Below are 84951 nucleotides of genomic sequence, written 5' to 3' on the forward strand. Positions count from 1 at the left end.
TCGACATGATGGAGACCATCTTCCTCAAGAAAGGAAGCGGCCCCAAACCCGGGACGGTTCAGTCTCGCCTGGCGGTGACTGATCCGCTAGGACCAGTCACCGCCAGAGTCGCTTACGCAGCCACCACTAGGTCCTGCTGCTGAAGCTTTTCGGCTCGCTCTCGCAACAGTCCGTCCAGCACCGCCACCGGAGAGTTCGCCGACATCTCCAGTCGTCGATCGAGGGCTTCGTTCCACACACGAGTCAGATCGTCCATCAACTTGTCGACCATCGTCTGCGTGACGTGCGTGTACCTCGATTGGACGGACGAGTCCTCGTGGCCGATCCGCGCGTTGATCAGCTTTTGCGGCGTCCCCAGCTCCTCCAACAGAGTCCGGTGCGAATGCCGATTCCCTTGTGGCGTCATACCATTCGCGATCGGCATCCAGCACGTGTCGGCGCGGCCGTGAGCATTGCGTCCACGTACCGGAACGCCAGGAAAGGCATCAGCACTCACCGGTACCGGATGTTTCGGCGAGGTCTTCCCGCGTTGTGGGTACCAACCCGACACCGCCGGCGTGTGCAACCAGGCGTAAAAGCCTGAACGTCGCCAGTGGCCTGCTTCGGCACCTACGACGGGGCTGGCGTAACCTAGCTCATCCGCCGCCCGCAGTACTCGGCGACGCGTCACCTCGGACACATTCGATCGGCCCCGCAGCACCAGCGACACCGTGCTTACCGTCACCTCCGCACGCTGCGCGATCATCCTCTGCGTGATACCGCTGGAACTGCGGCGGCTGCGTCGCTTGGCCTGGCCGCCGAACACATAACCGAGTTGATGACAGGCGCAAGGCAGTCTCGGTGTGCGCGTCATGAACCCAACCAGCATGCGCCACAGGAACTCTGGCAAGTCGATGTCGCGCCGAGATCCGTTCTTGGGCTCGCACTTGATCAGCTTCCCGGCGACCTCGGCCAGCTGCCATTCGACACGAATCCGATGGTCGGTGACGTACTTGGCTTCCAGGCCGATCAACTCCCCGATCCGCATGCCCGTGTAGAACTTCAGGATCATCGCCACGAACTCGTCATCCCGGCCCGACAACAACGCCATCCGCTCAGCGATCAGCAGTGCTCCCACCGCGTTCGTGATCACCTTCTCCGGTGCGCGATTCGACCTCCTTCCGGTGCGGCGCCCACGGTTTCGCTTCCGGCGCGCCACATTGACCGGAACCTTCCCGGCTTCGACCGCGTCCTCCAAGATCACGTGCAGAACGGCCCGATAGGCGGTGATACTGTCGGCCGCATACCCCGCTGCCCGTAATCCCTTCTCCCACTCAACGACGGACTTCCGCGTGATCTCCTTCAGCGGCACCGGCCCGAAGGTCGGCAGCAGGTGAACCTGGATGTGGCTTTCGTAGTTGTAGATCGTGGTGTCGGCCAGATCCTGGTCGTCCAACCACTCCTCCACATAGTCTTCGAACTTCTGATCGCCTGGGTCAGAGGCCGACGGCAGAGCCCAGGCTGAGAGGGTCGGCGCCGCAACGGAAACGGGTGCCTGTGGCACGGGCACCGACCTGACCGTGCCCAGCAGCCGATACTCGATCTCGGCCTCTTTGCAGGCGGTCTGAGCCAACTTCTTGGTCGAGTACCGGACGGGCTTGCCGTTCCCGTCGTAGATAGTCTGATACTTGCCGGGCGCAATCTTGAACCGGGCTTCGTGGTAGTGCCCTCGGTTGATAGCAGGCATTCAGGTGGACTCCTGGCGTCGCGCGCCAAAACGGCACGAATGGGGGACCGACACCGGTACGCGGAACCTGCTGGGTCCGACGAAGCCGGATTCGCGCCGTACAAGTCCTCCGACGCCAACTGCGGTGAGACCACACCCACAGTTCTGATAGCCAAGTCAGGATATCCACGTGATCGACAGCCGCGCAACATCCCTCACGGCAGCACAGACACCCTCCACCTCCCCTCTCGCGACACGCGGTGCGACACGCCGTTAAACGGCATCAACTTTCGCGATCCCCTCCGAGCCCGTCGCTGCTCGGTAACCAGTCCGCTCCAGCCGGCCGAAACACCGACAAGATCTCGGCAAACTCCGCCCACCGAAACCCGCCGAATCCAGCCGAAAACCACCGAATCCGCCTGCAGTACACAGATACTCGAACACCGAGGGCACTTCCGATCGCCCGATGAACAGATAGATCCACGCAGGTAGACGAGTATCTACGCTGATGGGCGGACCGCATCGCCAACGGCAACGACCACTAACAGGATCAACAGGAATTCGATTGCCGCACAACAACACTGACCATTACGAGTGAAGCGCTCTACCGACTGAGCTAAGGCGGCGTGCCTTTCGGCCCCGCGAGTCTATCTAATCGGGGGCGGATTGTGAAAACGGGTGGTCGGAGCGGGGTGGGCGACCTTGCTTCCCGCCAGGGGGATGAGGACGGCTGGAAGGGGTCGGCAGTTACGTTGCGCTGGTCGGGACGAAACTGAATGCGGGTGCAGAGGCGTCGGTGTTCGTGGGGTCGAGGCCTGGGCTCGGTTGCTGGAGGCCGATCTCGGGCAAGGCGCGCGGGCTGGGGGCCAGTGTGGGCGCATCGCGCCAACACGGGTCGGCGGCCTGGAGTTCGAGTGCGATCGAGATCAGGTCCGCTTCGGCCCACACCTGTCCGCCGAGTTGCACGCCGAAGGGCATCCCGGTCGTAGCCGAGCGTCCTGCGGGCAGGGCGATCGCCGGAGCGCCGGTGTAGTTGGCCCAGGTCGTCGGTCCGGCATCCACGGCAAGGATCGATGCTGTGGCTGCGCTGCGCTGCATCCCGTCCGTGGTCGCGCCGGGGAGAACCAGCGCGGCGAGATCGCTGTCGCGGAATACGCGGTTGTAGTCCCGTTGGTATCTCGCGCGACTACGTTCGAGCTGCCAGTAATCCGCGGCAGGGCTCGCGAGCGAGGCGAGGCCCATCGCCACGGCCGCCGCCGCGGGAGGCCCATACGAAGGCAACCGGTCCGCCCACTGCCGGTGATAGACCCCCAGCTCGACAGCGTCTCCGGTGATGAGTCCGTCCGGCAGGGCAGGCATCGTGACGTCCACGATGGAGCCACCCAGCTCCGTCACCAGAGCGAGGAAGCGCGCGAACAGCCTTCCCAGCTCGGCAGGCAGTTCCTGGGTCGCGGTGTGCGGAACTCCGAATCGCTTCCCCGCCAACGGTTTCGCGCCGCCCACCGCGGCGATCGGAAAACCTCCGCCGGGCATCGGCGGGGCAATGGCAGTGACGGGATCCGACGGATCGGCTCCCGCCATGTGGTTCAAGAGCAGCGAGGCGTCTGCGATACTGCGGCCCATCGGTCCCGGGTGGTCCCTCGTCCACACGACAGGGATGACGCCGTATTTGCTGCAGCGGCCGAAGGTCGGCTTGATCGCGCTGACGCCGCACCGCGAAGCAGGGATGCGCAGCGAACCGCCCGTATCGGTGCCGATCGCCAACGGCGCGAACCTGGCGGCTAGGGCGGCCGCGCTGCCGCCCGAGGACCCTCCGACCGTTTCACTTGTGTTCCAAGGGTTTCCGACCTGCAGCGTGCTGGTCGTGATCCCGAACTCGTCATTGTGCACATGGCCGATCAAGACGGCGCCGGAGTCCCGCAACCGACGCCAGACCGTCGCGTCGTCCGCGGCGATATTGCCGTCGAGAATACGACTCGAAGCCGTAACCGGAAGTCCGGCAACCGCGTACAGATCCTTCACAGCGATAGGGAGGCCGCAGATCAGGGGTGCGTCCCCCGCGACCAACCGCTGGGCCGCCTCCTCGGCCTGCGCGTGCGCCAACTCGGGGTATGTCCTGATCCACGCCATCGTCGCGCCGTCGAGCGCGGAGCTTCGTCGCAGGCAGGCATCGAGCAGTTCGACGGGATGCAGCTTCCGTTTCTGCAGCAGGCTGGCCGCTTCCACTGCGGAAAGCAGCGCCGGGTCGGTCTCGGAGCTGTCGACGACGTCGGGCAACCGAGGACCGCGTCGCGCGAGCGGGACCGCCGCCGACTGCGGCGTGGTTCCCAATTCGACCGCGGTAGCACCCACACCTGCCGCTACCGCGCGCAGGACAGACCTTCGCGATATCGGTAATCGCATCAGGTGGGCCGAAGTCGAGACTTGACTACCTCGGCGATGCGGAGCATTCCGCGCACGGCCTGTGGAAAGAAGGCGGCTCGTGCGAATTCGGCGTAGCGAGGATTGTAACGCGCTACATAGGAGACGGCCGGGTCCAAGGACTCGACCTGATGCCACCAGAACATCGGAATATAGAGAATATCGCCGGGCTCCAGCACCACGTCGTAGGACGACGCGTTCCGCAGCCGCGGGTAGTCGTCGAGGCTCGGGTCGAAATCTTCGGCGGGGAGCTCGGTGTACATGTCGGACGCCCGCCTCGGAACACGACCGTACACATTGCGATACTCGTCCGGATCGAACAGCCGGACTCGCTTGCGCCCGTAGAGCTGAATCAGCAGACCATGCCAGGGATCATTGTGCAGCGGCGTCAGGTTGCCAGCCTGCCCCACCCAGACACTACTGGCGACCGAACTCTGGGTACGACGTCCGACTCGGTGGGGAAGCTGGGCGGCCAGCGGACGGGGATCCGCAGCGGCCCGCGAGTAGTACTTCTTACCGTCCTTTGCATCACCGAAAATGGAATCCATCACCTCGGCGTATTGGAGCACTTCCGTCGGAGCGGTCTCCTGTGTGAACACGCTGTTCGAACTGACCAGCGCGGCCACCTTTTCCGTCCGGTACTTCTCCAGCAACTGCTTCGGCTGGTAATCCTCGAACACGGGCCACGATGCCGCGACCCCGCGAAAGACGACCGGGCGTTTTCTATCGAAAGCGTCATCCAGAACGAATGCCTCTTCCTCCGGGACGGCCAGTCCATGGTGCCCCGCACCGGAAGCCCGCACCAGATCACGAAGACTGCGCGCGGCCCAAATCGCAAAACTCGCTGCGACAATCGGGGCCAGCGTCACCGGTCTTTCGTCATGACCCTTCGCCACGCCGCACACCTCGCCTCTCCGCCGACTCACCTGCCTGATCGGACGTCGACAAAGTAAAGAGTTGCCGTCCAGCAATGGACTGACATCGGCATTCCGTAGGCATCCCCTAGGCATCCGCGAGGCACTGGAACTACTCGGACCAGACCTCCACTATCGAACCCGCGAGAAAACCGCGGACCGCCAGAAGTTTCCTTAGATGAAAAGCATTGCCGGACAAGGCATTTCATGCCTCTCGGCGGATTGGGGCCCGGCTGCCGCCAATCCAGAGTCGTGAGCATCGAACTCGACAAGTCCGCCACTGTGGCGTATATCACCACCGCGCAACAATACTCGTCGATCCGGGGACCACGAATAACCGGTGGTAGGGGTCAGGGGGTGCGGGCGGCGATCAGGCCCGCGACCATCGCCGCGACGGCGAAGCGGGGTTTGACGTTCTGGTCCAGGGCTTCGCGGCAGTCCAGGACGGCCTCGATCGAGCGGAGCAAGCCCTCGGGGCGCACCTCGGTGGCCAGGTCGCGGATCTGATCGGGGAGATCGGGGTGTGTCAGGGTGACCCCGGCCGCCGGGTCGGGCTTCGCCGCGCCGAATCGGACCGCCAGCGCATCCCGGTACAGACCGGCGACGTCGATCAAAGCGCGGTCGAGCGAATCGCGACTGGTGCGGGTGGCGCGCGACTTCTGCCTGCGCTCCAGGTCCTTCAGGACACCGGCCGAACCACGCGTCGCCGAGGCGGCGCCCTTACCGGTGCCACCGGCGCCCAGCGCGGTCGCCAATTCCTCGCGCTCGCGCTCGTCGCGGGCAACGCTGACCTGTTTGGCCTCCTCCTCGGCCGTCTTCACCAACTCGTCGGCGGCGGCGTAGGCCGCGGCCGGGCGCGCCGTCGCGGACACCAGCGCCAGCGCGCTGCGACGGCGGGCCCGTGCCTCCTCGTCGGTGGCCAGTCGCCGGGCTCGGCCCACGTGCCCGCCGCTGATCGAGGCCGCCCAGGCGGCCTTGTCGGCGGCCAGGCCGTCGCGCTCGCACAGCACCCGGGCGATGGCATCGGTCGACGGCGTGACCAGATGTACGTGACGGCAACGGGATCGCAGCGTCACCGAGATGTCCTCGGGATCATCGGACGGGGCGCACAGCAGGAATACCGTCCGCTCGGGCGGCTCCTCGACCACCTTCAGCAGCACGTTTCCGGCGGCCTCGGTCAACCGGTCCGCATCCTCGACCAGCAACACCTGCCAGCGGCCGGTGCTGGGTCGCCGTGCGGACACCTGCACGATCTCGCGCATCTCCTTGGTGCCGATGCTGAGCCCCTCGGGGATCACCCGGCGCACATCGCCGTGGGTGCCCGCCATCGTGGTGGTGCAGGCATGGCAGCGCCCGCAGCCGGGACGCTCGGGATCGGTGCATTGCAGGGCCGCCGCGAAGCACAGCGCCGCGACCGAGCGGCCCGAACCGGGCGGCCCGGTGAACAACCAGGAATGCGTCATCGCCGAGGACACGACACCACGGCGCGCGGCCACCGCGGCAGCGGTCAACTCGGACTCGACCGCATCCTGGCCGACCAGCCGATCGAAGACACTCGCCACGTCGTACACCCTAGCCGCCGCCACCGACAACCCGGGCGGGGCCGAGCCGCGGTCAGGAGACGCGCTGGTGCGTCGTGTTGGCGCCGTCCAGCGCCTCGCGGATGATGTCGGCGTGCCCGCTGTGCTGTGAGATCTCCCGCAGGATGTGCAGCAGGGTGAACCGGACCGTCCACCACACCCGCTCGGGCGCCCAGGGCGCGGTCGGGGTGGGGATCGTCGTGTCCAGACTGTCGACATTCCGGATCAGCTGAGTGGTGTTGTCCGCCACCACATCCCATTCTTTCAGCAACCCCTCGACCGTCTCCTCGGGTGCCAGCTGATACTCCGAATCGAATTGGGACACATCGAGTTCCGCGTTCTCGTCGCGCTCCACGATCACACTCGTCCAGTGCTGCTCGACGTGCACCAGGTGGTGCAGCAGCCCGCCCAACGTCAGCTCGCTGACCGTGCTGCGCTGGCGCGCCTGGCCATCTTCCAAGCCGCGCAACGTGATTCGGAACATCTCGCGTTGCTCGGACAGCATCGCGATCAGGTTCTCACGTTCCGGTTCGGTGCGTTCGGTCGATGGTGCGGTCATCGAGTGTCCTTCCGCCGGCGGGCCCGAATGGCTGCCCACGCTACGGCAGAACGCCGCGAACGGAAGGGGGCTGGCCAATTTCCGCCATCACAGGCCTGGGTGGCCGCAATCAGTATGTCGCCCTTCAGGACTTGGACGATGTCTTCTTCGCCGCCGCCTTCTTCGCGGTGGACTTCTCGGCCGTCTTCTTCGCGGCGGTCTTCTTCGCCGTCGTCGTCTTGGCCGCGGCCTTCTTGGTGGTCTTCTTCGCGGTCTTCTTGGCTGCCTTCTTCACCGGGCCCCGGGCCCGGCGATCGGCCAGCAGCTCCGAGGCGCGCTCGTCGGTGATCGACTCGACCTCGTCGCCCTTGCGCAGGCTGGCATTGGTCTCGCCGTCGGTGACGTACGGACCGAACCGGCCGTCCTTGATGACCATCGGCTTGCCGCTGGCCGCGTCGTTGCCGAGTTCGCGCAGCGGCGCGGCGCTGGCCGCCTGCCGACCCCGCCGCTTAGGTTCGGCGTAGATCTTCAGCGCCTCCTCCAGGGTGACCGAGAAGATCTGGTCCTCGCTGGTGAGCGACCGAGAATCGGTGCCCTTCTTCAGGTATGGGCCGTAGCGGCCGTTCTGCGCGGTGATCTCTTCGCCCGATTCGGGGTCCTTGCCCACCACCCGCGGCAGCGACAGCAGCTTCAGCGCCTCCTCGAGGGTGATCGTCGACAGGTCCATCGACTTGAACAGCGATCCGGTGCGCGGCTTGGGACCGGCGGCCTTCTTCGCACTCTTCTTGGCGTCCGGATCGGCCTCCGGCTCCGGCAGCACCTCGGTGACGTACGGCCCGAATCGGCCCTCCTTGGCCACGATTCGGTGTCCGGTCTTCGGATCCTCGCCCAGCGACCGCCCCTCCTGCGGGGTCGAGAACAGCTTCTCGGCGACCTCGGGCGTGAGCTCGTCCGGCGGCAGGTCGTCGGGGAGGTTGGCCCGCTGCGAGACCGGATCACCCTCGGGGTCATCGGGATTGACGACCATGCGCTCCAGATACGGCCCGAAGCGTCCGACACGCACGACCACATCGCGGCCCTCGTCGTCGGTGAACATCTTGATCGAGTTGACCGAGCGCGCATCGATGTCGTCGAGCTGCTGGCCGACCATCCGCTTCAGTCCGCCGGAGCGCGCGACCGAGCCCTCGACACCGTGATCGCCGCCGAAATAGAAGCTGGACAACCAGTTTCCGCGCTGTTCGCGACCGCCTGCGATGGCGTCGAGATCGTCCTCCATCGCCGCGGTGAAGTCGAAGTCGACCAGGCGGCCGAAGTACGCCTCCAGCAGACCCACCACGGCGAACGCCACCCACGACGGCACCAGGGCGTTGCCGCGCTTGTACACGTAGCCGCGGTCGAGAATGGTCTTGATGATCGACGCGTAGGTCGACGGGCGGCCGATGCCCAGCTCTTCCAGCGCCTTCACCAGCGAGGCCTCGTTGTAGCGCGGCGGCGGATTGGTGGTGTGCCCGTCCGGAGTCAGCTCGGTCGCGCTGACGCCCTGGCCCTCGGTCAGCGCGGGGAGCCGCGACTCGGCGTCGTCGGACTGGCTGCCCGAATCCTCGTCGACGCTCTCCACGTAGGCCTTGAGGAAGCCGGGAAAGGTGATGGTGCGACCGGATGCGGAGAACACGCACTCCTCGCCGGTCCCCGCGTGGCCGGTGATCCGCACGGTCAGCGTGGTGCCGCGGGCGTCGGCCATCTGGGAGGCGACGGTGCGCTGCCAGATCAGCTCGTAGAGCCGGAACTCGTCGGTATCCAACCGCGAACTCAGTTGTCCGGGTGTGGAAAACGTGTCACCGGAGGGCCGGATCGCTTCGTGTGCCTCCTGCGCGTTCTTGACCTTGCGGGTGTACTGCCGCGGGGTCGGATGCACGAACTGGGGTCCGTACAACTGGGTGGCCTGCGCCCGGGCCGCGGCTATCGCCGACTCCGACAGCGTGGTCGAGTCGGTACGCATATAGGTGATGTAGCCGTTCTCGTACAGCCGCTGCGCCACCCGCATGGTGCGCTCGGAGCTGAACCGCAGCTTGCGCGCGGCCTCCTGCTGCAGCGTCGAGGTCATGAACGGCGCATACGGGCGGCGAGTGTACGGCTTCGATTCGACCGAGCTGACCTGGAAGTCGACGCCCTCCAGCGCCTCGACCAAGCGGCGCGCGTGGCCCTCGTCGAGCACGGTGACACCGCTCGACTTGAGCCGACCGTCGGATCCGAAGTCACGTCCGCCCGCCACGCGGGAGCCGTCGACGCTGATCAGCCGCGCCCCGAACGTGCGCGGGTTGGCGGCATCGCCCTCGCCGGTCCCGGCATCGAATTTGGCTGCGATGTCCCAGTACTCGGCGGAACGGAACGCCATGCGCTCGCGCTCGCGCTGCACGATGATCCGCGTCGCCACCGACTGCACGCGGCCCGCCGACAGTCGCGGCATGACCTTCTTCCACAGCACTGGACTGACCTCGTAGCCGTACAGCCGGTCCAGGATGCGGCGGGTCTCCTGCGCGTCGACCAGATCGTTGTCCAGGTCGCGCGTGTCGGCGGCGGCGGCGCGGATGGCGGGCTCGGTGATCTCGTGGAACACCATCCGCTTGACGGGCACCTTCGGCTTCAGCGTCTCCAGCAGGTGCCACGCGATGGCCTCGCCCTCACGGTCGGGGTCGGTGGCGAGGAGGAGTTCGTCGGCGTCCTCGAGCAGGCTCTTCAGCTCGGAGACCTTGGCCTTCTTATCCGGGCTGACCACATAGATGGGTTCGAAGTCGTTGTCGACATCGACACCCAGGCGCGCCCAGGACTGCCCCTTGTATTTGGCGGGCACGTCGGCGGCGCCACGTGGCAGGTCACGGATGTGGCCCACGGAGGCCTCGACCGTATAGCCCCTGCCGAGGTAGGGGGCGATCTTGCGGGCCTTGGTCGGTGATTCGACGATCACGAGACGACGCAGGGGGCGGCCCTGATCGGGAGTCGGCGCTGCACCGCGGTCTCGTGTTGCCACCGGCGAACACACCTTTCCTGTCGACCCGCGCGGCGCAGGCGACGCAGCGCGCGGCTGGGGCAAGCGGCGGAAGACAGATGTCCCCCGCCGATGACGTTTATACCGTGTTTGTGGCCGCACCTGCGGTACGACGGGTTCACGGACCGCCACACTTCCGGTGCGGCATGATGGATAGCCCCGGTTGCGGTCGAGTGTACTGCCCCAGAAACAGCTCGTCCCCCACCGCAGTGGGCGGTGAGGGACGAGCGATCGGACCTTGTTGGGTTGCCCGCTCAGCTGAGCGCGCGAACTCCGGTGGCCTGCGGGCCCTTGGTGCCCTGGCCTACCTCGAATTCGACCTTCTGGTTCTCCTCGAGGGTGCGGAAGCCCGTCCCCTGGATCTCGGAGTAGTGGACGAAGACGTCAGCGGAGCCGTCCTCGGGCGCGATGAAGCCGAACCCCTTCTCCGCGTTGAACCACTTCACAGTTCCCTGTGCCATTCTGTTCCTTCTCTTTCCATACCGGAACGGCGGACAAGTTTGGTTCGTCCACCGGGTCCGTTCCGACCGCTGTACTCTGTTCCCCCTGCAGGAAGCATCAAGCACACCGTTCGCAACATCGATCCTGCTGATGGTTTGGACTTTGGATCCGTTCCCTCGAACACAGAAGCTTGCGACCAGGAACCAGTGAACCATGTCTCCGAGCAATTCAACAGTCGAGTTACCGACAATTTGCAAAAAAGATGATCTTGCGAATGTGCAGGTGAGGGCCACAATGCCCAAATCCAGACTTGGAGTAGGTTTGCTTCCGGATAACCGAGCGAGCGTCAGGCAAACAGGCTGTGACGCAGATCGCTACTCGGTAGTGAAAAGGCAGGTAGGGCAGTTGCGACACACACGATTCACACATTCCTTGCGTGTCGTGGTCTCAGTCCGATGAATCCGACCGACCCGTCTGCTCCAGTTCGTCCACTCGGACATTCGAGCTTTGGTCGATCGTTGCTGAATCGTGTCCTTTTCGGACTACCGGACGGAGACGCCCGTCTCACTCATGTGACCGAGTTGCCCGCACGCGCGGCACAGGTCACAACCTGGCCCTCGTGGGTGTCGCCGGAATTGGTCGCCGCGTTACGGGAAACCGGAGTTCAGGCACCGTGGTCGCACCAAACTCGCACGGCCGAACTCGCCGCGAGCGGACAGCACGTCGTGGTGTGCACGGGAACCGCATCGGGTAAGTCGCTGGGTTACCAACTGCCCGTGCTGACCGCGCTGCAGCAGGATTCACGGGCGACGGCGCTGTATCTCTCCCCTACCAAGGCGCTGGGGGCGGACCAACTGCGCGCGACCGGGGCACTCACCCACGAGGGTCCGCTGCGCGATATCCATCCCGCCACCTATGACGGGGACACTCCGGCCGAGGTGCGGCAGTGGGTGCGCGCCAACGCCCGCTGGATCTTCACCAATCCGGACATGCTGCACCTGGGCGTGCTGCGATCGCACCAGCGGTGGGCCCGGGTGCTGCGGCAGCTGCGCTACGTGGTGATCGACGAATGCCACGCGTATCGAGGGGTGTTCGGCTCGCACGTGGCGCTGGTGCTGCGGCGGCTGCGGCGGATCGCCGCGCACTACGGCGCCGATCCGGTGTTCGTGCTGTGCTCCGCCACCACCGCCGATCCCGCGGCGGCCGCATCCCAGCTCGTCGGGGCGCCCTGCGTCGCCGTCACCGAAGACGGCTCGCCGCAGGGGGCGCGCACCGTGGCGCTGTGGGAGCCCGGGTTGTTGCCGGTCTCGGAGGCGGGCGGTGAGAACGGCGCGCCGGTGCGGCGACCGGCGACCACGGAGGCGGCCCGGATCATGATGGATCTGATCGCCGAGGGCGCCCGCACCCTGACCTTCGTGCGCTCCCGCCGGGCCGCCGAGGTGGTGGCGCTGGAGACCCGCCGCATGCTGGCCGAGGTAGATCCGAAGCTGGCCGCACGGGTGTCCGCCTACCGGGCCGGATACCTGGCCGAGGACCGGCGCGAGCTGGAGGCGGGGCTGTCCGACGGCTCGCTACTGGGCGCCGCGACCACGACCGCGCTGGAGTTGGGCGTGGACATCGCCGGTCTGGATGCCGTGGTGATCACCGGTTTTCCGGGCACGGTCGCTTCGTTCTGGCAGCAGGCCGGACGCGCCGGACGCCGTGCGCAGGGATCGCTGGTGCTGCTGGTGGCGCGCGACGACCCACTCGACATGTATCTCGTGCATCATCCGCAGGCCCTGCTCGGACGGCCCGTCGAGGCGACGATCACCGATCCGCGTAACCCCTATGTATTAGGCCCCCATCTGCTGTGCGCGGCCTTGGAACAACCGCTGACCGATGCGGAGGTGGACGAGCTCGGCGCCGCCGACCTGGTCGCCGAGTTCGCCGCGCAGGGGCTGATCCGGAGGCGGACCCCGGCCAAGGGCCCGGCGCGCTGGTTCGCCGTCGCCGCGGACCAACCGCACGATGCCGTCGACGTGCGGGGCGGCATCGGGGCTGCGGTGGCCATCGTCGACGAGGAGAGCGGGCGACTGCTCGGCACCACCGACGCGACGCGGGCCGCGGCCACCGTGCACGAGGGCGCGGTACATCTGCATCAGGGGGAGACCTATGTGGTCGACGAGCTGGATTTGGACGCCGGGGTGGCATTCGTGCATGCCGACCAGCCCGGATGGACGACCAGCGCGCGGATCGTCACGTCCATCGCCGTCGACGAGGTGACCACCGAGCACCGCCACGGCGCGGTCACCGTCGCACTGGCCCGGGTGCGGGTGAGTACCCAGGTCGTGGGATATCTGCGCCGGCTGCCGACCGGCGAGGTGCTGGACCTGGTGGAGTTGGAACTGCCGGAACAGACCCTCCCGAGCCGCGCGGTGTTCTACACCGTCACCCCCGCCCTGCTGGCTCGCGCGGGGATCGACCCGAAGCGGGCGCCGGGGGCCCTGCACGCCGCCGAGCACGCCGCGATCGGGATGCTGCCGCTGGTCGCCAGCTGCGACCGCTGGGATATCGGCGGCGTGTCGACCGCCGACCACCTCGACACCGGGCTGCCGACGGTCTTCGTCTACGACGGTCATCCCGGGGGTGCCGGATTCGCCGAACGCGGGTTCGACCGCCTGCGGACCTGGCTGGCGGCCACGCTCGCGGTCATCGAGTCGTGCGGCTGCCCGGGCGGCTGCCCCTCCTGTGTGCAGTCGCCCAAGTGCGGCAACGGAAACCATCCGCTGGACAAGTCCGGCGCCGCGGCGCTGCTGACCGCCGTACTGGCGGAGCTGCCGGACGAGCGGCCCGATCACGGCGGTGCGCCCGAAACGTGACGGCGCGGTCATCCCTGTGAGACCGCAGCGCAACTCCGCGATCAGGGGCGAAAGGGTGGTCGGCGCAGCGAGCCGCGTCACCGATGACACCTCAACAAATGAATAAAGAGGATTGTGCTCATGTTAACCACGGCATTGCTCCTTCGTTTTAACGCGTCCCGTCGATTCGCGCGAATAGCGATACGAAGACAAATTGAAAAGCGGTGATACCAGAATTCCGAGCCTGGCCGAATTCGGCCATCGGCACCCCCGTCCGACACGGGTTGTGGCTTGGGTCACGCATTCTTTGTATTACCAACCGTCCGGTATTCAAGATCGCTCACGGCGGCTCGCCGGGCTCGATCGCGGGACCGGCCCGCGCTGTCGCACGGACCACTCGCGTACCCAAGGGTCCCGCCGACGCCGTGGCCGTCACGGTGACGGTCACATCCCACTCGTCGACCTCGCAGACATGCACCCGGGCTCGCATGCGTCGGGCGAGTTCGTCGGCCCGCTCGCAACTGGCATCCGAACCCGCCGCGAGTTCGCCTGCCGCGGCGAGCGCACTCAGGTCTGCCGCCGCCTGCACTCGATGACGCGCCACGACCACGGCCCCGATATGCGCGATCAGCAATGTGACCGCCAGCAGCCCGGCCAGCACGAGACACGCCGCGACGGTGGCCATACCGCCGTCGCCTCGGCCCGCCGCGGCCGGAACGTCGTCGGCGTTCACCCCGATTCCCCCGGCTCCAGCACCGCCACCGCCTCGGCGTGGAGCTCGAGCGGAAGCAGTGGCGTGCCCGCGGTGACCACCGCGATGACCTGGTCGCCATCTGTCCGGATGGTGATCTCCGCGCCTCGCGGCGCGATCCGGCGGGCCGCGGGCAGTGCGTCGGAGTCGGCGCCGCGGGCGACCAGGCGGGCCGCCTCGCGGGCGGCGTCGACGCAGCGAACCTGAGTCGGCGCCGCCAGCAGGCCGCCGAGACACAACAGCACCGCGGCCACCAGGGCGGCCAGGGCGATCGCCGCCTCCACCGTCACCGCGCCCCTGTCATCGGGCGGATGCCGGTAATCCGCCGTGACCGAAGGCTCCTCGAATCCGGGCGCTACACCTCGGTGTTGAGTGCCCGATCGATGATCCGGGTCAGGGCGTTCACGATCGAATCGCCGGTGACCACCGTGTACAGCACCGCACCGAACGCCGCCGCGGCGATGGTGCCGATCGCGTATTCGGCGGTACTCATGCCGTCGTCGGCCACCGCCGCCTGGATCAGGCGGGAGCGCACCTCCAGTACCGCGGAACGTATTGCCAAGCGCACCGTCGTCCCCTCTCTCCTCCGCCGACGCGGCCGGTCCGCGCCGAGGTTCCCGTATGTTCACAGCACCCCGCCCTCGAGCACCCGGTCCGCCAGACCCGCGACTACCGGGACGATGCCCAGGCATACGAACGCGGGCAGGAAACACAGCCCGAGCGGTCCGCTGATCAGTACCCCGGCTCGTTCGGCGCGGGCGGCGGTCGCGTCCTCGACGGTGCCGCGGCACTGCGCGGCCAGATCGGAGACCGCGGCCGCGAGCGCGGCGCCGGACCGGGCGGAGCGGCGTACCAGCCGGGCCAGTGCCCGGACCTCCTCACTTGCGGCCTCCGCCGCGGCGCGCTCCCAGGCGGCGACCGGGTCCGAGCCCAGCGCCAGCAGGTCGGCCGCGCGGCGCAGCGCGCCGCCGATCGGCGCGGGCGCGGCGGGTGCCACGGCCCGGGCCGCGGAACCGACCGGCAGCCCCGCACGCAGGCAGGCCGCCAAGAGATCCAGGGCCGACGCCGCGGCGAGCGGATCCAGACGTGCACGTTCGGCGCGCGGCTCGCGCGGCACCGGACGCCGCCGTCCACCCACTACCACCGACAGCCGACCGGCGGGCGTGGCACCACACGGCACCGACAGCAAGGCAAGCGCCAAGAGCAGCAGGGGAATCGATGAACCAGTCACGACCCCACCCCGGCAGCGATCCGGCGAACTCCACCACGCCAGCCAGCGCCACGAAGATCTCCTACAACACACGCGCCTGCCCCGCGAACGCCAATAGCCCACGGCAGCAACACAATCGCTGAAGCGCGCAGGCTAGGAGCACCCGGTGCCGAAGCATTACGCCCGGGGACGGCACGAGACCACAGCCTGATCGGCACGGCGGCCGAGTTGGCACGCAGTGCACCTCTTCGCTGCCCCCATATGTCCGGATGGGCGTTGTCCGGCGTGAGCGGAGGCAGCGTTGCGTACTCGGCCGTTGCAATGGTTCGGGGCGGCAACGGGATCGGTGTCATGTCAGAACCCTTCTGGTGATCTCATCGGTCCACAGCAGTCCGGCGCTGATCAGGGCGGTGCCGAGCGGCAGCAGGATGGTGCCCAGGCCGGGTGTCAGCAGGACTCGCAGTGGGGCGGCGCCGAGCAGCTGGCCCAGAGCGATGCCGAGCAGGGGCAGCCCGGCCAGGACGGCGGCGGTGGCGCGGGCGCCAGCCAGTGCGGCCACGGTGCGGTCGCGGAACCGTCTGCGGCTCAGGAGGTCCGCGCGAGCCGCGGCGAGCAGGTCGGCCAGCGCCAAGCCGTGCTTCTCCGCGACCTCCCACGCATCCGCGATGCGAGACAACTCGATGGCTATCACCGCATCCGTATCGCGCAGACCGGCCGCCGCCGAACCGCCGAGCCTGCTGCGTGCCGAGCACACCGCGAACGCCCGGGCGGCGGCGCCCGAGATCTCGCCCGCGGCCGCCGCGGCCGCCGCACTCGGGTGCGCGCCGACCCGCAGTTCGCCGACGACCGTATCGAGCCCCTCCTCCAGCGCCACACGTTCCGCGGCCCGACCTCGATCCCGGCCGACGCGGCGCATGCGGACGACAACCGTGCCGACCGCCGCGGCAACCGCCAGCAGCGGACCGACCCCCAGCACCGCGGCGCCGACAACGACCAGGGCCACGCCTGCCCGAATCACGAAGCGCAGCGGTACTTTTCGTGCCGCTCGCGCGCGACCGAGCACGCGGACGAACCGGCGCCGCCCCGCAGGCGCGGGCAAGAGCGCCACCGCCAATGCCAGGCAGGCGAAAACCGCGCTCACAGCCGAGCTCCCGTAAACAGGCGCCGCCTGACGACCGATACGTGGCGCCGACCGTACCCATCGCCATGTCCCGCGACCTGCCGCCCTGCGGCCGAACAACGTCCGGCCGACTTCGGCGTGCAGGTCCGGGAATCGGCCATGCCCAGCCCGGAGTCCTGGGCGGGCGTTGGACGACCTTCCGTCGGTGCTGCCGCGACCGGCCGCGGCTTACCGCGCGAGGAACTCGAGGCGATTCGAGCTGTGGTGAGGACACAGGCGGCACAGGCGCATCCGCACCTGCGGGCCCGGACGCGCGGTTGTGCGCGGTGAGCGTATCCCTCGGCGTTCATTGCGTCAGCCGGTCGGCGAGTAGGTGCTCGAGGGCGGGCGCCGCGGGGGCTTCGGATCCGTCTGCGCACCAGGCGGGTTCGATGTGGACCTGACCGGTGGGGTCGCGGACGACCAGGCCGATCTCGCGCAGGACGCGGGCGCCGTCGGGGCGGCGGTGCACGTGCAGGACGACCTGGACCGCGGCGCCGAGCTGACTGTGCAATGCGGATCGGCCCATCCCGCCCAGCGCGGCCAGCGCCTCCAGTCGAGCGGGCACCTCCCGCGGCGAGTTCGCGTGGACGGTTCCGGCGCCGCCGTCGTGGCCGGTGTTGAGGGCGGTGAGCAGGTCGACGACCTCGGCGCCGCGCACCTCGCCGATGACAATGCGGTCGGGCCGCATGCGCAGGGCCTGCCGAACCAGGTCGCGCACGGTGACCGCGCCCGCGCCCTCCACGTTCGCGGTGCGGGCGACCAGCCGCACCACGTGCGGGTGCGGCGGGGCGAGTTCGGCCGCGTCCTCGACGCAGACGATGCGCTCGGCCGCAGCGACTTTCGCGAGCATGGCGGACAGCAGGGTGGTCTTGCCCGCCCCGGTCCCACCCACGACGAGAAACGCCAGTCGCGCGTGAATGATGCGCTCCAGCAACAGCGCGGCCTCGGCAGGGACGGATCCCGACGCGCTCAGCGCATCCAGCCCCTGACTGGCCGGTCGCAGCACCCGCAGCGACAGGCAGGTGCCGCCGTGCGCGATCGGCGCCAGCACGGCGTGCAACCGCACGCCGAACGAATTTCCCAGCGCCCCTTCGGCTCCCGGCAGGCGACCGTCCACCCACGGTTGGGCGTCGTCCAGGCGGCGGTCGGCGGCCAGGGCCAGCCGTTGCGCCAACCGCCGTACCGCCGCCTCGTCCGGGAATGTCACCGCCGCGCGCCGCAGCCCCTGCCCACGGTCCACCCATACCGCGTCCGGCGCTGTGACCAGCACATCCGAGACCTCGGGATCGTGCAGCAGCGGCTCCAGCACACCCGCGCCGGTCAGCTCCGTCTGCAACAGTCGCAGCACCCGCAGCAGGTCGGTATCACCGAGGACGCCACCGGATTCGGCGCGAATCGCCGCGGCCAGCCGGGCCGGATCCGGAGCGCCGCTCTGCGCGGCGAGCCGCTCCCGCACCCGGTCCAGCAGGTCCGCCGTCACCAGCGCACTCATCGGCGGACCTCCGACCGCGTCTCGACAGGGACGGCCGGTGCCGCTACGGCCAGCGCATGGCAGCGCATGGCCCACGGCACCATGCGCCACAGGTTTTCGACAGCCGCCTCGACCCGGGCGAGGCCTCGGCACTCCCACTCATCGCCGATGCCGCCGGACTTCCAGCGCCACAGCCTATTTCGCAAGACCGAGGGCGTGTGAACGACTGCGGAACGGTTCATCACACACCCCCGTCCAGCACCTCGAGCACTGCGTCGGCCGCCGCGCGCAGGGGGCCGCGCGGCACACCCAGGCCGTCACGCTCGAGCCGCGCCGAGAGCCTGGGCTGCGCACGGACGGCGGCCAACAGCGGCAGGCCGAGGGCGGCGGCCACCTCACCGCCACGCAAGCCTCCGGGCGCGGGACCGCGAATTATCAAACCCTGGTTGGGATTTCGGCGTCGAGTGTGGGCGACCACCGCACGGGCGGCCGCCACCGAACGCAACCGCGCGGGGACGACCAGCACCACCAGGTCTGCGGCATCGAGCATTCGGTCGGCATGCTGTCCGCGCTCACCGGACACATCGCAGACCACCAGATCCCCGGCGGATCGGCCCGCCTCGATCACCGCGTGTACCGCGCCCGGACCCAGCTCGGCGGGGAGGGCGTCCTCCATCACCCGCCCGCAAGCGAGTACCACCAGCCCCGGCGCCGCGGCCGGGAGCGCATCGTGCAGCGCCGCGGCGGCGACCCGCCCCTCCTCGACGACGAGATCCGGCCAGCGCAGGCCGGGGATCGATTCGATGCCGAGCAGCAAGTCGACACCGCCGCCCAGCGGGGCCCCGTCGACCAGGATCGTGTCGCGGCGGAACCGGGCGACAGCGGAGGTGTGCGCGACGGCCGCCGCCAGCGTGGACGCCCCGGCTCCCCCGTGCGCGCCGACGACCGCGACCACGACGCCGTTACCCGGGCCGCGGTGGGCGTGGTCAGCGAAGGATTCGATCAGCGCATCGGCCGCCGCGGGCAGTGCGATCACCCGCTCGGCGCCGCTCGCGGCCGCCGCCTGCCACTCGGGCAGGCCCGGCTCGCCCTCGACGACCAGCAGAATGCCCTCCCGACGCGGGTACCCCGCGGCAGCGCACGCCCGCGCCGCCGCGGTGTCGACGATCACCAGGGCCGCACCGGACCACGCATGCCTGCCGACCGGCATCCGGCTCTCCTCGATGCGCCGGTCGGCCGCGGCGGCCACCCGTCCGATCTCGTCGCACAATCGCCGATCGGTGACCAGGACCAGCACCGGCCCCTGGGAGGAGAGGCCGCAATCCGGGCTTGCCGCAACGGAATTCATGCAGGCCAGCCTGGCCCGCCGAACGTCGGGAGACCACTGCCCTGCTGCCGAATGTGGATAACTACGGGGCTGTGAGCGGAAAGTGCACGCCGAGTACCACACAAACAGTGGCCTGAAAATAGAGGACGGCCCCAGCCGGGGGGGGAGGAGGCTGGGGCCGTCGGGGTTCAGCCCCGGGGGGTCGGGCTGAACACGCCTGGACCATGTCCAGGTGCCAGCAATACTACACCCAGGCCCCGGCGGAAACGCAAGTCCACCGGCGCAGGAAGTTTTCCCGACCGACACCCGGCGTAGCGGTAGCAAACCGCACGGGAGCAGCACCGGAGGGCGGCCACCGGCCCCCACCACGACGGCGCACCGAAACCTCCCTATCCTGAACACCGTGACGGCCGAGGGCGACCCGACAGCTGCCGAGGATCGGACACGCGAGACGGGCGGGGATACGCAGCGACACCCCGCGCCGAGCGCACGGCGGGGCCGGGTGGCGGCATTCTTCGACCTGGACAAGACGGTGATCGCCAAGTCCAGCGCATTCGTGTTCAGCAAGCCGTTCTTCGATCAGGGTCTGCTCAATCGCCGGACCGTGCTGGAGAGCAGCTACGCACACTTCCTGTTCCTGCTCTCCGGCGCCGACCACGACCAGATGGAGCGCATGCGCGAGCACCTCACCAAGATGTGCGCGGGGTGGGACGTCGGGCAGGTCAAGGCCATTGTCGCCGAGACGTTGCACGAACTGGTCGATCCGCTCATCTACGCCGAGGCGGCCGACCTGATCGCCGACCACAAGATCCGGGGCCACGACGTGGTGATCGTGTCGGCCTCCGGCGAGGAGATCGTCGGCCCGATCGCCGCCGCGCTGGGCGCCACCCACACCGCCGCCACCCGGATGGTCGTGGCGGACGGCCGGTACACCGGCGCGGTCGACTTCTACTGCTACGGCGAGGGCAAGGTCGAGGCGATTCATCGGCTGGCCGCCGCCGAGGGCTACGACCTCGCCCGGTGCTACGCGTACTCCGATTCGATCACCGATCTGCCGATGCTCAGCGCGGTGGGACATCCGACGGCCGTCAACCCGGATCGAAATCTGCGGCGGGAGGCGGCATCTCGCGGCTGGCCGGTGCTCGCCTTCTCGAATCCGGTGTCGCTGTGGGCGCGGCTCCCCGCCCCGTCGTCGACGACGGTCGCCGCCACCGCCGCGGTGGGAGTGAGCGCGGTGCTGGCGGGCGCGATCAGCTACCGACTGCTACGGCGGCGGCGCTGAGGCCGCGATCGGGAGATTGACACCAACTATCAATAAAACCACGAAACGCCGGACGACACACCGAATAATTCAATGTCCCCGCAGGCCTTGCTGTGACCGGGGGCACAGAGTAACAATGGAGCCACGGAAGGACGGAAGGCCAAGGTCGGAGCGGAAGAGAAGGTTCGATCTCCCATCCCACCCTTCCCAGCACGGACGCCAGGCACCCACGCGGAGCACGCCGCGACAGGGCAGCAGCGTTGTGGGCCTGCGAAATCCGGGCTCCCGGCGGCGAGGGCCTCGCACAAGTTGTGGGGATGAACCGTCGGGGTGCGGACGATCGCCGAGGCCGCAGAACACAACCCCGAGAAGCACGCTTGGTAACCGGGTGGTCCGTGCTAGCGGGCGGTGAGGTCGTCAACGACAACGCCGCCCGCTTTGATGTGTAGGGTGTATCTCACCGCGATCCCGCGGCCGCGTCCGCGATCGAACGAGCTTCGCGCGCACCGTCTTCCAGCGCACCACAGCACAGGATCACCCAGCCGCCGACGCCCTCCGGCGTGCCGCCGCCGAATCCGGCGGCCGCGTCCAGGTAGGCCTGCCTCCGACGCAACCAGAACACCTCCGGCACGCCCAGGCTGTGCGGGTCGAGCCCGGTCGACACGGCAACCAGCCTTGACGCGGCGCGCGCGACGATCCCGTCGGCACTGCCGAACGGGCGCAACGCCAACAGCTCCCCGTGCACCACGGCGGCCTTCACGGGCGCGGGCGCGTCCGAGGTGAGGACGGTCTGCGCGAGCAGATCGAGGCGTTCGGCGACGCCCGCGTCCGTGCGGGGACGGCCGAGTTGCTCCTGGTCGTCGACCAGGTCGGCGGCCGCCAGCAGATGCAGCCGGGCCACGGCCTGTAGTGGAGCGCGTTGCCACACCCCGACCAGGTTCTGCAGCGCGTCGCCGTCCAGTGCCTGGCCGGCCCGCAGCGCTCCCGCCAGGATCGGATCGGCGGACTGGCCCTCGACGGTCTCGCCGGTCGCGGTGACCGCCGACAACTCGGTGCCGCCGCCGTCGATGGCCGAGGAGGACCGCGCCGCGCGCAACGCCGCCTCGGCCGCCGTGGTCGGCCAGCCCCGCCGGTTCGTCTTGTGCCGGTGTACCTCGGCGAGCGCGTCGCGTGCGCGGTCGGCCGCCGCACGCACGCCGGGCAGGTCGGCAAGGGGCTGGAGCACATCGGTCACGAGGAACACGCTAACGGCGGTCCGTCAGGCCGAGCGCAGCAGGTCCCGGCCCGGAATGGCGTCGAGCAGGCGGCGGGTGTAGTCCGACTGCGGGTTGTCGAAGACCTCGGTGGTCGGCGCGGCCTCCACGACCCTGCCCTCCTGCATCACCACCACATCGTCGGCGATCTGCCGGACCACGGCCAGGTCGTGGGTGATGAACAGGTACGACAACCCCAACTCGGCCTGCAGCTCGTTAAGTAGGCTCAGGATCTGGGCCTGCACCAGCACGTCGAGCGCGGACACCGCCTCGTCGCAGACCACCACCTCGGGCGACAGCGCCAGGGCGCGCGCGATCGCCACACGCTGGCGCTGACCGCCGGACAGCTCGTTCGGGTAGCGGCGCATCACCGACGCGGGCAGCGACACCTTGTCGAGCAGGTCGCGCACCGTGGCCTCGCGCTCCTTCGGGGCGCCGATGCCGTGGGTGCGCAGCGGTTCCTCGATGGTGCGGTAGATCGAGTACATGGGATCCAGTGAGCCGTAGGGGTCTTGGAATACCGGCTGCACCCGGCGACGAAAGGCCAACGCGCCCTTGGTGTCCAGCTTCGCCACCTCGCGGCCGTCGAAGGCCACCGTTCCCGACGTCGGTGCGAGCAGGCCCAGAACCATCTGCGCCACAGTCGATTTACCGGAACCGGATTCACCCACGATGGCGAGCGTGGTGCCGCGCCGCAGCCGGAACGACACCGCGTCGACGGCGGTGAGGTTCGTCGACTTCCAGGGTGCGCCGCCGCGGATCTGGAACACTTTGGTGAGGTTGTCGACGATCACGACATCGTCTGTGGCACCGGAGAATTCATCGTCGGTCTCGGCCAGCTGACCGGCCACCTGCACGGCCTGCTCGCGCACCTCGGCCCGCTTGCGCACCGACGACAGCCGCTGCGAGGCCAGCGACGGCGCCGAGTTCACCAGCTTCTTGGTGTACAGGTGCTGCGGCTCGCGCAGAATCTGCAGCGCCGGACCGGATTCCACCACCCGGCCGCGATACATCACCACCAGATGCTCGGCCCGCTCGGCGGCCAGGCCCAGATCGTGCGTGATCAGCAGCACCGCGGTGCCCAGCTCGCTGGTCAAGCCGTCGAGATGGTCGAGGATCTGCCGCTGCACGGTGACGTCCAGCGCAGAGGTCGGCTCGTCGGCGATCAACAGCTTCGGGCGACAGGACAGTCCGATCGCGATCAGCGCACGCTGGCGCATACCGCCGGAGAACTCGTGCGGATACTGGTTCACCCGGCGTGCCGAATCCGACATCCCCGCTTCGTCCAGCAACTCGATCGAGCGGTCCCGGGCGGCCTTGCCCTTGGCTATCCCGTTGGCCTCCAGCGTTTCCCGGATCTGGAACCCGACCTTCCACACCGGGTTCAGGTTCGACATCGGGTCCTGCGGAACGAAACCGATGCCGCGGCCACGCACCGCGACGATGTCTCGTTTCGACGCCTTCGTCAGCTCCGTGCCGTCGAAAACGATGGAGCCGGAGGTGCATTCGCCGGTGCCGGGCAGCAGATCGATGATCGCGTGCGCGGTCGTCGACTTACCCGAGCCGGACTCCCCGACGATCGCGACGGTCTGCCCCGGATACACCGACAGGTTCACCCCGCACACCGCCGGTACCTTGCGGCCCTCGGCCGTGAAACAGACGTTGAGATCGCGTACTTCGAGCAGTGGGTCCACCGCCATCACCTCTTCCGGGCCTTGGGATCCAGCGCGTCGCGCACCGCGTCGCCCAGCATGATGAAGCTGAGGACGGTGAGCGCCAGCGCCGTCGCGGGATAGAACAGGATCGCCGAGGTGCGGATCTCCTTCTGGTCGGCGGCGATATCCGAACCCCAGGACACGATGGTGCGGGACAGGCCGACGCCGAGATACGACAGCGTCGCCTCGGTCACGATGAACACCCCGAGCCAGATCGTGGTGATGACGATCAGCGGCCCGGCCGCGTTCGGCAGCACGTGCCGGAGCAGGATCCGGAACCGGGATACGCCCAAGGCCTTTGCCGCCGTGACGTATTCGCTGTTCTTGGCCTGGATCACCGCACCCCGGGCGATGCGGGCGGCCTGCGGCCAGGTGAACGAGGCCAGGATGAGCATCACCGTGAACACGGTCCGCGACTCCAGGAGCTGCATGATCACGATGGCGGCCAGCATCAGGGGCAGCGCGTAGAAGATCTCCGCGATGCGCGACACCACCGAATCGAGCAACCCGCCGTAATAGCCTGCGAGCGAACCCAATACGCCACCGATCAGCACGAACATCACGGTCGCGCCGATCCCCGTGACCACCGAAGCACGCGCGCCGTGAATAGTGCGCGCGTAGATGTCGCACCCCTGCTTGTCGAAGCCGAAGGGGTGCCCGCCGCCGGGTGGCTGCATGCTGAAATCGCCGCTGCAGTACCGCGGGTCCTGATCGGTGAACAGGCCCGGCCACACCACCACCAGCAGCACGAACGCGATCAACAGCGCGGCGACGAGGAAGATCGGGTTGCGCCGCAGCTGCCGCCCGGCGTCGCGCCAGATGCTGGTCGGAGTGGTGGTCTCGTCCAGCCGGTCGGTGACCAGCACCTCCACCTCGTCCGGCGGCGCCACGAAATGCTCCTGCCCGGGCCGGATCTCCCGGATTTCGGTCGGCTGGTCAGGCATAGCGGATCCTCGGGTCGAGTGCGGCGTACAGCAGGTCGACGACCAGGTTCGCGATCAGGAAGATCACGATCAGCACCGTCACGAAGGCCACCACCGTGGGCGGCTCGCCACGCGTGATCGCCTGGAACAGCGTCCCGCCCACCCCGGGGATGTTGAAGATGCCCTCGGTGACGACCGCGCCGCCCATCAGCGCGCCGAGATCGGCGCCGAGGAACGTGATCACCGGAATCATCGAGTTCCGCAGGATGTGCACCCCGATCACCCGCCGCTCGCTCAGCCCCTTGGCGGTGGCGGTGCGCACGTAATCCGATGTCATGTTCTCCGCCACCGAATTCCGGGTCAGCCGCAGTACATACGCGAACGACAGCGACCCGAGCACGCACGCCGGGACCAGCAGATCGGTGAAGCTCGCCTTGCCCGTGACCGTCACCGGGACGATCCCCCACTTCACGCCCAGCAGGAACTGCGCGAGGAAGCCGATGACGAAGATCGGCACGGCGATGACGATGAGGCTGAGCACCAGCATCGTGGAATCGAACAGCTTGCCCTTGCGCAGCCCGGCGACCAGGCCGAACAGCACACCGAACACGCCCTCGACGACCACCGCCATGACCGCCAGCTTCAGCGTGACGGGAAACGCCCGCGCCAGCTCGGCCCGCACTGGTCTGCCCGAGAAGGAGGTGCCGAAATCGAGGGTGAGGATCCCCTTCAGGTACTGCAGGTATTGCACGAAGAACGGCTGATCCAGGTGATACCGTGCCCGCAGCGTGGCCTCGACCGCCGGGGTCATCGGGCGGTCGCCCGCCAGCGCGCGGATCGGGTCACCCGGAATCAGGAAGACCATTGCGTAGATCAGCAGCGTCGCTCCGAGGAAGACCGGAATCATCTGGAGCAGCCGCCGCACGACGTACCAAGCCATGTTTCACTCCATAGCGGCTATTTTTCGATGTTCTCGAAGTCGAACAGGCCACTCCAGGTGACCTCGGCATTCTTCACCTGATCCGAGCGTCCGGCCGCGACGTTGTAGTCGAAGACCGGGATGTCGGCCATATCCTTGAACAGCACCGCCTGGGCCTGCGCGACGATGTCGTACGCCTGCTCCGGGGTGGATGCGGCCTGCGCGGCGAACAGCAGCCGGTCGAACTCGGGGCTGCGGTAGTCGGTGTTGTTGGTGCCCGAGCCGGTGAGGTACAGCGCGGTCAGGAACTCGAACATCGACGGGTAGTCGCCCTGCCAGCCGTAGCGGAACGCCTTGCCGACGGTCTTGGCGTTGATCTCGTCGCGGATGTTCTTGAACGTCGGATACGGCACGCCGACCGCGTCGATGCCCAGCGTGTTCTTCACGCTGTTGGCCACCGCCTCGATCCAGGCCTGGTGACCGCCGTCGGAGTTGTAGGCGATCTGGTAGGTGCCCGACCACGGCGAGATGGCGTCGGCCTGCGCCCACAGCTTCTTGGCCTCGTCGGGGTTGAACTTCAACACCTCCGATCCGGGCAGGTTGTCCCGGAAACCGTCGAGGGTGAAGGCGGTGAAATCCTTTGCGGGAACGCGGGTTCCGTGGAAGATGTTATCCGCGATCTGTTGCCGGTTGATCGCCATCGAGATCGCCTTGCGGCGCAGCAGGCCCTCCTCCCCGGCGAAGTGCGGCACGTTCTGCTGCACGCCGATGTGCTGGCTGTAGGCGATCGGCTTGCTGATCGCGCGATCGCCGAGGTCCTGCTTGTAGGTGCCCAGCGCCGTGTCGGGGATGACGTCGAGCGCGTCGAGGTTGCCGGATTGCAGGTCGGCGTAGGCGGTTTCGTAGGACTGGTACATCACGAACCGCAGGCCCTTGTTCTTGGCCGGGCGGCCGCCGTGATAGTCCGGGTTGGGCGTCATCTCGATCTTGACGTTGTGGTCCCAGCTGTCGAACTTGTAGGGGCCGTTCCCGATCGGCTTCTCCCCGAACGCCTTCATATCCTTGAACGCGACCTCGGGCAGCGGATAGAACGGCGCGAAGCCCATCTCCAGCTCGAAGTCGATCGACGGATGTTTCAGGTCGACCGTGAAGGTCTGGTCGTCGATCACCTTCAGGCCCGACATCGTCTGCGTCTTGGGCGGATTCGACGAGACGTCGTCGTACCCGGCGATCTGCGCGAAGACCCAGTTCTGCACCTGGCCGTTGGTGCCGAGGGCGCCGTAGTTCCAGGCGTCGACGAACGACTTGGCCGTCACCTGGGTGCCGTCGGTGAACTTCCAGTCCGGCTTGATCTTGATCGTGTAGTGCTGCCGGTCCGGCGTCTCGATCGACTGCGCCATCTCGTTGTGGGGCTTGCCGTTCGCGTCATAGTACTTCAGCCCGGCGAACAGCCGGTCGACCACGCGACCGCCCATATTCTCGTTGGTATTCGTCGGCACCAGCGGATTCTGGGGTTCACCGGCGTTCACGGTGACGATGTCGCTGTCGCCGCCGTCCGAGGAACAGCCCGTCAGTGCGAGGCTCGTGGCCACCAAGGCCGCCGCGGCCAGCGCGGTGATCGTCTTGAATCTCAACGCAATCTCCCGATTCCAGGAAGGGCTGGGCGCAGCGTCGAGTGCGGCGCGGGGATCCTCCGGCACGCATCCCACGCTCCACCCTGGGTGAATCGGACAGTAGCTACCCGGCGGATGGTTGTCAGCGGTTCGCGCGGGGTTTGTTCGCCTTGTTAGCAATCCGGCAACATGGCCGACTCACGGCGACGGGTCGGGGTGACATATTGCACAACGGCTCGAACTTCGACTTTACGATTCGATCATCGATACGCAAGGACACTGAGCAGTCGGCCGAACCGAGGTGTCAGCGTTGCAATATTCGGCCAACCACCGGCCGGGACCCGAACACCGCCCGTTCAGGGTCTACTAGGGTCAGGAACGTGGCCGCGGTCACCCACGGCCGAAGCGCACGCGAAAGAAGAGGCGAGATGACCGAAACCACCGCTGATCACCGGGATGTGTATCCGCCGAGTGCGGAGTTCGCCGCCGCTGCCAATGCCGATGCGTCGCTGTACGATCGGGCCGCCGCCGACCGGGACGCGTTCTGGGCCGAGCAGGCCCGCCGACTGTATTGGCATCAGCCCTTCACCCGCGTCCTGGACTGGGACGACGCACCGTTCGCGCGCTGGTTCGCCGACGGGAAATTGAACGTCGCCTACAACTGCGTGGACCGGCACGTACTCGACGGCCACGGCGATCAGGTCGCCATCCACTGGGAGGGCGAGCCGGGCGACTCCCGCGACATCACCTACGCCGATCTGCTGGCCGAGGTGTCGCGCGCCGCGAACTACCTCACCGAACTGGGCCTCGAGGCCGGTGACCGCGTTGCCATCTACATGCCGATGGTGCCCGAGGCGATCGTGTCCATGCTCGCCTGCGCGCGACTGGGCCTGACGCATTCGGTGGTGTTCGCGGGCTTCTCCCCGTCCGCTCTGCGCCAGCGGGTCGACGATGCCGAGGCGCGCCTCGTGATCACCACCGACGGCCAGTGGCGGCGCGGCAAGGCGGCGCCGCTGAAGGAGGCCGTGGACGAGGCGCTGTACGCCAACGCGGGCGTACCGGCGTCAGACCCGGAGGAGGCAGCGGAGCGTAACCACGCAGGGCCCGCCGGTACGCCCCGTGGACACAGCACGCCGTCGAGCGTCGAGCATGTACTCGTGGTGCGGCGCACCGAGATCGAGGTGCCGTGGACCGAGGGCCGCGACCTGTGGTGGCACGAGACGGTGTCGCAGGCGTCGCCCGAGCACGAGGCCCAGGCTTTCGATGCCGAACACCCGCTGTACATCCTCTACACCTCCGGCACCACCGGGAAGCCGAAGGGAATCCTGCACACCTCCGGCGGCTACCTGACCCAGGCGTCCTACACCCACCACACCGTGTTCGACCACAAGGCCGGGCAGGACGTGTACTGGTGCACCGCCGATATCGGCTGGGTGACCGGGCACAGCTACATCGTGTACGGGCCGCTGTCCAACCGCGCCACGCAGGTCGTGTACGAGGGCACCCCGAACTTCCCGGACGAGCACCGGCACTGGCAGATCGTCGAAAAGTACGGGGTAACAATCTATTACACGGCTCCCACGCTGGTGCGCACGTTCATGAAGTGGGGCCGAGAGATCCCCGCCGCCCATGACCTGTCCAGCATCCGGGTACTCGGATCCGTCGGCGAGCCCATCAACCCCGAGGCGTGGCGCTGGTACCGCGAGGCCATCGGCGGCGACAAGACCCCCGTCGTGGACACCTGGTGGCAGACCGAGACCGGCGCCATCATGATCTCCCCGCTGCCCGGCGTCACCGCCGCCAAACCCGGCGCCGCCATGACCCCCCTGCCCGGCATCTCGGCGAAAGTAGTTGACGAGGAAGGCAATCCGGTGCAGCTCGGCGAGACCGAAGCCAACGGCTACCTCGTCCTCGACCAGCCCTGGCCGTCGATGCTGCGCGGCATCTGGGGCGATCCGGACCGCTACAAGGCCACGTACTGGGAGCGCTACGCCGCCAAGGGCTGGTACTTCGCCGGTGACGGCGCCAAGCTCGACGCCGACAGCGACCTGTGGGTCCTCGGCCGCGTCGACGACGTCATGAACGTCTCCGGGCACCGCATCTCCACCGCCGAGGTCGAATCCGCACTGGTCGGCCACTACGGCGTCGCCGAAGCCGCGGTCGTCGGCGCCACCGACGCCACCACCGGCCAGGGCATCGTCGCCTTCGTCATCCTCACCGGCGAGGCCAAGGACACCGGCCAGGACCTGGTCGACGAACTGAAGGCGGAGGTCTCCCGCGAGATCTCCCCCATCGCCCGGCCCCGGGAGATCCACATCGTCCCCGAACTCCCCAAGACCCGTTCCGGCAAGATCATGCGCCGCCTCCTGCGCGACGTGGCCGAGGGCCGCGAACTCGGCGACACCTCCACCCTCGTCGACCCCAACGTCTTCGAAGCCATCCGAGCCCGCAAGACCAACTGGTAAGCACCACAACCGAATAGACGGCGGCGGGCCGGTGCGTACCTGGTGCGCACCGGCCCGCCGCATGTCGGAGGCCGTCGACTCCCCGGCGCCTTTCCCAGATGCCCTGCGCACCACACCGGGCCCGACCGTTAGAATTGCGTAAGGAGTGCCGGGAAGTCTGGTCGGCGTGCGGTACAAGCATCGGTTGACGAGTCGGCGGGATGTGCACCGCAGCCGTAGCCCCACCGGCCGAAAGGTGCTCCGTGATCGTTGCGCTCCGCTCCGAGCTCGCCCGCTTCCTCCGTACCGAGACCGTCGGCGGCGCCCTGCTGCTGGTTGCCGCGGCCGTCGCGCTGCTGTGGGCGAACTCCCCGTGGAGCGAGGGCTATCTCACCCTCACCGAGACGACGCTGCCGATCCCGCCGCTGCATCTGGACCTGACCCTCGCGGACTGGGTCAAGGACGGCCTGCTGGCGATCTTCTTCTTCGTCGCCGGTCTGGAGCTCAAGCGCGAATTGGTGGTGGGCGAGCTCGCCGACCGCAAGCGCGCCACGCTGCCGATCATCGCCGCGGTCGGCGGGGTCGTGCTGCCCGCGCTCATCGCGATGACGATCGGATTCGGCGTCGACGGCATGGACCGCGGGTGGGCCATCCCCGTCGCTACCGATATCGCCTTCGCGCTGGCGGTGCTCGCCCTCACCGGCTCCCGGATCCCCGCCACTGCGCGGGTCTTCCTGCTGAGCCTCGCCGTGGTGGACGATCTCATCGCCATCCTGTTGATCGCCATCCTGTTCACCACCTCGATCGCGATCGGCTGGCTCCTTACCGCGGCCGCCTGCTTCCTCGGCTGGTGGCTCGCCCAGCGCCTGCGGTGGCGCTCCCCGCTGATCTACGTGCCGCTGGCGCTGGTGGCCTGGTACGCGTTGCACGAGGCGGGGATTCATCCCACCCTGGCCGGGGTGCTGTGCGGGCTGCTGACCCGGGTCCGTCCCGATCCGGATGAGGACGAGGCGCCCGCTACCCGGCTCGAGCATCTGTTCCAGCCGGTGTCGGCGGGTGTGTGCGTACCGCTGTTCGCGCTGTTCGCCTCGGGGGTTCCGCTGTCGACCGCGGTGTTCGGGGAACTGGTCACCGACCGGCTGGCGCTGGCGATCATCGTCGGCCTGCTCGCCGGTAAGACCCTCGGCCTGTTCGGCACGAGCTGGGTCGCGATCCGCCTCGGGATCGCCGAGCGGCCCGCCGGACTCGGTTATCGCGATATGTTCGCCCTGTCGGTACTGGGTGCGATCGGCTTCACCGTTAGCCTTTTGGTGGCAGAACTTGCCTTGGCCGACAACGAGGCCGCCGCGGAACTGGCGAAGGCGGCCGTGTTGATGACGTCAATGGCGGCTTCCCTGATCGGTTCGGCGCTACTGTTGCGACGGGGCCGTGCTCATCAGGCGCGACGCGCGGCCGCTACAGACGAGTGAAGGCCGGACAGCACCGGGACATGGAGAAGGGTCGAGCATTGAGCTTCACAAACGGCGGTAACGGGCAGGACATGGGCCGCAACCGGACCATCACCGCTATTCCGCTGTCGGAGGTCGACACCACGGCGAACGCCAGCATCGGCGATCTGGTGCGCGACGCCGCCGAGCAGATGTCGACCCTGGTCCGCGCCGAGGTGAACCTGGCCAAGGCCGAGGTGACCGGGGAGATCCGCAAGGGCCTGCAGGGCAGCGTGTACTTCATCGTCGCGCTCACCATCCTGCTGTTCTCCTCGTTCTTCTTTTTCTTCTTCCTGGCGGAGCTGCTCGACGTGTGGCTGTACCGGTGGGCGTCGTTCCTGATCGTGTTCGGGCTGATGGTCGTGGCGGTGGCGGTGTTCGGCTTCCTCGGTTATCGCAAGGTGCGCAAGCTGCGCGCCCCGGAGAAGACGATCGAATCGCTGAAGGAGACGCGCACGGTGCTGCCGCAGGGCCTCGGGTCGCACGGCGACCACGCGGCGCTCGACGCTCCGGCGGCGACCGCGACCGATCGGCCGGGCAGGTAATCCCGCCGACTACGCTTTGTCGGCGTGTCGTCGAACCCGAGTCCGGATCCGTCCAGCGTCCGTTACGACGGGCCGTGGGCCCACAGGGACGTGCGTGCCAACGGCATTCGATTCCACGTCGTCGAGGCCGAACCGGCGCAGCGCAATCCGGCGCCGGACAGCCCGCTGGTGCTGCTGCTGCACGGATTCGGTGACTTCTGGTGGTCGTGGCGGCACCAGCTGAGCGGGCTGGCCGATCTGGGGTACCGCGCCGTCGCGGTCGACCTGCGCGGGTACGGCGATTCCGACAAGCCGCCGCGCGGCTACGACGGCTGGACCCTGGCCGGTGACGTCGCCGGGCTGATCCGCGCCCTCGGCCACAGCGAGGCCACGCTCGTCGGGCATGCCGAGGGCGGCCTGGTGTGCTGGGCGACCGCGGTGCTGCATCCGCGGCTGGTGCGTTCCATCGCCCTCGTGAGTTCGCCGCATCCGGTCGCTTTGAAGCAGGCGGTGCTGCGCGATCGACATCAGCGCTCGGCCTGGCTACCGAACTTCCTGCGCTATCAGCCCCCGCGCTACGGCGAGCGGCTGCTGTCCACCAACGACGGCTACGAGGTGGAAAGGCTGCTGCGGCAACGGGTCAGCGCGCGCTGGTCGGGCACGGCCGAATTCGTCGACACCGCGCGGCGGATGCGCTCGGCGATCCGCATCTCCGGCGCGGCGCACTGTGCGCTGGAGTATCAGCGCTGGGCCTTCCGCAGCCAGTGGCGCCCCGACGGCGCCCGCTTCATGGCCACGATGCGGGAGCCGGTCCGCGTCCCGGTGCTGTCGCTGCACGGCGAATCCGACCACTACATCCTCGATTCCACGATCCGCCGCGGGCATCGGCTTGCCCCGGATCGACGGGTGGTCGGAATTCCGGGCGCGGGGCATTTCGCCCACCAGGAATCCCCGGAGCCGGTGACCGCAGAGCTGGCGAAACTGCTCGGCTGACTGCCGCTCCTAACTCAGTACGCAGTCTCCCGTCGGGACCGGACCGTTCGACTTCTCCGCCGCCTCGAGGTCATCGCGGACCTCGTTCAGGGTGAGCGCGTAGCCGGTGTCCTCGTCGACCACCGCGGCGCCGAAGACCAGGCCCAGCACCTGGCCGTCCGTATCCACCAGGGGCCCACCGGAATTGCCGGCGCGCACCCGGCCGCGCACGGTGTAGACCTCGCGCTCCACCGTGCCCGTCTTGTAGATGTCCGGTCCGGTCAGCTCCAGGGTCTCGCGCACGCGGGCCGCGCTGGCGGTGTACGGCCCGCCGCCCGGGTAGCCGAGCACGATCGCGTTCTGGCCCGACTTGGCCGGGGACGGCGCCATCGGAATCAGCGGTGCGTTCAATCCGGGCACGTCGAGCACGGCCACGTCCTTGGACGGGTCGAACAGCACCACGGTGGCATCCAGCGGACCGCGCGCGGTGTCGACCTGGACGGTGTTGGTGCCCGCGACCACGTGCGCATTCGTCATGACCCGCTCGGGGCCGACCACGAAGCCCGAACCCTCCAGCGCGCGCTGACAACTCGGCGCGACGCCGCGGATGCGCAGCACGCTGTGCTGCAGGTCCAGGGCGACCTGGCTGTCGAGCACCGTCGGATCCGGCGGTTCCACCGCCGCGATCGGGGCGCGGCCGAACGGGCCGATCACATCCGGCAGCCCGGAGGTGTTGAGCAGCTTGGAGAACTCGTTGGGCAGCTTCCGCAACCAGTCCGGCGCCACCTGGTTGACGTCGGAGAGCACCCGCGAGCCGTTCACCGCCGCCGCGATCGAGGGCTGTGAGGACGAGGCGAGCGGCAGCGCCAGCAGCCACGCCGTCACCAGGACGGCCACGGTCTGCAGGGCCGCGCCCACCACGCTGTCGACGCTGCGGGTGAACGGATGCGTCATCCCGCTGCGGGCGGCGCGGCCGAGCACCATCCCCGCCACCTCGCCGATGATCACCAGCGCCACGATCAGCACCACGCCGACCAGCACGCGTTTGCGGCCCTCGCTGATGTGGACCAGGATGTGTGGCGCGATCAGGATCCCGGCCACCGCGCCCAGCACCACGCCCAGAAATGCCAGCGCCGACGCGACCGCACCCTGCCGCCACCCCGAGGAGGCGGCCAGCAGCGCGATGATCACGACCGCGATATCGAGCCAGGCCGAGGAACTCATAACGTCATCCCCACTGCCGCGAGCGATGCCTGTAGATCACGCACGTCGTGATGATCCCACTCCCGCTCCCAGCCCGAGACGGCCAGCAGCCCGGCGAGCACGCCGGCGGTGAAACCCCAGACGAGCATGCCGTCGACGGCGAACGCCGGACCCATGTACCCCATCGGGTGTCGCACGACGAACCGGTTGGCAGGGTCGATCAGGTCGGCGATCGGCACCCGCACCACCCGCGCGGCCTCGGTCTCGCTGACCACGCCGACCTTGCCCGGCGTGCGCCAGTACGCGACGACCGGGGTCACGTCGAATCGCGACGGCGGCACGAAGATCTTCGGAAGCACCGCAAGGGGTTCCACGCCGTCCGGGTCCAGACCGGTCTCCTCGCGGGCCTCGCGCAGCGCCGTGCCGATCGGCCCGTCGTCACCGGGCTCGACGCCGCCGCCGGGGAACGCCACCTGTCCGCGGTGCTGACGCAGCGTCGCCGCGCGCTGGGTGAGCAGTACGTCGGCATCGGCGGGCAGCCCGCCGGGGGCATGGGGATCCGATTCGGCGGCACCGCCGAACAGCACCAGCACGGACGCCTGCCGAGGCCGCAGCGCCGCCGACACCAGCCGCTGGGTCGTGGTCCGGTTCAGCACCGGGTTCACCCCGGTCGGGTCCGCGGGCTTGCGCTCGACCACACCGCGCAGCCACGCGGGGATGCCATCGGTCACCAAACCCGTTCTCTCGCCGGGTTCCTCACCGCCGTCACGGTTGCGCACGCTGCCTCCTCCCGACCCCATCCTCACGCTGTTCTCGTCGCCGCGCTCGCCGAGCGCCGGGCGGTTGCGCGAGCCATCGGGTTCGACATCCATCTCCCCGGTGCGCCCCGGCACCGGACCCGTCGCTCGCGCCGGGGGCCGGTCACGCGCGCCGTCGATCTCGTCGATTCGATCACGACGTCCGGCGTACCGGCGAGTCGGGCAGGTATCCGCATGCCATCGGCGCCAAGCGCTGCCGTCCCGCATCAGACTCCCGTCGGCGGCCGCCGGGTATGCGCCGCCACCCGGATCCTCGGTCACGCCGCGACCCCCAGCTCGCCCGCGACGGTCGCGGCGATGTCCTCGGCGCTGTCGAACGCGCGGACCACCACTTTCGCGATCGATCCGTCGGCCCGGACCAGCACCGAAACGGGCAGCACGGGCGGCGCGCCGACGGCGGCGCGCACGCGCTCGGCGCCGTCCTCGACACCGGGCAGGTGCACGTTCAGATCCGTGAGCCGGGCCAGCGCCTTCGCCTCGTCCGGATCGCTGTGCACGGTCAGCACGGTGACGGCACCGGACGCGCGGACAGCGAACTGCTGCAGGGCGGGCAGTTCCCGCGCGCACGGCTCACACCAGTACGCCCACAGATTCACCAGGGCGGGGCGCCCGGCGAGTACCGCTCCGAGATCCACCGGGCGGCCGTCGGCCAGGCATCCGCCCGTGACCCCGCGCAGCGGACCGGACGACGGGGCAGGGGACTCGGCTCGCGGGCAATCGACCAGGGCGGCCGCGGCGCGCTGCCCTTCGGATACCGCGGCGGAGCCGCCCGGTGTGGCCGCGGTGGTATTCGTCGGGGCGTCGCGCCCGCCACGCGGCCAGATCGCGACAGCCAGCGCGACGACGGCGATCAGTACCGCCAGTGTCCAGCGCCAAGCCACCGGTATCGAACTCACCGGCCCACCAGTTCGAGCAGATGCTCGGCCTCGGGCCCCTTGATCAGGGCGGCGGCCGTCGCCGGATCGGTGGGCCCCGTGCCGAAGGAAGGGCAGTCCTTGGCCAGCACGCAGGCGCCGCACGCCGGCTTGCGGGCATGACACACCCGGCGGCCGTGGAAGATCACCCGGTGCGACAGCATGGTCCAGTCCCGGCGCTCGATCAGCTCGCCGACGGCGTGCTCGATCTTGACCGGATCCTCCTCGGTGGTCCACTGCCAGCGCTGTACGAGCCTGCCGAAGTGGGTGTCCACCGTGATTCCCGGCACACCGAAGGCGTTGCCCAGGATGACGTTCGCCGTCTTGCGGCCGATGCCGGGCAGCTTCACCAACTCGTCCAGGGTGTGCGGCAGCACGCCGTCGTAGCGCTCCATCAGCGCCTGGCCCAGGCCGATCAGCGACGTGGTCTTGTTGCGGTAGAAGCCGGTGGGGCGGATGTACTCCTCGAGTTCGGTGCGGTCGGCCTCGGCGTAGGCCCGCGCATCCGGATAGCGGGTGAACAGCGCGGGGGTCGTCATGTTCACCCGGACGTCGGTGCACTGGGCGGAGAGGATTGTCGCGACCGCCAGCTCCAGCGGTGTGGTGAAGTCCAGCTCGCAGTGCGCGTCGGGGAAGGCGGCCGTCAGCGATCGGTACATCCGGCGGGCTCGGCGCACCCGGCCGAGCTGTGTTTCCTTCGCGAACTTGCGTGCGGCGGCACCGGACCCCTTCCGCGCGGCGGGTTTCCGCTCCGCGGCGGCAGCGGGGGCGGCCGATTCGGATGTGCGGCGGCGCGAGGACGCCGCGGTTCGAGGGGATTCGGAGGGCGCGGACGGCTCCTGCCCGTTCACCGCGGTGGCTCTGGCTTCACGCACGGGTCCACCATACGGACCCCCACCGACGAGAGCGCGCCCGTGAAGGTCCCCCCGTGTTCCATCTGAGACCTTATCCGTGTTTACTCACGGTTATGCAAGGACTCGCTGTGGTGCTCTTCCCGGTACTGCTGATGCTGTTCGCGCTGTTCATGGAACGCGTCGAAAATCGGCTCCGCAAACTGCTCGAACCGGAGGAAGAGGTCCAGCAGTACCTGGACCGAGCCAGCAATGCCGAGGTCAACGAGTTGGCCAAGCTCGGCGTGCCCGCCGCCGCGGCCCACGCGGGGCGCCGACGCGCCCGTGGCGACGAACTGGATGTCGCGCAGGCCAGCTGAGCATCTCCACGCGGCATTCGCACGGGTGGGCCCGGGAACTATTCCGGCAACCGGGACGTTTCACAGACCGCGCGTTACGTGGTGTCTGTCACTACGGCGCCCACACGCCAAGTAGACTGCACTGTCGGCCGAACCGCTTCGGTCCAGGACACGCGGCGACAGCGCTGGGCCCGGCGGCGGCAGCTCGCGTGCACACGCAGAGAATTTGCTGTCGTCGCAGGACACAGCACCGTCAATTCCCATAAGGAGCACATTCGTGGACGAGGCCCTCGCCAGAGCAGGCATCTTCCAAGGCGTCGAGCCCACCGCGGTGGCGGCGCTGGCCAAACAGCTTCAGCCCGTGGACTTCCCGCGCGGCCATGTCATCTTCAACGAGGGCGAGCCCGGCGACCGGCTGTACATCATCACGTCGGGCAAGGTGAAGATCGGACGCCGCTCCCCCGACGGCCGGGAGAACCTGCTCACCATCATGGGCCCGTCGGATATGTTCGGCGAGCTGTCGATCTTCGATCCGGGCCCGCGTACCTCGACGGCCACCACGGTCACCGAGGTCCGCGCCGTCACGATGGACCGCGAGGCCCTCAAGTCGTGGATCGACCAGCGCCCCGAGATCGCCGAGCAGTTGCTGCGAGTGCTCGCGCGTCGTCTGCGCCGCACCAACAACAACCTGGCCGACCTCATCTTCACCGACGTCCCCGGTCGCGTGGCCAAGGCGCTGCTGCAGCTGGCACAGCGTTTCGGCACCCAGGAGGCCGGTGCGCTGCGCGTGACCCACGACCTCACCCAGGAGGAGATCGCCCAGCTGGTCGGCGCCTCCCGCGAGACCGTGAACAAGGCGCTCGCCGACTTCGCGCATCGCGGCTGGCTGCGACTGGAGGGCAAGAGCGTGCTGATCTCCGATTCGGAGCGACTGGCCCGCCGGGCGCGATAGTCCCCCACGTCATTCCGGCGAGGGCGGACGGCCGGGACGACGGGTGGGGGCGGCCGAGCGGCCGGGCCGTCAGTTTTGGGTGCGCAGGTAGGCGAGTTGGGCCTTGACCGAGCTGCGCGCCGCGGGCCACAGCTTCTTGTCGACGTCGGCGTAGACGCGCGCGACGATCTGCAGCGGTTTGGCGTCCGGGCCGATCTCGGCCAGTGCCTGCCGCACCTGATCCAGGCGTTCCCGGCGATGCCGGATGTAGTAGCGGATCACCGGTTCGGCCGCCGCGTGATCCGGGCCGTGCGCGGGCAGCAGGGCCCTGCCCGGGGCCACCTCGGCCAGCCGGTCCAGTGATGTCAGGTAATCCCCGAGGGCACCGTCCCGCGATTCCAGCACGGTGGTCCCGCTGCCCAGCACCGTGTCGCCGGTGACGACGGCGTCGTCGAGCAGGAACGACACCGAGTCGGTGGTGTGTCCCGGAGTGGCGAGCACGGTGATCCGCAGCCCCGCCGCTTCGATCACCTCGCCGTCGGCCAGCGGTGCATCCGAGTCCCGCAGAAATTTGGGCTCCACCGCGCGCACCGGCGTTCCCGTCAGCTTCACCAGACCATCGATGCCGCCGGTGTGGTCGCGGTGGTGGTGGGTGATCAGGGTGAGCGCGATGTCGCCGCCGGTCTCCCGCGCGATCGCCGCGCTGTGTGCGCGGTCCTTGGGCCCCGGATCGATCACGACGCAGCCGGATCGGCCCGGAGCGCGCAGGATCCAGGTGTTGGTGCCCTGCAGGGTCATCTGGTTCGGATTGTTCGCGAGTAGCACCGACGCCGTTGCCGTGACGGGCCGCAACTGACCGTAGGCCGGATGGGTAAGGGTCATAGCTTGTCCTAACGCCTTGTGCGGCAACGAACTTCCGGACGGAGCTACCCTTCCAATTTCCGGCGTGGCGGGGCAGCTCCGAGTCTTATCGCACCTCGGCGATCAGCTCCACCTCGACCGGGGTGTTCCTGGGCAGCTCGAAGACCCCGACCGCGGAGCGGGCGTGCACACCGGCCTCGCCGAAGACCTCGCCGAGCAGCTCCGAGGCGCCGTTGATCACCAGCGGCTGGTCGTTGAAGCCCGGCGCCGAGGCGACGAAGCCGACCACCTTCACGATCCGCGCCACCGCGTCGAGGCCGACCAGATCGTGCACGGCAGCCAGCGCATTCAGCGCACAGAACTTCGCCGCCTCCTTGGCCTGCTCCAGGCTCACCTCGGTGCCGACCTTGCCGACGGCGGACAGCTTGCCGTCCACGAACGGCAGCTGGCCGGAGGTGTAGACGTACGAGCCGCTGCGCAGCGCCGGGATGTAGGCGCCCGCCGGAGCGGCGACACCCGGCAGCTCCAGGCCGAGACGCTCGAGGTTCTCGCGCCACACGGTCGAATCGACCATCAGCCCTTCACCCGCTTCAGGTAGGCGACGTGCTGTTCACCGGTCGGGCCGGGCAGCACCGTGACGAGCTCCCAGCCGTCGGCGCCCCACTGGTCCAGGATCTGCTTGGTCGCGTGCGTCAGCAGCGGCACGGTCGCGTATTCCCATACGGTCACATCACTCATGCCGCTGAGCGTAGCTGGGTCCGCACCCCGCCTCGGGGGTCGCGGGGTCGGCGGCCGAATTCGGGCGGCTGCCATATCTTCCGGCGATTCGCAATAGCCGAGTGGTGTACCAGACAGTAGCCGTATCCTATGGCCCCGGTTTCATAACGGGTTATAGGCTCGCGAGCGTGGGAGTACCGACAGCAGTGCCCGATTCGGCAGAGCCGGGGCTGAGACTAGGTTGGCCGGAGCGCGCGGACAGGGCTCGCCTGCACTACGTGTCCGGCAAGGGTGGGACCGGGAAGTCCACGGTGTCCGCGTCACTGGCCCTGGCGCTGGCGGCGGGCGGGCGCCGGGTGCTGCTGGTGGAGGTGGAGGGCAGGCAGTCGATCGCGCAGCTGTTCGACCTGCCGCCGCTGCCGCCTACGGAAACCAAGATCGCGACCGCCGACGGCGGTGGCGAGGTGGTGGCGCTGGCGCTCGACATCGAGCACGCCTTCCTCGAATACCTCGACATGTTCTACAACCTCGGCTTCGCCGGGCGGGCGATGCGCCGGATGGGCGCCATCGAATTCGTCACGACCATCGCGCCGGGCCTGCGCGACGTGATCCTGACCGGCAAGATCAAGGAATGCGCCGTGCGCGTGGACAAGTCGCGTCGGCCGGTCTACGACGAGATCGTCATCGACGCGCCGCCCACCGGCCGCATCGCCAGCTTCCTGGACGTCACGAAGGCGATGGCGGAGGTGGCCAAGGGCGGGCCGATCGCGGCGCAGGCCGAGGGCGTGTCCAAGCTGCTGCATTCGGATCAGACCGTCGTCCACCTGGTCACGCTGCTCGAGGCGCTGCCCGTGCAGGAGACCGCCGACGCGATCGCCGAGCTGATGGGAGCGGATTTCCGGATCGGCACGGTGATCGTCAATCGCGCCACGGAGGGCTACCTGCCCCCGGCGGTGCGCGCGCGAGCGGCCGCCGGTGACATCGATGCCGACGCCCTGCGCACCGGGCTCACGGAGGCGGGAATCACGCTGTCCGACGCCGATTTCCAGGGCCTGCTGCGCGAGACGGCGGAGCATTCGGCCACGCTGCAGGCGCAGGACGACAGCTCGTCCGAACTCGCGAAGCTCGATCTCAGCCGTCTGTACCTGCCCGCCCTGCCCGACGGGATGGACCTGGGCGGCCTGTACGAATTAGCGGAACATCTGAGCACCCAGGGAGTCCGGTGATGAATCTACCGAGCACCGTTGCCCCCCTGGACCTCTCCCGCGTCATCGACGACCGGACCGCGCGCGTGATCGTGTGCTGCGGGTCCGGGGGTGTCGGCAAGACCACCACCGCCGCGGCGATCGCGCTGCGCGCGGCCGAGCGCGGCCGCAAGGTCGTGGTGCTGACCATCGATCCGGCGCGCCGGCTCGCCCAGTCCCTGGGCGTGAGCGACCTGGGCAACGTCCCGCAGCGGGTCGAGCTCGGCCCGGACGCGAAGGGCGAGCTCTACGCGATGATGCTGAACATGCGCCGCACCTTCGACGAGATGGTGCTCGAGCACACCAGCCCCGAGAAGGCCGAGCAGATCTTCGCCAACCCCTTCTATCAGACGGTCGCCTCGTCCTTCGGCGGCACGCAGGAGTACATGGCGATGGAGAAGCTTGGCCAGCTCGTCGGGAAGCGGAAGTGGGACCTGATCGTCGTCGACACCCCGCCGTCCCGCAACGCGCTGGACTTCCTGGACGCGCCCAAGCGGCTCGGGAACTTCCTCAACGGCAGGATGATTCGCGTGATCATGGCGCCCGGCCGGGGCGTGGGCCGGTTCGTGACGGGCGCGATGAGCCTGGCCGTGCGCGGCGTGTCCACGGTGGTGGGCGGTCAGATGCTCAAGGACGCGTCGCTGTTTCTGCAGTCGCTGGAGTCGATGTTCGGCGGCTTCCAGGACCGCGCCAATCGGACCTTCGAGATGCTGTCGCGGCCGGGTACGCACTTCCTGGTGGTGGCCGCCGCCGAACCGGATGCGCTGCGGGAGGCCTCGTTCTTCGTGGATCGGCTCTCCACCGACCGCATGCCCCTGGCCGGTCTGGTGCTCAACCGCACCCACCCCGTGCTCTGCTCGCTGTCGCCGCAACAGGCCCTGGCCGCCGTCGATCGTCTGACGGGCAACGGCGCGAACGCCGCAGCCGATCGGGCCGACCACGATCCGGCCGCGCTGGCCGCCGACGTGCTGCGCATCCACGCGCACCGGGCGACCACCGCCAAGCGGGAACAGCGGCTGCTGCACCGGTTCACCGGCGCGCACCCGCGAGTGCCGATCGTCGCGGTCACCGCGCTGCCGTTCGAGGTCTCCGATCTCGAGGCGCTGCGCGCGGTCGGCGATCAGCTGGCCGGCCCGAACTCCGCCGGATAGGCGCCGCGCCGAGCCCCTCGGCCGGACGACCGAGCGCAGAAACGGTCCGAGCCCGCAATCGCGGGCTCGGACCGTTCACGTAGTGGGGACTACATCGCCACTTTCTGCTGTCGCTGGGCGCGGAAGAACTCCGCCCAGGACGTCACCTCCGGATGCTGCTTGAGCAGCGCACGACGCTGCCGCTCGGTCATTCCACCCCACACCCCGAACTCCACACGATTGTCCAAGGCGTCGGCACCGCACTCCATCAGCACGGGGCAGTGCCGGCAGATCGTCGCCGCCTTGCGCTGAGCGGCGCCGCGCACGAACAACTGGTCGGGGTCTACTTCCTTGCATCGGGCCTGGGAAACCCAGGCGATCCTTGCTTCGGCCTGCTCCACGTCCAATCGAGCGATGGGGGTAGTCATGTGCATTTGGTGTGCCCCTTTGCAGTCCGAACACCGGGTCAACGGCGCTCCGGAATCGCGTGCGGTGTGCGCAGCAACCCAACCCCGCTGCGTCCCGCACCACATTCCACTTTGAGTGTTAGCTCTATCACACTGGGTTCTCAATCTAGGTAAAGGTATGGCGAGTGCGCAAGACCGTCCCGAGATTTTTTGGTACGCCCGTCCCTGCAAATACGACAAAGAACCGGGCAGTCGGCATAATCAGTGCGACACGCCCGGTTTCGCCCCCGTGACGCGCCGAAGTCCCGCGAAAGTCAGAGCCCTTGACGAAAGTTCCCCCCTACTGACCGGGACGGCTCTCGTCTACCTACGTATCCCACCCGACACCCGACCCCGGTTCAATCCCCGGAGACCGGTGCGTAAGCGGTGTCGACAAAGTTGCTCCCCCGAAACCCGAGGCACGATCGAGTCCGCCGCGAATTTCACCGACACGCCACGCGCACAGTTGCGCCACGGCCCACGGAGCGGTCCAGGCACAAAGCTCGAGCCCCGGAGTCCCATAGCCGCCGCGAAGCGATAGCCAAGCGACAACGCCTGGGAGGTTTCGGCGCGCCTCGTCTCCCGGGCGCCGAAAACCCTGCGACGCCGGCGGCGGCGCCACAGATACAGTTGGGGCGTGCCGATCTCACAAACGCTCGCGAGGCTGGCTGGTGCGTGCGTCCTGGCGGCCGTGCTCATCGCCGGGCTGATGTTCCCGATCGCCGGCGGGTTCGGGTATGTGTCCAACCGTGCCGCCGACGCGGTCGACAACGTCTCCGCGGAACTGGTGGAGGGCAACGCGCCCGCGGTGTCGACGATGGTGGACGCCGCCGGGAACCCCATCGCCTGGCTGTACGAGCAACGCCGCTTCGAAGTACCCAGCGACAAGATCTCCAACGACATGAAGCTGGCGATCGTGTCCATCGAGGACCGCCGCTTCGCCGAGCACGGCGGTGTGGATTGGCAAGGCACGCTGCGCGCCTTCCTCACCAACACCTCGAGCGGCGAGGTGCAGCAGGGCGCCTCCACCATCGATCAGCAGTATGTGAAGAACTTCCAGCTGCTGGTGGTGGCGAAGACGGACGCCGAACGCCGGGCCGCGATCGAGACGACCCCGGCCCGCAAGCTGCGTGAGATCCGGATGGCGCTGACCCTCGAGAAGGAACTGACCAAGGACGAGATCCTCACCCGGTACCTGAATCTGGTGCCGTTCGGCAGCGGCTCCTACGGCATCCAGGACGCCGCCCAAACCTACTTCGGCATCGACGCCAAGGATCTGCGGCCGCCGCAGGCGGCGATGCTGGCCGGAATGGTGCAGAGCTCCTCGAAGCTCAACCCCTACAACAATCCCCAGGGCGTGCTGGATCGCCGCAATACCGTGCTGGACACCATGATCCAGAACATCCCCAGCCGCGCCGAGGAGTTCCGCGCCGCCAAGACCGAGCCGCTGGGCGTGCTGCCCGAGCCGAAGGGCCTGCCGCGCGGCTGCATCGCGGCGGGCGACCGCGGCTTCTTCTGCGATTACGCGCTGCAGTATCTGGCCAACGCGGGTATCAGCAAGGAGCAGATCGACAAGGGCGGGTACACGATCCGCACCACCCTCGATCCGGCCGTACAGGCATCGGTGAAGGCGGCGGTGTCGGGAGTGACCAAACCGGACCTCGACGACATCGCGCAGGTGACGAGCATCGTCGGCACCGGGCAGGACGCGCATCCGGTGCTCGCCATGGCGTCCAGTCGCACCTATGGGCTCAGCAGCGAGGGGCACGAAACCGTACAGCCGCAGCCCTATTCGATGGTCGGTGACGGCGCGGGGTCGATCTTCAAGCTCTTCACCACGGCCGCCGCCATGGAAAAGGGGCTGGGTATCAACGCCCAGTTGGATGTGCCGAGCTTCTTCTCGGCGAAGGGCATGGGTAACAGCGGCACGCCCGGCTGTCCGCCGGAGACCTACTGCGTGAAGAACGTCGGCAACTACCGGTCGCCCATGTCGGTGACCGAGGCGCTGGCGCAGTCGCCGAACACCGCGTTCGTCAAGCTGATCCAGGATGTCGGGGTCACGCCGACGGTCGATATGGCGGTGCGCCTGGGCATGCGGTCCTACGCGGCGCCCGGCACCTCCGGCCATGGCAACCAGAGCCTGGCGGACATGGTGAAGCAGCAGAATCTCGGCTCGTTCACCCTGGGTCCGTTCGGGATCAACCCGCTGGAGCTGTCCAATGTGGCCGCGACGCTGGGCTCGGGCGGCAAGTGGTGCCCGCCCTCGCCGATCCGTGAGGTGGTCGACCGCGGCGGCAAGCAGGTGCCGCTGACCCAGCCGTCGTGTGAGCAGGTGGTCGAGCCCGGCCTGGCCAACACGCTCGCCAACGCGATGAGCAAGGACGACGTCTCGGGCACCGCCGCGGGTTCGGCGCGGGCCGCGGGCTGGAGCGCGCCGCTGTCGGCGAAGACCGGCACCACCGAGAGCCACCGCTCCTCGGCGTTCCTCGGCTTCACCAACTCGCTGGCCGGTGCGTCCTACATCTACGGCGACTCCCCCACACCGGGCGAGATCTGCTCGTTCCCGCTGCGCAGCTGCGGTGACGGCAACCTGTTCGGCGGTAACGAACCGGCGCGCAGCTGGTTCGACGGCATCAAGCCGGTGCTGGACCGCTTCCCGCCACCCGGGTTGCCGCCGCTGGACGACAAGTACGTGCGGGGAGCGAACAATTCGCAGATCCCCGACGTGGCCGGGATGTCCGAGTCCGAGGCGCGGGCGGCCCTGATCGGCGCCGGATTCCAGGTGTCGATGGTGACGGTGCCCGCCATTCCGGCGAAGGGCACAGTGGTCTCCACCTCGCCCAGCGGCTCGGCGATTCCGGGCGCGATGATCACGGTCAACGTCAGCGACGGCACGCAGCGCGAGGCGCCGCAGCCGGGCCCGGCGCCACCACCGAACATCCCCGGGTTGCCCCCGGTACCGCGGCTACCCCCCATCCCGATCCCCATCCCGATTCCGCGCTGATCCCGGCCAAAAGCACGCCGGGAATGACGGGCCACCCGCCGGAACGACAGGCCATGCGACGGGATGGCGGGCCACACCGGGATGGCGGGCCATGCGACGGGATGGCGGATCGGGTGACTGGACGACCGGGACCGCTACCCGAGTCGGGTGGCGGGCCCGGCACGTTTTTCGGTGGCGGGCAGTTGCCTCGTCGCCGCCCGTGGCTCGGTTAGAGGCGGGCCTTTACGGCTGCCGAGATGCGCGAGCCGTCCGCGCGGCCCGCGGCCAGGGCGGTGGCGGCCTTCATGACCTGGCCCATCTGCTTCATGCCGGGGCGGGCGCCGGTCTCCTGGGCGACCTGGGCGATCGCCGTGTCGGCGACGTCGGCGACCTCCGCGTCGGTCAGCGGCGTGGGCAGGTACTCATGAATGATCTCCTCCTCGGCCCGCTCGTTGGCGGCCAGCTCGCCACGCCCGGCCTGCTCGTAGACCACGGCCGCCTCGTTGCGCTTCTTGGCCTCCTTGCCGAGCACGGCGAGCACGTCGGCATCGGTGAGCTCACGCGCCTGCGACCCGGCGACCTCGGCGTGCTGAACGGCGGCCAGCAGCATGCGCAGGGTGTTGGTGCGCAGCGAATCCCTGTCCTTCATCGCGGTGGTGAGATCGGCGCGCAGCTTCGATTTGAGTTCCGACATGCGCCAACGGTAGCCCGAAGAGGGCATGGGGGCTGTTGGATCCACGCCACGCCCAACCGTGTCCCTGTGCGGAATCACACTCGGTGTTCGTCCCAGTGGTCGCCTATTCTGATCGAATGCCCGTCTTCTCGTCCCCAGTACTCCGACGAGCCGCGCTGGGCACCGCCGCAGCAGGTGCCGCCGGGCTCGGATATGCCTCGCTGATCGAGCGCAACGCCTTCGTGCTGCGGGAGGCGACGCTGCCGGTGCTGCAGCCGGGTTCGGCGAGCCTACGGGTGCTACACATCAGCGATCTGCACATGACCCCGGGCCAGCGGCTCAAACAGGCCTGGGTGCGCGAACTGGCCCGGCTGGAACCGGACCTGGTCGTCAACACCGGCGACAATCTGGCGCACCCGCGGGCCGTGCCCTCCGTCGTGCAGTCGCTGACGGAGCTGCTGTCGCGGCCGGGCGTCTTCGTCTTCGGCAGCAACGACTATTTCGCGCCGGTTCCGAAGAATCCGCTGAAATACTTCAACCGGAACCACAAGCGCGTGCACGGGGCGCCGCTGCCCTGGCAGGACCTGCGCGCGGCGTTCACCGAGCGCGGCTGGCTGGACCTGACCCACGTGCGCCGCGACCTGGAGGTCGCCGGAATCAAGATCTCCACCGCGGGCGTCGACGACCCGCACCTGAAGCGCGACCGCTACGACACCGTGGCGGGCAGCCCCAATCCGCTGGCGGAGCTGAGCATCGGACTCACCCATTCGCCGGAGCCGCGGGTGCTGGACCGCTTCGCCACCGACGGCTACGACCTGGTGCTGGCCGGGCACACCCACGGCGGGCAGCTGTGCCTGCCGGGCTTCGGCGCGCTGGTCACCAACTGCGGCATCGATCGTTCCCGGGTGAAGGGGGCCTCCCGCTGGGGCGCCCATACCCGGTTACACGTGTCCGCAGGCCTGGGCACCTCGCCGTGGGCGCCGTACCGGTTCTGCTGCCGCCCGGAGGCGACGCTACTGACCCTGGTCGCGGGTCCGCCCGAGCGCCCGATTGCCGACACCGGCCACGGGGTATCGGAATCGGAGGCGGTTGCGCGCTAGGGTGGCGCGCCGAGCGGAACTCCAGGCAGGGGACGAGGGTGAACAGCGGGTTCGAACAGCGGCCGAACGATCCGAACACTGTGAGCGGACCCGGCGCTCGTCCACACGCGGCGAATCCGCCTGGGCAGCCATCGGGTTTCGACGCGGACGAGACGGCGCAGACCGAGGAGATCAGGCGCGCCGAACAGCCGACGAATCCCGTTGCGGCACAGCCCGACATCGAGTTTCGCCCGGGTGGACCGCCGGAATCCGGATCCGCGTTGCCCGGCCCGGCCTGGCAGGAGTGGGCGCAGCCCGGCTCGGGTCCGGACGCCCTGCTGTCGCCCGATACTTTTCCCGAACAGCCCACCGCGCCACGAGCCACTCCTTGGCAGCAGCACGACCGAGTGGATCCCATTGCGCAGCAACCACTTTCACCGGCAGCACCGGTCAGGACCGGATCGCCGCAGCTCGAACAGCCCTGGCAGTTCGGTCCCCCTCCGGAAGTAGCTGCCCCACAGCCGAATCCGGCGTGGGGGCCACAACATCCGCCGACATCCACCTATGCGCTCCCGCCGTTCGATTCCCTGCGGCCCACACCCGCCCGGCGCAACCGCATGGCGTGGGTGTTCGCCGGTATCGGCGCGGTGGTCGTCGTGGCCCTTGCGGTGACCGTGGCGGCGATCGTGGCCGGGAAGAATTCGCCCGACTCCGGGTCGTCGGCGGGCGGCCCCTCCATGGTCAGCGCCCTCACCACCGGAAAGGGCACATCCGCCCCGGCCAAACCTCCGGCTACCGAGCCCGCACCGAGCGGCGCCGCGGTCGCGCCGCTGGTGCCGGGCTTCCAGGTGGTGGCCATCCCCGAGCGCGGCGCGGCCTACGACGCGCCGCCGGAGTGGAAGATCGACCCGCGCGGCACCGCCGTATGGGGTCATCCGCCGGAGGCCGTGGAGATCGCCGGGCTGTCGCAGGACGGCAAGGACTACTGCCAGCCGCGCTACACCCGCACCAACACATTCCTGACCATGTCGCCCCAGGCCGAACCGGCCGCGGCCGCTGCGGATGTCGGCACTCGAATGGCCAAGGTCGGCTGGCCCTCGACCACCGGCGCTACCCCGGGCCCGGCCGAGAATCTCACCTCCCTGGACGGCCAGTTGCAGGGCGCATTCGTCGAAACCACCGGCAACGCCCCGCCGCCTGTCCCCGGCTGCGCCGCGACCTTCTCGGTCTTCACCTTCGCCTTCCCGAGCGAGAACGGCAATTTCGTGATGACCATCGCCGCCGACACCGGCGTGCCCCAGGCCGTGGACAAGGCGACCGCGAAGCGGGTCCTGGCCAGCATCCGCCCCCTTCCGGACCGGTGACCAGCCGATTTAACGTCCGCACCGCCCCTGCTGTAAGCTACGACAGGTTCTCATCACGGGGTGTGGCGCAGCTTGGTAGCGCGCCTCGTTCGGGACGAGGAGGTCGCAGGTTCAAATCCTGTCACCCCGACTCGTGTGTGGAGACACGACAGGGCCCCTGATCATTGATCAGGGGCCTTATTCGTGTCCTGACCCGGGGTTCTTTCTGGCCTCGGTCAACAGGACCCGGGTGAGTTCGGCGCGGGAGTTGACTCCGGCCTTCTGGTACATCTTCCGCAGGTGGTAGTCGACCGTCCGGCGGCTGAGGAACATCTGTGCCGCGATATCCCGGTTCGTGAAGCCGTCCGCCACGGCCTCGGCGATCCGTGCTTCCTGCGGCGTGAGCTGCACGGTACTGCGGGCAGTGCCGGGCCGGATGCGTACTCCCGTGGCCCGCAGTTCTTCTCGGGCGCGATCCGCCCAGAGCCTGGCGCCCAGAGTCTGGAAGGTTTCCAGGGCGGCATTCAGCGGCGCACGGGCCTCGAACTTCTGCCGTCTGCGGCGCAGATACCGACCGAAGAGTAGTTGCGTTCTCGCCATCTCGAACGGCTGGTCCGTGTGTTCGTACAGTTCCAGTGCGCGACGGAAATCGGCGGCCGCGCGGTCAGGCGGGGCGAGTAACGCGCGGCACCTGGCGGTCAACGCGCTCATCTCCGGCGTATCGGCTGCCCGAGCCCATCGCGTGAACAGTGCCAGTGGCTCTGCGGCCAGGTCGGCGCGGTTCGACTGGGCCGCGGCCTCGACCAGATCTGGCACATTCACCACGGTCACACTGAGGTAGGAGCCGTCGACCGGTGGCTGGAAATGCAGCAGAGCTTGTTCGGGCGCCCCGGCCGAGAGTTCGAGCAGGCCGAGCGCGCGCCGGACCAGGATGACGATGCTCGACATGCCATGGGCAAGCGCTTCGTCCATGACCTGCCGAGCGGCCGCACGGGCCTGTTCGTCATCGCCACGCAGCGCTGCCAGCATGACGAGCGCGCTGCGGAACGCGAGGCTGGAGTTCCGCTGTCCGGTTTCCTCCGCCAGCTGGCAGCCTTCCTCCGCGAACGCCTCCGCCGAACGGAAACGCCCGCTTGCCAAGTCGTCGACGACCACCCGCCACAACGCCCAGGACAGGGCTACCGGCGCCCCGAGACCGCGTGCGTGTCGCATCGCGACCCTGCTCAGGAGTCGTCCGCGCTTTCGGTCCCCCAGCTCCCAGATCATCCCCGCGACCCAAGCCACCGGACCCGGGTCGGTCAGTTGCGCTGCCGCATCCAGATCGCCGGGCTCCAAACCGGCTTCCTTCCCCGCCAGGGTTCGGCAGGTGCCGCGCAGGAACCGGCCGAGCAACTCCCATATGCCGTCGCCGGTGAGGTCCTGCTGCTCGACCGCGGCCGACAGCTCGGCCCACGCATCGGCCGCGTTGGCGGCGAAACCGGCTTCCCAGAACCGCATCAGCACCGGAATCGATTGTTGGGGGCCCGCTTCCAGCGCGCTGGGAAGAATCGGGCGCAGCATCGCCAACGCGTCGGCCGGTCTGCCGATGTGCAGTTCCAGCGACGCCCGCAGCAGGGTTGTGCGCAGGCGCAGGGGCTGCAGCGCACTGCCCGGTTCGACGCCCTCCAACATCGTCTTGGCCCGATCGAAGTCTCCGCCGTGCCACCATGCTTCCGCGGCTTCGAGCCTGCGCCGGTCCCGGCGCAATCCGGGCTCGCTCAATTCCACCGCTCGGGCGAGCAGAGCGGCGGTGGTGGCGGAACTCGATCGGGCGGCGCGGCGAGCCGCTTGCTCGAGTTCCCGGGCGACTTCTTCGTCGATCCCTTCCGCCGCCTGTCCCAGATGCCACGCTCGGAGTTCGTCTTCATCATCGGCGCCGATGGCAGCCGCCAGGGCGCGATGCGCATTTCGCCGATCCGCCACCGTGGCGGCGTGATAGACGGCGGAACGAATCAACGGGTGCCGGAACACCACCATCGAGCCCTCCGCGGTGACCAGGTCGTCGGGAAGGTCGAGTTCTCGGAGGGCGGATTCGAGGTTCGGATCGAACAGAGACGCGGCCCGGCGCAGCACATCCCACCTGATATGGCCGTCCGCGGCGATCAACAACATCAGCCGCTGCAGTGGTTCGCCGTGACAACGCACCCGGCGCAGGAACGCCTCCTGCAACTTCTCGACGAGTGGCAGCGGCTTCGGTGGCACTCGTGCGCCGACGACCGTGGCCGGGAGTTCGCGGATCGCCAGCGGATTGCCCGCGGCGGCTTCCAGAACCACGTCGCGCTGCGACGGAGTCAGCCGCGTACCGACCTGTTCGGCGAGCAGGCGGCGCGCCGACAGTCGGTCCAGGCCGACCAGCGGAATATCCACGGCGCCCGCGAGTTCGAGGCGCTGCCCCTCTCGCGTGCGAGCCGCCAGTACCAGCGCGATCGGCTCGGATTCCAATCGCCGCGCCACGAACTCGAGGACACTGATCGAAGCGGCGGCGGCCCAGTGCGCGTCGTCCACGACGCAGAGCAGCGGGGCGTCCTCGGCCAGCTCCGACAGGAGCGTGAGCGACGCCAAGGCGACCAGGAATCGATCCGGGGTAGGTCCGTTCGCCAGCCCGAACACCACCCGGAGTGCGGCCGCCTGCGGTTCGGGCAGCCGATCGAGCCGATCGAGCGCGGGTCTCAGCAGGTGGTGCAGCGTCGCGTAACCGAGGTCGGATTCCCATTCGACGCATGTCACACGTAGCACGCGCATATCCGCGGCAGCGCGAGCGGCATCGTCCAGCAGCGCGCTCTTGCCGATTCCCGGCTCCCCGCGCACCACGGCGAAACCGCCGATGCCCGCCCGCGCGCGCTCCGTCAGGCGCGTCAGCGCATCGCGCTCCTGCTGCCTGCCATAAAGCTCCGGTGGCCCATGCCGCGAGATCGTCATTGTCGTGTGAGTCTCATAGTTTCCTCGAACGCCGCCATCGTAGCGAATACGGCATTGCGAGGTCACCGACGTGAGCTTTCGAACCCGATGGGAAGCGCCGGTAATGGTGCCCTGGTCGTAATTTCACGCCACCGTGCCAGCGCGCCCTTGATAGCCTTCGCGCTGAGCCCGGCGTCGATCCAGGCGGCGCCGAGGTGCTGGGGGCCGACCGCACGCACCTGATCCAGTGTTTCCGCACTCAGTTCGACGTGATGAAACTGCTTGACGAAGGGAAACGAATCCCGACGATCCCACCGTGCCGGTCGGTGCGGAAATTGGCCAGATGGGGCGGCCGGTATTACTCGGACGGAAGGTTCTGTACGACATGGCTGGCGGCCGTTCGAAGCCCGTCGGCCACGTTCCGATTCTGCTGTGCGCCTGTCCGGCTCGCGTGCGCCGGCGACGTCTGGTGCGCCGCTACTGGGGCGCCTCTTGGAGAGCGCGGACTTCGACGCGGGAGCCCAAGGCGGCGGAGGCCTGTTCGGCCCAGGTCACGGCAGCGGATTCGTCGTCGGCGTTGATGATCCAGAAGCCGCCGACGTACTCGGTGGCCTCCACGAAGGGCGCCCGGGTGTGCACCGGGGTATCGCCGGTGGCATCGACGGTGATCGCGGTCGAGGGCGGGTGCAGTCCACCGGCGTTGACCAGCGCCTCGGCGGCGATGAGGTCATTGTTGAACTTCTCGACGGCGGCCATCATCTTTTCCAGTTCGGCGGGGTCCATGTCCTGCATCGACTCCATCGTCGTTTCCTCGGCGGTGTCGTGGGGCAGGGTCAGAAAGTACTGCGGCATCGTGGTTCTCCTCTGTCTCGGATCGGTGGTCTGGTTCAGCTACCCGTCACGGTGGCGATCATGGCTTCGGCTGTCTTTTCGACCGTAGCGCACGGTTGCGACCTGTCCGGACCCTTGGCCATTCTGGCGCTGACTCTGGCCGCGAACTGGTCGTTCAGTCCGATGTAGAGGCTGCAGTCACCGTGGTTGCGCTGGTCCGATACCGAGCTGTAGACCGCCGGATATCCGTGGATCTGCACAGGCTCGAAGTAGGCGAACTTACCCTTCTGGTCGTAGATGTCGCTCAGCCCGTTCGGGTTCTTGCCCTGGGCGGAGATGTCCACGCGGTTGGTGTCGGCCTCGGTGAACTTCCAGAAGCAGCTGGGGCCGGTCGGTGTTTCGCGCGCGGTGCCAGCGCCGAGTCCGAGTTCCGAGCGTTTCGCCGGGGACAGCGTGGCGCAGACGTCACCGGTGAACTTTTCGGTGGCGATCGGGTTCGATACCTTCGGCGCCGAACCGGTGGAACCGCTAGGGGCCGAACTCGCACTCGCCTTACCGCCGGGGATGGTGGCGACCGGAATATCCCCGGCGCTGCCACCCTCGCTATCACGACAGCCCGTGAGCGCCGCACCCACTGCGAGCGTAGCCGCGATGAGGCCCAGGAAACGTTGTGCGCCCATCAGCTACTTCTCACTCGCCCTTCGGTATGTCCGCCGTATGCCGGGATTGACGCCGTCGAGCGTGCTGCTCGCCAGCGGCGGGGCCTCAGTCTGCCCGACCGGCGACGAGGTCGCTATCGGTCAGATAGCCAGTCCCGTCGCCCGGATCATTGATCAGGGCCCAACTCGTCGTCGGGTTCAGCGGATGCGGAGTTTGCGCATGAGGCGCAGGGTCACCAGGGTGGTCTTCAGCTGTTTGGCGTAGGGCATGCCCGCGCGGGCGGCGAGGACCTGCTTCTTCTGGACGCCGATGTTGATGGTGTCGGTGTACTTGAGTAGGCCCGCGTCGCCGTGGCGGGTGCCGACGCCGGACTGCTTCACGCCGCCGGACGGGGTGACCTTGGCCGAGTAGGTGGCCACGAAACCGTCGTTGATGTTGATGTTGCCAGCCTCGAGCTGGTCGGCGATTCGGTTGGCACGCTCCAGGTTCCGGCTCCACACGCTGGCGTTGAGGCCGTAGGTGGTGGCGTTGGCCTGCTGGACGGCCTCCCGCTCGTCGGAGTAGCGGTACACCGTCACCACCGGGCCGAAGGTCTCCATGGTGGCATGGGTCATCTCCGAGGTGACGCCGGTCAGCACGGTCGGCTCGTAGAACGCCGGGCCGAGGTCCGGGCGTGCCTTGCCGCCGGTCAGCACGGTCGCCCCCTTGGACCGGGCGTCCTCCACATGCGAGGCGACCCGCTCCATCTGATCCACCGACACCAGCGAGCCGAACTCCGGCGCGTAGTCGTAGGAGGCGCCCGCCTTGGCGCCCAATGCCTCTGTGGCGGCGACGAATCGGCGGACGAACTCGTCGTGGATCCGGTCGTGGACGTAGATGCGCTCGATATGCATGCACGCCTGTCCCGAGTTGCCGTAGACGGCGAACACGGTGCTGGGGATCACCTCGTCGAGATTCGCGTCGTCGAGAACGATCATCGGATTCTTGCCGCCCAGCTCCAGGCTGCAACCGATCAGATGCCGCCCCGCCTGTTCGCCGATCGTCCGGCCGGTCGCGGTGGAGCCGGTGAACATCACGTAGTCGGAGTTCTCGATCAGCGTGGGCCCGACGTCCGGCCCGGTCCCGCAGACCACGTGGACCAGCCCACGCGGCAGCCCGGCCTTGTGCAGCAGCTCCACGCCGAACAGCGTGCACAGCGCGGTCTTGTTGTCGGGCTTGAGCACCACGCCGTTGCCCGCGATGAGCGCCGGTGTCGAATCCGACATCGAGATGGCGAACGGGAAGTTCCAGGGGGCGATGACAGCGACCACGCCCTTGGGCCGGTGCTGCTCGGTGGAGGTGGTGATGAAGGGCATCGCGCCGCCGCGGCGTTCCGGCTTCAGTACCTTCTCGGCCGTCTTCAGATAGTGACTGATCACCATGGGCGGGTCGCAGGATTCCTCGACCGCCATCCGCCGCGTCTTACCGCAGCCGATCTGGATCAGGTCGGCGATGGTCTCGATCTCGGACAGAATCAGCTCGTGCGCGCGCTCGAACACCGCCAGCCGCTTCGACACCGGCCAGCTCGCCCATTCGCGCTGCGCGGCACGGGCATTCGCGGCCGCGGCGGCGACATCCTCCGGCGTGGACTGCGGCAGTTCACCGACAACGGCGCCGGTGTAGACCTCGATCATCTCGTACGGTTCGCGCTTCTCCCCGGCGGTGCCCGCGGTCACCATCGCGGTCAGCCGGTCGATGAGCGTCTTCGTGATCCGCGGCGGCAACGTGGTCGCGCCGCTGTGCGTAGTTGTCTCCATCAGGATCTCCCTAACTTGCCGCCCCGTGACGGCGGTCACCATGTTCCAAACTAGAACACGTTATTGTTATGGACAATGTTGAGGGGTAACTTCGTCTCCGATACGCAGGCAGTGCCAGGATGAAAGAGGGTCGGCGATGACGACGGCAGCCACTGAAACCGGTAGCAATACAGAACCCCATGCGCTGATCGAGCGGCGCGGCCACACGCTCGTCGTCACCATGAACCGCCCGGCGGTCCGCAACGCGCTGTCCGGCGAGATGCTGGAGCTCATGGTGCAGGCGTGGGACACCGTCGACAACGATCCGGAGATCCGCTCCTGCGTCCTCACCGGCGCGGGCGGCGCGTTCTGCGCCGGTGCGGACCTGAAGGCGATGACCAAGCAGGACCCGGGCAAGAACATGAGCGAGGGCGGCGCCTTCGACCCCACGTACATGCCCGGTCTGCTCAAGGGCCGCCGCCTCACCAAGCCGCTGATCGCCGCGGTCGAGGGCGCGGCCATCGCGGGCGGCACCGAGATCCTGCAGGGCACCGATATTCGCGTCGCCGGGGAGAGCGCCAAGTTCGGCGTGTCCGAGGCGCGCTGGAGCCTGTTCCCGATGGGTGGCTCCGCGGTCCGGCTGCCGCGGCAGATTCCGTACACGATCGCCGCGGAGATCCTGCTCACCGGGCGGCACCTTCGCGCCGCGGAGGCCAAGGAGATCGGCCTGATCGGCCACGTGGTGCCCGACGGCACCGCCCTCGCCAAGGCCCTGGAACTCGCCGAGCTGATCAATGCCAACGGGCCGCTGGCGGTGCGGGCGATCTTGAAGACCATGCGCGATACCGAGGGTCTGCACGAGGAGGACGCGTTCAAGATCGACGCGAAGCTCGGGCTGGAGGTGTTCCGCAGCGCGGATGCCAAGGAGGGTCCGCGCGCGTTCGCCGAGAAGCGCAAGCCGAACTTCACCGGTCGCTGACCCGCGGCGCCGCGATACCCCGGCCGGGAATGCGCCCGGTCGGCGCACCTGTTCCGAGTGAATGTGACACCCACGAGGCGAGACCAGCTGGGGCACACCTTTATTCGCCGCGCGTGTCCGTGGTCACGGTGGGCTTCACCATGCGGGCGATCTGCTTGCGGAGCAGGCCGGGAGCGAAGCGGCGGGCCAGCCAGAGGGGCTTGGCGGGGCCGGGGAACACGAACAGCGGGGACTTCGGGTTGGCGACGGCCTGCTCCATCGCGTCCACCACCTTCTCGGGCGCCATGCCGCTGCTGCCCGCCAGGATCGCCGGGTCGACGGACCGAACCCCGTCCAGGAACGGGGTTTCCACGTGCGGCGGGCAGATGGCGATCAGCCGCACGCCCGTACCGGCCAACTCCAGCGACAGCGCCTCGGCGTAACAGACCACCGCGAACTTCGAGGCCGAGTACCCCGCCAGTCCAGGCGACGGCAGCCATCCGGCGACGGATGCGAACAGCACCACCGTGCCGGATCCCGCGGTGCGCATGGCGGGGATGACGGCCTGGCAGAGATGGACCGTGCCGAGGTAGTTGATGTCCATCATCCGGCGCATCTCCGCGGGACTCTGGTCCAGCGTCGAACCCACGCGGCACAGCGCGGCGGCGTGCACCAGGTGCTCGATCGGCCCCAGTTCGGCACGGACCTTCTCCACCACCGCGGCCACCGCTTCCGCATCGGAGACGTCGCAGGTGTAGGTGGCCATATTCGGTGAGCGGCGGGCGGTTTCGGCCAGCCCGGTCTCGTTCACGTCCACCGCGGCCACCCGGTACCCGGCCGCGGCCAGGCGGTGGGCGACGATGCGGCCCATTCCGCTCGCGGCCCCGGTCACCAGTGCTGTCTTGGTCATCCTGCCTCCTGTGTCGACTCCGCGTTCCCGGCGGCCGGATCTTCGTCTCGGCCCCGGCATTCGCCGCGGTGGCGGTGGGTCGGGTTGCTCATCGGATCTCTGTGGCGGCCTCGAAAGCCATGCGCAGCAGCCCGATATGGCTGGTGAACAAGGCGCGCGCGGGTAGGCCGAGGCCGCGCATCTCCTCCGCGACCGGATGGTCGCCGAGCTCGATCCGGGTGCCGCCCAACCGCATTCGCACACGCGCCGGATTCATCACCCATGGCGTCGCGCGGAGCACACCGTCGCGGTGGGTGTAGGTCCGCATCGAGGCGCCGCCCATGCCGGCGGGCGCCGGTATCCCACCGCCGCTGTCCAGCGCCACCACGAGCCGGTCGTCGAGCCGCACCTCGCACCGCTTGCCACGGCCCTTCGGGACGATCCGGATATCGGCCATCTCCTTGGGAAAGCCCCAGAGTTCGCGGCCGACAACGCACGTGAAACTCTGATTCACCGGCAGCCAGCGGATGTAGGCGCCGGTGCTGCCTCGGCGGCCCGGTACCCGAGCGAGCAGCGAGAACGCGAATTCGTGATAAGGCCCGAGGTCGGTATCGAGGTGCCGCATGAAAGCCAGTGCGCACAGCGCGCGGCCGGCGAAGCGCACCGGTTCCAGCCCGGTCTCCGCCAGCAGAACTCGCGCCGCCTGCAAGCCGACCGGGAACAGGCTCGAACAAGCCTCCGCGGAACGCACCTCGACCGGGACCCGGATCTGCTCACCGAGAATGGAATGCACCTGCGCCACCACCTCGCAATTAGAACACGTTCTAGGATGATCGGGCTCGGCTTCGGCGTCCGGATTTCGGCCGACCGATTCCACTGAGCGGGAGTTCGAAGTCGATTCCGGCGTTCGCGGGAATGACGGGCGAGATCCGCGCCACCTTCACATCGCCCGTCGACCTGATGGGACTCAGCCCGCCTCATGGTCCGGTTCTCGGCTCGCGGCATGGTCCTTGGCCCACCGATAGTCCGGCTTGCCGCTGGGGGTGCGGCCGACCACGTCGACGACCCAGATCCGCCGGGGCAACTTGTACCCCGCCAGGTGATCGCGAACGTGCGCCTCGAGTGCCGCGAAATCCACCGGCTGCGCGCCGTGCCCGGACACCACCGCGGCGACCTGCTGGCCCCAGCGCGGGTGTGGCACCCCGATGACCACCGCGTCGTAGATGCCGGGGTAGGACTTGACGACCGCCTCCACCTCTTCGGTGAACACCTTCTCGCCACCGGTGTTGATCACCATGTTGCCGCGGCCCAGCAGCGTGATCGCGCCGTCCTCCTCGACGCGGGCGCGGTCGTCGGTGACGACCATGCGCACGCCGTCCACGGTGCGAAACAGCTTCTCGGACTTGGTCTGATCCTTGTAATAGCCGAGCGGGACGTTGCCGCGCTTGGCCACCCAGCCCTCCTCCCCCGGAGGCACCTGGCGGCCGTCGTCGTCCACCACCATCGCCCCGCGACCGGTCTGCACCCGCGGACCGCGCGCCGGATCGTCGTCCTTCTGCGCGAAACCGATACCGCCGAAACCGGTTTCGGACGAGCCGATGGAATCGGTGACCACGGTGTGCGGAAGCAGTTCCAGCAGTTCGTTCTTCACCGGCTGCGACAGCAGGGCGGCGCCCGAACCGATCGCCAGCAGCGACGAGGCGTCCACCGGTTCCGCGCGATAGGCGTCCACGAGCGGCCGTGCCATGGCATCGCCGGTGATGACCAGGACGTTCGCCTTTTCGCGGGCCACCACCCGCCAGGCCCGAGCGGGATCGAAGCGCGGCTCGAAGATCGCGGCGTTGCCGGACCACAGCGCGTTGAAGGTCGGCATCATGGCGGCGGCGTGGATCAGCGGCGGCAGCACCAGCCACCGGCTCGGCTCGCCCTGTGCGCCGGTGCGAGACTGCTGGTATTCGTCGGCGACCGGCTCACCGGTGTAGAAGTCGATGCCGCCGCCCAGCACCCGCCACATGTCCTCCTGCCGCCACATCACGCCCTTGGGCAGTCCGGTGGTGCCGCCGGTGTACATCATGAACAGGTCGTCGGTGGCTCGAGGCTCGAAATCGCGTGTGGTAGGGGATGTTTCGAATGCGCTCTGATACGGCACCGAACGACACGGCAGTTCGTCACCTCCCTGATCGTCATCGACCGCGAGGGCGTACCGGATCGACGGCACCTGTTCGAGCACGGTGTCGACCACGGGCGCGTAGCAGCGATGATGCACCAACACCTCCAGATCGGCGTTCTCGTACACGTAGCGCAGTTCTTCCGCGCCATAGCGGTAGTTGATGTTGATCGGCACCGCGCGCACCTTGAAACACGCGATGAGGGTCTCCATCGTCTCGATGCTGTTGTGCATCTGGAATCCGACGTGGGCGCCGGGGCCGACGCCGGACGCGATCAGATGGTGGGCGAGCTGGTTAGCGCGAAGTTCCAACTCCCGGAAGGTCACTCGGCGCTCGTCCTGGATCACCGCCACTCGATCGGGCATGGCGTCGACGGCGTGCTCGAACAGATCGGCGAAGTTGTTCGGCATGATTTCTGCTCTCTGGCTGGGGCTTACACGACGGTGAGCGGTAGCGGGCGACGTTCGGTGAAGGCGAAGTCGGCGCCGGTGCTGAAGCGGGTGACGGCCACCTCGGGCGCCTCCGCGAAGGGTGTTGTGGCCGCGGTGATCTCGGCGACCAGATCGTCGCCGTCGGTGTGCACCCGAGTGTGGAAGCGCGGATTGACACCGCGAACCATCGCGTCGAGCGGCGTCTGATGGTCGGCGTCGACCAGGGCGGGCCAGCCCCCGTCCGCCACGCCGGGGCAGTCGCGGGACAACCGCAGCACCACGCTGTCGTGATAGCCGGTGATGTCGACGGCGGTGTAGGGCAGCGGATTCCACGCGGGGTGCAATCGCAGCACCTGTTCCAGCGCGGCGAAATCGTCGCCCAGGCCGAGCGCCTTGCGAATGCGCTCGGAGGTCAGACCGGCGATCCCGGTGAACTGCTTGCGCGCGATGTCGCGCGCCGCCGCGGGATCGGTGCGCTCCCGCACGGCGATCAGAAATCCTAGGGTGAGCAGATGCTGCTGCAGGCACACCTCGTCGGCCATCCGGATCAGCGCGGACCGCGAGAAGTCGCCGAACCGGAGATCGCTCAGCAGCGGTCCGGCGTAATCCGATTGCCCGGGGTCGGCGGGATCGATCGGAGCCAGCTCCAGGCGCGCGGCCGCCGACTCCGCGATCCGCTCGGTGTTCGCCGGGACCGGCGGCGGCTCGTGGGAAGTATCGATGGTTACGGTCCACGCGCACACCGGACTCCGGTCCGCGGGCACCCGGGGCGGCCGGTGTATCGGACGCACCTGGGCGAGCGGATTGGTCGCGAGGGCGGTCGCGTCGAAGGTCGGGTCCTCGATGGTGTGGCACATCGCCACCACGAAGTCCTCCCCCATCGGCTCCACGTCCGCGAGCGCGCCACAGTGGTCGAGCCAGAACTCCCCGTGGTCGTGATCGTCCACACGGAACCGGAAATCCATGAACTGCGGCGGCGCCCCGATATCGAGCTGCAGGCCCTTGAAGATGGTGTCGACCCCGTCGCCGGGAATCCGCAACGCCTCGCGCATCCGCCGGGTGTAGATCGGGCTGGCCAGCTGCCATTCCTCGATGGCGATCTCCGCCATGCCATCCCGGCCGAAGGCCGCGATCGAGTGCGCCATACCCGAGCGGTCGATGAGATGCCCGCACAGCAGCAACTCCGGCACCAGCACGGCGAGCCGGTCGCGGGACAGGTCGGCGAATCGTGACGACATGCCGGTCACCACAGGGGAACCGGGGATTCCCCGACGCGGTACCACCCCGGTAGCGGATCCTGCGAGGTCGACCGCTCGATGCGCTTCCGCATACCCGGCGACAGCGCGTTATCGGTGATCATGTCCATGAAAAGCGCTGCGACATTGCCGAAGTCGAAGAAGTCGCGCTGCCACGACCACTGGAAGTCGCCGCCGTAGCGAAACCAGCTGCCGCCGATGCCCTCCGGGCTGTAGTGGCGCCCGTCGGCCCGCTTGCCCTCGTTGATCTGCTTCCAGAGGCCGATCACGCAACCGCTGCGATCGTCGACGACGAACTCCTGATAGGGATACGTCCAGCCCTCCAGGCCCGCCATCTCCTGGCCGAGCGCCAGCTCCCGGATCTCGTCGCGGCCCACGGCCATGAACTCCTGGGTGGGTCCGTAGTTCCAGCCGTAGGTGGCGTCCTCGGTGTACATGCGCGCCAGCGGGCGCCAATCACCGGCGTCCTCACAGCGCTTGTTCTCGTCCACCCAGCGGCGGATCATCTCGTCGAGCTCGTCACGGGGAAAGCCGGGCATGGGAATGTCCTTCGGTCTCAGGGCTGTTGGTTGTCGTCGACGATCGTCAACGCCTGGGTCGGGCAGTACCGGACGGCGTCGCGGGCCGCTTCCAGGTCGTCGCCCGGGTCGGTGCGCAGGATCCGCACCTTGCCGTTCTTCGGCACGGTGAACACCGCGGGCGCCTCGTCCTGGCAGACGGCGTGCCCCTGGCAGAGGTCGAGATCCACCTCGATGCGCATCACCGATCTCCCTTCCCGGCGTCCGGATTCGACTCCCGCAGGGGCGCTTCGGGCTGCACCTCCACCAGCACCAGATGCGCGCCGCGCGGTGCGGCGGCCACCGTGACCACGGCGGCGGCGATATCGGAGGCCCGCAGGAAGTACGGGTGCCGCGCGAAACCGAAGCGCACCCATTCCTCCAGCATGGGGCCGATGACCTCGGGGGCGCCGTTCATGCCCATCGCGGTCTGCGTCGCGCCGGGCCGCACGATCGAGGCGCGAACGCCGGTGCCCTCCAGTTCCATTCGGAGCTGGTGCGCCATCGCCTCCAGACCGGTCTTGGCCGCGTTGTAGGCGCCCACACCCGGCCGCGGGCGGTCGGCGCAGTCGGATCCGATCACGATGAAATCGCCGCGGCGCCGGGCGACCATTCCGGGGACGACCCGGTGCGCGAGTCGCTGGGCGCCGACCAGGTGCACCTGCACCTGATGCAGGAAGGTGTCGGGATCCATATCGTAGGCGTGGCCGAATTCCAGATCACCGGCGCCGGAGACGACGATTTCGGCCGGGCCCAAGGCCTTTTCGGCGGCGGCCACGAACTTGTCCACCGAGTCGCCGTCGGCGACGTCGAGCTTGTGCGCGAAGGCCTCGCCGCCGTCCGCCCGGATCTTCTCGGCCAGTTGTTCACAGACATCCACGCGCCGGGCCCCGAGCGCGACCGGACAGCCCTGTTCGGCGAGTGCCACCGCCGTGGCGGCGCCGATACCGGACGAGGCACCGGCGATCAGGGCCGGTCGGCGAGTGGGGTGGGGTTCGAAGCGCGGCATCAGCGACCAACCTTTCGAGGCGACTCGGGCACGAGGGTTTCCACTCGGTCCCGGCGTTCGCCGGGACGACGGGGGGTTCGGTACCGGAAAACCGACATCATCGGGCCTCCACGGCGACAGGGAGTTTCGCGAATCCGCGGACGTTGGTGGAGTGCACGCGTTCGATGCCCGACTCATCGATTCCGTACGCCCGCACTCGATCGGCGAACTCGCGCAAGGCGATTCCCGCTTCCAACCGCGCCAGGTGGGCGCCGAGGCAGAAGTGCACCCCGCGCCCGAAGCTGACCAGCCCGCCCTTGTCCGCTCGCTCGATATCGTAGGTGTCGGAGTGAGCGAACACCTCCTCGTCCCGGTTCGCGGAGCCGACCAGCAGCAGCACCTTGTCCCCGGCCGGGATGGTGCCGCCGTGCAGGTCGATGTCGACCGTGGCGGTGCGGGCGAGAATCTGGCTGGAGGTGTCGTAGCGCAGCGTCTCCTCCACCCAGTGCCCGACCAGCTCCGGATTCCCGGCGACCTTCGCGTACTGCGCGGGATCGACTGCGGCCCAATACAATGCGTTGCCGAGCAGCTTCGTGGTGGTCTCGTTGCCCGCCACCACCATCAGGAACAGGAAGCCGATGATCTCGTCGTCGGCGAGCTTGTCTCCATCGATCTCGGCGTCCAGCAGCGCGGAGGTCAGATCCTCGGTGCGGGCGCGGCGGCGCTGCGCGAGCATGTCGGCGTAGTACCCGACCAGGTGCAGCGACGCCTCCATGGCGGGCACCGGGACGTCGAGCACGCCGTCCTCGCGGTGCATCACCTGGTCGGCGAGCCGTCTGAGCTCCGCACGGTCGGGCTCGGGGACGCCCATCAGCTCCGAGATGACGTCCATCGGCAGCTTGCCCGCGAAATCGTCTATCCAGTCGAAGCTTTCGCCCGCCAGCGCGGGCTCGAGGTGCTGCAGCGTCAGTTCGCGTATGCGATCGGTCATCTCGGTCACCCGCCGCGGCGTGAACCCCTTGTTGACCAGCTGCCGCATCCGCAGGTGACGCGGATCGTCCATCGCCAGAAAGGACATGGTCTTGTGCGCGTGCGGCCCCCAGGCCGCCGGATCCAGCGACACCCCGTTGGCGCTGGACAGACGCGCATGGTCGCGGAAGCCGTTCACCACGTCCGCGTGCCGTGACAACGCCCAGAACCCCAGCTCCGAATTGTGATACAGCGGCGCCTCGGCACGCAGGCGGCGGTACACCGGATACGGATCGTCGTGGAACGCGTAGTCGTAGGGGTCGAACGCGAGCGGCTCCACCGACGCCGACGCACTGGCCGATCCGGTCACCGCCACCACCTCACATTCGAGAACGAGTTCAGCCGTTCGCAGCAGCCTCGGTCAGCCACGAAAGACACATAGCTGGACATGTGTCTGGACGGTACCACCACCGTCTCGCCCCGACAACGAGTTCGGCGTATTTTTCAACACGAACCCCCAGGCCGCAAAGAACGGCGCACATTCCCGGCGCGCTTTGGCCGGGATCTCGCCAGGGACCCCCGGCCAAGAGCGCGCCGGGGATGGAAGGGATAGCGTGAACTGAAACAAGTTCTTGCGCCGCGGACTACCGCGAACCTATAGTCCGTACACGTGTCCAGACAGCATAGGAGCAACCGATGGGCAGGCTCGTCACCACCGACAGCTCGCCGCTGTTGATCGGCGGCAAACTGGTGCCGGGCGGCGCCGGGGTGTTCTCGACGATCAATCCGGCGACCGGAGAGGTGCTGGGACAGGCGGCGAACGGCGACGCCGCGGATATGGACGCGGCCATCGCCGCCGCGCGCGCCGCGTTCGACGACACCGACTGGTCGCGCGATCACGCGTTCCGGGCGCGCTGCCTGCGACAGTTGCGCGATGCGCTGCGCGGTCATATCGAGGAGCTGCGGGAGGTCACGATCGCCGAGGCGGGCGCCCCGCGCATGCTCACCAGCGGCCCGCAGCTGGAGGGGCCGATCGGCGACCTCGGATATTTCGCCGACCTGGCCGAGAGCTACGACTGGGAAACCGACCTCGGCAGCGCCGCGCCGATGGGGATCAAATCCGCTCGGAGGCTGCGCCGGGAACCGATCGGCGTGGTCGGCGCCATCACGCCGTGGAACTTCCCGCATCAGATCAATTTCGCCAAGCTGGGACCGGCGCTGGCCGCAGGTTCGACGGTGGTGCTCAAACCCGCGCCCGACACCCCCTGGTGCGCGGCGCTGGTCGGCAAGGTCATCGCCGAGGAGACCGACATCCCAGCGGGGGTCGTCGATATCGTCACCTCCGACGATCACACCCTGGGCAGCCAGCTGGTCACCGACGCGCGGGTGGACATGATCTCGTTCACCGGGTCCACCCAGACCGGGCGGGCGGTAATGGCCGGTGCCGCGGCGACATTGAAGAAGGTGTTCCTGGAACTGGGCGGCAAGTCGGCGTTCGTCGTGCTCGACGACGCCGATATCGCCGCCGCCGCAAGCTATGCGGCGTTCTCGGTATGCGTCCACGCCGGTCAGGGCTGTGCCCTCACAACCCGGCTGCTGGTACCGCGCGCCTGCTACGACGACGCGGTCGCGGCGGCCGCCAAGGCCATGCGCGGGATCGCGCCGGGTAATCCTGACGAACCCGGAACCGTCTGCGGCCCACTGATTTCCGAGCGGCAGCGCACCCGCGTGGAGCGCTACCTCGACATCGCACGCGCCGAAGGCGGAACGATCTCGGTCGGCGGCGGGCGACCGGAGGGTCCCGGCTGGTTCGTCGAGCCCACCCTGATCACCGGACTGCCCAATACCTCGACCGTGGCCCAGGAGGAGATCTTCGGCCCGGTACTGGTGGTGATCCCGCACGACGGTGACGACGACGCCATCCGGCTCGCCAACGAATCGGCCTACGGGCTGTCGGGTGCGGTGTGGGGCGCCGACCCCGACCGCATCCGCCATGTCGTCAACGGGGTGCGCACCGGGACGCTCGGGGTCAACGGTGGCGTCTGGTACTCCGCCGACGCGCCGTTCGGCGGCTACAAACAGTCCGGCATCGGCCGGGAGCTCGGCGTCGCCGGGTTCGAGGAGTATCTGGAGACCAAGCTGATCGCGACCGCGGAATAGCCGTCGAACAATCCTGCCGCAGAGGAGTTTTCATCATGGCCCGCTTCACCGGACGATCCGCGATCGTCACCGGCGCCGCCCAGGGCATCGGTGCCGCCTACGCCAGATCACTCGCCGCCGAGGGCGCCGAAGTGGTTGTCGCCGACCTCAATTCGGAGAAGGGCGAGGCGGTCGCCAAGCAGATCACCACCGACGGCGGCACCGCCGTCTTCCATACCGTAGACGTTTCCGATCCCGAATCCGCCACCGCCCTGGCGGAATTCACCGTCGGACGGTTCGGCCGCATCGACCATCTGGTCAACAATGCCGCCATCTACGGCGATATGAAGCTCGACCTGCTGCTGACCGTCCCGTGGGACTACTACAAGAAGTTCATGGGCGTGAACCTCGACGGCGCGCTGAACATGACCCGCGCCGTGTGGCAGCCGATGTCCAAGGGCGGCGGCGGATCCATCGTCAACCAGTCCTCCACCGCCGCCTGGCTCTACTCGGGGTTCTACGGCCTGGCCAAGACGGGAATCAACGGCCTCACCCAGCAACTGGCCACCGAACTCGGCGGCTCCAAGATCCGGATCAACGCCATCGCCCCGGGCCCGATCGACACCGAGGCCACCAAGACGGTCACGCCGGGCACCATCGTCGAGGACATGGTGCGCCGACTCCCCTTGAAGCGCATGGGAACCCCGGACGATCTGGTCGGCGCCTGCCTCTACCTGCTGTCCGACGAGGCGAGCTGGGTGACCGGGCATATTCTCAACGTCGACGGCGGGCAGATCTTCCGATCATGAGCGAGCGCAGCGAGCGAAACATAGGCACAGGCGACCTGTCAGCCATGAGCGACAACAGCTTTCGTGTCGGTTTCATCGGCCTGGGCAATATGGGAGCGCCGATGGCCGAGCGCCTACTGGCCTGGTCCGGCGGGCTCGTGGTCTGCGATGTGCGGCCGGACGCGACGAAAACCTTTACCGCACAGGGCGCCACGGCCGCGGCCGACGCGGCGGACGTCGCCGAGCAAGCGGCCGTGATCTCCGTCGTCGTCCTCGACGACGATCAGGTGCGGGCCGTGGTCACCGGGCCGGGCGGCATCCTGCGGACCGCCGAACCCGGCACCGTCGTCGCCGTGCACTCCACCATCAGCGACCGGACCGCGGTGGAGTTGGCCGACGAATGTTCCGAGCGCGGTGTGGAATTCGTCGACGCGCCGATCAGCGGCGGCGCCCCGGGCGCCGAACGCGGCAAGCTCGCGGTGATGGTCGGCGGCAGCGATACCGCCTTCGACCGGGTCCGCGAGCCGTTCGGCTGCTGGGCCGACCTGGTCGTGCACGCGGGCGCGGTGGGCGCGGGCACCCGGATGAAGCTGGCGCGCAACCTGCTGCATTTCGTCGCCTTCACCGCCGCGTCCGAGGCACAGCGGCTGGCCGAAAGGGCCGGGCTCGACATCACCGAGCTCGGCAAGGTGGTCCGCCACTCCGACGCGATCACCGGCGGCCCCGGCGCGATCATGCTGCGCGACACCACCGCACCGGTGCCGCCCGACGACTTCTGGTACTCGATCCTCGGCCACGTCCGCGACCTCGGCGAGAAGGACCTGTCGCTGGCGCTGGCACTCGGCGAGCGACTCGGAACCGACCTCCCCCTGGCCCGCATCGCCCTCGCGGGTCTCGGCCCCGGGCTCGGGGTCGGCGCCGGAGATATCGCAAAGGAGCAGCGATGAGTACGAACGAACACGGCGAGACGGCCGCCGAGCGCAGGCAGCGCGGCCTGACGAAGATGTCCGAGGTGTACGGCTGGGAGTTCTCCGACGGTCCGGGCGCCCACTTCGCCGTCACCGCCGACCATCTGTTCGCCGACATCTGGTCGCGCCCCGGCCTGTCCGTGCGCGATCGGCGGCTGCTGCTGCTCGGCGCGCTGACCGCCCAAGGCGCGTTCGATGTCGCCGAGATCCAGCTCGGCGCGGCGCTGCGCAACGAGGAACTCACCGACGACCAACTCCACGAGATCGCGCTGTTCCTGTGCCACTACGTCGGCTGGCCCGCGGGTACCACGCTCGACGGCGTGGTGGGCAAGGTAGTGGGTCAGCAGCGCAAGGCCGAGCGGAAGTCCCGGCCAGCGGGTGAGGCATGACGATCGGGCGCCCGGGCGGGCAACGATGAGATGGCACCGGACAATCCAGCCGAGCAAGTGAGGAACAGCAGACGATGACCGAGACCCCCACCGTGCGCCCCGCGCGCGCCGCCACGATCACGACCTGGGACTTCGAGGCCGACGTCGTGGTCGCGGGCTACGGCGTAGCGGGCGCCGCCGCGGCGATCGAGGCCGCCCGAGCGGGCGCCGACGTGCTGGTGCTGGAACGCACCGGCGGCTGGGGCGGCGCGGCCGCGCTGTCGGGCGGGTTCATCTACCTCGGCGGCGGAACCCCGCTGCAGCAGGCGCTCGGATTCGACGACACCCCGGAGAACATGGAAAAGTTCCTGGTCGCCGCGCTGGGCCCGGGTGTGGACAAGGCGAAGATCCACGATTACTGCCAGGGCAGCGTCGAGCACTTCAACTGGCTTGTCGCCCAGGGGGTTCCGTTCAAGGAGGCGTTCTGGGGCGAGCCCGGCTGGGAACCGCCACACGACGAGGGCCTGATGTACTCCGGCGGCGAGAACGCGGCCCCCTTCAACGAGCAGATCCCCCCGGCGCCGCGCGGACATCTACCCCAGATGGAGAACAAACGCACCGGCGAGAAGGGCGGCGGCTACATGCTGATGAAGCCGCTGACCGAAACCGCCGAAAAGCTCGGCGTGCGTGCCGAATACGACATCCGCCTGCAGCGCCTGGTCACCGACGACGCCGACCGGGTCGTCGGCGTGGTCGCGAAACGCTATGGCAGGCAACTGAATATCCGCGCCCGGCGCGGCGTGGTGCTGGCCACCGGCAGCTTCGCCTACCAGCAGCAGATGATCGAAGGCTATGCGCCGCGGCTGATCGGCCGACCGGGCGCGGCGATCGAGGAGCACGACGGCATCGGCATCCGCATCGCCCAAGCCCTCGGCGCCGACCTGGCCCACATGGACGCCACGGAGGTCGCCATCTTCGGCGATCCACAGCGAATGGCGCGCGGCATCCTCGTCAACGGGCGCGGCCAGCGCTACATCCCGGAGGACACCTATCCGGGTCGCATCGGGCAGGCCACCCTGCTGCAGCAGGACAACCAGGCCTTCCTGATCCTCGACGAGGAGGCGCTGGAGGCGGCCGACGCGACCGAGACCTCCACCCCGTTCTTCCGGCAGCCGCCCACCTGGGTCGCGGAGTCGGTGGAGGAGTTGGAGGCCGAAATGGGCCTGCCCACAGGCACTTTGCAGTCCACGGTCGAGATCTACAACCGGCACGCCAAGGACGGGGTCGATCCGGTGCTGGGCAAGAAGCCGGAGTGGGTCAAGCCCGTCGGCGCCCCGCTCGCGGGGTACGACATGCGCGGCTTCACCGCGGGATTCACCCTCGGCGGCCTGCGCACCGACCTCGACTCGCGCGTACTGCACGTCTCCGGGGACCCGATCGAGGGACTGTACGCCGCCGGGCGCTGCACCTCCGGCATCTGCGCGGGCGGCTACGCCAGCGGCGCCTCGCTCGGCGACGGCAGCTTCTACGGCCGCCGCGCGGGCGTGGCGGCGGCAACTCAGGAAGCATCCCACACCCCGGCTGCGGGGAACTGAAAGGACCACGGGCCCATGCGTTTCGGCATCGTCTTGTTCACCAGCGACCGCGGGATCACCCCCGCCGCGGCCGCGAAGGCCGCGGAGGAGCGTGGCTTCGCCTCGTTCTTCGTGCCCGAGCACACCCACATCCCGGTGAAACGCGAAGCGGCACACCCGACTACCGGCGATGCCAGCCTGCCCGACGACCGCTATATGCGCACTCTCGACCCGTGGGTGGCGCTGGGTACCGCCGCCGCGGTCACCGAGCGCATCGAATTGTCCACGGCCGTGGCGCTGCCCGTCGAACATGACGTGATCACGCTCGCCAAGTCCATCGCGACGCTCGATCACCTGTCCGGCGGGCGGGTCAGCCTCGGTGCCGGATTCGGCTGGAACACCGACGAGCTCGCCGATCACGGCGTACCGGCCAACAAGCGTCGCACCGTGTTACGGGAGTACCTCGAGGCCATGGAAGCCCTGTGGACCAAGGAGGAAGCCGCCTACGACGGCGAGTTCGTGAAGTTCGGGCCCAGCTGGGCGTGGCCGAAACCGGTGCAGCGGCACGTTCCGGTGCTGATCGGCACGGCCGGGACCGAACAGGGCTTCCGCTGGATAGCCCGCTCGGCAGACGGCTGGATCACCACGCCCTACGAGCAGGCGACTCTGCTGGAACGGCTGGCTCTGCTCGCCAAGGCCTGGCAGGACGCGGGCCGCAGCGGGCAGCCGCGGGTGGTCGCCCTCGATGGCAAACCGGACCCGCAGCGCCTGTCCGAATGGGAGGCGGCCGGGGTCACCGATGCGCTGTACGGGCTGCCGGACAAGTCCGAATCCGACGTGCTGGCCTACCTCGACCGGCTCGCCGCCAAGCTCGCCCCGCTCGGGCTGACTGCCTGAGAAGCCCTATTTCCTTGCCTGTTTCGACCACCGGAGAAAACGTGCGCATAGCCCTGCTGTCCTACCGCAGCAAGACCCACTGTGGCGGGCAGGGGGTCTATGTCCGGCATCTCGGCCGCGGCCTGGCCGAACTCGGCCACCGGGTCGAGGTGTTCTCCGGCCAGCCGTATCCGGACCATCTCGACCCCCGGGTGACGCTCACCGAGGTGCCCAGCCTGGACCTGTACCGGGAGCCCGACCCGTTCCGCACGCCCCGCCCCGGCGAGATCCGCGACCGGATCGACCTGCTGGAGCTGGGCACCATGTGGACCGCCGGATTCCCGGAGCCGCGCACCTTCAGCCTGCGCGCCGCCCGGCTGCTGCGCTCGCGCGCGGCGGATTTCGATGTGGTGCACGACAATCAGTGCCTCGGCACCGGATTGCTCGACATCGCCCGGCGGCTGCCGCTGGTATCGACCGTGCACCACCCGATCACCCGCGACCGAGCGCTGGACCTGGCCGCCGCGCCTTGGCGGCGCAAGGCGTTCGTGCGGCGCTGGTACGGCTTCCTCGGTATGCAACAGCGGGTGGCGCGGCAGATCCCCGACCTGATCACGGTGTCGTCGTCCTCCGCGGCCGATATCGTCGACGATTTCGGTGTCGACGCCGAGCAGTTGAACGTGGTGCCGCTGGGTGTGGACACCGAGCTGTTCCGCCCGCGCGGACGCCGTGTGCCGGGCCGGGTCGTCGCGGTCGCCAGCGCCGACAAGCCGTTGAAGGGCATCGGTCACCTGCTGCAAGCCGTCGCGCGGCTGCGCCTTTCGCACGATCTCGAGCTGCGGCTGGTGGCCAAGTTGGAACCCAATGGCCCGACCGAGAAGCTCATCGCCGAACTCGGACTGTCCGATGTCGTCACCGCCTCGGGCGGCCTGACCGATCTCGAGCTGGCCGAGCTGCTGGCGTCGGCCGACATCGCGTGCATTCCGTCGATGTACGAGGGCTTTTCGCTGCCCGCGGTCGAGGCGATGGCCAGCGGCACTCCCCTGATCGCCAGCCGCGCCGGGGCGCTGCCGGAGGTGGTGGCCGACTGCGCGGAACTGGTCGAACCGGGGAATGTGGACGAGTTGGCTCACACGATCGGCCGACTGCTGGACGCGCAACGGCGCCGGACCGAGCTGGGCACGGCCGGGCGGCGCCGGGCGCTCGCGGTGTACAGCTGGGAATCCGTTGCCGCGCAGACCGTTTCCGTCTACGAGCAGGCCATCGGCCGCCGAACCAGCGAGGAGATCATCACATGCTGACCGTCGACTTCGACCGCCTGGGCGTCCGGCCCGGCAGCCGCGTGATCGATGTGGGCTGCGGGCAGGGTCGGCACTCCTTCGAGGCGTACCGGCGCGGCGCGGATATCGTCGCCTTCGATCAGAACGCGAGCGATCTGGCCGACGTGAAGCTCATGTTCGGCGCGATGGTCGAGGCGGGCGAGGCGCCGAATTGTGCGAAAGCCGAAGCGGTGCAGGGCGATGCGCTGGCCATGCCGTACGAGGACGGCGAGTTCGACGTGGTCGTCGCGTCGGAGATTCTCGAGCACATACCGGACGACGACCGCGCCATCACCGAGCTGGTGCGGGTGCTGAAACCCGGTGGGGCCCTCGCGGTCACCGTGCCGCGCTGGTTGCCCGAACGCATCTGCTGGCTGCTGTCGGACGAATACCACGCCAACGAGGGCGGACACGTCCGCATCTATCGCGCCGACGAGCTGCGGGCCAAGATCTCCGGGCGGGGTTTGCGATTCATCCACAGCACGCACGCCCACGCGCTGCACTCGCCGTACTGGTGGCTGAAGTGTCTGGTGGGTGTGTCGAAGTCCGACAGCCGGGTAGTCGAGGCATATCACCGATTGTTGGTGTGGGACATGATGAAACGACCCTGGCAGACCCGCTTCGCCGAGACCGCCCTGGATCCGGTCATCGGCAAGAGCGTCGCGCTGTACTTCACCAAACCGGCGGTGCGCCGTGCGTGACCTGCCGGAGGTATCCGGCGTACTCAGCGCCGCGCAGTGCCGCCGCACCGCCGAATCCATTGCGGCCGAGCAGGAATCGGGCGGTGCGGTGCCGTGGTTCAGCGGCGGCCATACCGACCCGTGGGATCATATCGAGAGCGCCATGGCGCTCACGGCGGCCGGACTGCTGGACGCGGCGCGAGCCGCTTACGAATGGTCCGCACGCACCCAGCGAGCCGACGGCTCCTGGCCATTGCAGTTTCGCGCCGGCGCGGTCGAGAACGCCGATACCGACACCAACTTCTGCGCCTACATCGCCACCGGCGTCTGGCACTACTACCTCCGCACCGGCGACCATTCCTTCGCCGCCGCGATGTGGCCGACCGTGCGCGCCGCCATCGACTACGTCGCCACCATGCAGCAGGGGCGCAACGGCGAGATCTATTGGCTGCGTTCCGACTCCGGCGTGGTGCCCGAGGCGCTGCTGACCGGGTGCTCGAGCATGTTCCACAGCATCCGCTGCGCCTCGGCGCTGGCCGAACTGGTCGGAGATCCGCAGCCGGACTGGGAAGTCGCGGCGCTGCGCCTCGGTCACGCCCTCCGGCACCACCCGGAGTCGTTCGCCGAGAAGGACCGCTACTCGATGGACTGGTACTACCCGGTGCTGTGCGGGGCGTACCGCGGCGCCGACGGCGCGGAGCGAATCGACTCCCGCTGGGGCGATTTCGTCGTCGGCCGGATCGGTATCCGCTGCGTCGCCGATCGCCCCTGGGTCACCGGCGCGGAAACCTGCGAACTGGTCCTGGCGCTGGACACCCTCGGCGACCGCCGACGCGCGCACCGGCTGCTGGCGTCCATGCAGCATTTGCGCGAGCATGACGGATCTTATTGGACCGGACTGGTTTTCGCGGACGGCAAACGCTGGCCGGAGGAGCGCACCACCTGGACCGGCGCGGCGATGATTCTGGCCGCCGACGCGCTGTCGGACGCCACACCCGCCGCGGGGATCTTCCGCGACCCCGCCGCGCCGATCGACATCACAGCCGGATTCGCCTGCGACTGCGTCGGTTCCCGCCGATAACCCCGGTCAGCCGCGCGAGGTTCGGGCGCGCACGTGGATGCGCTCGCCGTGCTTGCCGAAGAGGCTGAGGACCTCGACGTCGCCGCGCCCGGCCGCGCCGAACCAGTGCGGCACCTGGCAGTCGAATTCGGCGGCCTCTCCCGCGGACATCACGAAGTCGTGCTCGGCGAGCCGGACGCGCAGCCGCCCGCGGAGCACGTAGAGCCACTCGTAACCCTCGTGGGTCCGCAGGTACGGCTCCTTGTCGTGTGCGGGAATCGTCATCTTGTAGGCGCGCGGGTCGCCACTGTGGCGCGACAGCGGGATCAGGATCCGGCCGTCCTTGCTGGTGGGGTGCTGCGGCACCCGGGGATCGACGATGCGGGGCGCGGTGACGATCTCGTCCAGGGGAATTCCCAGGGCGGCGGTGATCGGCAGCAGGAGTTCCAGGCTCGGCTTGCGCTGCCCCGACTCCAGCCGGGACAGGGTGCTCGTCGAGATGCCGGTGACCCGGGTGATCTCGGCCAGGCTGACACCTTTCTTTTCCCGGGCCCGGCGCAATCGGGGCGCGATCTGCTCGATCGCGGCACCCACGCTCGGCTCGTCCATGCGCCCAGTCAACCAATGCGTCCCGGAATCGGCAACAGTGTTTGTCATTTCCGGGCCGGTCTCCCGATGCTCTGAGCGGAGGTGATCCGGATGAACATTACAACGGATACGACGAGAAATGCCCGTGCACAGCGCTTTCGGGGCGGCCGGGCGGACCGGCTACCGGCCGGGGTGTACCTGCTGGGCTTCAGCCTGTTCGCGATGGGCAGCGCCGAGTTCCTGCTGGCCGGAGTCCTGCCGGAGGTCGCCACCGACTTCGATGTCACGCTTTCCTCGGCCGGGATGCTCATCACCGCGTTCGCTTTGGGCGTCGTGTTCGGCGGGCCGCCCTTCGCCGTCCTCAGCCTGCGCTGGCCCCGGCGCACCGCCCTGGTGGCAACCCAGGGCGTCTTCGCCGCGGCGGTCGCCGTCGGTCTGCTCGGCAACTACCAGGTGCTGTTGGTCAGCAGGGCGGTTGCCGGATTGGCCTACGCCGGATTCTTCGCCGTCGCCTCGGTCACCGCGATCAGCCTGGTGACCCGAACCGCAACGCCCGCGCGTCCGGAGTCGTGGTCAGCGGCCTCAGCGTGGCCATGATCGCGGGCGGCCCCGCGGGGACCGACCACAGCAAGCGCGCCTGACAACCTGCCCTCATGTCCGGCACGCTTTGGCCGAATCCACCGCGGCCCGTGTGGGTCCCGGCCACAGCACGCCGGGAATGAGGGTGGTGAACGAACGTGAGCCGCGTATCCCGCGCGCTACGTCTGCCCGCCGCACCCTGTGTGGCGTTCCAGGATGCGCATCGAGCCGATCACCGACGCCTCGCGAAACTTTCCGCTGTCCAAGGCTTTTCGGTAGATGTGGTACGGGGCCTGGCCGCCGTCGCGGGGGTTGGGGAAGACGTCGTGGATGATGAGGGCGCCGCCTGCGGCGACCCAGTGGGCCCAGTTGTCGTAGTCGCGATGGGCCGCTTCCTCCGTGTGGCCGCCGTCGATGAACAGGAGGCGGATCGGGGTGCGCCACATGCGTGCGACCGTGGCGGAGGCGCCGACGACGCCGATGACCGTGTCGGTGAGACCGGCGCGCACGATCGACCGACGGAATGCGGCGACGGTGTCGAATCGTCCGGTCTCCGGGTCGACCAGGGAGCTGTCGTGATATTCCCAGCCCGGCTGGTGTTCCTCCGAGCCGTGGTGGTGATCGATCGTGTACACCGTCGCGCCGGTTTCGCGGGCCGCGGCACCGAGGTAGATCGCCGACTTGCCGCAATAGGTCCCGATTTCGACGACGATGCCGTCACCCGCATACCGCAGCACCGCCTCGTACAGCGTCCTCCCCTCCTCGATCGGCATGAAACCGGTAGTTTGCTCGGCAAGGTCGAACAATTCTTCCGAACCAACGGGAGTCGCCGAATCGGCACGGGTCATGAGGGGCGGACCTTTCTGTCGGCACGTGGCACACGGCCGGTGTCGCGGGCCGTGCGAGTTGCCTGTAAGAGGTGTCCATAGTAGCATCCAGACACGTGTCCGATCCCTTGCCCGTCAGCATGGAGGCGACTCGGCGCCGCCTCACCGAGAAGCAGGCCGACACCGTCGACCGGCTCACTCGGGCCGCGCTCGAGGTGCTGTCCCGCGAGGGTTTCGCAGGGCTGACGGTCCGGATGGTCGCCGCCGCGGCCGGAGTGGGCACCGCCACCGCGTATACGTACTTCTCCTCCAAGGAACACCTTGTGGCGGAGGTCTTCTGGCGCCGCTTGGCCGCGACGCCGCCGCCCGCCGACGACGATTCCGGCACCACCGCTCGGGTCGTCGCGGTGCAGCGTCAGATCGCCATGCTGGTGGCCGACGAGCCCGCACTCGCGGGCGCGGTGACCAGCGCGCTGCTGGGCACCGACCCGGACGTGGCGCACCTGCGGGTGCGCATCGGATCCGAGATCCGCAAGCGCCTGGTCACAGCACTGGGCGACAATGCCGATCCGGAAGTCGTGGAAACACTGGAACTCCTCTACGCGGGCGCCCTGGTCCGCGCGGGCATGGGCTACGCGTCCTACGTCGAAATCGCCGACCGGCTCGAAAAATCCACTCTCCGAGTGCTGGAGTAATCGATTCCACACCGGGAATGTGCGGGTCGCGGCATGCCAGAAAACGCGGGGGTCGCGCTGGGGTGCCGCCTTGCACCCGATTCTGCTCCGAGACCGTCGAGCACCTTGCCGTGGATCGGCTTCCGTAGTACCGTCCAGACACGTGTCCATCACAGGTGGATCCGGTACGGCGGAAGGATTTCCGATGACGCTCGTCAAACCGCGGCAGGTGTCCGGCGACAATCATGAACACGGCCATCTGGAGGAGTTCCGCACCGATCCGATCGCCCTGATGCGCCGGGTCCGCGCGGAGTGCGGCGATGTGGGTTCGTTCCGGCTGGCCGACAAGGACGTGATCCTGCTGTCGGGCTCGGAGGCCAACGAGTTCTTCTTCCGCGCCGCCGACGAGGACCTGGACCAGGGCGCGGCCTACCCGTTCATGAAGCCGATCTTCGGCGAGGGCGTGGTGTTCGACGCCAGCCCGGAGCGCCGCAAGGAGATGCTGCACAACCAGGCGCTGCGCGGCGAGCACATGCGCGGGCACGCGGAAACCATTGCGCACGAGGTAGATCGGATGCTGTCGCGCTGGGGCGACGAGGGCGAGATCGATCTGCTGGAGTTCTTCGCCGAGCTGACCATCTATACCTCCTCGGCCTGTCTGATCGGCAAGAAGTTCCGCGACGAACTCGACGGGCGGTTCGCGCATCTGTATCACGAACTGGAACAGGGCACCGACGCGCTGTGCTACGTCGACCCCTACGCACCCATCGAGAGCTTCCGCCGCCGCGACGAGGCGCGCGCCGAACTCGTCGAGCTGGTGCAGGGCATCATGAACGGCCGGATCGCGAATCCACCTGCGGGCAAGGACGATCGGGACATGCTCGACGTGCTGGTGTCGATCCGCGACGAACAGGGCAACCCGCGCTTCTCGGCCAGTGAGATCACCGGCATCTTCATCTCGATGATGTTCGCCGGGCACCACACCACATCGGGGACCGCGGCCTGGACGGTGATCGAACTGCTGCGCCACCCGGAGCAGTTCGCGAGCGTCGCGACCGAGCTGGACGAGCTGTACGCGGACGGCAAGGACGTGAGTTTTCATGCACTGCGGCAGATTCCGCAACTGGAGGCGGTGCTCAAGGAGACGCTGCGACTGCATCCGCCACTGATCATCCTCATGCGGATCGCGCGCGACGAGTTCGAGGTGTGCGGAAACCGCATCGCGCCAGGCGATCTCGTGGCCGCCACCCCGGCGGTGTCCAATCGCATCCCCGAAGACTTCCCGGACCCCGACAATTTCGATCCGGGCCGCTACCTCGACCCGAACCAGGCCGATCTGGTCAACCGCTGGACCTGGATCCCGTTCGGCGCCGGGCGGCACCGCTGCGTCGGCGCGGCCTTCGCGCTCATGCAGCTCAAGGCGATCTTCTCGATTCTGTTGCGGGACTGGGAGTTCGAGATGACCCAGCCCTCCGACAGCTACCGCAACGACCACTCCAAGATGGTCGTACAGCTACAGCAGCCCTGCGCCGTGCGCTACCGCCGCCGACGCTGACCCACCCAAAGGATCCATAAGACGCGCTAAACGTCATACCCCGCGCGGGTGCGCCCAACGTCATTCCCCACGCGGGTGCGCCCAACGTCATTCCCCACGCGGGCGGGCCCAACGTCATTCCCCACGCGGGCGGGCCCAACGTCATTCCCCACGCGGGCGGGCCCAACGTCATTCCCCACGCGGGCGGGCCCAACGTCGTTCCCCGCGTGTGGGCACGCCCCACCTCATTCCCGACGCCTGGGCACGCCCCACGTCATCCCCGCGTGTGGGCACGCACGCCCCCTCATTCCCGGCACGTTTTCGGCCGGGATCTACAGCGCAGCTTCAATGGCGGACACCACCGCCGGGTCCTTCGGCTCGGTGCGGGGGCGGAACCGGCCCACCACCTTGCCGTCGCGATCGACGAGGAATTTCTCGAAGTTCCACTGGATATCGCCCGCCTCGCCCTCGGCGTCGGCGGTCTGCGTCAGTTCCCAGTACAGCGCATGCCGCCCGTCGCCGTTGACGTCGGTCTTCTCGAGCAGCGGGAAATCCACACCGTAGGTGGTCGAGCAGAACTGCTCGATCTCCGCGGCCGTACCGGGCTCCTGGCCCATGAACTGGTTGCACGGCACCCCGACCACGCTGAATCCGCGCGGGCCGTAGGTCTGCTGCAGCTCCACCAGGCCGGTGTACTGCGGGGTGAGACCGCACTTGGAGGCCACGTTCACCACCAGCAGCGCCTTGTCCCCTGCCAGTTCGCCGAGCGTGGTGGGTTCGTCGGAAAGGGTACGTACGGGAATGTCACGAATAGTCACAGGGGCGATGATAGGACGAATCAGGAGTACTCGACCTGCCAGTGCTTGATGCCGTTGATCCAGCCCGACCGCAACCGCTCCGGCTCGGAGCGCTGGCGCAACTCGGGCATGGCGTCGGCGATGGCATTGAACATCAGGTCGATCTCGAGCCGGGCCAGATTCGCGCCCACGCAGTAGTGCGCCCCGGTCCCGCCGAACCCGAGGTGCGGATTGGGGTCACGCAGGATGTCGAAGCGGTGCGGCTCCTCGAACGCCGCCTCGTCGAAATTGGCCGAGCTGTAGAAGATTCCGAGCCGCTGCCCCGCCTCGATCCGCTGCCCGCCCAGCTCCACGTCCCGGGTCGCCGTGCGCTGGAACGCGGTGACCGGCGTCGCCCACCGCACGATCTCGTCCGGCGCGGTGCGCGGGCGCTGGTCGCGGTACAGCTCCCACTGCTCGGGATGGTCCACGAAAGCCTTCATACCGTGGGTGATGGCATTGCGCGTGGTCTCGTTGCCCGCCACGGTCAGCAGTATCACGAAGAAGCCGAACTCGTCGGATCCCAGTGCCTCCCCGTCGATATCGGCGGTGACCAGCTGACTCACGATGTCGGCGACCGGACTGTTGCGCCGCTGCTCGGCCATGGCCCAGGCGTAGCCGAGGATCTCGGCCGACGCGGCGGTGGAGTCGCCGTACTCCGGATCGTCGTAGCTGAGCATCTGATTGGACCAGTCGAACAGCTTGTACCGATCGTCCTGCGGCACACCGAGCAGTTCCGCGATCGCCTGCAGCGGCAGCTCGCAGGCGACCTGCTGCACGAAGTCGCCGCCGCCGGATGCCTTTGCCGCGTGCACGATTCGCTCGGCCCGCTCGGTCAGCGCCGCCCGCAGCCCCTCCACCGCCCGCGGCGTGAAGCCCTTGGAGACGATGCGGCGGATCTTGGTGTGCTTGGGCGGATCCATGTTGACCAGCAGCGAGTCGTTGGTCATCTGCATCTGCTCCGGCGTGGTGTAGCCGGGCAGCCGGATGATGGCGCCCTTGCGGTGCGACGAGTAGACATCCGCGTGCCGGGAGATCTCCCGGATGTCCTCGTGGCGACTGACCACCCAGTACCCGGCGTCGTCGAACGGCGCCGCCTGCTCGGGCGTCTGATCGTTCCACCAGACCGGCGCGGTGCGTCGCAACGCGGCGAATTCCGCGACGGGACTGCGGGTCGCCCACAGCCCGGGATCGGTGAAATCGAATCCGGCAGGTAGTCCGGGATCTGCTGCGGCCGGAACGGGCACGGCTCCTCCTCAGTGTTCGCAGCGTTGCGAACCGAGACGAAAATGGAACGAGTTCTATATAGATTGAAGCACTATCGCGCCCAACTGAACAGGTGTCTGGGCAGGATTCCGAAAGATCGTCTTACACCATCGGCCCGAGAGCGCGCTGGATGCCGGCCGGAAGCCCCGATCGATGGCGGATCTTCACTAGAATTAGAACTTGTTCTACAGTGATCTCGGGCACGCTCCCGGGCGGCCTTGCGCCGCCGACGACTACTTCGAGGATGAGGTAAGCACTATGACCGACTCTCCGCGCAGCGCGGATGCGACCGAAGCCGATTACATCGTCGTGGGCGCGGGCAGCTCCGGGGCCACCATCGCGGGCCGGCTCGCCGAGCACGGGGCCCGCGTGATCCTGCTGGAGGCCGGGCGCAAGGACAACACCCGCCTGGTGACCATGCCCGGCGCGATCACCATGGTGCACACCGTCCCGCAGCTGAAGAAGCGCGTGACCTGGAAGCAGTACTCGGTGCCGCAGAAGTTCGCCAACGACCGCGAGATCCCGATGACCCGCGGCAAGGTGCTGGGCGGCTCGAGCTCCGTCAACGGCATGCTGTTCGTGCGGGGCAACCGGGCCAACTTCGATTCCTGGGCGGCCGAGGGCTGCGAGGGCTGGAGCTACGACGACGTGCTGCCCGCCTACAAGCGCCTGGAGAACTGGGAGGACGGCGCCAGCGAGGTGCGCGGCAGCGGCGGCCCGATCGAGGTGACCCGACAGAAGGACCTCACGCCGATCTCGCAGGAATTCATCACCGCCGCCACCGACACCCTCGGGGTGCCCCGGATCGCCGACTACAACGGCGAATCGCAGGAGGGCATCAGCGTTTTCCAGCAGAGCGTGCGCTATGGCCTGCGCTACAGTTCCGCGCGCGGCTACCTCACCAACATGCCGAACCCGAACCTGACGGTGCTGACGAACGCGCACGTCGCGCGGGTCGTCATCGAGGGCGACCGGGCGACCGGCGTCGAGGTCATCGAGAAGGGCGGGCGGCGCATCATCCGCGCGGCCAAGGAGGTCGTGGTCTCCGGCGGCGTGATGGGGTCGGCGCAGATCCTGATGCTGTCGGGCGTCGGCCCGGCCGCGCAGCTGCGCGAGCTGGGCATCGACGTGCACGCGGACCTGCCGGTCGGCCAGAACCTGCACGACCACCTGTTCGTGCCGATGACCTTCCTCTCCAAGAAGGCGATCCACCGCGGCATTCCCACATACTTCGCGCGCGGCATCATGCGCGAGCTGCGCAACCCGGGCAGCTCCTGGTTCGGCCGCACCGTCTTCGAGGCCTGCGGATTCGTGAAAACGACTTTCGCACAAGATATTCCGGATATGCAGATCCATACCCTGCCGTGGAGCTACCCGGTGCCCAACCAGGACGAGGACAAGCTGCACATGGTGGACCGGCGCGCCGGGCTCACCATCTTCCCGACCCTGATCTATCCCAAAAGCCGCGGCGAACTGCGGCTGGCCTCGGCCGACCCCTTCGACTCCCCCGTGATAGACCCGGGCTACCTGTCGGATCCGGCCGATACCGAATTCCTCGTCGAGGGCATCCGGATGATCCGCGAGATCATGGCCAACAAGGCGATCGCGGGCGATATCACCGAGGAGTACACCCCCGGTCCCGCCCTGCAGGAGGAGACGGCGCTGCGCCGGGAGCTGCCCAACCGCGTGCACTCGGTCTACCACCCGGTCGGCACCTGCCGGATGGGCGTCGACGAGCGCGCCGTGGTCGACCCGCAGCTGCGCGTGCGCGGCATCGAGGGCCTGCGCGTCGCCGACGCATCGATCATGCCCAGCATCACCGGCGGCAACACCAACGCCCCCTGCTACATGATCGGCGAGAAGGCCGCCGATTTCATCACCGCCGACGCATAACCCCACCCACCCCACTCACGACTCCTCGGCACGGGTGCAACGACGTTCAGGCCGGAACACACTGTTCGGTCGTTGGATCCGTGGATCGAGTGCTGGGCGATGCCCCACTGACTGGCGTGAGTGAGCTTTCGAGCGAACCCTCAGCATCGCATGCCCGGCGCGCGGCGAACGCGGGCAGCGCGACCGGTGCGGTGCTGGTCCTGCGAGTCGGGATTTCGCGGCGCCGACCTGCGGTTCGAGTGGTAGGCGACGGTCGGGAACAGATGAGGACCGTTGCGTGTTGTGGATAGTGCCGCTACCGTAGGCATCGTCGTCATCTTGTGGACGCAGGTCGACACAACCCTCCGCACAGGGCCCATCCCTTCCCGCAGGATTTCTTCACCTCCCGGTTCGTCCGCTCTCGCAGCGCTCGTAGCGCTATCCGGATCGATCCGAGTTCCTCCGCGGCCGCGCCGCGATTCCGGCCTCGCCGCGACCACGATGACCACTCACTCATTCCTACATTCAGGAGAAACACCATGGAACAGAACACGATTCACAGATCTGACGGCGACAACGACGCCGCGAACTCGTCGAGCAGACCGGTCACCGGCATCCTCGACATCACTGACAACCGAGCGAGACTGCACGTCGACGGCTATCTGGCCGGTCCGGGCGATGCCCATGTGACGATGCGCATGGTCCGGGAAAACGGCCTGCGCCGGGGCGATTCGGTCACCGGGGTCCTCGGGTCCGGGCGCGACGGCGTCGCACACGCCCCGCTGGTGCGGGTCGACACCGTCAACGGGCTCGCACCCGCGCAGGCGCGGTCCCGGCCGCACTTTTCCGAATTGGTCCCCATCTATCCACAGGACCGGTTGCGGCTGGAAACCGAACCGCACGAAATGACCACGCGCGTCACCGATCTCGTCATGCCGATCGGGAAAGGCCAACGCGCCCTGGTCGTCGCGCCGCCCAAGGCGGGCAAAACCTCTGTGCTGCAATCGATCGCGCACGGCATCACCAAGAACCACCCCGAATGCCAGCTGATGTTGGTGCTGGTCGGCGAGCGCCCGGAGGAGGTCACCGACCTCACCCGCGCGGTACCCGCCGATATCGCCGCCGCCACCTTCGACCAGCCGCCGCGCGAGCATGTCGCGGTCGCGGAGCTGGCCATCGAACACGCCAAGCGGCTGGTCGAGATGGGCCGGGACGTGGTGGTCCTGCTGGATTCGCTGACCCGCCTCGCCCGCGCCTACAACCTGGCCTCGTCCGCATCTGGGCGCATCCTGTCCGGCGGTGTGGACGCCGCCGCGCTGGCGCCGCCGAAGAAATTCCTCGGCGCGGCGCGCAATATCGAGAACGGCGGCTCGCTCACCATCGTCGCCTCCGCGCTGGTGGAGACCGGCTCGGTCGCCGACACCGTGATCTTCGAGGAGTACAAGGGCACCGGCAACGCCGAGCTGAAGCTCGACCGCCGCACCGCCGAACGCCGCCTGCACCCCGCGGTCGACATCGCGCAGTCGAGCACGCGCAAGGACGACCTCCTGCTGCATCCCGACGAGGCGGCCGCCATCCAGACGCTGCGCGGCACGGTGGCCGGGCGCGACCCGCAGCACGCGCTCGAACTGCTGCTGACCGGCCTGCGGCAGACCGATACCAACGCGGAATTCCTCGCCGGCATCCGCGCGGCCGGTGCCTGACGCACGCGTCGGAAACACCCTCTGACCACCGAGATGTTGCGCTGGATTAGCCGGGTACCTACTCGAGGGTAGCCTGTTCCTCGGTGGTAGGCATCGAGTAGGTCGTGCCGACCCCGGCACGATCTGGAGGTGTTCTTGCAACGGCTGGCTCCCGGCACGACCGGTGAACGGATCTCGTTGAACGCGTCCACCCGGAGGGCACGGTGATGTCGCGAGAGGAATTCTTGCGCCGCGTGCGCGACGGGCTGATGTCCCTGCCCGACGACGAACGCACCGTGCCGGTGCCGCGCCACTACCGCAGGGATCCCGAGGAGGTCTCGGCCGCGGATCGCTCGGCACTGGTGGAGCTGTTCGTCGAGCGGCTGAAACACTATGGGGCTCAGCCGGTCCCGACCATCGAGCCGGACATCGCCGAAACCGTCAACACGGTGCTGCGCGAGAACGGCGCCACCTCGGTCACGGCGCCCGACGGGCTGCCCGGGGAATGGCTCGAGCGCTGGGCGGAGACGCACGGGCATTGGATCGTCCCCGAGCACCCGCAGCGCTTCGCCACCGATCTCGGCCGAGTCGATGCCGTGATCACCACATGCACCGGGGCGGACGCCGACTCCGGAACGATCGTGCTCGACGGCGGCCCCGGTCAGCGGCGGCGCGACTCGACCCTGATTCCCGGCTGCCACGTCTGCGTGGTGCGCACCGACCAGATCGCGGCCTCGCTGCCGGAAATTCTCGACCGGCTGGACTCCCGCCGCCCCATCACCTTCATCGGCGGGCCGTCGGCGAACGTCGACCTCGAACTCGCCCGCGACCGGGGCGAGCCCCGCCCGGGGAACCTGATCGTCGTCCTCGTCGAATAAGCCCGATCGCAAGCGCTCCTTAAGCCCTCGACAAGGTCCCGACGGCATTGTCTGTATCGACACCGGATCACACGGTGGTACCCACCGCCGGGTGGTGGGCCCGCGGGCGGGGCACGTCTCGAGGGGTGCCGTGCCCCACCCGTCCCGCCCCGCCGCGCTCCTGTCGATCGAGGGGACGGCAGGATCGCGGCCAGGGAGGTCTACGCCCGTCCAGAAACGTCCGTCACCTGCGCCGATGCACCCTGGCGGACGGTGGCGGACGTGCCCATACTTCGCGGATTGTGACACGTTGTGACACAGAACGGCCCGCGCTCCAGCCTGGTGGAGTGCGGGCCGTTCTTGGTTCCGGTAAGACAGCGACACGGAGCGTCGGTGTTGCCGATACGACGAGCTCGTCAGCCGGGGATGTCAGCGCCTTCGGAGACGGCGCGCCACCTGACCGCCCAGGTGGACTCGCGATCGGCCTCGGGCATCGCTGCCAAGGCGGCGAGAACTTCGGCCCGTCCTTGCTCCTTGGCCCCCGCGATCCACAGCACACGCCCGCGTTGCAGGGCGAAGAACGCTGGGTTGTACCAATACGCCCACGACGGTTGATCTATCCCGTCCAGGCCCTCGGTCGCGCGGTCAGCCTTGTGCAGCAGGCGCAGCGCCCTACCCGAATCGCCGGAGGCAGCAACGAACTTCGCCAGCTGATACATGTCGTAGGCCCGTACCGACGGGTGTACCCCGGTCACCTCCAGCGCGGCAGTGGTGAGGTCCATCGCATCACTGAGGCGGCCCTGCTCCCGCAGGCTGTAGGCGCGGAAGCTCAACACATGTGCATAGTGGCTGCGATCAGTGGTGTCGTCGGCCAGGTCCGCGCTGTCGGCAACCTGATTCGCAGCCAGCGCCCGAGCCAATCCGTCGATACCCCGCGCGACCGGGAGCACGAGCGCTGCTCCGGCCGTGTCTTCCAGCCGCCTGGAACGCTCCAGAATCGCCGAGATGTCTTCGAGTGATGACGAACCTGCCGCCGCGGGGTCGGCGGTCGTACGCGCCAACCTCTCGACGTCCACAGCGGCCAAGCCCAGGGCAGGGTCCTGCAGCACCCCCCCGATATGCCTCAATCACGCTGTCGTTCACTGGCTTTCGGCCATTCTCGATCAGCGACAGATTCCCGGGCGTGTAGTTGATGAGCCCCGCCATCTGCCGTAGCCCGATGCCCGCCACGGTGCGTAGCTCTCGCAGCAGCGGGCCGCTGACCTGACCGGAAAACACTGGTAAACGGTATCCCGGTTCCGGTGAGGGTGTGCTGCAACCAGGGTTGTTGGTAAGCCCCGCCGCCGAGTCGTAGCCGAAACACCCCCGGTCCGGCTCCCCGGCGGTGGGTGCCTCACCACCGACCGCGATGCAGGGAGGGCAAAGTGTCAGACGGGCCTTGGATCTACACGTCCGCGTGCGCGATAGCGGGCATGGACGGTGACAAGCTTGTGCAGGTCAGGTGCCCGTCGCGGTTCTGCCCGCCGGGGATGCTCGTGCCCGCCGACCGTGCCGCAAGCGCACAAGATCATGCAGCAGCACATCCTGTGCACCCCGGAGTTCTGCGCCCGCAAACGCGAAGCCCACCGGGTACTGGTCGAGGCGGGCATCATCCGGCTACGAACACGAAAACGACTGCTGCGCAACAACATTGACACACGGCGGCCCGCCCTGGGTCGATAGGGGAAGCCTGATGACGACACCACCGACAGCATCCGAGCTGGTAGACGCGATGCTCGGCATCCTGCCCGAGCAACACCCCGCGCTCGACGTGCTCAGAGCGGCGTTCGCGCTTGCGAACTTCCGCGACTGGTACACCCCCGACGACCTGTTCACCCTCTCCGGCGAACCGGGGTCGGAGATCCTCGGCCGCCTGGGGCTAGGCGATCGCTGGATGTGTCGGCTGCCAGCCTGAAGGGACCACCGGTTTGCCATGAGCATGGGACCGGGTTGCGTCCGGT

The 84951-nt window shown here is 68.4% G+C and carries 75 protein-coding genes, 1 tRNA gene and 1 pseudogene; 31 read left to right on the plus strand and 46 right to left on the minus strand.

Annotated elements, in window-relative coordinates:
* Positions 1-112: 112 nt before the first annotated feature.
* The 7 genes from ACYVLQ_RS23200 to ACYVLQ_RS23230 all read right to left on the minus strand — a co-directional run bounded on the left by ACYVLQ_RS23200 (position 113) and on the right by ACYVLQ_RS23230 (position 10665).
* The gene (locus ACYVLQ_RS23200; RefSeq protein WP_460699625.1) at positions 113-1726 is read right to left on the minus strand and encodes a LacI family DNA-binding transcriptional regulator; all 1614 of its coding nucleotides are present in this window, start codon (positions 1724-1726) and stop codon (positions 113-115) included.
* Positions 1727-2452: 726 nt separating this feature from the next.
* Positions 2453-4108 (minus strand): amidase, encoded by a 1656-nt coding sequence (locus tag ACYVLQ_RS23205; protein WP_460699626.1) that lies wholly within the window; start codon positions 4106-4108, stop codon positions 2453-2455.
* Complete coding sequence (locus ACYVLQ_RS23210) at positions 4108-5022, minus strand: cupin-like domain-containing protein (protein WP_460699627.1); 915 nt, start codon at positions 5020-5022, stop codon at positions 4108-4110. The genes ACYVLQ_RS23205 and ACYVLQ_RS23210 overlap by 1 nt, the downstream gene beginning before the upstream one ends.
* Before the next feature lie 368 nt (positions 5023-5390).
* A complete protein-coding gene (locus ACYVLQ_RS23215) occupies positions 5391-6602 on the minus strand; it encodes a DNA polymerase III subunit delta' (protein WP_460699628.1) in 1212 nt (403 codons plus the stop codon).
* 52 nt (positions 6603-6654) lie between these two features.
* A complete protein-coding gene (locus ACYVLQ_RS23220) occupies positions 6655-7179 on the minus strand; it encodes a mycothiol transferase (protein WP_460699629.1) in 525 nt (174 codons plus the stop codon).
* 124 nt (positions 7180-7303) lie between these two features.
* Positions 7304-10186 (minus strand): type I DNA topoisomerase, encoded by a 2883-nt coding sequence (gene topA / locus ACYVLQ_RS23225; protein ID WP_460699630.1) that lies wholly within the window; start codon positions 10184-10186, stop codon positions 7304-7306.
* Positions 10187-10458: 272 nt separating this feature from the next.
* Entirely contained in the window at positions 10459-10665 is a 207-nt protein-coding gene (locus ACYVLQ_RS23230; protein WP_019044597.1) for a cold-shock protein, read from the minus strand.
* A gap of 435 nt (positions 10666-11100) precedes the next feature.
* Between ACYVLQ_RS23230 and ACYVLQ_RS23235 the strand changes: the two genes are divergently transcribed.
* Entirely contained in the window at positions 11101-13503 is a 2403-nt protein-coding gene (locus ACYVLQ_RS23235; RefSeq protein ID WP_460699631.1) for a DEAD/DEAH box helicase, read from the plus strand.
* Positions 13504-13822: 319 nt separating this feature from the next.
* Here the strand turns inward: ACYVLQ_RS23235 and ACYVLQ_RS23240 are convergent, their stop codons facing one another.
* The 8 genes from ACYVLQ_RS23240 to ssd form a co-directional block, all read right to left on the minus strand.
* A complete protein-coding gene (locus ACYVLQ_RS23240) occupies positions 13823-14167 on the minus strand; it encodes an Rv3654c family TadE-like protein (protein WP_460699685.1) in 345 nt (114 codons plus the stop codon).
* Between the two features lie 44 nt (positions 14168-14211).
* A complete protein-coding gene (locus ACYVLQ_RS23245) occupies positions 14212-14523 on the minus strand; it encodes a TadE family type IV pilus minor pilin (protein ID WP_068032515.1) in 312 nt (103 codons plus the stop codon).
* A gap of 65 nt (positions 14524-14588) precedes the next feature.
* A complete protein-coding gene (locus ACYVLQ_RS23250; RefSeq protein WP_460699686.1) occupies positions 14589-14789 on the minus strand; it encodes a DUF4244 domain-containing protein in 201 nt (66 codons plus the stop codon).
* A 69-nt stretch (positions 14790-14858) separates the two neighbouring features.
* Positions 14859-15464, minus strand: coding sequence for a type II secretion system F family protein (locus ACYVLQ_RS23255; protein WP_460699632.1), 606 nt, complete (start codon positions 15462-15464; stop codon positions 14859-14861).
* 328 nt (positions 15465-15792) lie between these two features.
* On the minus strand, positions 15793-16584 hold the full coding sequence (locus ACYVLQ_RS23260) for a type II secretion system F family protein (RefSeq protein WP_460699633.1): 792 nt from the start codon (positions 16582-16584) through the stop codon (positions 15793-15795).
* Between the two features lie 325 nt (positions 16585-16909).
* On the minus strand, positions 16910-18097 hold the full coding sequence (locus ACYVLQ_RS23265) for a TadA family conjugal transfer-associated ATPase (protein WP_460699634.1): 1188 nt from the start codon (positions 18095-18097) through the stop codon (positions 16910-16912).
* A complete protein-coding gene (locus ACYVLQ_RS23270) occupies positions 18094-18318 on the minus strand; it encodes a hypothetical protein (protein WP_460699635.1) in 225 nt (74 codons plus the stop codon). Before ACYVLQ_RS23270 ends, ACYVLQ_RS23265 begins: the two co-directional genes overlap by 4 nt.
* Entirely contained in the window at positions 18318-19424 is a 1107-nt protein-coding gene (gene ssd / locus ACYVLQ_RS23275) for a septum site-determining protein Ssd (protein WP_460699636.1), read from the minus strand. The genes ACYVLQ_RS23270 and ssd overlap by 1 nt, the downstream gene beginning before the upstream one ends.
* A gap of 382 nt (positions 19425-19806) precedes the next feature.
* On the opposite strand from ssd, the gene ACYVLQ_RS23280 reads away from it, so the two are divergent.
* Positions 19807-20685, plus strand: a complete 879-nt coding sequence (locus ACYVLQ_RS23280) for an HAD-IB family hydrolase (RefSeq protein ID WP_460699637.1) — start codon at positions 19807-19809, stop codon at positions 20683-20685.
* Positions 20686-21121: 436 nt separating this feature from the next.
* Here ACYVLQ_RS23280 and ACYVLQ_RS23285 read toward each other — a convergent pair whose 3' ends face one another.
* Genes ACYVLQ_RS23285 through ACYVLQ_RS23305 form a run of 5 tightly spaced genes read right to left on the minus strand, consistent with a single transcriptional unit; the run spans position 21122 to position 27108 of the window.
* On the minus strand, positions 21122-21898 hold the full coding sequence (locus tag ACYVLQ_RS23285; protein ID WP_460699638.1) for a Fic family protein: 777 nt from the start codon (positions 21896-21898) through the stop codon (positions 21122-21124).
* Between the two features lie 24 nt (positions 21899-21922).
* Entirely contained in the window at positions 21923-23617 is a 1695-nt protein-coding gene (locus tag ACYVLQ_RS23290; protein WP_460699639.1) for a dipeptide ABC transporter ATP-binding protein, read from the minus strand.
* A complete protein-coding gene (locus tag ACYVLQ_RS23295; RefSeq protein WP_460699640.1) occupies positions 23617-24576 on the minus strand; it encodes an ABC transporter permease in 960 nt (319 codons plus the stop codon). The genes ACYVLQ_RS23290 and ACYVLQ_RS23295 overlap by 1 nt, the downstream gene beginning before the upstream one ends.
* A complete protein-coding gene (locus ACYVLQ_RS23300; RefSeq protein WP_460699641.1) occupies positions 24569-25495 on the minus strand; it encodes an ABC transporter permease in 927 nt (308 codons plus the stop codon). The genes ACYVLQ_RS23295 and ACYVLQ_RS23300 overlap by 8 nt, the downstream gene beginning before the upstream one ends.
* Positions 25496-25512: 17 nt before the next feature.
* A complete protein-coding gene (locus ACYVLQ_RS23305; RefSeq protein WP_460699642.1) occupies positions 25513-27108 on the minus strand; it encodes a peptide ABC transporter substrate-binding protein in 1596 nt (531 codons plus the stop codon).
* A 407-nt stretch (positions 27109-27515) separates the two neighbouring features.
* Here ACYVLQ_RS23305 and ACYVLQ_RS23310 point away from each other — a divergent pair, with 407 nt between their 5' ends.
* From ACYVLQ_RS23310 to ACYVLQ_RS23325, 4 genes are all read left to right on the plus strand, one after another.
* On the plus strand, positions 27516-29552 hold the full coding sequence (locus ACYVLQ_RS23310; protein ID WP_460699643.1) for an acetate--CoA ligase: 2037 nt from the start codon (positions 27516-27518) through the stop codon (positions 29550-29552).
* 242 nt (positions 29553-29794) lie between these two features.
* Positions 29795-31000, plus strand: coding sequence for a Na+/H+ antiporter NhaA (gene nhaA / locus ACYVLQ_RS23315; protein WP_460699644.1), 1206 nt, complete (start codon positions 29795-29797; stop codon positions 30998-31000).
* 38 nt (positions 31001-31038) lie between these two features.
* Positions 31039-31563: a phage holin family protein gene (locus ACYVLQ_RS23320; RefSeq protein WP_460699645.1), complete on the plus strand. Its 525-nt coding sequence runs from the start codon at positions 31039-31041 to the stop codon at positions 31561-31563.
* 24 nt (positions 31564-31587) lie between these two features.
* The gene (locus tag ACYVLQ_RS23325) at positions 31588-32535 is read left to right on the plus strand and encodes an alpha/beta fold hydrolase (RefSeq protein WP_460699646.1); all 948 of its coding nucleotides are present in this window, start codon (positions 31588-31590) and stop codon (positions 32533-32535) included.
* 9 nt (positions 32536-32544) lie between these two features.
* Here the strand turns inward: ACYVLQ_RS23325 and ACYVLQ_RS23330 are convergent, their stop codons facing one another.
* The 4 genes from ACYVLQ_RS23330 to nth form a co-directional block, all read right to left on the minus strand.
* Positions 32545-33738, minus strand: coding sequence for a MarP family serine protease (locus ACYVLQ_RS23330; RefSeq protein ID WP_460699647.1), 1194 nt, complete (start codon positions 33736-33738; stop codon positions 32545-32547).
* Positions 33735-34517 (minus strand): NUDIX hydrolase, encoded by a 783-nt coding sequence (locus ACYVLQ_RS23335; RefSeq protein ID WP_460699687.1) that lies wholly within the window; start codon positions 34515-34517, stop codon positions 33735-33737. Before ACYVLQ_RS23335 ends, ACYVLQ_RS23330 begins: the two co-directional genes overlap by 4 nt.
* 275 nt (positions 34518-34792) lie before the next feature.
* Entirely contained in the window at positions 34793-35422 is a 630-nt protein-coding gene (locus ACYVLQ_RS23340; RefSeq protein ID WP_460699688.1) for a TlpA family protein disulfide reductase, read from the minus strand.
* Between the two features lie 5 nt (positions 35423-35427).
* Positions 35428-36108 (minus strand): endonuclease III, encoded by a 681-nt coding sequence (nth, locus tag ACYVLQ_RS23345; protein ID WP_460699689.1) that lies wholly within the window; start codon positions 36106-36108, stop codon positions 35428-35430.
* A 308-nt stretch (positions 36109-36416) separates the two neighbouring features.
* Between nth and ACYVLQ_RS23350 the strand changes: the two genes are divergently transcribed.
* Both ACYVLQ_RS23350 and ACYVLQ_RS23355 read left to right on the plus strand, forming a co-directional pair.
* Positions 36417-36659 (plus strand): hypothetical protein, encoded by a 243-nt coding sequence (locus ACYVLQ_RS23350; RefSeq protein ID WP_068029248.1) that lies wholly within the window; start codon positions 36417-36419, stop codon positions 36657-36659.
* Positions 36660-36915: 256 nt separating this feature from the next.
* Positions 36916-37590: a Crp/Fnr family transcriptional regulator gene (locus ACYVLQ_RS23355; protein ID WP_014348619.1), complete on the plus strand. Its 675-nt coding sequence runs from the start codon at positions 36916-36918 to the stop codon at positions 37588-37590.
* A gap of 69 nt (positions 37591-37659) precedes the next feature.
* Here ACYVLQ_RS23355 and ACYVLQ_RS23360 read toward each other — a convergent pair whose 3' ends face one another.
* From ACYVLQ_RS23360 to ACYVLQ_RS23370, 3 genes are all read right to left on the minus strand, one after another.
* Entirely contained in the window at positions 37660-38451 is a 792-nt protein-coding gene (locus ACYVLQ_RS23360; protein WP_460699648.1) for an MBL fold metallo-hydrolase, read from the minus strand.
* A gap of 85 nt (positions 38452-38536) precedes the next feature.
* Positions 38537-39004: a RidA family protein gene (locus tag ACYVLQ_RS23365; RefSeq protein WP_460699649.1), complete on the minus strand. Its 468-nt coding sequence runs from the start codon at positions 39002-39004 to the stop codon at positions 38537-38539.
* Positions 39004-39168, minus strand: a complete 165-nt coding sequence (locus ACYVLQ_RS23370; protein WP_085995597.1) for a DUF4177 domain-containing protein — start codon at positions 39166-39168, stop codon at positions 39004-39006. Before ACYVLQ_RS23370 ends, ACYVLQ_RS23365 begins: the two co-directional genes overlap by 1 nt.
* A gap of 185 nt (positions 39169-39353) precedes the next feature.
* On the opposite strand from ACYVLQ_RS23370, the gene ACYVLQ_RS23375 reads away from it, so the two are divergent.
* Both ACYVLQ_RS23375 and ACYVLQ_RS23380 read left to right on the plus strand, forming a co-directional pair.
* Positions 39354-40373 (plus strand): ArsA-related P-loop ATPase, encoded by a 1020-nt coding sequence (locus ACYVLQ_RS23375; RefSeq protein ID WP_460699690.1) that lies wholly within the window; start codon positions 39354-39356, stop codon positions 40371-40373.
* Entirely contained in the window at positions 40373-41542 is a 1170-nt protein-coding gene (locus ACYVLQ_RS23380; protein WP_460699650.1) for an ArsA family ATPase, read from the plus strand. Before ACYVLQ_RS23375 ends, ACYVLQ_RS23380 begins: the two co-directional genes overlap by 1 nt.
* Before the next feature lie 89 nt (positions 41543-41631).
* Here the strand turns inward: ACYVLQ_RS23380 and ACYVLQ_RS23385 are convergent, their stop codons facing one another.
* On the minus strand, positions 41632-41955 hold the full coding sequence (locus tag ACYVLQ_RS23385; protein WP_024800988.1) for a WhiB family transcriptional regulator: 324 nt from the start codon (positions 41953-41955) through the stop codon (positions 41632-41634).
* A gap of 649 nt (positions 41956-42604) precedes the next feature.
* Between ACYVLQ_RS23385 and ACYVLQ_RS23390 the strand changes: the two genes are divergently transcribed.
* Positions 42605-44971, plus strand: coding sequence for a penicillin-binding protein (locus ACYVLQ_RS23390; RefSeq protein ID WP_460699651.1), 2367 nt, complete (start codon positions 42605-42607; stop codon positions 44969-44971).
* A 208-nt stretch (positions 44972-45179) separates the two neighbouring features.
* Here ACYVLQ_RS23390 and ACYVLQ_RS23395 read toward each other — a convergent pair whose 3' ends face one another.
* The gene (locus ACYVLQ_RS23395; protein WP_460699652.1) at positions 45180-45644 is read right to left on the minus strand and encodes a GatB/YqeY domain-containing protein; all 465 of its coding nucleotides are present in this window, start codon (positions 45642-45644) and stop codon (positions 45180-45182) included.
* Between the two features lie 116 nt (positions 45645-45760).
* Here ACYVLQ_RS23395 and ACYVLQ_RS23400 point away from each other — a divergent pair, with 116 nt between their 5' ends.
* The 3 genes from ACYVLQ_RS23400 to ACYVLQ_RS23410 all read left to right on the plus strand — a co-directional run bounded on the left by ACYVLQ_RS23400 (position 45761) and on the right by ACYVLQ_RS23410 (position 48196).
* Entirely contained in the window at positions 45761-46723 is a 963-nt protein-coding gene (locus ACYVLQ_RS23400) for a metallophosphoesterase (RefSeq protein ID WP_460699653.1), read from the plus strand.
* A gap of 80 nt (positions 46724-46803) precedes the next feature.
* A complete protein-coding gene (locus tag ACYVLQ_RS23405) occupies positions 46804-48066 on the plus strand; it encodes a hypothetical protein (protein WP_460699654.1) in 1263 nt (420 codons plus the stop codon).
* Positions 48067-48122: 56 nt separating this feature from the next.
* Positions 48123-48196: transfer RNA gene (locus ACYVLQ_RS23410), tRNA-Pro, on the plus strand.
* 47 nt (positions 48197-48243) lie between these two features.
* On the opposite strand, the gene ACYVLQ_RS23415 is transcribed toward ACYVLQ_RS23410, so the two are convergent.
* The 4 genes from ACYVLQ_RS23415 to ACYVLQ_RS23430 form a co-directional block, all read right to left on the minus strand.
* Positions 48244-51003, minus strand: coding sequence for an ATP-binding protein (locus ACYVLQ_RS23415; RefSeq protein ID WP_460699655.1), 2760 nt, complete (start codon positions 51001-51003; stop codon positions 48244-48246).
* 456 nt (positions 51004-51459) lie between these two features.
* Positions 51460-51834 (minus strand): YciI family protein, encoded by a 375-nt coding sequence (locus tag ACYVLQ_RS23420; RefSeq protein ID WP_460699656.1) that lies wholly within the window; start codon positions 51832-51834, stop codon positions 51460-51462.
* Between the two features lie 35 nt (positions 51835-51869).
* A complete protein-coding gene (locus ACYVLQ_RS23425; RefSeq protein WP_460699657.1) occupies positions 51870-52493 on the minus strand; it encodes a DUF3558 domain-containing protein in 624 nt (207 codons plus the stop codon).
* Between the two features lie 177 nt (positions 52494-52670).
* The gene (locus ACYVLQ_RS23430) at positions 52671-54269 is read right to left on the minus strand and encodes a succinic semialdehyde dehydrogenase (RefSeq protein ID WP_460699658.1); all 1599 of its coding nucleotides are present in this window, start codon (positions 54267-54269) and stop codon (positions 52671-52673) included.
* Positions 54270-54405: 136 nt separating this feature from the next.
* Here ACYVLQ_RS23430 and ACYVLQ_RS23435 point away from each other — a divergent pair, with 136 nt between their 5' ends.
* Positions 54406-55227: a crotonase/enoyl-CoA hydratase family protein gene (locus ACYVLQ_RS23435; protein WP_460699659.1), complete on the plus strand. Its 822-nt coding sequence runs from the start codon at positions 54406-54408 to the stop codon at positions 55225-55227.
* A gap of 100 nt (positions 55228-55327) precedes the next feature.
* Here the strand turns inward: ACYVLQ_RS23435 and ACYVLQ_RS23440 are convergent, their stop codons facing one another.
* The 8 genes from ACYVLQ_RS23440 to ACYVLQ_RS23475 form a co-directional block, all read right to left on the minus strand.
* The gene (locus tag ACYVLQ_RS23440; protein WP_460699660.1) at positions 55328-56116 is read right to left on the minus strand and encodes an SDR family NAD(P)-dependent oxidoreductase; all 789 of its coding nucleotides are present in this window, start codon (positions 56114-56116) and stop codon (positions 55328-55330) included.
* Positions 56117-56204: 88 nt separating this feature from the next.
* Positions 56205-56972 (minus strand): acetoacetate decarboxylase family protein, encoded by a 768-nt coding sequence (locus tag ACYVLQ_RS23445; protein WP_460699661.1) that lies wholly within the window; start codon positions 56970-56972, stop codon positions 56205-56207.
* Between the two features lie 90 nt (positions 56973-57062).
* On the minus strand, positions 57063-58673 hold the full coding sequence (locus tag ACYVLQ_RS23450; protein WP_460699662.1) for an acyl-CoA synthetase: 1611 nt from the start codon (positions 58671-58673) through the stop codon (positions 57063-57065).
* Positions 58674-58696: 23 nt separating this feature from the next.
* Positions 58697-59932: a hypothetical protein gene (locus tag ACYVLQ_RS23455; protein ID WP_460699663.1), complete on the minus strand. Its 1236-nt coding sequence runs from the start codon at positions 59930-59932 to the stop codon at positions 58697-58699.
* Positions 59933-59937: 5 nt separating this feature from the next.
* Entirely contained in the window at positions 59938-60489 is a 552-nt protein-coding gene (locus ACYVLQ_RS23460; protein ID WP_460699664.1) for a nuclear transport factor 2-like protein, read from the minus strand.
* A gap of 17 nt (positions 60490-60506) precedes the next feature.
* Positions 60507-60710 carry a ferredoxin gene (locus ACYVLQ_RS23465; protein WP_460699665.1) on the minus strand — a complete coding sequence of 68 codons (204 nt, stop codon included), beginning with the start codon at positions 60708-60710 and terminating at the stop codon, positions 60507-60509.
* Positions 60710-61516, minus strand: a complete 807-nt coding sequence (locus tag ACYVLQ_RS23470; RefSeq protein ID WP_460699666.1) for an SDR family oxidoreductase — start codon at positions 61514-61516, stop codon at positions 60710-60712. Before ACYVLQ_RS23470 ends, ACYVLQ_RS23465 begins: the two co-directional genes overlap by 1 nt.
* Positions 61517-61613: 97 nt before the next feature.
* Positions 61614-62834: a cytochrome P450 gene (locus tag ACYVLQ_RS23475; RefSeq protein ID WP_460699667.1), complete on the minus strand. Its 1221-nt coding sequence runs from the start codon at positions 62832-62834 to the stop codon at positions 61614-61616.
* Positions 62835-63160: 326 nt separating this feature from the next.
* Here ACYVLQ_RS23475 and ACYVLQ_RS23480 point away from each other — a divergent pair, with 326 nt between their 5' ends.
* The 9 genes from ACYVLQ_RS23480 to ACYVLQ_RS23520 all read left to right on the plus strand — a co-directional run bounded on the left by ACYVLQ_RS23480 (position 63161) and on the right by ACYVLQ_RS23520 (position 72257).
* A complete protein-coding gene (locus ACYVLQ_RS23480) occupies positions 63161-64624 on the plus strand; it encodes an aldehyde dehydrogenase (RefSeq protein ID WP_460699668.1) in 1464 nt (487 codons plus the stop codon).
* A 35-nt stretch (positions 64625-64659) separates the two neighbouring features.
* Entirely contained in the window at positions 64660-65412 is a 753-nt protein-coding gene (locus tag ACYVLQ_RS23485; protein WP_460699669.1) for an SDR family oxidoreductase, read from the plus strand.
* Between the two features lie 44 nt (positions 65413-65456).
* The gene (locus ACYVLQ_RS23490) at positions 65457-66338 is read left to right on the plus strand and encodes an NAD(P)-dependent oxidoreductase (RefSeq protein WP_460699691.1); all 882 of its coding nucleotides are present in this window, start codon (positions 65457-65459) and stop codon (positions 66336-66338) included.
* Positions 66335-66748: a carboxymuconolactone decarboxylase family protein gene (locus tag ACYVLQ_RS23495; protein WP_460699670.1), complete on the plus strand. Its 414-nt coding sequence runs from the start codon at positions 66335-66337 to the stop codon at positions 66746-66748. The genes ACYVLQ_RS23490 and ACYVLQ_RS23495 overlap by 4 nt, the downstream gene beginning before the upstream one ends.
* Before the next feature lie 74 nt (positions 66749-66822).
* Complete coding sequence (locus ACYVLQ_RS23500) at positions 66823-68322, plus strand: FAD-dependent oxidoreductase (RefSeq protein WP_460699671.1); 1500 nt, start codon at positions 66823-66825, stop codon at positions 68320-68322.
* 15 nt (positions 68323-68337) lie between these two features.
* On the plus strand, positions 68338-69198 hold the full coding sequence (locus tag ACYVLQ_RS23505; protein ID WP_460699672.1) for an LLM class F420-dependent oxidoreductase: 861 nt from the start codon (positions 68338-68340) through the stop codon (positions 69196-69198).
* Positions 69199-69239: 41 nt separating this feature from the next.
* Positions 69240-70478: a glycosyltransferase family 4 protein gene (locus ACYVLQ_RS23510; protein ID WP_460699673.1), complete on the plus strand. Its 1239-nt coding sequence runs from the start codon at positions 69240-69242 to the stop codon at positions 70476-70478.
* Positions 70472-71197 carry a class I SAM-dependent methyltransferase gene (locus ACYVLQ_RS23515; protein ID WP_460699674.1) on the plus strand — a complete coding sequence of 242 codons (726 nt, stop codon included), beginning with the start codon at positions 70472-70474 and terminating at the stop codon, positions 71195-71197. The genes ACYVLQ_RS23510 and ACYVLQ_RS23515 overlap by 7 nt, the downstream gene beginning before the upstream one ends.
* Positions 71190-72257, plus strand: a complete 1068-nt coding sequence (locus ACYVLQ_RS23520) for a glucosidase family protein (RefSeq protein WP_460699675.1) — start codon at positions 71190-71192, stop codon at positions 72255-72257. The genes ACYVLQ_RS23515 and ACYVLQ_RS23520 overlap by 8 nt, the downstream gene beginning before the upstream one ends.
* 6 nt (positions 72258-72263) lie before the next feature.
* Here the strand turns inward: ACYVLQ_RS23520 and ACYVLQ_RS23525 are convergent, their stop codons facing one another.
* Positions 72264-72845 (minus strand): helix-turn-helix domain-containing protein, encoded by a 582-nt coding sequence (locus ACYVLQ_RS23525; protein ID WP_460699676.1) that lies wholly within the window; start codon positions 72843-72845, stop codon positions 72264-72266.
* 90 nt (positions 72846-72935) lie between these two features.
* Between ACYVLQ_RS23525 and ACYVLQ_RS23530 the strand changes: the two genes are divergently transcribed.
* Entirely contained in the window at positions 72936-73421 is a 486-nt protein-coding gene (locus tag ACYVLQ_RS23530; RefSeq protein ID WP_460699677.1) for an MFS transporter, read from the plus strand.
* A 161-nt stretch (positions 73422-73582) separates the two neighbouring features.
* Here ACYVLQ_RS23530 and ACYVLQ_RS23535 read toward each other — a convergent pair whose 3' ends face one another.
* On the minus strand, positions 73583-74251 hold the full coding sequence (locus tag ACYVLQ_RS23535) for a class I SAM-dependent methyltransferase (RefSeq protein ID WP_460699678.1): 669 nt from the start codon (positions 74249-74251) through the stop codon (positions 73583-73585).
* Positions 74252-74370: 119 nt separating this feature from the next.
* On the opposite strand from ACYVLQ_RS23535, the gene ACYVLQ_RS23540 reads away from it, so the two are divergent.
* Together ACYVLQ_RS23540 and ACYVLQ_RS23545 are read left to right on the plus strand one after the other, a co-directional pair.
* Positions 74371-74925 carry a TetR/AcrR family transcriptional regulator gene (locus ACYVLQ_RS23540; protein ID WP_460699692.1) on the plus strand — a complete coding sequence of 185 codons (555 nt, stop codon included), beginning with the start codon at positions 74371-74373 and terminating at the stop codon, positions 74923-74925.
* 184 nt (positions 74926-75109) lie between these two features.
* Positions 75110-76459, plus strand: a complete 1350-nt coding sequence (locus tag ACYVLQ_RS23545) for a cytochrome P450 (protein ID WP_460699679.1) — start codon at positions 75110-75112, stop codon at positions 76457-76459.
* A 311-nt stretch (positions 76460-76770) separates the two neighbouring features.
* On the opposite strand, the gene ACYVLQ_RS23550 is transcribed toward ACYVLQ_RS23545, so the two are convergent.
* Positions 76771-77256, minus strand: a complete 486-nt coding sequence (locus ACYVLQ_RS23550) for a glutathione peroxidase (RefSeq protein ID WP_460699680.1) — start codon at positions 77254-77256, stop codon at positions 76771-76773.
* Between the two features lie 20 nt (positions 77257-77276).
* Entirely contained in the window at positions 77277-78521 is a 1245-nt protein-coding gene (locus ACYVLQ_RS23555) for a cytochrome P450 (RefSeq protein WP_460699681.1), read from the minus strand.
* 277 nt (positions 78522-78798) lie between these two features.
* Between ACYVLQ_RS23555 and ACYVLQ_RS23560 the strand changes: the two genes are divergently transcribed.
* The 3 genes and pseudogenes from ACYVLQ_RS23560 to ACYVLQ_RS23570 all read left to right on the plus strand — a co-directional run bounded on the left by ACYVLQ_RS23560 (position 78799) and on the right by ACYVLQ_RS23570 (position 82972).
* Positions 78799-80433, plus strand: a complete 1635-nt coding sequence (locus tag ACYVLQ_RS23560; protein WP_460699682.1) for a GMC family oxidoreductase — start codon at positions 78799-78801, stop codon at positions 80431-80433.
* Positions 80434-80855: 422 nt separating this feature from the next.
* Positions 80856-82115, plus strand: a pseudogene (locus ACYVLQ_RS23565) (transcription termination factor Rho, short form); the annotation flags it as partial.
* Between the two features lie 206 nt (positions 82116-82321).
* A complete protein-coding gene (locus tag ACYVLQ_RS23570; protein ID WP_460699683.1) occupies positions 82322-82972 on the plus strand; it encodes a LutC/YkgG family protein in 651 nt (216 codons plus the stop codon).
* A 395-nt stretch (positions 82973-83367) separates the two neighbouring features.
* On the opposite strand, the gene ACYVLQ_RS23575 is transcribed toward ACYVLQ_RS23570, so the two are convergent.
* Positions 83368-84027, minus strand: coding sequence for a hypothetical protein (locus ACYVLQ_RS23575; RefSeq protein ID WP_460699693.1), 660 nt, complete (start codon positions 84025-84027; stop codon positions 83368-83370).
* Between the two features lie 656 nt (positions 84028-84683).
* Between ACYVLQ_RS23575 and ACYVLQ_RS23580 the strand changes: the two genes are divergently transcribed.
* Positions 84684-84905 carry a hypothetical protein gene (locus ACYVLQ_RS23580; RefSeq protein ID WP_460699684.1) on the plus strand — a complete coding sequence of 74 codons (222 nt, stop codon included), beginning with the start codon at positions 84684-84686 and terminating at the stop codon, positions 84903-84905.
* The last annotated feature ends 46 nt before the right edge of the window (positions 84906-84951 follow it).

The sequence above is a fragment of the Nocardia thraciensis genome (assembly GCF_054782435.1).

Excerpts from the sequence above, each read along its gene's own strand:
- ACYVLQ_RS23205 (WP_460699626.1), bottom strand. The coding sequence starts at position 4,108 with ATGCGATTACCGATATCGCGAAGGTCTGTCCTGCGCGCGGTAGCGGCA.
- ACYVLQ_RS23435 (WP_460699659.1), top strand. The coding sequence starts at position 54,406 with ATGACGACGGCAGCCACTGAAACCGGTAGCAATACAGAACCCCATGCG.
- ACYVLQ_RS23465 (WP_460699665.1), bottom strand. The coding sequence starts at position 60,710 with ATGCGCATCGAGGTGGATCTCGACCTCTGCCAGGGGCACGCCGTCTGC.
- ACYVLQ_RS23240 (WP_460699685.1), bottom strand. The coding sequence starts at position 14,167 with ATGGCCACCGTCGCGGCGTGTCTCGTGCTGGCCGGGCTGCTGGCGGTC.
- ACYVLQ_RS23425 (WP_460699657.1), bottom strand. The coding sequence starts at position 52,493 with ATGGGCGCACAACGTTTCCTGGGCCTCATCGCGGCTACGCTCGCAGTG.
- ACYVLQ_RS23335 (WP_460699687.1), bottom strand. The coding sequence starts at position 34,517 with ATGGGGTCGGGAGGAGGCAGCGTGCGCAACCGTGACGGCGGTGAGGAA.
- ACYVLQ_RS23485 (WP_460699669.1), top strand. The coding sequence starts at position 64,660 with ATGGCCCGCTTCACCGGACGATCCGCGATCGTCACCGGCGCCGCCCAG.
- ACYVLQ_RS23440 (WP_460699660.1), bottom strand. The coding sequence starts at position 56,116 with ATGACCAAGACAGCACTGGTGACCGGGGCCGCGAGCGGAATGGGCCGC.
- ACYVLQ_RS23270 (WP_460699635.1), bottom strand. The coding sequence starts at position 18,318 with ATGAACCGTTCCGCAGTCGTTCACACGCCCTCGGTCTTGCGAAATAGG.
- ACYVLQ_RS23310 (WP_460699643.1), top strand. The coding sequence starts at position 27,516 with ATGACCGAAACCACCGCTGATCACCGGGATGTGTATCCGCCGAGTGCG.
- ACYVLQ_RS23415 (WP_460699655.1), bottom strand. The coding sequence starts at position 51,003 with ATGACGATCTCGCGGCATGGGCCACCGGAGCTTTATGGCAGGCAGCAG.
- ACYVLQ_RS23265 (WP_460699634.1), bottom strand. The coding sequence starts at position 18,097 with ATGAGTGCGCTGGTGACGGCGGACCTGCTGGACCGGGTGCGGGAGCGG.
- ACYVLQ_RS23540 (WP_460699692.1), top strand. The coding sequence starts at position 74,371 with ATGGAGGCGACTCGGCGCCGCCTCACCGAGAAGCAGGCCGACACCGTC.
- ACYVLQ_RS23385 (WP_024800988.1), bottom strand. The coding sequence starts at position 41,955 with ATGCACATGACTACCCCCATCGCTCGATTGGACGTGGAGCAGGCCGAA.
- ACYVLQ_RS23235 (WP_460699631.1), top strand. The coding sequence starts at position 11,101 with ATGAATCCGACCGACCCGTCTGCTCCAGTTCGTCCACTCGGACATTCG.
- ACYVLQ_RS23495 (WP_460699670.1), top strand. The coding sequence starts at position 66,335 with ATGAGTACGAACGAACACGGCGAGACGGCCGCCGAGCGCAGGCAGCGC.
- ACYVLQ_RS23450 (WP_460699662.1), bottom strand. The coding sequence starts at position 58,673 with ATGCCGAACAACTTCGCCGATCTGTTCGAGCACGCCGTCGACGCCATG.
- ACYVLQ_RS23295 (WP_460699640.1), bottom strand. The coding sequence starts at position 24,576 with ATGCCTGACCAGCCGACCGAAATCCGGGAGATCCGGCCCGGGCAGGAG.
- nth (WP_460699689.1), bottom strand. The coding sequence starts at position 36,108 with ATGTACCGATCGCTGACGGCCGCCTTCCCCGACGCGCACTGCGAGCTG.
- ACYVLQ_RS23580 (WP_460699684.1), top strand. The coding sequence starts at position 84,684 with ATGACGACACCACCGACAGCATCCGAGCTGGTAGACGCGATGCTCGGC.
- ACYVLQ_RS23400 (WP_460699653.1), top strand. The coding sequence starts at position 45,761 with ATGCCCGTCTTCTCGTCCCCAGTACTCCGACGAGCCGCGCTGGGCACC.
- ACYVLQ_RS23360 (WP_460699648.1), bottom strand. The coding sequence starts at position 38,451 with ATGACCCTTACCCATCCGGCCTACGGTCAGTTGCGGCCCGTCACGGCA.
- ACYVLQ_RS23515 (WP_460699674.1), top strand. The coding sequence starts at position 70,472 with ATGCTGACCGTCGACTTCGACCGCCTGGGCGTCCGGCCCGGCAGCCGC.
- ACYVLQ_RS23480 (WP_460699668.1), top strand. The coding sequence starts at position 63,161 with ATGGGCAGGCTCGTCACCACCGACAGCTCGCCGCTGTTGATCGGCGGC.
- ACYVLQ_RS23330 (WP_460699647.1), bottom strand. The coding sequence starts at position 33,738 with ATGAGTTCCTCGGCCTGGCTCGATATCGCGGTCGTGATCATCGCGCTG.
- ACYVLQ_RS23200 (WP_460699625.1), bottom strand. The coding sequence starts at position 1,726 with ATGCCTGCTATCAACCGAGGGCACTACCACGAAGCCCGGTTCAAGATT.
- ACYVLQ_RS23570 (WP_460699683.1), top strand. The coding sequence starts at position 82,322 with ATGTCGCGAGAGGAATTCTTGCGCCGCGTGCGCGACGGGCTGATGTCC.
- ACYVLQ_RS23525 (WP_460699676.1), bottom strand. The coding sequence starts at position 72,845 with ATGGACGAGCCGAGCGTGGGTGCCGCGATCGAGCAGATCGCGCCCCGA.
- ACYVLQ_RS23220 (WP_460699629.1), bottom strand. The coding sequence starts at position 7,179 with ATGACCGCACCATCGACCGAACGCACCGAACCGGAACGTGAGAACCTG.
- ACYVLQ_RS23560 (WP_460699682.1), top strand. The coding sequence starts at position 78,799 with ATGACCGACTCTCCGCGCAGCGCGGATGCGACCGAAGCCGATTACATC.
- ACYVLQ_RS23300 (WP_460699641.1), bottom strand. The coding sequence starts at position 25,495 with ATGGCTTGGTACGTCGTGCGGCGGCTGCTCCAGATGATTCCGGTCTTC.
- ACYVLQ_RS23535 (WP_460699678.1), bottom strand. The coding sequence starts at position 74,251 with ATGACCCGTGCCGATTCGGCGACTCCCGTTGGTTCGGAAGAATTGTTC.
- ACYVLQ_RS23455 (WP_460699663.1), bottom strand. The coding sequence starts at position 59,932 with ATGTCGTCACGATTCGCCGACCTGTCCCGCGACCGGCTCGCCGTGCTG.
- ACYVLQ_RS23395 (WP_460699652.1), bottom strand. The coding sequence starts at position 45,644 with ATGTCGGAACTCAAATCGAAGCTGCGCGCCGATCTCACCACCGCGATG.
- ACYVLQ_RS23545 (WP_460699679.1), top strand. The coding sequence starts at position 75,110 with ATGACGCTCGTCAAACCGCGGCAGGTGTCCGGCGACAATCATGAACAC.
- ACYVLQ_RS23380 (WP_460699650.1), top strand. The coding sequence starts at position 40,373 with ATGAATCTACCGAGCACCGTTGCCCCCCTGGACCTCTCCCGCGTCATC.
- ACYVLQ_RS23530 (WP_460699677.1), top strand. The coding sequence starts at position 72,936 with ATGAACATTACAACGGATACGACGAGAAATGCCCGTGCACAGCGCTTT.
- ACYVLQ_RS23365 (WP_460699649.1), bottom strand. The coding sequence starts at position 39,004 with ATGGTCGATTCGACCGTGTGGCGCGAGAACCTCGAGCGTCTCGGCCTG.
- ACYVLQ_RS23420 (WP_460699656.1), bottom strand. The coding sequence starts at position 51,834 with ATGCCGCAGTACTTTCTGACCCTGCCCCACGACACCGCCGAGGAAACG.
- ACYVLQ_RS23460 (WP_460699664.1), bottom strand. The coding sequence starts at position 60,489 with ATGCCCGGCTTTCCCCGTGACGAGCTCGACGAGATGATCCGCCGCTGG.
- ACYVLQ_RS23230 (WP_019044597.1), bottom strand. The coding sequence starts at position 10,665 with ATGGCACAGGGAACTGTGAAGTGGTTCAACGCGGAGAAGGGGTTCGGC.
- ACYVLQ_RS23370 (WP_085995597.1), bottom strand. The coding sequence starts at position 39,168 with ATGAGTGATGTGACCGTATGGGAATACGCGACCGTGCCGCTGCTGACG.
- ACYVLQ_RS23290 (WP_460699639.1), bottom strand. The coding sequence starts at position 23,617 with ATGGCGGTGGACCCACTGCTCGAAGTACGCGATCTCAACGTCTGTTTC.
- ACYVLQ_RS23350 (WP_068029248.1), top strand. The coding sequence starts at position 36,417 with ATGCAAGGACTCGCTGTGGTGCTCTTCCCGGTACTGCTGATGCTGTTC.
- ssd (WP_460699636.1), bottom strand. The coding sequence starts at position 19,424 with ATGAATTCCGTTGCGGCAAGCCCGGATTGCGGCCTCTCCTCCCAGGGG.
- ACYVLQ_RS23490 (WP_460699691.1), top strand. The coding sequence starts at position 65,457 with ATGAGCGACAACAGCTTTCGTGTCGGTTTCATCGGCCTGGGCAATATG.
- ACYVLQ_RS23500 (WP_460699671.1), top strand. The coding sequence starts at position 66,823 with ATGACCGAGACCCCCACCGTGCGCCCCGCGCGCGCCGCCACGATCACG.
- ACYVLQ_RS23430 (WP_460699658.1), bottom strand. The coding sequence starts at position 54,269 with ATGGAGACAACTACGCACAGCGGCGCGACCACGTTGCCGCCGCGGATC.
- ACYVLQ_RS23505 (WP_460699672.1), top strand. The coding sequence starts at position 68,338 with ATGCGTTTCGGCATCGTCTTGTTCACCAGCGACCGCGGGATCACCCCC.
- ACYVLQ_RS23470 (WP_460699666.1), bottom strand. The coding sequence starts at position 61,516 with ATGCCGCGCTTCGAACCCCACCCCACTCGCCGACCGGCCCTGATCGCC.